106 protein-coding genes, 2 tRNA genes, 1 other RNA gene, 2 pseudogenes and 1 riboswitch are annotated in these 108,021 nt (G+C 71.3%); of the genes and pseudogenes, 45 read left to right on the forward strand and 66 right to left on the reverse strand.

Annotation, left to right across the window (positions count from 1 at the left end):
* From PV364_RS33605 to PV364_RS33635, 7 genes and pseudogenes are all read left to right on the forward strand, one after another.
* Positions 1-365, forward strand: a pseudogene (locus PV364_RS33605) (hypothetical protein); the annotation flags it as partial.
* 129 nt (positions 366-494) lie between these two features.
* Positions 495-1,256 carry a GntR family transcriptional regulator gene (locus PV364_RS33610; RefSeq protein ID WP_415924640.1) on the forward strand — a complete coding sequence of 254 codons (762 nt, stop codon included), beginning with the start codon at positions 495-497 and terminating at the stop codon, positions 1,254-1,256.
* Positions 1,257-1,276: 20 nt separating this feature from the next.
* Positions 1,277-1,606 (forward strand): annotated as a pseudogene (locus tag PV364_RS33615) (haloacid dehalogenase); the annotation flags it as partial.
* Between the two features lie 27 nt (positions 1,607-1,633).
* Complete coding sequence (locus tag PV364_RS33620; RefSeq protein ID WP_319664415.1) at positions 1,634-1,828, forward strand: hypothetical protein; 195 nt, start codon at positions 1,634-1,636, stop codon at positions 1,826-1,828.
* A gap of 79 nt (positions 1,829-1,907) precedes the next feature.
* Positions 1,908-2,687 (forward strand): HAD-IIA family hydrolase, encoded by a 780-nt coding sequence (locus tag PV364_RS33625; RefSeq protein WP_319664417.1) that lies wholly within the window; start codon positions 1,908-1,910, stop codon positions 2,685-2,687.
* A gap of 109 nt (positions 2,688-2,796) precedes the next feature.
* Entirely contained in the window at positions 2,797-3,753 is a 957-nt protein-coding gene (locus PV364_RS33630) for a hypothetical protein (RefSeq protein ID WP_319664418.1), read from the forward strand.
* 5 nt (positions 3,754-3,758) lie between these two features.
* Positions 3,759-4,403 carry a class F sortase gene (locus tag PV364_RS33635; protein WP_319664419.1) on the forward strand — a complete coding sequence of 215 codons (645 nt, stop codon included), beginning with the start codon at positions 3,759-3,761 and terminating at the stop codon, positions 4,401-4,403.
* Positions 4,404-4,434: 31 nt separating this feature from the next.
* On the opposite strand, the gene bcp is transcribed toward PV364_RS33635, so the two are convergent.
* The gene (gene bcp, locus PV364_RS33640; protein ID WP_319664420.1) at positions 4,435-4,902 is read right to left on the reverse strand and encodes a thioredoxin-dependent thiol peroxidase; all 468 of its coding nucleotides are present in this window, start codon (positions 4,900-4,902) and stop codon (positions 4,435-4,437) included.
* Positions 4,903-5,002: 100 nt separating this feature from the next.
* Here bcp and PV364_RS33645 point away from each other — a divergent pair, with 100 nt between their 5' ends.
* The 3 genes from PV364_RS33645 (at position 5,003) to PV364_RS33655 (ending at position 6,097) form a co-directional block, all read left to right on the forward strand.
* Entirely contained in the window at positions 5,003-5,326 is a 324-nt protein-coding gene (locus tag PV364_RS33645) for a DUF3618 domain-containing protein (protein WP_319664421.1), read from the forward strand.
* 10 nt (positions 5,327-5,336) lie between these two features.
* Positions 5,337-5,675 carry a GroES family chaperonin gene (locus PV364_RS33650; protein WP_319664422.1) on the forward strand — a complete coding sequence of 113 codons (339 nt, stop codon included), beginning with the start codon at positions 5,337-5,339 and terminating at the stop codon, positions 5,673-5,675.
* 6 nt (positions 5,676-5,681) lie between these two features.
* Positions 5,682-5,743: riboswitch (guanidine-III (ykkC-III) riboswitch) on the forward strand.
* Positions 5,744-5,776: 33 nt separating this feature from the next.
* Positions 5,777-6,097 (forward strand): multidrug efflux SMR transporter, encoded by a 321-nt coding sequence (locus PV364_RS33655; RefSeq protein ID WP_319664423.1) that lies wholly within the window; start codon positions 5,777-5,779, stop codon positions 6,095-6,097.
* 41 nt (positions 6,098-6,138) lie between these two features.
* On the opposite strand, the gene PV364_RS33660 is transcribed toward PV364_RS33655, so the two are convergent.
* Positions 6,139-8,373: a transglycosylase domain-containing protein gene (locus PV364_RS33660; protein WP_319664424.1), complete on the reverse strand. Its 2,235-nt coding sequence runs from the start codon at positions 8,371-8,373 to the stop codon at positions 6,139-6,141.
* Positions 8,374-8,663: 290 nt separating this feature from the next.
* Between PV364_RS33660 and PV364_RS33665 the strand changes: the two genes are divergently transcribed.
* The 3 genes from PV364_RS33665 to PV364_RS33675 are packed head-to-tail and all read left to right on the forward strand — an operon-like array spanning position 8,664 to position 11,236.
* Positions 8,664-9,464 (forward strand): ABC transporter permease, encoded by an 801-nt coding sequence (locus PV364_RS33665; RefSeq protein WP_319664425.1) that lies wholly within the window; start codon positions 8,664-8,666, stop codon positions 9,462-9,464.
* Complete coding sequence (locus tag PV364_RS33670; RefSeq protein WP_319664426.1) at positions 9,457-10,260, forward strand: ABC transporter permease; 804 nt, start codon at positions 9,457-9,459, stop codon at positions 10,258-10,260. The genes PV364_RS33665 and PV364_RS33670 overlap by 8 nt, the downstream gene beginning before the upstream one ends.
* 7 nt (positions 10,261-10,267) lie before the next feature.
* Positions 10,268-11,236, forward strand: coding sequence for an ATP-binding cassette domain-containing protein (locus PV364_RS33675; RefSeq protein WP_319664428.1), 969 nt, complete (start codon positions 10,268-10,270; stop codon positions 11,234-11,236).
* Between the two features lie 22 nt (positions 11,237-11,258).
* Here PV364_RS33675 and PV364_RS33680 read toward each other — a convergent pair whose 3' ends face one another.
* Together PV364_RS33680 and PV364_RS33685 are read right to left on the reverse strand one after the other, a co-directional pair.
* Complete coding sequence (locus PV364_RS33680) at positions 11,259-12,371, reverse strand: aminotransferase class V-fold PLP-dependent enzyme (RefSeq protein WP_319664429.1); 1,113 nt, start codon at positions 12,369-12,371, stop codon at positions 11,259-11,261.
* A 62-nt stretch (positions 12,372-12,433) separates the two neighbouring features.
* A complete protein-coding gene (locus PV364_RS33685) occupies positions 12,434-13,750 on the reverse strand; it encodes an SGNH/GDSL hydrolase family protein (RefSeq protein ID WP_319664430.1) in 1,317 nt (438 codons plus the stop codon).
* Between the two features lie 183 nt (positions 13,751-13,933).
* Here PV364_RS33685 and PV364_RS33690 point away from each other — a divergent pair, with 183 nt between their 5' ends.
* The 7 genes from PV364_RS33690 to PV364_RS33720 all read left to right on the forward strand — a co-directional run bounded on the left by PV364_RS33690 (position 13,934) and on the right by PV364_RS33720 (position 18,955).
* Positions 13,934-15,241 (forward strand): DUF445 domain-containing protein, encoded by a 1,308-nt coding sequence (locus PV364_RS33690; RefSeq protein WP_319664432.1) that lies wholly within the window; start codon positions 13,934-13,936, stop codon positions 15,239-15,241.
* Between the two features lie 171 nt (positions 15,242-15,412).
* Positions 15,413-15,709, forward strand: coding sequence for a DUF6412 domain-containing protein (locus PV364_RS33695; RefSeq protein ID WP_401977699.1), 297 nt, complete (start codon positions 15,413-15,415; stop codon positions 15,707-15,709).
* A gap of 90 nt (positions 15,710-15,799) precedes the next feature.
* Positions 15,800-16,480 (forward strand): YidC/Oxa1 family membrane protein insertase, encoded by a 681-nt coding sequence (locus PV364_RS33700; RefSeq protein WP_319664433.1) that lies wholly within the window; start codon positions 15,800-15,802, stop codon positions 16,478-16,480.
* A 35-nt stretch (positions 16,481-16,515) separates the two neighbouring features.
* Positions 16,516-17,373: a fumarylacetoacetate hydrolase family protein gene (locus tag PV364_RS33705; RefSeq protein WP_319664434.1), complete on the forward strand. Its 858-nt coding sequence runs from the start codon at positions 16,516-16,518 to the stop codon at positions 17,371-17,373.
* A gap of 142 nt (positions 17,374-17,515) precedes the next feature.
* Complete coding sequence (locus PV364_RS33710; protein WP_319664542.1) at positions 17,516-18,160, forward strand: HNH endonuclease; 645 nt, start codon at positions 17,516-17,518, stop codon at positions 18,158-18,160.
* A 59-nt stretch (positions 18,161-18,219) separates the two neighbouring features.
* On the forward strand, positions 18,220-18,822 hold the full coding sequence (locus PV364_RS33715; RefSeq protein ID WP_319664435.1) for an HNH endonuclease signature motif containing protein: 603 nt from the start codon (positions 18,220-18,222) through the stop codon (positions 18,820-18,822).
* Between the two features lie 48 nt (positions 18,823-18,870).
* Positions 18,871-18,955: transfer RNA gene (locus PV364_RS33720), tRNA-Leu, on the forward strand.
* Positions 18,956-19,015: 60 nt separating this feature from the next.
* Here PV364_RS33720 and rdgB read toward each other — a convergent pair.
* From rdgB to PV364_RS33740, 4 genes are all read right to left on the reverse strand, one after another.
* Entirely contained in the window at positions 19,016-19,624 is a 609-nt protein-coding gene (rdgB, locus tag PV364_RS33725) for an RdgB/HAM1 family non-canonical purine NTP pyrophosphatase (RefSeq protein ID WP_319664436.1), read from the reverse strand.
* 23 nt (positions 19,625-19,647) lie between these two features.
* Positions 19,648-20,055, reverse strand: a complete 408-nt coding sequence (locus tag PV364_RS33730; protein ID WP_319664438.1) for a hypothetical protein — start codon at positions 20,053-20,055, stop codon at positions 19,648-19,650.
* Between the two features lie 56 nt (positions 20,056-20,111).
* Entirely contained in the window at positions 20,112-20,858 is a 747-nt protein-coding gene (rph, locus tag PV364_RS33735) for a ribonuclease PH (protein ID WP_319664440.1), read from the reverse strand.
* Between the two features lie 88 nt (positions 20,859-20,946).
* A complete protein-coding gene (locus tag PV364_RS33740; protein ID WP_319664442.1) occupies positions 20,947-21,180 on the reverse strand; it encodes a PTS glucose/sucrose transporter subunit IIB in 234 nt (77 codons plus the stop codon).
* A gap of 139 nt (positions 21,181-21,319) precedes the next feature.
* Between PV364_RS33740 and PV364_RS33745 the strand changes: the two genes are divergently transcribed.
* Together PV364_RS33745 and PV364_RS33750 are read left to right on the forward strand one after the other, a co-directional pair.
* Positions 21,320-22,645, forward strand: coding sequence for a PTS transporter subunit EIIC (locus tag PV364_RS33745; protein ID WP_319664444.1), 1,326 nt, complete (start codon positions 21,320-21,322; stop codon positions 22,643-22,645).
* Between the two features lie 119 nt (positions 22,646-22,764).
* Positions 22,765-24,018, forward strand: coding sequence for a PTS transporter subunit EIIC (locus PV364_RS33750; protein WP_319664446.1), 1,254 nt, complete (start codon positions 22,765-22,767; stop codon positions 24,016-24,018).
* Positions 24,019-24,097: 79 nt separating this feature from the next.
* Here PV364_RS33750 and PV364_RS33755 read toward each other — a convergent pair whose 3' ends face one another.
* The 8 genes from PV364_RS33755 to clpS form a co-directional block, all read right to left on the reverse strand.
* Positions 24,098-24,850, reverse strand: a complete 753-nt coding sequence (locus PV364_RS33755) for an MBL fold metallo-hydrolase (RefSeq protein ID WP_319664447.1) — start codon at positions 24,848-24,850, stop codon at positions 24,098-24,100.
* A 238-nt stretch (positions 24,851-25,088) separates the two neighbouring features.
* Positions 25,089-26,039, reverse strand: a complete 951-nt coding sequence (locus PV364_RS33760) for a cysteine synthase (RefSeq protein WP_319664448.1) — start codon at positions 26,037-26,039, stop codon at positions 25,089-25,091.
* Positions 26,039-26,326, reverse strand: coding sequence for a MoaD/ThiS family protein (locus PV364_RS33765; protein ID WP_319664449.1), 288 nt, complete (start codon positions 26,324-26,326; stop codon positions 26,039-26,041). Before PV364_RS33765 ends, PV364_RS33760 begins: the two co-directional genes overlap by 1 nt.
* Positions 26,327-26,454: 128 nt before the next feature.
* Positions 26,455-26,559 carry a putative leader peptide gene (locus tag PV364_RS33770; RefSeq protein WP_319664451.1) on the reverse strand — a complete coding sequence of 35 codons (105 nt, stop codon included), beginning with the start codon at positions 26,557-26,559 and terminating at the stop codon, positions 26,455-26,457.
* Positions 26,560-26,625: 66 nt separating this feature from the next.
* Complete coding sequence (locus tag PV364_RS33775) at positions 26,626-27,051, reverse strand: M67 family metallopeptidase (RefSeq protein ID WP_319664452.1); 426 nt, start codon at positions 27,049-27,051, stop codon at positions 26,626-26,628.
* An 83-nt stretch (positions 27,052-27,134) separates the two neighbouring features.
* Positions 27,135-28,568, reverse strand: coding sequence for an amino acid permease (locus PV364_RS33780; RefSeq protein ID WP_319664453.1), 1,434 nt, complete (start codon positions 28,566-28,568; stop codon positions 27,135-27,137).
* Between the two features lie 383 nt (positions 28,569-28,951).
* Positions 28,952-29,527, reverse strand: coding sequence for a DUF2017 domain-containing protein (locus tag PV364_RS33785; RefSeq protein WP_319664454.1), 576 nt, complete (start codon positions 29,525-29,527; stop codon positions 28,952-28,954).
* 102 nt (positions 29,528-29,629) lie between these two features.
* Entirely contained in the window at positions 29,630-29,941 is a 312-nt protein-coding gene (clpS, locus tag PV364_RS33790; RefSeq protein WP_319664455.1) for an ATP-dependent Clp protease adapter ClpS, read from the reverse strand.
* An 82-nt stretch (positions 29,942-30,023) separates the two neighbouring features.
* Here clpS and PV364_RS33795 point away from each other — a divergent pair, with 82 nt between their 5' ends.
* Positions 30,024-31,358 (forward strand): nicotinate phosphoribosyltransferase, encoded by a 1,335-nt coding sequence (locus tag PV364_RS33795; protein ID WP_319664457.1) that lies wholly within the window; start codon positions 30,024-30,026, stop codon positions 31,356-31,358.
* 71 nt (positions 31,359-31,429) lie between these two features.
* Complete coding sequence (locus PV364_RS33800; RefSeq protein WP_319664458.1) at positions 31,430-32,023, forward strand: isochorismatase family protein; 594 nt, start codon at positions 31,430-31,432, stop codon at positions 32,021-32,023.
* Positions 32,024-32,033: 10 nt separating this feature from the next.
* Here PV364_RS33800 and PV364_RS33805 read toward each other — a convergent pair whose 3' ends face one another.
* Together PV364_RS33805 and PV364_RS33810 are read right to left on the reverse strand one after the other, a co-directional pair.
* Positions 32,034-32,363, reverse strand: coding sequence for a hypothetical protein (locus PV364_RS33805; RefSeq protein ID WP_319664459.1), 330 nt, complete (start codon positions 32,361-32,363; stop codon positions 32,034-32,036).
* Positions 32,364-32,438: 75 nt separating this feature from the next.
* Positions 32,439-34,760, reverse strand: coding sequence for an immune inhibitor A domain-containing protein (locus tag PV364_RS33810; RefSeq protein WP_415924637.1), 2,322 nt, complete (start codon positions 34,758-34,760; stop codon positions 32,439-32,441).
* A gap of 355 nt (positions 34,761-35,115) precedes the next feature.
* Here PV364_RS33810 and PV364_RS33815 point away from each other — a divergent pair, with 355 nt between their 5' ends.
* Positions 35,116-35,391 carry a hypothetical protein gene (locus PV364_RS33815; RefSeq protein WP_319664461.1) on the forward strand — a complete coding sequence of 92 codons (276 nt, stop codon included), beginning with the start codon at positions 35,116-35,118 and terminating at the stop codon, positions 35,389-35,391.
* A 78-nt stretch (positions 35,392-35,469) separates the two neighbouring features.
* On the opposite strand, the gene PV364_RS33820 is transcribed toward PV364_RS33815, so the two are convergent.
* The 3 genes from PV364_RS33820 to PV364_RS33830 form a co-directional block, all read right to left on the reverse strand.
* Complete coding sequence (locus PV364_RS33820) at positions 35,470-36,120, reverse strand: RDD family protein (RefSeq protein ID WP_319664462.1); 651 nt, start codon at positions 36,118-36,120, stop codon at positions 35,470-35,472.
* Between the two features lie 79 nt (positions 36,121-36,199).
* A complete protein-coding gene (locus PV364_RS33825) occupies positions 36,200-36,838 on the reverse strand; it encodes an RDD family protein (RefSeq protein WP_319664463.1) in 639 nt (212 codons plus the stop codon).
* Between the two features lie 84 nt (positions 36,839-36,922).
* Entirely contained in the window at positions 36,923-38,197 is a 1,275-nt protein-coding gene (locus PV364_RS33830) for an RDD family protein (RefSeq protein WP_319664465.1), read from the reverse strand.
* Positions 38,198-38,614: 417 nt separating this feature from the next.
* Here PV364_RS33830 and PV364_RS33835 point away from each other — a divergent pair, with 417 nt between their 5' ends.
* On the forward strand, positions 38,615-39,106 hold the full coding sequence (locus PV364_RS33835; RefSeq protein ID WP_319664466.1) for an SsgA family sporulation/cell division regulator: 492 nt from the start codon (positions 38,615-38,617) through the stop codon (positions 39,104-39,106).
* Positions 39,107-39,137: 31 nt separating this feature from the next.
* Here the strand turns inward: PV364_RS33835 and PV364_RS33840 are convergent, their stop codons facing one another.
* Both PV364_RS33840 and hppD read right to left on the reverse strand, forming a co-directional pair.
* Positions 39,138-40,505 (reverse strand): FAD-binding oxidoreductase, encoded by a 1,368-nt coding sequence (locus tag PV364_RS33840; RefSeq protein ID WP_319664467.1) that lies wholly within the window; start codon positions 40,503-40,505, stop codon positions 39,138-39,140.
* Between the two features lie 161 nt (positions 40,506-40,666).
* Positions 40,667-41,812, reverse strand: coding sequence for a 4-hydroxyphenylpyruvate dioxygenase (gene hppD / locus PV364_RS33845; protein ID WP_319664468.1), 1,146 nt, complete (start codon positions 41,810-41,812; stop codon positions 40,667-40,669).
* 147 nt (positions 41,813-41,959) lie between these two features.
* On the opposite strand from hppD, the gene PV364_RS33850 reads away from it, so the two are divergent.
* From PV364_RS33850 to PV364_RS33880, 7 genes are read left to right on the forward strand one after another with little or no spacing between them, the layout of a single operon-like run.
* Complete coding sequence (locus PV364_RS33850) at positions 41,960-42,436, forward strand: Lrp/AsnC family transcriptional regulator (protein ID WP_319664470.1); 477 nt, start codon at positions 41,960-41,962, stop codon at positions 42,434-42,436.
* A 46-nt stretch (positions 42,437-42,482) separates the two neighbouring features.
* Positions 42,483-43,130 (forward strand): ABC transporter permease, encoded by a 648-nt coding sequence (locus tag PV364_RS33855; protein ID WP_319664471.1) that lies wholly within the window; start codon positions 42,483-42,485, stop codon positions 43,128-43,130.
* Complete coding sequence (locus PV364_RS33860; protein ID WP_319664472.1) at positions 43,123-44,364, forward strand: betaine/proline/choline family ABC transporter ATP-binding protein; 1,242 nt, start codon at positions 43,123-43,125, stop codon at positions 44,362-44,364. The genes PV364_RS33855 and PV364_RS33860 overlap by 8 nt, the downstream gene beginning before the upstream one ends.
* The gene (locus PV364_RS33865) at positions 44,361-45,212 is read left to right on the forward strand and encodes an ABC transporter permease (protein ID WP_319664474.1); all 852 of its coding nucleotides are present in this window, start codon (positions 44,361-44,363) and stop codon (positions 45,210-45,212) included. Before PV364_RS33860 ends, PV364_RS33865 begins: the two co-directional genes overlap by 4 nt.
* The gene (locus tag PV364_RS33870) at positions 45,209-46,189 is read left to right on the forward strand and encodes a glycine betaine ABC transporter substrate-binding protein (RefSeq protein WP_319664476.1); all 981 of its coding nucleotides are present in this window, start codon (positions 45,209-45,211) and stop codon (positions 46,187-46,189) included. The genes PV364_RS33865 and PV364_RS33870 overlap by 4 nt, the downstream gene beginning before the upstream one ends.
* 55 nt (positions 46,190-46,244) lie before the next feature.
* Positions 46,245-46,868, forward strand: a complete 624-nt coding sequence (locus PV364_RS33875) for an ArsR/SmtB family transcription factor (protein ID WP_401979521.1) — start codon at positions 46,245-46,247, stop codon at positions 46,866-46,868.
* A gap of 47 nt (positions 46,869-46,915) precedes the next feature.
* On the forward strand, positions 46,916-48,202 hold the full coding sequence (locus PV364_RS33880) for an MFS transporter (protein ID WP_319664477.1): 1,287 nt from the start codon (positions 46,916-46,918) through the stop codon (positions 48,200-48,202).
* A 23-nt stretch (positions 48,203-48,225) separates the two neighbouring features.
* Here PV364_RS33880 and PV364_RS33885 read toward each other — a convergent pair whose 3' ends face one another.
* The 6 genes from PV364_RS33885 to PV364_RS33910 form a co-directional block, all read right to left on the reverse strand.
* Positions 48,226-49,014 (reverse strand): S16 family serine protease, encoded by a 789-nt coding sequence (locus PV364_RS33885; protein ID WP_319664478.1) that lies wholly within the window; start codon positions 49,012-49,014, stop codon positions 48,226-48,228.
* 61 nt (positions 49,015-49,075) lie between these two features.
* Positions 49,076-49,741: an IclR family transcriptional regulator gene (locus PV364_RS33890; RefSeq protein ID WP_319664479.1), complete on the reverse strand. Its 666-nt coding sequence runs from the start codon at positions 49,739-49,741 to the stop codon at positions 49,076-49,078.
* Positions 49,742-50,061: 320 nt separating this feature from the next.
* Positions 50,062-51,864, reverse strand: a complete 1,803-nt coding sequence (locus PV364_RS33895) for a DEAD/DEAH box helicase (protein ID WP_319664481.1) — start codon at positions 51,862-51,864, stop codon at positions 50,062-50,064.
* Between the two features lie 679 nt (positions 51,865-52,543).
* A complete protein-coding gene (locus PV364_RS33900) occupies positions 52,544-52,924 on the reverse strand; it encodes a type II toxin-antitoxin system death-on-curing family toxin (RefSeq protein WP_319664482.1) in 381 nt (126 codons plus the stop codon).
* A gap of 2 nt (positions 52,925-52,926) precedes the next feature.
* Positions 52,927-53,127, reverse strand: a complete 201-nt coding sequence (locus PV364_RS33905; protein ID WP_319664484.1) for a hypothetical protein — start codon at positions 53,125-53,127, stop codon at positions 52,927-52,929.
* 31 nt (positions 53,128-53,158) lie between these two features.
* A complete protein-coding gene (locus PV364_RS33910; protein WP_401979517.1) occupies positions 53,159-54,574 on the reverse strand; it encodes an MFS transporter in 1,416 nt (471 codons plus the stop codon).
* A gap of 111 nt (positions 54,575-54,685) precedes the next feature.
* On the opposite strand from PV364_RS33910, the gene PV364_RS33915 reads away from it, so the two are divergent.
* Together PV364_RS33915 and PV364_RS33920 are read left to right on the forward strand one after the other, a co-directional pair.
* Complete coding sequence (locus tag PV364_RS33915) at positions 54,686-55,555, forward strand: alpha/beta hydrolase (RefSeq protein WP_319664485.1); 870 nt, start codon at positions 54,686-54,688, stop codon at positions 55,553-55,555.
* Positions 55,556-55,646: 91 nt separating this feature from the next.
* Positions 55,647-55,721, forward strand: a tRNA-Cys gene (locus PV364_RS33920).
* 77 nt (positions 55,722-55,798) lie between these two features.
* Here PV364_RS33920 and PV364_RS33925 read toward each other — a convergent pair.
* The 13 genes from PV364_RS33925 to PV364_RS33985 all read right to left on the reverse strand — a co-directional run bounded on the left by PV364_RS33925 (position 55,799) and on the right by PV364_RS33985 (position 66,682).
* On the reverse strand, positions 55,799-57,076 hold the full coding sequence (locus tag PV364_RS33925) for a site-specific integrase (protein ID WP_319664486.1): 1,278 nt from the start codon (positions 57,074-57,076) through the stop codon (positions 55,799-55,801).
* 84 nt (positions 57,077-57,160) lie between these two features.
* Entirely contained in the window at positions 57,161-57,388 is a 228-nt protein-coding gene (locus PV364_RS33930) for a helix-turn-helix domain-containing protein (RefSeq protein WP_319664488.1), read from the reverse strand.
* Between the two features lie 339 nt (positions 57,389-57,727).
* Positions 57,728-59,275, reverse strand: a complete 1,548-nt coding sequence (locus PV364_RS33935) for a YfjI family protein (RefSeq protein ID WP_319664548.1) — start codon at positions 59,273-59,275, stop codon at positions 57,728-57,730.
* Positions 59,276-59,606: 331 nt separating this feature from the next.
* The gene (locus tag PV364_RS33940) at positions 59,607-60,524 is read right to left on the reverse strand and encodes a bifunctional DNA primase/polymerase (protein WP_319664489.1); all 918 of its coding nucleotides are present in this window, start codon (positions 60,522-60,524) and stop codon (positions 59,607-59,609) included.
* A gap of 90 nt (positions 60,525-60,614) precedes the next feature.
* Positions 60,615-60,899: a hypothetical protein gene (locus PV364_RS33945; RefSeq protein WP_319664492.1), complete on the reverse strand. Its 285-nt coding sequence runs from the start codon at positions 60,897-60,899 to the stop codon at positions 60,615-60,617.
* Between the two features lie 19 nt (positions 60,900-60,918).
* Positions 60,919-61,386, reverse strand: coding sequence for a hypothetical protein (locus PV364_RS33950; protein WP_319664493.1), 468 nt, complete (start codon positions 61,384-61,386; stop codon positions 60,919-60,921).
* A gap of 20 nt (positions 61,387-61,406) precedes the next feature.
* A complete protein-coding gene (locus PV364_RS33955) occupies positions 61,407-61,601 on the reverse strand; it encodes a hypothetical protein (protein ID WP_319664494.1) in 195 nt (64 codons plus the stop codon).
* Between the two features lie 18 nt (positions 61,602-61,619).
* Positions 61,620-61,871 (reverse strand): hypothetical protein, encoded by a 252-nt coding sequence (locus tag PV364_RS33960; RefSeq protein WP_319664495.1) that lies wholly within the window; start codon positions 61,869-61,871, stop codon positions 61,620-61,622.
* A 140-nt stretch (positions 61,872-62,011) separates the two neighbouring features.
* Positions 62,012-64,243, reverse strand: coding sequence for a cell division protein FtsK (locus PV364_RS33965; protein ID WP_319664496.1), 2,232 nt, complete (start codon positions 64,241-64,243; stop codon positions 62,012-62,014).
* 84 nt (positions 64,244-64,327) lie between these two features.
* Positions 64,328-64,669 (reverse strand): RRQRL motif-containing zinc-binding protein, encoded by a 342-nt coding sequence (locus tag PV364_RS33970; RefSeq protein WP_319664499.1) that lies wholly within the window; start codon positions 64,667-64,669, stop codon positions 64,328-64,330.
* Positions 64,666-65,280, reverse strand: a complete 615-nt coding sequence (locus PV364_RS33975; RefSeq protein WP_319664500.1) for a GGDEF domain-containing protein — start codon at positions 65,278-65,280, stop codon at positions 64,666-64,668. Before PV364_RS33975 ends, PV364_RS33970 begins: the two co-directional genes overlap by 4 nt.
* The gene (locus PV364_RS33980) at positions 65,277-66,395 is read right to left on the reverse strand and encodes a conjugal transfer protein (RefSeq protein WP_319664501.1); all 1,119 of its coding nucleotides are present in this window, start codon (positions 66,393-66,395) and stop codon (positions 65,277-65,279) included. The genes PV364_RS33975 and PV364_RS33980 overlap by 4 nt, the downstream gene beginning before the upstream one ends.
* The gene (locus tag PV364_RS33985) at positions 66,392-66,682 is read right to left on the reverse strand and encodes a hypothetical protein (protein WP_319664549.1); all 291 of its coding nucleotides are present in this window, start codon (positions 66,680-66,682) and stop codon (positions 66,392-66,394) included. Before PV364_RS33985 ends, PV364_RS33980 begins: the two co-directional genes overlap by 4 nt.
* Positions 66,683-67,411: 729 nt before the next feature.
* Between PV364_RS33985 and PV364_RS33990 the strand changes: the two genes are divergently transcribed.
* From PV364_RS33990 to PV364_RS34005, 4 genes are all read left to right on the forward strand, one after another.
* Positions 67,412-68,782 carry a hypothetical protein gene (locus PV364_RS33990; RefSeq protein ID WP_319664502.1) on the forward strand — a complete coding sequence of 457 codons (1,371 nt, stop codon included), beginning with the start codon at positions 67,412-67,414 and terminating at the stop codon, positions 68,780-68,782.
* 52 nt (positions 68,783-68,834) lie between these two features.
* Positions 68,835-69,587, forward strand: a complete 753-nt coding sequence (locus PV364_RS33995; RefSeq protein WP_319664503.1) for a DUF5677 domain-containing protein — start codon at positions 68,835-68,837, stop codon at positions 69,585-69,587.
* A 190-nt stretch (positions 69,588-69,777) separates the two neighbouring features.
* Complete coding sequence (locus tag PV364_RS34000) at positions 69,778-70,467, forward strand: hypothetical protein (RefSeq protein ID WP_319664505.1); 690 nt, start codon at positions 69,778-69,780, stop codon at positions 70,465-70,467.
* A gap of 27 nt (positions 70,468-70,494) precedes the next feature.
* A complete protein-coding gene (locus PV364_RS34005; protein ID WP_319664506.1) occupies positions 70,495-71,628 on the forward strand; it encodes an IS630 family transposase in 1,134 nt (377 codons plus the stop codon).
* A 7-nt stretch (positions 71,629-71,635) separates the two neighbouring features.
* On the opposite strand, the gene PV364_RS34010 is transcribed toward PV364_RS34005, so the two are convergent.
* The 3 genes from PV364_RS34010 to PV364_RS34020 form a co-directional block, all read right to left on the reverse strand.
* The gene (locus PV364_RS34010; protein WP_319664507.1) at positions 71,636-72,538 is read right to left on the reverse strand and encodes an aminoglycoside phosphotransferase family protein; all 903 of its coding nucleotides are present in this window, start codon (positions 72,536-72,538) and stop codon (positions 71,636-71,638) included.
* Positions 72,535-72,987 carry a GntR family transcriptional regulator gene (locus PV364_RS34015; RefSeq protein ID WP_319664508.1) on the reverse strand — a complete coding sequence of 151 codons (453 nt, stop codon included), beginning with the start codon at positions 72,985-72,987 and terminating at the stop codon, positions 72,535-72,537. The genes PV364_RS34010 and PV364_RS34015 overlap by 4 nt, the downstream gene beginning before the upstream one ends.
* A gap of 122 nt (positions 72,988-73,109) precedes the next feature.
* The gene (locus PV364_RS34020; protein WP_319664509.1) at positions 73,110-74,843 is read right to left on the reverse strand and encodes an AIPR family protein; all 1,734 of its coding nucleotides are present in this window, start codon (positions 74,841-74,843) and stop codon (positions 73,110-73,112) included.
* Positions 74,844-75,262: 419 nt separating this feature from the next.
* On the opposite strand from PV364_RS34020, the gene PV364_RS34025 reads away from it, so the two are divergent.
* Positions 75,263-75,589, forward strand: coding sequence for a hypothetical protein (locus PV364_RS34025; RefSeq protein ID WP_319664511.1), 327 nt, complete (start codon positions 75,263-75,265; stop codon positions 75,587-75,589).
* Positions 75,590-75,652: 63 nt separating this feature from the next.
* Here PV364_RS34025 and PV364_RS34030 read toward each other — a convergent pair whose 3' ends face one another.
* The gene (locus tag PV364_RS34030; protein ID WP_319664512.1) at positions 75,653-76,168 is read right to left on the reverse strand and encodes a hypothetical protein; all 516 of its coding nucleotides are present in this window, start codon (positions 76,166-76,168) and stop codon (positions 75,653-75,655) included.
* Positions 76,169-77,158: 990 nt separating this feature from the next.
* On the opposite strand from PV364_RS34030, the gene PV364_RS34035 reads away from it, so the two are divergent.
* Together PV364_RS34035 and PV364_RS34040 are read left to right on the forward strand one after the other, a co-directional pair.
* Complete coding sequence (locus PV364_RS34035; RefSeq protein ID WP_319664513.1) at positions 77,159-77,848, forward strand: hypothetical protein; 690 nt, start codon at positions 77,159-77,161, stop codon at positions 77,846-77,848.
* A 332-nt stretch (positions 77,849-78,180) separates the two neighbouring features.
* Positions 78,181-78,984, forward strand: a complete 804-nt coding sequence (locus PV364_RS34040; protein WP_319664515.1) for a hypothetical protein — start codon at positions 78,181-78,183, stop codon at positions 78,982-78,984.
* Positions 78,985-79,273: 289 nt separating this feature from the next.
* On the opposite strand, the gene PV364_RS34045 is transcribed toward PV364_RS34040, so the two are convergent.
* The 7 genes from PV364_RS34045 to PV364_RS34075 all read right to left on the reverse strand — a co-directional run bounded on the left by PV364_RS34045 (position 79,274) and on the right by PV364_RS34075 (position 88,481).
* Positions 79,274-80,710: a PA14 domain-containing protein gene (locus tag PV364_RS34045; RefSeq protein ID WP_319664516.1), complete on the reverse strand. Its 1,437-nt coding sequence runs from the start codon at positions 80,708-80,710 to the stop codon at positions 79,274-79,276.
* 216 nt (positions 80,711-80,926) lie between these two features.
* A complete protein-coding gene (locus PV364_RS34050) occupies positions 80,927-83,257 on the reverse strand; it encodes a xanthine dehydrogenase family protein molybdopterin-binding subunit (RefSeq protein ID WP_415924638.1) in 2,331 nt (776 codons plus the stop codon).
* 61 nt (positions 83,258-83,318) lie between these two features.
* On the reverse strand, positions 83,319-84,587 hold the full coding sequence (locus PV364_RS34055; RefSeq protein WP_415924639.1) for a 2Fe-2S iron-sulfur cluster-binding protein: 1,269 nt from the start codon (positions 84,585-84,587) through the stop codon (positions 83,319-83,321).
* Positions 84,584-85,477, reverse strand: a complete 894-nt coding sequence (locus tag PV364_RS34060; protein WP_319664517.1) for an FAD binding domain-containing protein — start codon at positions 85,475-85,477, stop codon at positions 84,584-84,586. Before PV364_RS34060 ends, PV364_RS34055 begins: the two co-directional genes overlap by 4 nt.
* A gap of 262 nt (positions 85,478-85,739) precedes the next feature.
* Positions 85,740-87,428, reverse strand: coding sequence for a beta-N-acetylhexosaminidase (locus PV364_RS34065; RefSeq protein ID WP_319664518.1), 1,689 nt, complete (start codon positions 87,426-87,428; stop codon positions 85,740-85,742).
* 175 nt (positions 87,429-87,603) lie between these two features.
* Positions 87,604-87,891 (reverse strand): DUF3039 domain-containing protein, encoded by a 288-nt coding sequence (locus tag PV364_RS34070; protein WP_319664519.1) that lies wholly within the window; start codon positions 87,889-87,891, stop codon positions 87,604-87,606.
* 11 nt (positions 87,892-87,902) lie between these two features.
* Positions 87,903-88,481 (reverse strand): YqgE/AlgH family protein, encoded by a 579-nt coding sequence (locus PV364_RS34075; RefSeq protein ID WP_319664520.1) that lies wholly within the window; start codon positions 88,479-88,481, stop codon positions 87,903-87,905.
* A gap of 251 nt (positions 88,482-88,732) precedes the next feature.
* Here PV364_RS34075 and murA point away from each other — a divergent pair, with 251 nt between their 5' ends.
* Positions 88,733-90,067, forward strand: a complete 1,335-nt coding sequence (gene murA, locus PV364_RS34080) for a UDP-N-acetylglucosamine 1-carboxyvinyltransferase (RefSeq protein ID WP_319664521.1) — start codon at positions 88,733-88,735, stop codon at positions 90,065-90,067.
* 94 nt (positions 90,068-90,161) lie between these two features.
* Here murA and PV364_RS34085 read toward each other — a convergent pair whose 3' ends face one another.
* The 6 genes from PV364_RS34085 to PV364_RS34110 form a co-directional block, all read right to left on the reverse strand.
* Complete coding sequence (locus tag PV364_RS34085) at positions 90,162-90,443, reverse strand: HU family DNA-binding protein (RefSeq protein ID WP_018564081.1); 282 nt, start codon at positions 90,441-90,443, stop codon at positions 90,162-90,164.
* Between the two features lie 195 nt (positions 90,444-90,638).
* The gene (locus tag PV364_RS34090; protein WP_319664523.1) at positions 90,639-92,060 is read right to left on the reverse strand and encodes an NAD-dependent malic enzyme; all 1,422 of its coding nucleotides are present in this window, start codon (positions 92,058-92,060) and stop codon (positions 90,639-90,641) included.
* Positions 92,061-92,625: 565 nt separating this feature from the next.
* Positions 92,626-94,887: a HelD family protein gene (locus PV364_RS34095; protein WP_319664524.1), complete on the reverse strand. Its 2,262-nt coding sequence runs from the start codon at positions 94,885-94,887 to the stop codon at positions 92,626-92,628.
* Between the two features lie 97 nt (positions 94,888-94,984).
* The gene (locus PV364_RS34100; RefSeq protein WP_319664525.1) at positions 94,985-95,584 is read right to left on the reverse strand and encodes a CGNR zinc finger domain-containing protein; all 600 of its coding nucleotides are present in this window, start codon (positions 95,582-95,584) and stop codon (positions 94,985-94,987) included.
* A 111-nt stretch (positions 95,585-95,695) separates the two neighbouring features.
* The gene (locus tag PV364_RS34105) at positions 95,696-96,844 is read right to left on the reverse strand and encodes a uroporphyrinogen-III synthase (protein ID WP_319664526.1); all 1,149 of its coding nucleotides are present in this window, start codon (positions 96,842-96,844) and stop codon (positions 95,696-95,698) included.
* 146 nt (positions 96,845-96,990) lie between these two features.
* Entirely contained in the window at positions 96,991-97,971 is a 981-nt protein-coding gene (locus tag PV364_RS34110) for a LysR family transcriptional regulator (RefSeq protein WP_319664527.1), read from the reverse strand.
* 173 nt (positions 97,972-98,144) lie between these two features.
* On the opposite strand from PV364_RS34110, the gene PV364_RS34115 reads away from it, so the two are divergent.
* A complete protein-coding gene (locus PV364_RS34115; protein ID WP_319664551.1) occupies positions 98,145-99,251 on the forward strand; it encodes an MFS transporter in 1,107 nt (368 codons plus the stop codon).
* Positions 99,252-99,303: 52 nt separating this feature from the next.
* Here the strand turns inward: PV364_RS34115 and ssrA are convergent.
* The 5 genes from ssrA to ftsE form a co-directional block, all read right to left on the reverse strand.
* Positions 99,304-99,690, reverse strand: a transfer-messenger RNA (tmRNA) gene (gene ssrA, locus PV364_RS34120).
* Positions 99,691-99,855: 165 nt separating this feature from the next.
* On the reverse strand, positions 99,856-100,338 hold the full coding sequence (gene smpB, locus PV364_RS34125) for an SsrA-binding protein SmpB (protein WP_319664528.1): 483 nt from the start codon (positions 100,336-100,338) through the stop codon (positions 99,856-99,858).
* 72 nt (positions 100,339-100,410) lie between these two features.
* Positions 100,411-101,577, reverse strand: a complete 1,167-nt coding sequence (locus PV364_RS34130; RefSeq protein ID WP_319664529.1) for a S41 family peptidase — start codon at positions 101,575-101,577, stop codon at positions 100,411-100,413.
* Positions 101,578-101,644: 67 nt separating this feature from the next.
* Positions 101,645-102,562 carry a permease-like cell division protein FtsX gene (gene ftsX / locus PV364_RS34135; RefSeq protein WP_319664531.1) on the reverse strand — a complete coding sequence of 306 codons (918 nt, stop codon included), beginning with the start codon at positions 102,560-102,562 and terminating at the stop codon, positions 101,645-101,647.
* A gap of 40 nt (positions 102,563-102,602) precedes the next feature.
* Positions 102,603-103,292, reverse strand: coding sequence for a cell division ATP-binding protein FtsE (gene ftsE / locus PV364_RS34140; protein ID WP_319664533.1), 690 nt, complete (start codon positions 103,290-103,292; stop codon positions 102,603-102,605).
* A gap of 275 nt (positions 103,293-103,567) precedes the next feature.
* On the opposite strand from ftsE, the gene PV364_RS34145 reads away from it, so the two are divergent.
* On the forward strand, positions 103,568-103,759 hold the full coding sequence (locus tag PV364_RS34145) for a hypothetical protein (protein ID WP_319664535.1): 192 nt from the start codon (positions 103,568-103,570) through the stop codon (positions 103,757-103,759).
* An 803-nt stretch (positions 103,760-104,562) separates the two neighbouring features.
* Here PV364_RS34145 and prfB read toward each other — a convergent pair.
* Complete coding sequence (gene prfB, locus PV364_RS34150) at positions 104,563-105,681, reverse strand: peptide chain release factor 2 (protein WP_319664536.1); 1,119 nt, start codon at positions 105,679-105,681, stop codon at positions 104,563-104,565.
* Positions 105,682-105,786: 105 nt separating this feature from the next.
* Positions 105,787-108,021 (reverse strand): FtsK/SpoIIIE domain-containing protein (locus PV364_RS34155; RefSeq protein WP_319664537.1); only part of this gene is annotated, 2,235 nt, incomplete at its 5' end.

Here is a 108,021-nt window from a genome sequence, read left to right on the forward strand (position 1 = left end):
CACCGGACGGGAGCGGAACGGCCCCCGGCACGGCCGGCGGCGGGCACCCCGGCGAGCGGCCGGGCGAACGTCCCGGCGGGGAGCCCGGCGGGGACGGCAGCACGGGCCCGGGCACCGGCACCGGCACCGGCACCGGCGGCCAGGTCCCCGGCCAGGTCCCCGGCCAGGTCCCCGGCAAGGGCGACGAGGGCAGCGGCGCCCCGGAGGCGCCCGCCGCCCCGCCCGCACCGCGGGCGCCCACTCCCCCACCCGGCCTGGCCGACACCGGCCCCGTCCAGGACCCGGCGCCGGCCCTGATGCTCATGGGCGCCGGGGCCCTGATGCTGGCGGGCGGTATCGCCCTGAGGGTCGGCCGCCGGAGGTGACCCGGGACACCGGCCGCGAACTCCCGCCCACCGGCCGGTGACCGGCAGGTGACCGGTTTCCGGCTCGGCGCCCCCGACCGCCCCCGGCGCCGCGCACCGGCGCCGGCCCGCCCCCTCCGATCTGCGAGGATTCCCGATGTGAAGGACACCCAGGCGGGCGCGCCGACCCGTGCCGGCATCCCCGAGCACGGCCGGCTCCCCAAGTACTTCGTCGTCAAGACGTGCCTGGAGGAACTGCTCGGCGATCTCGGCGAGGGGGTGCCGCTGCCGACGGAGCGGGAGCTCGCGGCCCGCTTCGGCGTGGCCCGGGAGACCGTGCGGCAGGCACTGCGCGACCTGCTGATCCAGGGACGGCTGCGGCGGCGCGGCCGGGCCACGGTGGTCGCGGGACCCAAACTGGAGCAGCCACTGTCGCTGGCGAGCTACACCGAGGGGGTACGTCTCCAGGGCCGGGTGCCGGGCCGCAACCTCACCGCGCTCGACCGGATCGCGGCGGACGAGGTGCTGGCCGGGCAGTTGGGCATCGCCACCGGCGACACGGTGTGGCACATGGAGCGCGTACTGCTCGCGGACGAGGAGCGAGTGGGCCTGGAGAGCACGTATGTCGCGGTGGAGCGCGTGCCGCGGCTGGACGCGGAGTTCGACCCGGACTCCTCGTTCTACGCCTATCTGCGCGCGTTCGTGGGCGTGGAGTTCGGCGACGCGGACGAGCGGATCGAAACCGTGCTCGCGACGCCGCGCGAGGCGCTGCTGATCGGCACCCCGCCCGCGCTGCCCATGCTGCTGCTGCACCGGCACAGCCGGGACACCGAGGGTGCGCCGCTGGAGCGGGTGCGGTCGCTGTACCGCGGGGACCGCTTCAGCTTCACGACCCATTTGTCCCGTACGTAGCAGCCAGATCCCTTCGCCCGCGGACCACCCAGGACGCGATCCTCGCCGCCCTGGGCTGGCAGGACATCGCCGACCTCACACTCTGCCCTGCCGACGCCGGCGGACGCGGCCGCCCCTACCCGGACATGGTGCTCACCGCGCTGCTGCGCACCCGTGCCGCGGGTTCCGTCCAGGAGATCGCGGTGGCCGGCGACACGGCGTACGACATGCTCTCCGGCGTCCGCGCCGGCGCGCCCGTCGTCGCGGGCGTGCTGACCGGTGCCCACGACGGGGAGGCGCTGCGCGCGGCGGGCGCCACCCACGTCCTGCCCTCCGTGGCCGGACTTCCCGCCCTGCTGGCGGAGTTCTGAGCCGGGCACTCGGTCCGAGGACGTGACGTGACGAAGCTGCCGCCCAACGCCCCCTCGCGGGCACAGGGCGCGTCCCGCGCCGAGACCCCCGTGCGGGTCGCCGGGGCTCTGGAGTCACCGACAAGGGCGGGTTCGCGCGCCGCCACGGGCTCGCACTTTCGCCGCACCGGGGCGACCAACCGGTTCCGGGTCATCGGCGGGGTCAAGGTCACCACCGCCTGACTAGGCTGGAGGCGTCGGCACGACGACGTGACGGCGCCCCCGCACCTCAGCACCCCGGCACACCGCAGGAGTCCGCCCCATGGCAGAACGCAAGCCGATCGAGTCCTGGCTCACCGACATGGACGGAGTCCTGATCCACGAGGGCATCCCGATCCCCGGCGCCGACGCGTTCCTCAAGCGGCTGGGGGAATCCGGGAAGCCCTTCCTGGTGCTCACCAACAACTCCATCTACACCCCGCGCGACCTGCACGCCCGGCTGACCCGCATGGGCCTGCACGTGCCGGTGGAGAACATCTGGACCTCCGCGCTGGCCACCGCCCGCTTCCTGGACGACCAGCGGCCCGGCGGCACCGCGTACGTCATCGGCGAGGCGGGCCTGACCACCGCGCTGCACGACATCGGCTACGTGCTGACCGACGTCGAGCCGGACTACGTGGTCCTGGGCGAGACCCGCACCTACAGCTTCGAGGCGCTGACCAAGGCCATCCGGCTGATCAACGGCGGCGCCCGGTTCATCGCCACCAACCCCGACGAGACCGGCCCCTCCGCCGAGGGCGCGCTGCCCGCCACCGGTTCGGTCGCCGCGCTGATCACCAAGGCCACCGGCAAGGAGCCCTACTTCGTCGGCAAGCCCAATCCGCTGATGATGCGCGCCGGGCTGAACGCCATCCAGGCGCACTCCGAGACCAGCGCGATGATCGGCGACCGGATGGACACCGACGTGCTGGCCGGCCTGGAGGCGGGTATGGAGACGGTCCTGGTCCTCACCGGGCTCACGCAGCCCGCCGACATCGACCGCTTCCCCTACCGGCCCTCCCGGGTGGTGGACTCCATCGCCGATCTGGTGGACCTCATCTGACCCAACCGGAGCAGCCCCGCATGCGGCGGCCCGTCAGAAAAGAGACCTTCGAAGTACCAGGGCCGACCGATTCCGACGACGTGAGCCCGGGTGAGTGGAGGTTTTCATCATGGGCTCAGTCATGGACGCCGCCCGCATTCCCCTGTGCGCCGCCGCAGCGGTGACGGTGATCGCGATCTGCGGTCCCGTCGCCGTCGCCGACGACGGCCCCGCCGGAAGCGGGGACGCCACCAGCCGGCTGTGGGAGCGCGCGGGCGGCGGGGGCGGTGGCGGAGACCAGGGCGGCGACCGCCAGGACTTCGGCAAGCAGGACGGCGGACGCGACAACGGCGGCCGGGGTGACGGCGGCCGGGACAACGGCGGACGCGACAACGGTGGCGATGAGGGCCGCGGCGACGGCGGACGCGACGACAACGGCCGGGACAACGGCGGACGCGACGACAACGGCCGGGACAACGGCGGACGCGACGACAACGGCCGGGACAACGGCGGACGCGACAACGGCGGACGCGGCGACGGTGGCGATGAGGGCCGCGGAGGCGGGGGCGGCGGTGGCGGCGGCGGTGGCGGTGGCGGGGGCGGCGGCGGTGGCGGGGGCGTCGTCGGCGGTGGCGGCGGCGGCGGCGGCGGCGTGACCGTCAACCCGGGTTCCGTCGGCCCGGGCGGTGACGTCGACGTACGGACCCAGGACTGCGACCGGGCCGCGTCCGGCACCGTCAGCTCCTCCGCCTTCGTCGCCCCCGTCCGGCTCGCCCCCGCGTCGGACGGCGGCATGTACGCCTCCGCCGTGGTGCGCTCCGGGCTCGCGTCCGGCTCGTACAAGGTCTCCATCGAGTGCAACGGCCAGTCGCACGAGGGCGAGGTCGAGGTCGGCGACGGGACCGGGGACGGCGGCTACCCGTCCGCGCCGGTGCCGGCGGGCGGCGGTGCCATGGCCGCCGACGTGGCACGGCACTCGGCCTCTCCCGCCCAGCCGGCCGGGGTGCCGGGCACCGTGGCCGCGGGCGTGCTGGCCCTGGCGGGGGCGGCGGGCCTGGTGATGCACCGGCGCCGCAGCCGGGACTGAGCCCGGTGCAGGGACGGACCGTCGCGGCCGCCACGGCCGCGGTCGTGCTCTTCGCGGCGTGGCTGAAGGGCTACGTCCACCCGGCCCCCGGGGACGCCATGGGCGCCCCGGGGGTCACCGCCACGTCCGCGCCCGGCGCGGACGAGCGCCCCACCCCGGTCTACGCCGCGCACACCCCGCTGGGCCACGCCCGGCCGCTCAGCATCGAGATCCCCTCGGCCGGCATCGACGCCCCGCTCGTCGCGCGCGGGCTCACCGCCGACGGGGCGATCGACCCGCCGCCGTTCAGCTCGCCCCAAGTGGCGGGCTGGTTCGGCGCGGGCCCGGCGCCCGGCGACGCGGGCGCGGCGCTGATCGTCGGCCATGTGGACACCCGCACCCGCGCCGCGGTGTTCTACAACCTCAGCACCGTGACGCCCGGCACCCTCGTGGAGATCAACCGCTCGGACGGCTCGGTCGCGGAGTTCACCGTCGAGGGCGTGGAGATCGTCCCGAAGGAGGGCTTCCGCCCCGACCGGGTGTACGGCTCGGGCGTCCGCCCCGAGCTGCGGCTGATCACCTGCGGCGGCACCTTCGACCATGCCACCCAGAGCTACTCGGCCAACGTCGTGGTCTACGCGGCGCTGACCGGCTCCCACACCCGGGCCTGAGCCGGTGGCGTCGGACAGCGCCGACGGGGCGTCAGACGCCCAGGTCGCGGATGAGCTTGGCCACGTGCCCGGTGGCCTTGACGTTGTACCAGGCGTGCTCGACCTTGCCGTGCTCGTCGACGACGACCGTGGAGCGGATCACCCCGGTCACCACCTTGCCGTACAGCTTCTTCTCGCCGAAGGCGCCGTACGCGGTCAGGACCGACTTGTCGGGGTCGGCCACCAGCGTGACCTTCAGCGACTCCTTCTCGCGGAACTTCGCGAGCTTCTCGGGCTTGTCGGGCGAGACGCCGATGACGTCGTATCCGGCGCCCGCGAGCACGTCGAGGTTGTCGGTGAAGTCACAGGCCTGCTTGGTGCATCCCGGAGTGAGCGCGGCGGGGTAGAAGTAGACGATGACCTTGCGGCCGGCGTGGTCGGCGAGGGAGACCTCGTTGCCGTCGGCGTCGGGCAGGGTGAAGGCGGGTGCGGTGTCACCGGGCTGGAGGCGCTCGCTCATGGGTGCAGTTCTCCGGTTCGGGGTGCCGACGGGCGCCGGCACGGGCGGACTGACAGACTGTCTGCACGGTACCGGTCGAGACGACGATGGAGGCTGCGCGGTGTCGGATGGCAGGAGCCCTGCTCAGATCGAGGCGGACATCGCCCTGAAGCGGCGGGAGCTGGCCGCCACCCTGGACGAGATCGCCGTGCGCGTGCACCCGAAGACGATCGCCGCCGACACCAAGGCGAAGGTCGCGTCGGCCGTGGACCGCACCGCCGGACGGGCGTACGTGGCGGTCAACCGGGGCGTGACGGAGATCCGCGGGCACTTCGTGACGGAGGAGGGCGCGCCGCGCGTGGAGCGGATCGTGCCGGTCGCGGTGGCGGCGGTGGCGCTCGTCACGGTGGTGGCCGGGCTCTCGCTGCGCAGACGACGCCGGTAACGTCGTACCTGTGAGTTCCCCATCGCATGACAAGCTTCCGATCCGCATGCTGCACGACCGTGTGCTGGTCCGTTCCGACACGCCCGAGGGCGAGCGCCGCTCCGGCGGCGGCATCCTGATCCCCGCCACGGCGGCCGTCGGGAAACGGCTGGCCTGGGCCGAGGTGGTCGCGGTCGGCCAGAACGTGCGCACCGTGGAGGTCGGGGACCGGGTGCTCTTCGACCCGGACGACCGTGCCGAGGTCGAGGTGCGCGGCACGGCCTACGTGCTGATGCGGGAGCGGGACCTGCACGCGGTCGCCGCCGAGCGGCTGCAGGGCTCGGAGGACTCCACCGGTCTTTACCTCTGATTTGCTACCGTCGGTCCCGTCCCCTGACGAGACGCGCCGTACCAGGGCCCATGCAAAGACGACGCACCGCCTGAGTCTTCAATGATCATGGAGGTGCCGTCGTGGCATGGGTCCTGCTGTGTCTGGCCGGTCTGCTGGAGGTCGGCTGGTCGGTCGGCATGAAGTACACCGACGGTTTCACCCGGCTGTGGCCGAGCCTGGGCACCGGTGCCGGCATCGTGGCCAGCATGCTGCTGCTGTCGTACGCGTCCAGGACGCTGCCGATCGGCACCGCCTACGGGGTGTGGGTCGGGATCGGCGCGGCCGGGGCGGCGGTGCTCGGCATGGTGGTGCTCGGTGAGCCGGCGACCGCCGCCCGGATCTTCTTCATCTGCCTGCTGCTGGTGGCCGTCGTCGGGCTGAAGGCGACCTCCGGTCACTGAGGCCGCTCTCCGCCGCCTGCCCTCCGCCCGGCGCCCTGGCGCTACTGGAAGCCGCCCCCGCCGTTGTCCCCCCCGACCGGGCCGCCGATCGGCAGCTCGCCGCCCGGTCCGCCCTCGGAGGGCGGCGGGGAACTGCTGGCGGGCGGCTCGGACGGGGACTCAGGAGGTTCCGAGGAGGCCGGCGGCTCGCTGCTCGTGGCCGGCGGCGGCGGGGAGGAGGCCGGAGGAGCCGAGGAGGCCGGAGGGGCCGAGCTGGACGGCGGGGCGGAGGTGGCCGGAGGGGCCGAGGCACCGGGCTCCAGCCGTAGCTTGAAGCCGCGCACCGGGGTGCCCTTGAGCGCGCCCGCGGTGTACTCCGCCCAGATCTGCGTGGGGAAGCCGCCGCCGTTGACTCGTGCCAACCCCGCGGCGCCGTACAGCTGCTTCTGGGCACCGGTCTGCGAGTCCTGCCCCATCACGGCGACCACGGTGGCCAGGTTCGGGGTGTAGCCGGCGAACCAGGCGGCCTTGTCCTCCTCCGCCGTGCCGGTCTTGCCCGCGGCGGGGCGGCCGGACGCCTGGGCGGCGGTGGCGGTGCCGCCCTGCACCACCGAGCGCAGGATCGAGGTCGTGGTGTCGGCCGCCTCACGGGTGATCGCCTGCCGGGGCTGCCGCTCGGGCAGCTTCAGGTCCTCGCCGTTCTTGGTGACCTTCACCACCATGGTGTACGGGATGTAGCGGCCGTGGTTGGCGAGGGTCGCGTAGGCCTGGGCCATGTCCAGCGGGCTGGCCTCCATGGTGCCGAGCGCCATCGCCGGAGTGCTGACCAGCTTGACCTGCTCGGAGACACCGAGCGCGCGCACCGTGCTGTTGACGTCGTCCGCGCCGACGTCCTGCGCCATCTGGGCGTAGACGGCGTTGACGGACTTGTCCATGGCGCGGGTGACGGTGATCGGCCCGTAGGAGACGTCGTCCTCGTTCGCCGGGGCGTAGCCGGTGGGGCCGTTGCGGCCGACGACCTCGCGCTTGTTGGTGCCGTCGTAGACCGTGTACGGCGTGATGCGCCGGCCGCTCTGCGTGGTGGAGTCGTTCTGGACGGCGGAGGCGAAGATGAACGGCTTGAAGGTGGAGCCGACCTGGTAGTCGCGGCGCGTCGCGTTGTTGACGAACTGCTTGGTGAAGTCGATGCCGCCGTACATCGCGACGACGTTCCCGGTCGCCGGGTCGATGGAGGCGCCGCCGGCCCGCACGTACTTGTCGGTCTTGTGGGCCTTGGGGTCGAGCTGGTCCAGGAGCTGGTTCTCGGCCGCCTTGACGAAGGCGTCCTCCTTCTTGCGGTCGATGCTCGTGGTGATGCGGTAGCCGCCGGAGCGCAGCGTCTCCTCGTCGAGGATGTGGTTGTCGGACAGGTAGTTCTTGACGGCCTCGACCAGGTAGCCGCGCTGGCCGGACAGGCTGGTGGCGGGCTTGGCCTTCAGCGGGGTCGGGAAGGTCAGCGAGGCACGCTCGGTGCCGCTCAGCCAGCCCTCCTTGACCATGCCGTCCAGCACGTAGTTCCAGCGGGCCTGCGCCTGGACCTTGTTCTCCGGGTGGGCGACCACGTCGTACTCGCTGGGGGCGTTGAGCAGCGTGGCGAGGTACGCGCCCTCGGCGGTGTCGAGTTGGTCGGCGTCCTTGCCGAAGTAGGCCTGGGCGGCCGCCTGGATGCCGTAGGCGTTGCGGCCGTAGTAGCTGGTGTTGAGGTAGCCCTGGAGGATCTCGCTCTTGCTCTTCTCGCGGTCGAGCTTGATCGCGATGAAGAACTCCTTGGCCTTGCGGATCGCCGTCTGGTCCTGGTTGAGGTAGTAGTTCTTCACATACTGCTGGGTGATGGTCGAGCCGGACTGCTTGCCCTTGCCGGTGACCGTGTTCCAGGCCGCGCGGACCATCGCCTTGGGGCTGACCGCGGACTCGTTGTAGAAGTTGCGGTCCTCGGCGGCCAGCGTGGCGTACTGGGCGGTCTTGGCGATCTGGCTCAGGTCCACGTTCTCCCGGTTGACCTGGCCGTCGCGCGCCAGCTGGCTGCCGTCGGAGTACAGGTAGACGTTGCTCTGGGCGATCGCCCCCGCGTTGGCCTTGGGGATCTCCACCAGCTGGTAGCCGACGATGAAGGCGCCGGCACAGGCCAGCACGACCAGCAGGAAGGTGCCGATCACCGTCTTCCAGCCCGGGATCAGTCTGCGGACTCCGGTGCGCTTCGGCTTCGGTCCGGACGGCGCGGTTCCCCCGCCGCCGGGGGAAGCGTTGCTGCTGCTCATGTCTGTACTGACTCCTCCGCGGCCGCCGAGGGTTGTGCCGCGGCGGAACATCTTGGGTCAATCGTGCCGTACGACCCGGCGGACACTCGCGCACCTTCAGGGCAAAACGGTTCAATTGCATCCCTCCGTGACAGGGCTGTGACAGCTCTGCAGCACGCCCAGGACCCCACCAGCGGGTGAAAAAACCGTGGCAGTGCGTGACGGCGGCCGGTAGCGTCGTGCGCTTGCGCCCGCTCCGGGCGGCACGCCCGGGAACGGGAGAGCGGCACGACGGGAGGGTTGACAGCAGGATGCGCCTGTACGCCGCCGTGGCGGCAAACGGCTTCCGCCGGCACGCGACCTACAAGACGGCCACCGTGGCCGGCGTCTTCACCAACACGGTCTTCGGCTTCGTCATCGCCTACACCTACATCGCCCTCTGGGACGAACGGCCCCACCTCGGGGGGTACGACCAGTCCATGGCGTTGACGTACGTCTGGACCGGCCAGGCCCTGATCGCCGCCTGCGCCCTGCTGGGCGGCGGCTTCCAGGACGAACTCATCGACCGCATCCGCACCGGCGACATCGCCGTCGACCTGTACCGCCCCGCCGACCTGCAGACCTGGTGGCTCGCCGCCGACCTCGGCCGGGCCGCCTACCAGCTCCTCGCCCGCGGCATCGCGCCGATGGCCTGCGGCGCCCTCGCCTTCCACCTGGCCCTGCCCGCATCGCCCACCACCTGGGCGCTCTTCCTGCTGTCGGTGCTCCTCGGCGTGGTCGTCAGCTTCGCCCTGCGCTACCTGGTGGTCCTCAGCGCCTTCTGGCTGCTGGACGGCAGCGGGGTGGTCACCGTCGTCACCCTGTCCACGCTGTTCTTCTCCGGCTCGCTGCTGCCGCTCAACGCCTTCCCCGCCGGCCTGGGCGCGGTGGCCCGCGCCCTGCCCTTCTCCTCACTGCTCCAGGTCCCCGCCGACATCCTGCTCGGCCGCAGCACCGGCGCGTCACTCGCGGGCAGCCTGGCCTTCCAGGTGGGCTGGGCGGTGGCGCTGCTCGGCGCGGGCCGGCTCCTGCAGTCCGCGGCCACCCGCAAGCTGGTGGTGCAGGGTGGCTGAGGCGCTGCGCGGATACGCGTTGATCGTGAGCATGTGGATCCGGTCGACCATGGCCTACCGGGCCTCCTTCGCGATGACGGCGATCGGCAACTTCGCCGCGACCGCGCTGGACTTCGTCGTCATCCTGCTGATGTTCTCGCAGATCGACCGGCTCGGCGGCTTCACCCTCCCCGAAGTGGCCCTGCTCTACGGCACCACCGGCACCTCCCTGGGCCTGGCCGACCTCGCCCTCGGCAGCATGGAACGGCTCGGCCGCCGCATCCGCGACGGCACACTGGACACCCTGCTGGTGCGGCCCCTGCCCGTCCTGGCCCAAGTCGCCGCCGACCAGTTCGCGCTGCGCCGCATCGGCCGTGTCGCCCAGGGGCTGCTCGTGCTGGGCTGGGCACTGGCCCGCCTCGACATCGCGTGGACCCCGCTGAAGGCCGCCCTGCTGCCGCTGAGCGTGCTCAGCGGCGCCGGCATCTTCGCGGCGGTCTTCATCGCGGGCGCCGCCTTCCAGTTCTGGGCCGGCGACGCCTCCGAGGTCCAGAACGCCTTCACCTACGGCGGCAACACCGTGCTGCAGTACCCGCCCACGGTCTTCGCCAAGGACCTCGTGCGCGGTGTCACCTTCGTCGTGCCCCTCGCCTTCGTCAACTGGCTGCCCGCCCTGCACATCCTCGGCCGGCCGGACCCCCTCGGCCTGCCCCGCTGGGCCGACTTCGCCCCGCCACTGGTCGCCGCCGCGAGCTGCGCGCTCGCCGGCGCCCTGTGGCGGACCGCCCTGCGTTCGTACCGGAGCACCGGGAGCTGATGCCGCCATGACCACCGCAGTCATCGAACTCGACCACGTGGAGAAGGTCTTCGACGTCCGCCGCAAGAGCGGGCTGATGCGCCGCGAGCGGCACCAGGTGCGCGCCGTCGACGGCCTCACCTTCAGCGTCCCCGCCGGCGAGATGATCGGCTACATCGGCCCCAACGGCGCCGGGAAGTCCACCACCATCAAGATGCTCACCGGCATCCTCACCCCCAGCGCCGGCCGGCTGCGCGTCGCGGGCATCGACCCCTCCCGCGAACGCGCCCGCCTGGCCCGGCGCATCGGCGTCGTCTTCGGCCAGCGCACCACCTTGTGGTGGGACCTGCCGCTGCGGGACTCCTACGAACTGGTGCGCCGCATGTACCGCGTCGACGCGGCCCGCTACCGCCGCAACCTCGAGCGCTGCGTCGAACTGCTCGACCTCGCCCCGCTGCTGGACGTACCGGTACGGCAGCTCTCCCTCGGCCAGCGCATGCGCGGCGACATCGCGGCCGCCCTGCTGCACGACCCCGAAGTGCTCTACCTCGACGAGCCCACCATCGGCCTCGACGTCGTCAGCAAGGCCAAGGTCCGCGAGTTCCTGCGCGGCGTGAACACCGAGCAGGGCACCACCGTCCTGCTCACCACGCACGACCTGACCGACATCGAGCAGCTGTGCCGCCGCGTCATGGTCATCGACCACGGGCGCCTGATGTACGACGGCGGGCTCGCCGGACTCCACGCCATCGGCGAGAGCGAACGCACCCTCGTCGTCGACTTCGAACGCGAACTGCCGCCCGTGGAACTCCCCGGCGCCCGCTGCGCCCGCGTCGACGGCCCCCGCCAGTGGATCGCCTTCCCCGCCTCCGCGAGCGCGGCGCCCCTGGTCGCGGAGCTCGCCGCCCGGCACGGCGTCGTCGACCTGTCGGTGCGCGAACCCGTCATCGAGGACGTCATCGCCCGCATGTACGCCACCGGCGGGGCGCCCGTGTGACGCCACCCGGGCGCCCCGCGGGTCAGCGCAGCGAGCCCAGCGCCGCCCGCACCCGCTCCACCGCGCCCCGCGTGGTCGAGGCGTGCGCCGACAACCGCACCGAGTCCGCCCGCACCGAGGGGGTGACCCCGTGCTCGTGCAGCGCCTTGGCGATCCGCGCCGGGTCCGTGCCCGGCACCGCGAACGACACGATGCCCGCCCGCTCCCCCGGCGCGACCGGCGAGAGCACCTCGCCGCCCGCCTCGCGCACCGCCTCGATCAGCTCGTCCACCCGCCGCGCCACGTGCGCCTCGATCGCGGCGACGCCCGACGACTCCACCAGCTCCAGGGCCACCGCGAAGGCGGCGGCCGTCACCGGGCTCAGATTGGTGATGCTCCAGCGCAGCGCGCCGGGGGCCGGCGGATGCTCGACGTCGTCGAAGACACCGACGTCCGTGACCCCCGTCCAGCCCGAGAGCGTCGGCTCCAGCCGCTCCAGGGCCCGGTCCGACAGCGCCGCGAACCCGGTCGCCCAGCTGGCCCGCAGCCACTTCTGTCCGCCGGCCACCACGACGTCCGCGGCCTGCCAGGGCAGCTCGACGACACCGAAGGCCTGCATGGCGTCGACGATCAGCAGCCGGTCGCCGATGACCTCGCGGAGCCCGGCCAGGTCGGCGCGGTAACCGGTGCGGAAGTCCACCGCGCTGACCGAGACCGCGACCACCTCGTCGCTCAGCGCGGCCCGCACCGCGTCCGGGGTGGGTGCCGCGTCGAGCCAGCGCGGCACCGCACGGCCCAGGGCCGCGCTGCGCCGCCACGGATAGTGGTTCGCCGGGAAGTCCGCGGCGGGCACCAGGACCGCACCCCCGGCCAGCCCGAAGGCGGCGTGGAACAGCCCGGTGGAGGCGTTGGGCAGCAGCGCCACGTGCGCGGCGTCCCTGCCCGCCAGCCGGCCCGCCGCGGCACGCGCCCGCGGCTCGGCCCGCATCAGCTCGTCGACGGTGGTGTGGTCCGCCTCGGCGGACGTGGCCAGCGCGGCCGCCGTGGCCTCCAGCACGTCACGTGAGGGCGGCCCGTAGCGGGCGAAGTCCAGATAGCCCTCGGGCTCGGTGAAACGCTCGGCGTAACCGGGCAGCCCGCCCGCGTGATCCGTCATCGCCGTCCTTTGCAGTCCTCGTGAAGTCCGTGCACCGCGGGCAGTCCCGACCCCGGGCCCCGTCACGCCTTCGCGTCGGCCGTACCCCCGAGCAGCACCGGCCGGGCGGCCTCGGCCATCCGGCGGTAGCCCGCGTCGCTGGGGTGCAGATGATCGCCGGAGTCGTAGGCGGCCCGCATCCTCGTCGGACGGTACGGGTCACGCAGCGCCTTGTCGAAGTCGATCACCGCGTCGTACACCGTACCTGCCCGGATCGCGGCGTTGACCTGCTGCCGGACGGCCTCGGTCACCGGGTTGTAGGCAGCCCCGTGCCCCTCAAAGGGCAGCAGCGTCCCCCCGATCACCCGCATCCCGCGGGCGTGGCCGCGCGCCACGATCTGCCGCAGCCCGGCGATCACGGCCCGCGCGCCGGTCGCCCGGGGCGGCCGGATGATGTCGTTGATGCCCAGCTCCACGACCATCGTGCGGGCACCGGTCTGCGACAGTGCGTCGCGGTCCAGCCGCACCAGGGCGCTGGGACCGCCCTCGGGGCCGCCGCGCAGCACCCCGTTGCCGCTGATCCCCTGGTTGAGGACGCCCAGGCGCAGCCGCCGGTCACCGGAGGCCATCAGACCGTCCGCCAGATAGTCGGGCCAGCGGTGATTCGCGCCGACAGTGGAGGTGAGGCCGTCGGTGATGGAGTCGCCGAAGAACACCACCGCGCCGGCCGCGTGCGAGCTGAGGACGTCCACCGCGCTGACGTACCGCCAGAACAGGGTCCGCGTCGTGTACGACACTCCCGAGACCTCAGCGGTGCGCTCACCGTGCGCCATGAAGGAGATCTGCCGCGCGTTCGGATGGTAGGTCACCGGGCCCGACGGAAGCGCCGCATAGGTGGTGACCAGCAGATCGGCCCGCTGCGGCACCGCCAGTCGCACCGGGTCGCTGACCACGGCCCCGCCCGCCGGGATCGTCACCGACCCCCGCTGGGCGAAGGTCAGCACCCGCATGGTGCCCCCCGCGGCCGCCGCGCCACCGGTTCCGGCGGAACGGGCGACGGTGGCGTGCGCCACCACCAGCGGCGCGCTGCCGAAGGTGTTGGACAGATGCACCCGCACCCAGGTGCCCCCGACGCTGGTGTGCACCACGTTGCGGATCGACCATCCGGGGTATCCGTCCGCGGTGGAGGGCTCACCGGCGACAGGAGAGGCGGACCACGTGCCGACCCAGGAACCCGCGGCCGCCGGCACGGCGGTGTGGGCGCTGCCGGCCGCCATGGCCCCGCGCCCGGCGCGGGCCGCGACGTCCGTACCGCCGACGCCGAGAAAGATCGCCGTCGAGACGACCGCCACCAGGGCGGCCAGTCCGGCGAGCAGGGCACAACCGGTCGTTCTGGCCACGCGGTGCTCAACTCCTGTGCAGGGGGTGTCGGAAAGCGGCGCGATCCGCCCCCACTCGTGATCCCATGGAGGACGCCGGATCTGACCGTCTGGCTAGTGGGATGTCGGGAACCCGTCGTTCGTTCCAACTGGTGAGTGTGGCGTGCGCAATACCCATACACCGAAGGGAGACGGGTGCGAGGGATGGAGAGGACTCCGGTGACCGGAACGAGTGAGAGCGCGACTCCGGCGTTCTCCTACAGCCCCGCCGACGAGGGCAGGCGGCGCGGCGTCCGGCGCATGAAGGTGATCGCCACCGGGCTGCTGCTGGCCGCCACCTTGGTGTACGGCCTCGCCAAATGGGCGGAGTCGGCAGGCGCCGGCGCCTGGAGCGGCTACGTCGCCGCGGCCGCCGAGGCCGGCATGGTCGGCGCGCTCGCCGACTGGTTCGCCGTGACCGCGCTCTTCCGCAGGCCGCTCGGCCTGCCCATCCCGCACACCGCCATCATCCCCACCAAGAAGGACGCCCTCGGCCGCACCCTCGGCGACTTCGTCGGCGAGAACTTCCTGTCCGAGACCGTCGTACGCACCCGGCTGCGCAAGGTCGGCATCGCCCACCGCCTCGGCACCTGGCTCGAGGACCCCGAGCACGCCGACCGCGTCACCGAACAGGGCGCGGCCGCGCTGCGCGGCGCCCTGACCGTGCTCCGCGACTCCGACGTCCAGGCCGTGGTCGGCGAAGCCATCACCCGCCGGGCGGACGCGCAGGAGATCGGCCCCGGCATAGGGAAGATGCTGGAACGGATCGTCGCCGACGGCGGCCACCGGCGCATGGTCGACCTGGTCTGCGTACGGGCCCACGACTGGCTCAACGAGCACGGCGAGTCCGTGATGAACGCCGTCCAGGGCGGCGCGCCCGGCTGGACCCCGCGCTTCGTCGACCGCAAGGTCGGCGAACGGGTCTACAAGGAACTCGTCCGCTTCACCGCCGAGATGCGCGACATGCCGGAACACCCCGCACGCGGCGCCCTCGACCGCTTCCTCGCCGACTTCGCCACCGAGCTCCAGTCCGACCCCGACACCCGCCGCCGCGTCGAACAGCTGAAGAAGGACCTCATCGAACGCCACGAAGTCCAGGACCTCATCGAGTCCGCCTGGAGCTCGGTACGCGGCATGATCGTCGCCGCGGCCGAGGACGAGCACAGCGAACTGCGGCTGCGCGCCCGCGCCTCACTGCTGTCGCTCGGCGCGCGGATGACCGAGGACCCCCGGCTCACCGCCAAGATCGACGGCTGGCTGGAGGACGCCGCCACCTACGTCGTCACCACCTACCGCGACGAGATCACCGCGCTGATCACCGACACCATCGCCGGCTGGGACCCCGAGCAGACCACCCGCAAGATCGAGGCGAACGTCGGCCGCGACCTCCAGTTCATCCGGATCAACGGCACGGTCGTCGGCGCCCTGGCGGGCCTGGCCATCTACACGGTCTCGCGAGTCCTCGCCGGATAGTCCGCCAGCCCCCTCCCCCGCACGGCCAGACATCGGAGGAATGCCCCGCCCGGCCGGCGAAAACCCGTACCGCCACCACGGAACTCCACCGGCCCCGCGAACGTCATCACCCACAGGACGCGACCAGCGGACGGAAAGGAGGACCCGGTGACCCGCACCCCGGCCACCGCACTGCGCGCCCACGCCGTCACGGCCCTGGTCACCCTCGCCCTCCTCGCCGGACTGCTCCTCACCCACACCGGGCTCACCACCGCACTCGCCGCGGCCGCCACCACCGCCGCGGCCGCGATCCTGCTCGGCCGCGCCCTCCACGCCGCCGCAGGCGCCCGGCCCGTCCCCCGCGGACGCGTCCGCACCGCCCTGCGCGACCGCGAACGCCGCACCGCCTTCCTCCCCCAGCGCGACCCCGACGCCTCCGGCCGCCCACGCCCCCGGGCACCCGGCCGTCCCGTCCCGACGGCCGCGTAGCGCACCTGCCACCCCGCAGCCCGCACGCCGTCCGTCACGCCGACACCACCTTGTCCGGCACGACGAGACCCGCGGAGGGTTCCCGCCACCATGTCCGTACTCCCGCACCTCCCGCACGCCCTGAACTCCCTCACCGGCCTCCTGGCCCCGCTGACCGGCCATGCCGCCGCCCCGGCAGCCGCCGTCGTCGCCTTCACCGTCCTGGTGCGACTCGCCCTCCACCCCCTCGCCCGGGCCGCCGCACGCGGCGAACGCGCCCGCGCCGCCCTCGCCCCCCGGATCGCCGAACTCCGCCGCGCCCACGAGCGCGACCCCCGCGAACTCCAGCGCGCCCTGGCCGCACTCCACACTGCAGAAGGCACCTCGCCCCTCGCCGGCATCCTGCCCACCCTGCTCCAACTGCCCGCCTTCTTCGTCCTCTACCACGCGGCCTACGGCACCGACCTCGGCGCGCACTGGGGCACACCCGTCCACGCCGCCGTCCTCGCGGTCGTCGCCGCCGTCGCCCTGCTCTCCTACCGCCGCGCCCGCAAGGCCGCCCCCGACGCCACCGGGCTCGCCCGCCACCTGCCGCTGCTCTCCTTCGCCACCCTCGTCCCCGCCGCGATCATGCCGCCGGCCGCCGGGCTCTACCTCGCCACGTCCACCACCTGGACCGCCGCCGAGCGCGCCTGGCTGCACCGCCCACACCATGGGAAGGGGGTTGCGGGCGACGCCCCCTCCGCTGGAGGATCACCCAAGACCTCCGATGACCGTCCCCATCGGAAATGAACCAACCGCCTCCCCTCGACCCACCGGAGAGTCTCGTGAAGCTGCTGCGAGTCGGCCCTGCCGGAGCCGAACGCCCGGCCCTTCTCGACCAGGACGGCGTCCTGCGCGACCTGTCCTCCCTCACCCCCGACATCGACGGCACCCTGCTCGCCGACCCCGCCGCCCTCGACCGCGTCCGCGAGGCCGCCGCGGCCGGCACCCTGCCCGTCCTCGACGCCGACGACCTGCGCACGGGCCCCCCGCTCGCGGGCATCGGGAAGATCGTCTGCATCGGCCTCAACTACCACGACCACGCCACCGAGACCGGCGCGGCCATCCCCACCGAGCCGATCCTCTTCATGAAGGCCCCCGACACCGTCATCGGCCCCGACGACACCGTCCTCGTCCCCCGCGGCAGCCTCAAGACCGACTGGGAGGTCGAACTCGCCGTCGTCATCGGCCGCGAACTGCGCTACGCCGCCTCGGCCGAGGAAGCCCTCGCCGCCGTCGCCGGCTACGCCGTCGCCCACGACGTCTCCGAGCGCGCCTTCCAGATCGAACGCGGCGGCCAGTGGGACAAGGGCAAGAACTGCGAGACCTTCAACCCCCTCGGCCCCTGGCTCGTCACCGCCGACGACGTCCCCGACCCCCAGGCGCTCGGGCTGCGGCTGTGGGTCAACGGCGCCCTCCAGCAGGACGGCACCACCGCGGACCAGATCTTCCCGGTCGCCGAAGTCGTCCGCTACCTCAGCCAGTTCATGACCCTCTACCCCGGCGACGTCATCAACACCGGCACCCCGGCCGGCGTCGCCCTGGGCCGCCCCGAGCCCAAGCCGTACCTGCGGGCCGGCGACGTGGTCGAGCTCGAGATCGACGGCCTCGGCCGCCAGCGCCAGGTCCTCAAGGACGCGTAGACCTCCTCCCGGCTCCCGAGGGGCGCCCGGCGCACGTGCTGCGCCGGGCGCCCCTGGCATATTCCCCGGGCGGCGTAACCGTCGTACGAACGGGTCGTTATTCCGTGCGAAAGTGCAACACCAGATCGCATGGGGGTGGGAAATGCCCACAACTCGCTGGACCCGTGAACTCCTGGAGTACGCGGTGGCGTCCTCACGAACACTGTCGGAAGCCATGGGCAAACTCGGCCTGGACCCAAAGAGTCCGACCCGCAAATACATCCGGGTCCGACTGAGGAAGTTGGGTGTGGACACCTCGCACTTCGAACGGGAAGGAGGCCGTTGGACGCGGGAAGTCCTCGCGTCCGCTGTAGCCGCTTGCACGAACATGACCGAGGTGCTGCGTCACTTGGGGGTCGAGGTCGTAGGTGGTCAGCACACGCACATCAGCCGCCGCATTCGCGCGTTCGGCATCGACACGTCGCACTTCTTCGTCACGTCCCGTGGTTCACGCGGCTGTTCCCCGCAAGAGGTCCTGGCGAAGCAGGACCCCAGCACCGCCCGCCGCATGCAGAGCGATCGGCTCAAGCGAGCGATGCTGGCCAACGGTGTGATCGAGCGCTGCGCGCTCTGCGGCACCGGACCCGAGTGGTGCGACCGCCCACTGCCTCTTGAGGTCGACCACCTCAACGGTGACTGGCGCGACAACCGCCTGCCCAACCTCCGCCTCCTGTGCCCGAACTGTCACTCGACAACGGACACCTATCGAGGGCGGGGCAAGCTTCGCGCCCGGAACGGGGTCCGGTGAACTCCGGCGCCCCGTACACACGCGAACTGTTGGCGCAGGCAGCGGCACAATGCCGCTCCATGGAGGAGACCGCGGCTTTCCTCGGCCGGACCCCCTACGCGAATCTGCACCGCTACCTCGAAAAGCGATTCGCCGACTTCGAAATCGACATCTCCCACTTCCGGAGCCCTTCCGCTCGCGGCCGCAAACGGCCGCGGCCCACGCCCGCGGAACTCCGAGTAGCCGTTGCACGCTCCGTATCCGTGGCCGAGACGCTTCGCCGCATCGGCCGGACCGACGGCACTCGAAGCCGCGCCCTGCTCCGTTCCTGGATGGCTGAGGACGAGCTGGACACCAGCCACTTCCTCGGTCAGGCCCACGGGAACAAGCACGGGACCAAGCACCGCAAATCGGCGGCCGACATTCTGGTCGCACGTACCAGCGGCTACCGCACCGCGGCCGTACTCCTGCGCAGGGCCCTCGCGGAAACCGGCATTCCCGCCCGGTGCGCGCAATGCGGTGTCGGTGAGATCTGGCACGGCAGACCAATGACCCTGGAAGTCGACCACATCAACGGCGACCGCCTGGACGACAGTCCGGACAATCTGCGGCTGCTCTGTCCGAACTGCCACGCTGTAACCGATACATGGTGCCGGGGAGGTATGCGCGCCACCCGCCGATAAACCGTATGGAACACCCCAGCCGCCACCCGTTACCATGGGTGGCGGCTAGCGGCGGTGGCGCAGTAGGCGACGCGGCAGACTTAGGATCTGTGGCCCTTGATCGGGCTTGAGGGTTCGAATCCCTTCCGCCGCACCCATGATGGCCTGCGAATCCACGGAAGGGTTCGCAGGCCATCATTCTGCCCGCGGACCCTCACCCCACCAGCTCCCGCACCACCGGCACCAGCGCCCGGAACGCCTTCCCGCGGTGGCTGATGGCGTTCTTCTCGTCCGGCGTGAGCTCGGCGCAGGTGCGGGACTCCCCCAGCGGCTGGAGGATCGGGTCGTAGCCGAAGCCGTTCGGGCCGTGCGGCTCGAAGCGCAGGGTGCCGAGGAGGCGGCCTTCGACGACGTGTTCGGTGCCGTCGGGGAGGGCGAGGGCGGCGGCGCACATGAAGTGGGCGGCCCGGTGGGGGTGGTCGATGTCGGAGAGCTGGGCGAGGAGGAGGTCCAGGTTGGCGCGGTCGTCGCCGTGCTTGCCGGCCCAGCGGGCGGAGAAGATGCCGGGGGCGCCGCCGAGGACGTCGACGCAGAGGCCGGAGTCGTCGGCGACGGCGGGCAGGCCGGTGGCCTGGGCCAGGGCGTGTGCCTTCAGGAGGGCGTTCTCGGCGAAGGTGACGCCGGTTTCCCTGACGTCGGGGATCTCGGGGTAGGCGTCGGCGCCGACGAGTTCCACGCCGAGCCCGGCGTCGGCCAGGATGGCGTGGAGCTCGGCGACCTTGTGGGCGTTGCGGGTGGCGAGGACCAGGCGGGTGTGCGGCATGGTCTCGATTATCCCGGTGCCCGTCAGCCGGATGTGCAGACGGTGGAGAGCCCGGCGGCGGCGTCGGCGACGGGGGTGAGGTCGGGGGTCTTGCCCGCGTCGGCGGCGGTGCGGGCGTTGTCGACGGCCTTCTGGAGGTCGTCGACGGCCTTGGTGACGTCGGCGTTGCCGGTTTTGTCGCCGAGGGTGGCGAGGTGGTCGGCGATCTGGTCGAGCGCGGTGGCGGCGCCTTGCGGGTCGTTGCCCGCGTTGCTCACCGCGTTCTGCAGGTTCTGGACGTCGCCGGCGACCTGGGCGGCGACGGTGGCGCAGTCGAGGGCCTTGTCGACGGCGTTGACGGCGTCGGCGGCGCCGCAGCCGGTGAGGGCGGCGGCGCCGAGTGCGGTGGCGGCGGCGAGTGCGGCGAGGCGGCGGCGGGTGCGTGGCTGCATGTCACTGAACACGCACCGCACCGCTGCCGGGTTGCACTCCCCGGACCGCTTCTTGGTCAGCCCTTGGTGATCTGTTCGATCTCTTCGAGTGCCGCGCGCTGCAGCGCGTCGAGTTCGACGCAGCCTCCGACGGCCAGGTCGAGCAGGGTACCCAGCTCCTTGCGGTCGAAGGGCTGGCCCTCGGCGGTGCCCTGGACCTCGACGAAGCGGCCGTCGCCGGTGCAGACGACGTTCATGTCGGTCTCGGCGCGGACGTCCTCCTCGTAGCAGAGGTCGAGCATGGGCACCCCGTCGATGATGCCGACGCTGACCGCGCTGACGGTGCCGTTCAGGGGCTGGGCCTTGGCGCGCAGCAGCTTGCGGCCGTGCATCCAGGTGACGGCGTCGGCGAGGGCGACGTAGGCGCCGGTGATGGCGGCGGTGCGGGTGCCGCCGTCGGCCTGGAGGACGTCGCAGTCGAGGACCACGGTGTTCTCGGCGAGTGCCTTGTGGTCGATGACGGCGCGCAGGGAGCGGCCGATGAGGCGGGAGATCTCGTGGGTGCGTCCGCCGATCTTGCCGCGTACGGATTCGCGGTCGCCGCGGGTGTTGGTGGAGCGCGGGAGCATGGAGTACTCGGCGGTCACCCAGCCTTCGCCGCTGCCCTTGCGCCAGCGGGGCACGCCCTCGGTGACGGAGGCGGTGCAGAGGACCTTGGTGTCGCCGAAGGAGATGAGCACCGATCCTTCGGCGTGCTTGCTCCAGCCACGCTGGATGGTGACGGGGCGGAGCTGGTCGGCTGTGCGGCCGTCGATACGAGACATGGCGACGAGCCTAGCCGTAAGTGAACCGCGGGCCCGTGCCGGTTGCGGAACGGGCCCCCTGCGGGTGATCAGGTCCGGCGGGCCGGGGTCAGAGCATGTCCTCGATCTCGGCGGCGAGGGGGTCGGCGTCGGTGCCGATGACGACCTGGACGGCGTTGCCCATCTTCACGACGCCGTGGGCGCCGGCGGCCTTGAGCGCGGCCTCGTCGACGAGGGAGGGGTCGGCGACCTCGGTGCGGAGTCGGGTGATGCAGCCCTCGATCTCCTCGATGTTGTCGAGTCCGCCGAGCCCGGCGACGATCTTCTCTGCCTTGCTGGCCATCTGTAGCTCCTGGTTGTCTCGGCCGTTCGGTCCGATTTCACACGGTAGTGCAGGTGTGGACCGCATTTGCGGGGATGCATCTCTGACACAGCCGCGCCTCAACTGGTCTACACCACATTACCGCCAGGAGGTAGTGCCCATGAGCTCGGACGCCGCCGCAGGTCCGCGCCCCGGCCGCAGGTGGACGGGCACGCTCTTCCAGGGACTGCAGAAGATGGGCCGCAGCCTGCAGCTGCCCATCGCGGCGCTGCCGGCGGCGGGCATCCTGAACCGGCTGGGGCAGCCGGATGTGTTCGGCGCCGAGGGTCTGGGCTGGGACAACGTGGCGAGGGTGTTCGCCGGCGCGGGCGGTGCGCTGCTGGACGGCTCGCTGGGGCTGCCGCTGCTGTTCGCGGTCGGTGTCGCGATCGGCATGGCGAAGAAGGCGGACGGTTCGACGGCGCTGGCGGCGGTCGTGGGCTTCCTCGTCTATTACGGGGTGCTGCACCAGTTCCCGCAGGACTGCCCGCGGGGGACGGTGTTCGTGCAGGCGAGCATGATCAGCGGTGCCTGCATCCCGCCGGACACGCCCGCGGCGGCCGCCCCTGCCGCGTACCAGAACCCGGGGGTCTTCGGCGGGATCGTGATCGGGCTGCTGACGGCCTTCTTCTGGCAGCGCTACCACCGCACGCGGCTGGTGGACTGGCTGGGCTTCTTCAACGGGCGGCGGCTGGTCCCGATCATCATGTCCTTCGTGGCCATCGTCTTCGCGGCGCTGTCGCTGTGGGTGTGGCCGCCGATCGGGAGCGGTCTGACGAACTTCAGCCAGTGGCTGAGCGATCTGGGGTCGTGGGGGGCGGGCATCTTCGGTGTGGCGAACCGGGCGCTGCTCACGGTGGGACTGCACACGTTCCTGAACGTCTTCGTGTGGTTCCAGTTCGGCGACTGGACCAAGCCGGACGGCCAGGTCGTGCACGGGGACATCAACCGGTTCCTGCAGGGCGACCCGACGGCGGGGCAGTTCACGTCGGGCTTCTTCCCGGTCATGATGTTCGCGCTGCCCGCCGCGGCGCTGGCGATCACGCACTGCGCCCGCCCAGAGCGCCGCAAGGAGGTCGGCGGCCTGATGCTGTCGGTGGGTCTGACCTCGCTGGTCACCGGGATCACGGAGCCGGTCGAGTACTCCTTCCTCTTCATCGCGCCGGCGCTGTACGCGATCCACGCGGTGCTGACCGGGGTCTCGATGGCGGTCACCTGGGCGCTGGGGGTGCACGACGGTTTCAGTTTCTCGGCCGGTCTCATCGACTACGTCGTCAACTGGTCCCTGGCGACCAAGCCGTGGCTGATCATCCCGATCGGGCTGGTGTTCGCGGCGGTGTACTACGTGCTCTTCCGGCTGGTGATCACGCGCTTCGACCTGGCGACGCCGGGGCGGGAGCCGGAGGGGGTCGCGGAGGAGATGACACGGGACAACCTCAAGGCGTAGCGGAGGCGTCACCCTCCGAACTGTGGTCTAGACCACACGGAGCCAAACGTTCCTCTGCGCGTCAAGTGCATGTTAAGACTGGTCTACACCACTGAGTGGTTCAGACCAGGAGGAACTCCATGACGACCGCCACCACGACGGCGGCTCCCGCGGCGAAGAAGCGGGGCTCCGGCCTTTTCCAAGGCCTGCAGAAGGTCGGCCGCAGCCTCCAGCTGCCGATCGCCGTCCTGCCGGCGGCGGGCATCCTGCTCCGCCTGGGTCAGCCCGATGTCTTCGGGGCCGACGGCCTCGGCTGGGACAAGGTGGCGTCCGTCTTCGCGACTGCGGGCGGCGCCGTCTTCGACAACCTCCCGATGCTCTTCTGCATAGGCGTGGCCATCGGCTTCGCCAAGAAGGCCGACGGCTCCACCGCGCTCGCGGCCCTCGTCGGCTTCCTGGTCTACAGCAACGTCCTGAAGGCCTTCCCCGTCACCGAGGCGAAGGTCCAGAGCGGCGCCGACATCGCCGCCACGTACAACAACCCGGGCGTGCTCGGCGGCATCGTGATGGGCCTGCTCGCCGCCGTCCTGTGGCAGCGCTACCACCGCACCCGGCTGGTGGACTGGCTCGGCTTCTTCAACGGCCGCCGGCTCGTCCCGATCATCATGGCCTTCGTCGGCACCCTGGTCGGTGTCTTCTTCGGTCTGGTCTGGGAGCCCATCGGCGACGCCATCAGCAACTTCGGCGAGTGGATGACCGGGCTCGGCTCGGTCGGCGCCGCGCTCTTCGGCCTGATCAACCGTGGTCTGATCCCGATCGGCATGCACCAGTTCGTGAACTCGGTGGCCTGGTTCCAGCTCGGCGACTTCACCAACTCCGCGGGCACCGTGGTGCACGGCGACCTCACCCGGTTCTTCGCCGGTGACGGCAGCGCCGGACAGTTCATGTCCGGCTTCTTCCCGATCATGATGTTCGGCCTCCCGGCCGCGGCCCTGGCCATGGCCCACACGGCCCGCCCCGAGCGCCGCAAGGCCGTGCTCGGCATGATGCTCTCGCTCGCCCTGACCTCCTTCGTCACCGGTGTCACGGAGCCGATCGAGTTCTCGTTCATGTTCATCGCGCCGTTGCTCTACGCCATCCACGCGGTGCTCACCGCGGTGTCGATGGCGGTCACCTGGGCGCTCGGCGTCCACGCGGGCTTCACCTTCTCGGCCGGCGCCATCGACTACATCCTGAACTGGAACCTGGCGACCAAGCCATGGCTGATCATCCCGATCGGCCTGTGCTTCTCGGTGATCTACTACGTGCTCTTCCGCTTCGCGATCGTGAAGTTCAACCTCCCCACCCCGGGCCGCGAGCCCGAGGAAGAGGTCGAGGACCTCACCAAGGCGTAGCGACCGCGCCCGTACGGACGAGGCCCCCGCAACCGACCGGGTTGCGGGGGCCTCGCCCGTGCCGGGGGGCCGGGTGAGGTCAGATCTCGTAGACCGCGCCGGCCTTCGCCAGCTCGACCGGGCCGTCGTAGACCGCGCGGGCGTCGTCGAGGTTGACCTGGGGGTCGGTCCACGGCGGGATGTGGGTGAGGACCAGGCGGCCGGCGCCGGCGCGGTCGGCGTACTCGCCGGCCTCGCGGCCGTTGAGGTGCAGGCCGGGGATGTCCTCCTTGCCGTGCGTGAAGGAGGCCTCGCACAGGAAGAGGTCGGTGCCCTCGGTCAGGGTCAGCAGGGCGTCGCTCCGGCCGGTGTCACCGGAGTAGGTGAGGGTGCGGCCCGCGTGCTCGATGCGGAAGCCGTAGGCCTCGACGGGATGGCTGACCATGTCCGCGGTGACGGTGAACGGGCCCAGCCGGAACGCCCCGGGTTCCAGGGTGCGGAAGTCGAAGACCTCGCTCATGCACTTCTCGTCGGGCACGTCCCCGTAGGCGCTCGCGAGGCGGCGCTCGGTGCCGTCCGGTCCGTAGACGGGGATGGCGTGGGCGGGGCCGCCCTCGTGGCGGTAGTAGCGGGCGACGAAGTAGCCGAGCATGTCGATGCAGTGGTCGGCGTGCAGATGGCTCAGCAGGACGGCGTCGAGGTCGTAGAGACCGCAATGGCGTTGCAGCTCGCCGAGGGCGCCATTGCCCATGTCGAGCAGCAACCGGAAGTCGTCGGCCTCGACGAGGTAGCTGGAGCAGGCCGAGTCCGCGGACGGAAACGACCCCGAGCAGCCGACGACGGTGAGCTTCATGTGCAGAAACCTCCGTGGATTGTTCCGGGGGTCTTGCGTTGGCGCGCCACGATGCCCCATTCCGTAGGGGAATGGGGGGAGGGCGGGAGCGACCCGCCATGTGTTCTTGAGCGTAAGGCGCACGGGCTGCGCGTGCTCCTCTGCGGAGCCCCGTTGTGGGCGGAATCACCAGTACGGCGCCCTCGTCGCCGGAACTTCGCCGGGACGGGGGCGCCGCGAGGGTGTGGTGCGTGAGGCCTCAGGCCCAGAGCTGGCCGTGCAGGGCGGCGACCGCCGCCTCGGTGGACTCGGCGGTGTAGATGCCGGTCGACAGGTACTTCCAGCCGCCGTCGGCGACGACGAACACGATGTCGGCCCGCTCGCCCGCGCGTTCGGCCTTGCGGGCGACGCCGAGCGCGGCGTGCAGGGCGGCTCCTGTGGAGACGCCGGCGAAGATGCCCTCCTGCTGGAGGAGTTCACGGGTGCGGCGGACGGCGTCGGCGGAGCCGACGGAGAAGCGGGTGGTGAGGACGGACTCGTCGTAGAGCTCGGGGATGAAGCCCTCGTCGAGGTTGCGCAGTCCGTAGACCAGGTCGTCGTAGCGCGGCTCGGCGGCGACGATCTGCACGCCGGGGACCTTCTCGCGCAGGTAGCGGCCGACGCCCATGAGGGTGCCGGTGGTGCCCAGCCCGGCGACGAAGTGGGTGATCGAGGGCAGGTCGGCGAGGATCTCGGGGCCGGTGGTCGCGTAGTGGGCGCCGGCGTTGTCGGGGTTGCCGTACTGGTAGAGCATCACCCAGTCGGGGTGCTGCGCGCTGAGTTCCTTGGCGACGCGCACGGCGGTGTTCGACCCACCGGCGGCCGGGGAGGGGATGATCTCGGCGCCCCACATGGTGAGCAGTTCGCGCCGCTCGGAGGAGGTGTTCTCGGGCATGACGCAGACCATGCGGTAGCCCTTGAGCTTCGCGGCCATGGCCAGCGAGATGCCGGTGTTGCCGGAGGTGGGCTCCAGGATCGTGCAGCCGGGGGTGAGGCGACCGGAGCGTTCGGCCTGCTCGATCATGTGCAGGGCCGGGCGGTCCTTGACCGAGCCCGTGGGGTTGCGGTCCTCCAGCTTGGCCCAGACGCCGACCTCGGCGGAGGGGGACAGGCGCGGCAGCCGTACCAGCGGGGTGTTGCCGACGGCTGCCAGCGGGCTGTCGTACCGCATCAGGACATTCCACCGGCGACGGCGGGGAGGATGGTGACGCTGTCGCCGTCGGTCAGCTTGGTGGAGATGCCGTCGAGGAAGCGGACGTCCTCGTCGTTGAGGTACACGTTCACGAAGCGGCGCAGCCGGCCCGCGGCGTTCTCGTCGACGATGCGCTCGCGGATGCCGGCGTGGCGGCTGTCGAGGTCGGTCAGGAGCTCGTCGATCGTGCTGCCGCTGCCGTCGACGGCCTTGGCGCCGCCGGTGTAGCTGCGAAGGATGGTCGGGATGCGGACCTCGATGGCCATGCGGGGCTCCAGTCGGAAGGGGCGTCGTGTGGTGCGGACGGCGGTGCGGCGGCGTCCCGGTGCGCGCGGCCCCGCGGACGGGGTCCGGTGGGCGGTCCGGAGCGCGCGAGCGGGGTGCGGCCGGCGCGTCAGGGGCGGGGACATGCCGCGCCGGCGAGGCGGCACAAGTCGACGTACAGCCGCGCCACGAGCAGGGTGCCCGGCGCCTTGTCGCTCACGTCGTGGAGAACCATGGGGTCATCGTATCGATTCCCCCCTGCCGTCAGAGACGGTCGTCCCATGATGCGGACCGCGCTGTCTCAGATGTAGGCGTCGACGATCTCGACGGGTTCCTCGGTGACCTCGCCGTCCACGATCCGGAAGGAACGGAACTGGAAGGGCCCGGCGTCGTCGGTGTCGGCGGTGGAGACCAGCACGTAGTGCGCGCCGGGTTCGTTGGCGTAGGAGATGTCGGTGCGCGAGGGGTAGGCCTCGGTGGCGGTGTGCGAGTGGTAGATGACCACCGGCTCCTCGTCGCGGTCGTCCAGGTCGCGGTAGAGCTTGAGGAGGTCCCCGGAGTCGAACTCGTAGAACGTGGGCGAGCGGGCCGCGTTGAGCATCGGAATGTGCCGCTCGGGCCGGCCGCTGCCGGCCGGTCCCGCGATCACGCCGCACGCCTCGTCGGGGTGGTCGGCACGGGCGTGGGCGACGAGCGCGTCGTGCAGGGCACGGGTGAGGGTCAGCATGGTCGTCAGGATAAGCAGAGGCCCCCGTACGGGGGTACGGAGGCCTCTGCGCGGACGCCGGCCCCGAACCGGGCCGCGGGCGGCTACTCCTGGGCGAGGGCCAGCGGCGCGTCGGTGCGGTTGCGCCGCTTGGCGGCCTGGTAGCCGACGGCGAGTACGGCCGACCACACGAGCCACACGTACAGGCCGAGCCGGGTGTCGGCGTTGATCGCCATGAGGACGACGACCAGCACCAGGGCCGCGATGGCCAGCCAGTTGGTGACGGGCGCGCCCGGCATCCGGAAGTCGGAGGCGGGCAGCAGCCCGGTGCGGACCCTGGCCCGGTACCGCAGGTGCGCGGCCAGGATCATGATCCAGGTCCACAGTCCCGCGCAGGTGGCGACCGAGGTGATGTAGAGGAAGGCCTTGCCCGGCGAGACCACGTTGACGATCACGCCGATGCCCATGACCAGGGTGGACCCGACGAGCGCGGGCAGCGGCAGGCGCCGGCCGCTGAGGTTGCCCATGGTCCGGGGTGCCTCACCGTTGACGGCCAGGCCGCGCAGCATGCGGCCGGTGGAGTAGATGCCGGAGTTGCACGAGGACAGGGCGGCGGTGAGGACCACGAAGTTCATGATCCCGGCCGCGCCGGGGATGCCGACCTGGGCGAAGACCTGGACGAACGGGCTGACGCCGGGGGTGTACTTGGTCCAGGAGAAGACCGACAGCAGGACGATCAGCGCGCCGACGTAGAAGATGCCGATGCGGACCGGGAGGGTGTTGATCGCCTTGCGCAGGGTCTGCTTGGGGTTCTCGGCCTCACCGGCGGTGATGCCGACCAGTTCGACGCCGAGGTAGGCGAAGATGACGCCCTGCATGGCGAGCATGGCCTGCCAGGCGCCGTGGGGCGCGAAGCCGCCGTCGGCCCACAGGTGGGTGACCGAGGCGGTGTCGCCGGCCGCGGAGAAGCCGAAGGTCAGCACGCCGACGCCGATGACGATCATGGCGATGATGGCGGTGACCTTGATGGTGGAGAACCAGAACTCCAGCTCGCCGAAGAGCTTGACCGAGACCAGGTTCGCGACGAAGAGCACCACCAGCGCGACGGCCGCGGTGGACCAGACCGGGATCGCGGGCCACCAGAAGTTGAGGTACGCGCCCGCGGCCGTGACCTCGGACATGCAGGCGGTGACCCACAGCGCCCAGTACGACCAGCCGGTGGCGAAGCCCGCGAACGGCCCGAAGAACTCGCGGGCGTAGTCGGCGAAGCTGCCGGAGGTGGGGCGGTAGGTCAGGAGTTCGCCGAGGGCCCGCATGATAAAGAAGATCACCACGCCGGCTGCGGCGTAGCAGGCGATCAGGCTGGGTCCGATGTTCGCGATGCCGGTGCTGGAGCCGTAGAAGAGGCCGGTGCCGATGGCGCCGCCGATGGCGATCATCTGGACCTGGCGGGCGTTCAGCGCCCGCTTGTAGCCCTCCGCGGTCGCGGTTCCCTCGGCCCCGCTGCCGGACTCGTGCTCGACCTGCGTCGAGGTCATGTCTGCTGTGCCTTTCTCCATGCCCGGCCGGCCGTGTACGGCTCGGAACGGGCTCCGATCCCCCCGGATGGTTGGAGGTGCACGCCGGGGTCGACCGGCCACGCGACCGACCGCGACGTGGGTGGTGTCACGGCCGGTGGTCGAGGATTCGTATCACGGGGCGGGCGTCGGGCACGCAGCGCAAATGTGTCACACGCCACAGGCGGAGGCGGACAAAAGGTGCGCCGAATGGGAATGCGGCCGGTCGCGGTGTCGCGATCGTTATCCGGATTTGAGCGTCCTCTGAGCGGACGGCGAGGGGTGCGGCGGGGGTACGGCGGACGGCCGCGGGGCGAGCGGAGCCCGCTCGGCGGGCTCCCCGGTCACATCCGCGGGCTCCCCGGTCACACCTGGAGGGTGGCCACCAGGCTCTCCTGCAGACCGCCCAGCCACAGGTAGGCCAGGACGAGCGGCTTGCGCTCGTCGGAGTCGGGGAGGTGGTAGAGCTCGTTCTCCTCGTCGTCGGTGACCTCCAGCCGGGACCCCAGGGTCAGCCGCAGGTCGTTGAGGGTTCCGAGCCACTGCAGCGCCCCGGCCTCGGCCAGGGTCAGCACCGCTCCCCCGCGCCGGCCCGGGTCGAGCGCGTCGAGGCTGCGGACCACCGCGAGGGCGTCGCCGCGCTTGCGGGCGCGCAGGTCGTTCTCGGTGAAGCGGCGGAATTCCGCGGAGTCGGCCGTCTCCTCGTACGCGTCGGGGAACAGCCGGGCCAGGGCCGGGTCCCGCGGGGGCTTGGTCGGGCCGTCCTCGAAGAGTCCGGCGAAGGGGTCGGCCGGACCGCCGTCGTCGGTACCGCCGTCGCCGTCGCCGGGCCCGATCAGCTCCAGGAGCTGAACGGCCAGGTTGCGCAGGATGGAGATCTCGACCTCGTCGAGTGCGACGGCGGCGGTGCCACCGGGCGTGGACTCGAAGTACCCGGGCATGTGTGTCTCAGCCGTCCTCATGGTGCTCGGCGGTGGTGCTCGATGGTGGTGGTTGTCTGCGTGCGGTGCTCCGCGGGGCGGTGCCACCGCGCCGTGCGGTGCTCAGCGGTCCTGGGTGAGCGTGGCCCACAGCCCGTACCCGTGCATCGCCTGCACGTCACGTTCCATCTCCTCGCGGGTGCCGCTGGAGACCACGGCCCGCCCCTTGTGGTGGACGTCGAGCATCAGCTTGGTGGCCTTGTCCTTCGGATAGCCGAAGTACGCCTGGAAGACGTAGGTCACGTAGCTCATCAGATTGACCGGGTCGTTGTGGACGACGGTCACCCAGGGAACGTCCGGGGACGGCGCCTCGAAGGGGGCCTCGCTCGACTCGGTCCGTTCGATCTCTGCGGGGGCGACACTCACGGCACCCATGCTGTCACCAGATCCCGCCCGCAGGGAAACCGGCCTCCGAGAAATCGTCACTCTGACGAGAGTTGGGGGTAGCATCCTGGCCATGAGCTCTGCAGACCTGGGGCTGCCCGTGGCCGTCCCCTCCACCGCGCTCTTCACCGACCGGTACGAGCTGACCATGCTGCAGGCCGCGCTGCGCAGCGGCGCGGCCGACCGCCGTTCGGTGTTCGAGGTGTTCACCCGCCGGCTGCCCGAGGGGCGGCGCTACGGGGTCGTCGGCGGCACCGGGCGCCTGCTCGACGCGGTGGAGAACTTCCGCTTCGACGACGGCATCCTCGGCTACCTGGAGCGCGAGCGGGTCGTGGACGCCGCCACCTTGAGGTGGCTGGCGGACTACCGCTTCCGCGGCGACGTCCTCGGCTACCCCGAGGGCGAGGTGTACTTCCCCGGCTCGCCGATCCTGCGGGTGGAGGGCACCTTCGCCGAGGCGGTGCTGCTGGAGACCGTGGTGCTGTCGATCCTCAACCACGACAGCGCCATCGCCGCCGCCGCCTCCCGGATGGCCGTGGCCGCCGGCGGCCGCCCGCTGATGGAGATGGGCGCCCGCCGGGCGCACGAACTGGCGGCGGTGGCCGCCTCCCGCGCCGCCTACGTCGGCGGTTTCGTGTCGTCGAGCAACCTGGCCGCCGGCTTCCGGTACGGCCTGCCCACCATCGGCACCAGTGCGCACGCCTTCACCCTGCTCCACGACAACGAGCGGGACGCCTTCACCGCCCAGGTGGAGTCGCTGGGCCGCGGCACCACCTTGCTGGTCGACACCTACGACGTGGCCGAGGCGGTCCGCGCGGCCGTCGAGATCGCCGGCCCTGAGCTCGGCGCGGTGCGCATCGACTCCGGCGACCTGCTGCTGCTCGCCCACCGGGTGCGGCAGCAACTGGACGACCTCGGCGCCAAGGACACCCGGATCGTGGTCACCTCCGACCTGGACGAGTACGCGATCGCCTCGCTGGCGGCGGCTCCGGTGGACGCGTACGGCGTGGGCACCTCCGTGGTCACCGGCAGCGGCCACCCGACCTGCTCGATGGTCTACAAGCTGGTCGCCCGCGCCGCCTCCGACGCCCCGGACGCCCCGCTGGTGCCGGTCGCCAAGAAGTCGATGGGCGGCAAGACCAGCGTCGGCGGCCGCAAGTGGGCGGCGCGCCGGCTGGACGCCGACGGCGTCGCGGAGGCCGAGGTCGTCGGGACCGGGCCGGTGCCGGCGGTGCTGGCCGACCGGCAGCTGCTGGTGCCGCTGGTGACCGGCGGCGAGGTCGTCGCCCGCGAGCCGCTGGAGGCCGCGCGCACCCGGCACGTGGAGGCGCGCGCCGGCCTGCCGCTGTCGGCCACCCAGCTCTCCCGCGGCGAGCCGACACTGCCCACGGAGTACGTCACCTACTGAGGCGCCCTGCCGCGAAGAGGGCGCACTCCGTACAGTCGATGGACCGCGAGCAACGGAAGGACGGATCCCTGATGCACCGGGCACTGATCGTCGTGGACGTGCAGAACGATTTCTGCGAGGGCGGCAGCCTGGCCGTCGCCGGCGGCGCCGCTGTGGCCGCCGCGATCACCGACCTGATCGGGGACGGCACGGCCGGCTACCGGTACGTCGTGGCGACCCGCGACCACCACATCGAACCCGGCGACCACTTCTCGGAGCGGCCGGACTACATCCACACCTGGCCGGTGCACTGCGTGGCCGGTACCGAGGGCGTGGGCTTCCACCCCAACTTCGCCCCGGCGGTCGCCTCCGGCGCGGTGGACGCGGTCTTCGACAAGGGCCACTACTCGGGCGCGTACAGCGGTTTCGAGGGCACCGACGAGAACGGCACCGGCCTGGCGCAGTGGCTGAGCGGGCACGGGGTCAGCGAGGTCGACGTGGTGGGCATCGCCACCGACCACTGCGTCCGGGCGACCGCGCTGGACGCGGTCCGCGCGGGCCTGCGCACCCGGGTGCTGCTGGACCTGACGGCCGGGGTGATGCGGGAGACGACGGACCGGGCGACGGACGAGCTGCGGGCCGCCGGCGCGGAGCTGACCGGCAAGCCGGTCGTGGGCGCGGCGTAGATCCCGCGGGTCAGTGTGCGGCGGGGCGCCGGGCGGTCGGGCCCAGCAGGGCCGCGATGGACTGCCAGGCTTCGGCGGGGGCGGCCGGGATGCGCCGCCAGACCAGGCCGTCGGGGTGGTGCAGGACGGCGTTGATCTCGTCGCCGGTGGGCGGCTCGAGGTTGCCCGCCAGGCGGGCGGTGCGGAAGCCCAGGTTGCGCAACCGGGTCAGGGCGCGCTGCCGGTTCGCGGAGACGACGATCACCCGTATGTGGTCGTCCGGGGTGCCACCGGGCGAGGGGAGCCGGAGGGCGACGATGACGTCGCCGCTCGGGAGCCTGGTGAACCCGCCACTGGCCATGAGCACATGATCTGCGGATCGGCCCCCGTCCACCAGGGGACGGGGGCCGATCAGGTCATTTCGAGCGATGCGTGATCACTTGTGGGACGGGCCGACCTTGATCGTGATAGTGCTGCCGTCCCTGGCCTCGTGCACGATCGAGATGCGGGTGTTGGTGGGGGACACCTTCACACCGCCCGTCGGGTTCGCGGAGGACCAGTAGGTGTTCTTGTCGTCGAAGACCGGGTTCCCGGCCTGGCTCGGGATCCGGGTGGCGACGCCGTTCTTGTGCAGGGTGATGGCGTCGGTGCGGGACGTCGTGAACGTGGAGTCGTAGGCCTGCACGCGGTTGCGCTGCAGCGTGCCGTCCTTCCACAGCAGCGGCTTGGGGTGGGCGTCGATCGGGAGGATCTTGCCCGCGCCCGGGTGCGCGCTGACGTTGTTGTCGTTCATCGAGGTGTCCCACAGCCAGACCAGCAGGCCGTTCTGGTACGCGTAGTGCTCGACCCAGTTGTCCTTGGGAGCGGCCCAGCCGAAGTTGTAGGGGCCGACCTTGAGGGTCTTGTCGTACGAGACGTACTGCCGGTTCTCGGCGATGTAGTACTGCGGGTACTCCGAGGAGAACGTGGAGCCCTTGGCGGTGAAGCCGTCGGCGGTCCAGCCGTTGTCGCCGTTCTCGGCGCCGTCGCTGAACACGGTCGCGCCGTCGGCGGTCAGCGTGATCGCGTCGGCCAGGAAGCCCTTCTGGGCCACGCCACCGTCGCTCTGGTAGCGGAAGCGGAGCTTGACCGACTGGCCCGCGTAGGCGTCCAGCGGGAAGGCCATGTCCTGGTAGGTGGCCGCGGTGCCGGTCAGGGCCGGCTTGCCGCTGGCGTCGCGCGGGAGCGGGGCGCCGCCGATGGTGCCGTCGATCGCGGTCCAGGTGGCGCCGCCGTCGGTGGACACCTCGGTGTAGAGGTAGTCGTAGTTCTCCTCGATGTCGTACCAGCCCTTGAGGGCCAGGCTCGCGGAGGACTTGCCGGTGAGGTCGACGTCGCGGGTGAGGGTGTTGCTCAGGTTGTCACCGCTGCCGCTCCACCACTGCTTGCTGCCCTCGGCCGGGGTCGCCAGCTGCGTGACCACGGTCTTCTTGGGGAGCGTGACGACCAGGCCCTGCTTGTCCTTGGTGTTGTACTCCGAGACACCGAGGGTGGTGGTCGACTTCGTGCCGGCCTTGGCGGTGGCGTAGTTCAGCCAGCCCAGCTGGAGCTTGTCCCAGGCCGTCATGTCGCCGGGCAGGTCGCCGATGGCGTCCTTGCCGGTGCCGAGCCAGGAACCGGAGGACATCAGGGTCCAGAAGCCGGTGGAGTTCTCGGCGGTGTTGGTGGTGTCGTAGTGGTCCGGCAGACCGAGGTCGTGGCCGAACTCGTGGGCGAAGACGCCGAGGCCGCCGTTCTCGGGCTGCACGGTGTAGTCGCCGACCCACACGCCGGTGTCGCCGATCTGGGTGCCGCCGAGCAGGTTGCCGGCCGGACCGGTCGCGCCCGCGTCGGTGCCGAAGGCGTACCAGCGGTGCGCCCAGATCGCGTCCTCGCCCTGGGCGCCGCCGCCGGCGGACTCGTCCTCGCCGGCGTGCACGATCTGGAAGTGGTCGATGTAGCCGTCGGGCTCGTTGAAGTTGCCGTCGCCGTCGTAGTCGTAGCGGTCCCACTGGTCGTACTCGGCCAGCTTCGCCTTGATCGTGGCGGCGGAGTCACCGGCGGCCTTGCGCGCGTCGACCCACTTGTTCACCGCGTCGGCGACGAGGTTCCAGGTGCAGGTGTCGCACTTGTTGCTGCCGTAACGGGCCTCGTTCCAGTCGACCTTGACCCAGTCGGCGACCTCGCCGGCGACCGAGTAGCGACCGGAGGACTGCTTCTCGTAGTACTTCGCCATCGACTCCTTGGAGGAGGAGTGCGAGAAGTACAGGTCCTGGAAGTGCTGGCGGTTGTAGTCCGCCTGCCACGCCGTGCTGTTGTCCTTGCGACGGTCGGGCTTGGCTATCGTGTTGTGCGCGGGACCGGTCGTGCCGCCGTAAGCGGGGTCGGTCTTGTCGCCGAACTCGGCGAGGATCACGAAGATCTTGTCGGTCTTCTCGCGCTTGAGCTCGACGTACTTCTTCTTGCCGAGCTTCACCACGCCCGAGGCACCGCGGTCCTCGACCTTGGACTTGCCGGATATGACCTGCTCGATCGCCTGCTGGCGCTGGGACGCCTGACGCTCGCTCAGCGGGCCCTTCAGGTCGTGGGCGACACGCTCCGACCGAGCCGGGTCCTTGCGCACGACGCTGCGGGCCTGCGAGTCGGCCTGGGCTGCCGCGACGGGGAAGGCGGTGGCACCTATTGCGGCGATCGCCACGGCCAGAGCGGCGGATCTGATCGTCCGTCGGTGGCTTATCACTGTGATTTGACCTCCCTAGGGTGAGGCCATTGCACCGGAGTGACGTGAGAAAAGACAGATCTTGACTTGCTCATGACCGCCAAGTACGGTGAGCGACCGGTCCGTTGCGCATAGCGGACGAAGCGGCATGCCCAAGCGGCCGGACGACAGCGATCGTTGGGCCTTGCGGAGATCGCGATGCGACCCCTTGCGCCCCCCGTGCTTCCGCACCGTGGGTTAGGTCACGCTTACCGGACGTTCCGTCCGGGCATCCCGAAACGTAGAGTCGGTGGATGGCGTGCCACGTGTGAACCATCCGAAAGACCGCCCTGGCCGACGCTTCGACACCCTCGACGTACACAAGGACGGATCTGCCATGCCGCGTCCCACCCCCGCCCAGATCTCCTACGGTTCGGCGACCGTGGTGCTCTCGACCCTGGCGATGCTGCTGCTGTCCGAGGCACGTTCGGGCACCGGCGTCGCGGTCATCGCGGCCGCCGGGTTGCTGCTCGGCGTCCTGGTCGCCGTCACGGTGCCCATCCCGGCCGCCGGCCGCCGCGCCCGCGGTGCGCAGACCGCCACCCCGGTCCCGCGTCCCCGGGTGCGCAGCGCCACCGAACCCCGTGTCGAGGAGCACTCGTTGCACCACTGAGCGCTTCGCCGCACGTCCCGGCACGACAACGGCCCCGGAGCCTTCGCTCCGGGGCCGTCGTGCGAGTCCTGCCGCCGGTCAGACCTTGACGACGACGGTCTTGGCCGCCTTGTCGTGCCAGCACTGGCGGTACGGCTTGTCCCACAGGTGCCACAGCACGTTCAGCAGCGAGAGGATGACGCCCACGCAGGGCACCACGCCGATGAAGGAGTACACCGCCGCACGGCCCCAGGCCGCGGAGCCGGGAGGGCTGCCGTCGGCGAGCTTCGCGACGCGGATCTTCATGACCTTCTTGCCGATGGTCTGGCCGGTGGACTGCAGCATCAGGGCCTCGTAGACGAACTGGCCGCCGAAAACGAGCAGTTCGATGACGAGGAAGGCGCCGGTGTCCGTGACCGACGTGCCCGTCACCACCAGGAGGATGATCAGCGCCACGAAGAACATGCCGAAGTCGATCAGCCGGGCGAGGAAGCGCTGCCCGCTGTCGGCCAGCGGCGGCATGCCCGCCAGGGCCGGGTCCACGGGCATCTGGCCGTAACCGGCGGGCGGAGCCTGCGGGTAGCCGTGGGGCGACCCGGGCTGCTGCGGGAACGGCGGCGGCTGCTGCTGGTCATAGGGGTTCTGGCCCTGAGGGTGAGGCTGCTGGCCGTACGGATTCTGGCCGTACGGATCCTGACCCCCCGAGCCGCCCTGCGGGTAACCGTAACCGGGCGGTTGATTCGAACTCATAGAGTGAGTAAATCAGCCGGGCATGACCCCGCATAGTGGCATTACGTCACGGCCCTGCGACGATCGTCACGGCGGGGCGTCAGCCCGCGGAGACGACAACGGTTTGCCCGGCTTTGTCGTGAAGGCACTGCCGGTAGGGCTTGTCCCACGTGCACCACAGCACCTCGATGATCCAGAAGATCGAGCCGCAGCACGGGATGATCGGCACCAGGGAGTAGACCGCCTCCCGCTTGAGCGCCGCCGGGGTCGAGGGGTTGGCGCCGTCGGCCAGCATGCCGACCCGCACCTTGAGCAGCTTCTTGCCCAGGCTCTGCCCGTAGCGGGTGAGCATCAGGACCTGGTAGACGAGGTAGACCACGGCGTAGATCACGCCCTCGGCGAAGCTCTGCCCCACGCCGCTGTTGTAGTCGTAGCCGCCCCAGAAGGCCCAGGTGATGGCGTAGATCGGGATGCCGATGATCAGGCCGTCGACGATGCGGGCGAGCAGCCGGCGGCCCCGGTGCGCCAGCGGCGGCATCCCGGCCAGCGGATCGGGCGCGGGCGCACCGCCGTAGGGGCTGTCGTACGGACCGCCCTGCGGGCTGCCGGGGTAGACCGGGGGCGGCTGGTCGTACGGGCCCCCGCCGGCGGGCGGAGACCCGGACGGCGGCGGCTGGGAGGGCTGCCGCGGCTCCTCGGGAGGCTTCGCGAACGGGTCCTCGGGCCGGTCGGTGCTCATGCCCCGAGTGAAACCCGGACGCCGTGGGGACGCCTCCGGCGTGGTCCGTTCGGGTGTCGGGTGCCCGGTGTCAGCCGTCGGGTGTCAGCGGTCCCCGGCCACGAAGGTGCGCGCCGCCTTGTCGTGCCAGCACTGGCGCCACGGGCGGTCGAAGACGCACCACAGCAGGCCGAGGAAGCCGATCACCAGGGCGTCCAGCACGGTGTGCGTGAGCCAGCGCCGCAGTGCCTGCCAGAAGCCCGGTTCGTACTGGGTCTCGACGTCGAGCACGCGCAGGCCGAGCAGCTTCTTGCCCAGCGTGCGGCCCCACTTGGCGGTCGGCAGCACCTCGTACAGCAGACCGGCGACGAGCACGACACCGAGGAGGATGCCGAGCTGCGCGCCCGTCGTGCCGTCGATCAGCCACACGGTGACCGTCCGGCCGCCCAGCCGGGCGGCATCCATCTTGTCCTGGACGTGCTCGTACGCGGCGCTGCCCAGCGGCACGGCGGCCGCGCCGACGATCGCGGCCATCAGCAGCGAGTCGACGACGCGGGCGACCAGCCGCTTGCCGAGCGGCCCGGGGCGGGCCTGTTCCTGCGCCGCGGCGAACGGGTCTTCTGCGGCGGCCCGCCACGGCGCGCGCGTGCCGGGCGTGCCCGCGGCGTCGCCGCCGTTGCCTGCGGTCCCGCTCTGCGCGGGCACGTGGGGCTGCCCCTGGCGGGCCAGTTCCTGCACCTGCTGGGCCCACGGGACGGGGTTCGCGTTCCGCGCCACGGGGGCGCCGGCGGTCGGCGCGGAGGAGATGGCCGGGGCGGGGGCGGGCCCGGGGGCCGGCGGCGGCGCGGGAACCGGCGAAGCCGCCGGGGCGGGTGCCGGAGCAGGGGCGGGCGCGGGAGCAGGGGCGGACACGGAGGTGGGTGTGGGGCCGGCAGCAGCGGGGGCAGGGGCAGGGGCGGACGCGGCAGCCCGGGGCGCGCCCCCGTGCTCCTGTGCGCCCCACGACACCCGCGGGGACGGCTCCTGCCGGGCCGGGTCGGCCGCCCACTCCGAGGCGGCCGGGCCGCGTTCGGCGGCGGGCGCCTGCGGGTCCTCGTCGAGGAACATCGGGCCCGACTCGTCCACCGCCGGAGTGCGGCGCACCGGCGGCGCGGGCGGGGCGGGCGTCACGGGCGCCGGAGGGGCGGCGGCCACCGCCGGGCCGGGCACCGCCAACGGGGCGCCCGTGGGCGGTGCGAGGTCCTCACCGGGCTGGGGCGCCGGACGGCTCGTGCCGGGGACCCACGCGGAACCGTTCCAGTACCGGATGTAACCCGGGATGGACGGGTCCGGGTAGTACCCGGGGCCGGGCACACCCCCGCCGCTGATTCCGGAGGTCATCGGTGACAACTCCCATCACGTCCCATCACGACCGCGCGCTCGACCGGTCCGCCGCCTCGGGCGTCCCAAGGAGGACATTAACGAAGAACCGACCCCCCGGAAGAGAGAAACGAGGCCCGGCCCGGGATCGGCATTCCAGGGCATTTCATCGCACCGGACCGGCTACGCTTCCCGCCTGACAGCCGCTCAGGGGAACGGGGGGAGCCGTCGTCCCGCAGGAGCCGTGCCGCGGCCGGAGAACCAGGTGTCTATCGCATGCATGCATCTGTCGCCGGAGCTTCGGGAAAAGTCCTCCCGATCATGGGAAGCCGCGTAATGGTGAGTGCCGGATGCGCTCTCTCCCGGTGCGGGCCCCGCGCTGCACCTCGCCGCGCAGTACCGCAAGGGGCCTTGTGCCGAGGAAAGGACGACGACGCCATGCAGACCGTGGTGGAACGGGAACTGGAGATGAACCTGGTGCTGTCGCCGGAGCGCAGCATCGCCGTGCCGGCCCGGCTGGTGTACCGGGTCGAGGACCCCTTCGCCGTGCACATCGCCTTCCACATCGGGTCGCAGTCCCCGGTGAACTGGACCTTCGCCCGGGAGTTGCTCGTCGAGGGGGTGTTCCGGCCCTGCGGCCACGGGGACGTGCGGATCTGGCCGACCAAGACCGACGGGCGCAGCGTCATCTGCATGGCGCTGAGCTCGCCGGACGGGAACGCGCTGCTGGAGGCGGCGTCCATGCCGGTGGCGGCGTGGCTGGAGCGGACGTTGCGCGTGGTGCCGCCGGGGACGGAGCTGGACCACCTGGCCATGGACGAGCGCCTGGACGAGTTGCTGGCCCCGACCGCCGGCACGGCCGGTGAGCCGCGCGACGACCTGTGGCTGCGCGACCCGTGGTCGGGGCTGGACGAGTCGCCGGACGCCTAGGCCGCGCCCTGGGGGCGCCCGGCGCGCCGGCTCAGAACAGCTTGCCCGGGTTGAGGATGCCGAGCGGGTCGAAGACCGCCTTGATGCCGCGCTGCATCTCCACGCCCACCGGGCCGAGTTCGCGGGCCAGCCACTCCTTCTTCAGCACGCCCACGCCGTGCTCGCCGGTGATGGTGCCGCCGAGTTCCAGACCGAGCGCCATGATCTCGTCGAAGGACTCCCGGGCCCGCCGGGACTCCTCGGGGTCGGCGGCGTCGAAGCAGACGACGGGGTGGGTGTTGCCGTCGCCGGCGTGGGCGCAGACACCGATGGTCAGTTCGTGCTTGGCGGCGATGGCGGCGACCCCGACGAGCATGGCGGCCAGCCGGCCGCGCGGGACGCAGACGTCGTCGATCATCGTGGCCGTGGAGACCCGCTCCAGGGCGGGCAGTGCCATCCGCCGTGCCTGCAGCAGCATTTCGGACTCGATGGCGTCCTCGGCGGGGACGACCTGGGTGGCGCCCGCGGCCAGGCACAGCTCCCCCACCGCGGTGAGGTCGGCGGCCGGGTCGGGGGTGTCGAAGGCGGCCAGCAGCAGCGCTTCGGTCGACTCGGGCAGGCCCATGGCCGTCATGGCGTTCACGGCGCGCACCGTGGTGCCGTCCATGAGTTCCAGCAGCGACGGCACGTGGCCGCCGGCCATGATGTCGCACACCGCGGCGCAGGCCGCCTCCGCGGAGGGGAACTCGGCGACCATCGCGAGCTGGGCGGGCGGGGCCGGCTTGAGCGCCAGGATCGCGCGGACGACGATGCCGAGGCTGCCCTCGGAGCCGACGAACAGCCGGGTCAGGTCGTAGCCCGCGACGCCCTTGGCGGTACGGCGCCCGGTGCGCATCAGGCGCCCGTCGGCCAGCACCACCTCCAGCCCGAGCACGTACTCGGCGGTGACGCCGTACTTCACGCAGCACAGACCGCCGGAGCCGGTGCCGATGTTGCCGCCGATGGTGCACTGCTCCCAACTGGAGGGGTCGGGCGGGTAGTACAGCCCGTGTTGGGCGACGGCCTTGGACAGGGCAGCGTTGACGACGCCGGGCTCGACGACGGCGACCCGGTCGACGGGGTCGATCTCCAGGACCCGGTCCATCCTGGTGAGCGACAGCACCACGCAGCCCTCGGAGGCGTTGGCCGCGCCCGACAGGCCCGTGCGGGCGCCCTGCGGCACCACAGGCACCCGCAGCGCGGTGGCGGTCCGCATGACGTGCCGGACCTCCTCCACGGTGCGCGGCAGCACGACGACGGCCGGTGCACCGGCCGGGCAGAAGCTCGCCATGTCGTTGGCGTAGGAGGCGGTGACGTCGGGGTCGGTGAGGATCGCCTCGGCGGGAAGCCCGGCGCGCAGCCGTTCGATGAGATCACCCATGCACACAGCCTCGCACCGCCGGGGGCGGCGCGGAAGGACGCCGGCCGGCGGGATCGCGGGCGGGCGGCGCCCCGGCCGTGGCCGGGCGGAACGCGGCCGGCGCCGGCCCACGCCCTCCCCCGCGGGGGCGCGGTCCGGCGCCGGAATTCACGGCGAAGGGATCAGAGGTTGCCGCGACGCTCCTGCTCGCGCTCGATCGCTTCGAAGAGGGCCTTGAAGTTGCCCTTGCCGAAGCCCATCGAACCGTGTCGCTCGATCATTTCGAAGAAGACCGTCGGGCGATCCTGGACGGGCTTGGTGAAGATCTGCAGCAAGTAGCCGTCTTCGTCCCGGTCCGCGAGGATCTTCAGCTCCCGCAGGGTGTCGATCGGCACGCGGGTGTCGCCGACCCACTCCCCGAGGGTGTCGTAGTAGGAGTCGGGCGTGTCCAGGAACTCGACACCGGCCGCGCGCATGGCGCGCACGCTCGCGACGATGTCGTTGGTGGCCAGCGCGATGTGCTGCACGCCGGGTCCGCCGTAGAACTCCAGGTACTCGTCGATCTGCGACTTCTTCTTCGCGATCGCGGGCTCGTTGATGGGGAACTTCACCTTCAGCGTGCCGTCCGCCACGACCTTGGACATCAGGGCGGAGTACTCGGTGGCGATGTCGTCGCCGACGAACTCCTTCATGTTCGTGAAGCCCATGACGCGGTTGTAGAAGGTGACCCAGTCGTTCATCTTTCCGAGCTCGACATTGCCGACGCAGTGGTCGATCGCCTGGAAGAAGCGCTTGGCCGGGGGCTCCACGATCGGCTCCGCGGCGATAAAGCCGGGCAGGTACGGGCCCTTGTAGGCGCCGCGCTCCACGAGCGTGTGGCGGGTCTCGCCGTAGGTGGCGATGGCGGCCAGGACGACCGTGCCGTACTCGTCCGAGACCTCGTGCGGCGCCTCCAGCCCGGTCGCGCCGTGCGCGAGGGCGTAGTCGTACGCGGCGCGGACGTCGGGCACCTCCAGGGCCAGGTCCACGACACCGTCGCCGTGGGCGGCCACGTGCTGCTCCAGGAAGCGGCCGTGGTCGGTGGCGGCCCGGACGACGGAGGTGAAGACGAAGCGGGCGCTGCCGGACTCCAGCACGTACGACGCGATCTCGCGGCTGCCGTTCTCCGGTCCGGAGTAGGCGACGCGCTTCATGCCGAAGGCGGTCGAGTAGTAGTGCGCCGCCTGCTTGGCGTTGCCCACCGCGAAGACGACCGCGTCCATCCCCTTCACCGGGAACGGGTCGGCGTCGCCTGCGGTGCCGGGAGCGTGATCGAGAGTCTCAGTCATGGCGCCAGCCTCGCCCCGGGCGCCAAGGTGCGCAATAGTTCTCTGAAGCAGTGGACAATCTGTACAGCCGACTGGGCATACCGGGCGGCATTCTGCACACAGTGACCACTGCCACAGCGGCGATCACGAAGGGGCGGCGGGCGGACCGTGGGCATCGACGGACTGGACGGACGGCTGATCGCGCTCCTCGCGCAGGAGCCGCGGATCGGCGTGCTGGAAGCCTCCCGGCGGCTCGGCGTCGCGCGCGGCACCGTGCAGGCGCGGCTGGACCGGCTTCAGGCCAATGGGGTGATCCGGGGCTTCGGCCCCCAGGTGGACCCGGCGGCGCTCGGCTACCCGGTGACGGCGTTCGCGACGCTGGAGATCAAGCAGGGCCAAGGGCCGGATGTGCGTGCGCACTTGAGGGCCGTGCCGGAGGTGCTGGAGCTGCACACCACGACCGGCCAGGGGGACATGCTCTGCCGCCTGGTGGCCCGGTCCAACGCCGATCTCCAACGTGTGATCGACCGGGTTGTGGGCTTTGATGGCATCGTGCGGGCCGCCACGGCGATCGTCATGGAGAATCCGGTCCCGCTGCGGATCATTCCGCTGGTCGAGCAGGCGGCCCGGGACGCGGAACCGTAACCGCCGCCGCCGGTGGCGGGCGAGGGCAGGCAGGTGGTGAGGCCGGATGACCTTCTGGGAGTACCTCACCAGCCGCCACGAGCAACTGCTGATCGACGCCTACCAGCAGGCCAGTCTGGTCTTCCAGTGCATGGTGCTGGCCACCGCCATCGGCGTCGCGGTGGGCGTGCTCAGCTACCGCCGCGGCTGGACCGCGGGCCTGGCCGTCACCTCCACCGCGACGATCCTCACCATCCCCTCCCTGGCGCTGATCGGTCTGCTGATCCCCTGGCTGGGCCTCGGTGTCCCCCCGACGGTCACCGCGCTGACGCTGTACGGCTTGCTGCCGGTGGTCCGCAACACGATCGTGGGCCTGCGCGGGGTCGACCCGGCTCTGGTGGACGCCGCCCGCGGGATCGGCATGTCACGACCGGCGGCGCTGGCCCGGGTGGAGCTGCCGCTGGCGTGGCCGCCGATCCTGACCGGCATCCGGGTGGCGACCCAGATGCTGATGGGCATCGCCGCGATCGCCGCGTACGCCTCGGGGCCCGGCCTCGGCAACGAGATCTTCCGCGGCATCGCCTCGCTCGGCAGTGCCAACGCCCTCAACCAGGTGCTGGCCGGAACCATCGGCATCGTCGTCCTCGCGCTGCTCTTCGACGCCGCCTACGCGCTGATCGGGCGGCTGACCATCCCGAGGGGGATCCGTGGCTGAGGCGGCGGGCGCGACCATCGAACTGGAGCAGCTGACCAAGCGCTACCCGGGCAGCGCGGAACCGGCCGTGGACAGCGTCTCCATGGAGATCAAGGCGGGCGAGACGGTGATCTTCGTCGGGCCGTCCGGCTGCGGCAAGTCCACCACCCTGAAGATGATCAACCGGCTGATCGAGCCGACCTCCGGGCGCATCCGCATCGGAGGCGAGGACGTCACCGACATGGACCCGGTGAGACTGCGCCGCAAGATCGGCTACGCGATCCAGTCCTCCGGGCTCTTCCCGCACATGACGGTCGCGGAGAACATCGCGCTCGTCCCCCGGATGGTCGGCTGGTCCAGGGCCCGGGTGCGGGACCGGGTCGCGGAGATGCTGGACCTGGTGGGCCTGGACCCGCGCGAGTTCCGCGGCCGCTACCCCCGCCAGCTCTCGGGCGGCCAGCAGCAGCGGGTGGGCGTGGCCCGGGCGCTGGCCGCCGACCCGCCGGTGCTGCTGATGGACGAGCCCTTCGGCGCGGTCGACCCGATCACCCGCGACCACCTCCAGGACGAGCTGATCCGGCTCCAGCACGAACTGCACAAGACCATCGTCTTCGTCACCCACGACTTCGACGAGGCCATCAAGCTCGGCGACCGGATCGCGGTGCTGCGCGAGCGTTCGCACATCGCCCAGTTCGACACCCCCGAGGCGATCCTGACCAACCCGGCCGACGACTTCGTCTCCGGCTTCGTCGGCGCGGGCGCCGCCCTGAAACGGCTCAACCTCACCCGGGTGCGCGACGTGGGTGTCGCCGACTTCCCCACGGTCAGCGTGGACGACCCGCTGCAGTCGATCTTCGACCGGCTGCGGGCGTCCAGCCTGACCAACGAACTGCTCCTGCTGGACGGCAAGGGCCGCCCCTACAAGTGGCTGCGCCGCGGCGACCTCATGCGGGCCAAGGGCTCCCTCGCCCGGGCCGGGACGCTCGTCGGCGACACGGTCACCCGGGACGCGACGCTGCGGGACGCCCTGGAGGCGGTGCTCACCGACAGCAGCGGACGGGTCGCGGTCACCGGCCGGCGCGGGGAGTTCACCGGCGTGGTGGACATGGAGACCCTGCTCAACTCCGTCCACGAGATGCTGGAGGCCGACCGGCTGGCGGCGCTGGAGCACCGGCACGACCTGGAGGAGTTGCGCGCCCCGCTGACCCGGGCGGAGCAGGAGGGCGCCGACCACGAGCCGGGAGCGCGGGCGTGACGGGCCGCGGGGACTCCCCGGGCCTTCCCGGCGCCCCGGGCCTCCCGGGCGCCCCGGCCGCCGCCGGGCCCCCCGAGGACGAACCGCCCCCCGCGTCCGGCGCCCCGCCCGGGCGGCGGCCGACCTGGCGCCAACTCGTCGTCACCCCCGCCGTGCTGGCCGCGGTGCTCGTGGCCACCTACGTCTGGATCAGCACCGTCCACCTCGACTCCATCGCCGAGAACGCCCTGGCCGGCGACACCGTCCAGGTGCGCCTGTGGCAGCACGTGAAGCTCACGGCCTACTCCACCTTCTGGGTACTGGTCATCGCGATCCCGCTGGGCACCGCGCTGACCCGGCGGGGGCTGCGGGCCGCCGCGCCCGTCGTGACCGCGGTCGCCAACATCGGGCAGGCGACCCCCGCCATCGGGATGCTGGCGCTGCTGGTGATCTGGCTCGGCATCGGGCCGCGCACCGCCCTGGTGGGCATGGTGGTCTACGCGGTGCTGCCGGTGCTGTCCAACACCATGGCGGGTCTGCGGGCGATCGACCCGACCCTCGTCGAGGCCTCGCGCGGCATCGGGATGTCGGCGCTGGGCACGCTGTCGCGGGTCGAACTGCCGCTGGCCGTACCGCTGATCCTCGCCGGGGTGCGGACGGCGCTGGTGCTCAACGTCGGCACGGCGACGCTGGCCACCTTCGTCGGCGGCGGCGGTCTGGGCGACATCATCACCACCGGGATCGTCACCCAGCGCATGCCGGTGCTGATCCTGGGCTCGGTGCTGACCGTGGTGCTGGCGCTGTTCGTGGACTGGCTGGCCTCGCTCGCCGAGCGGATGATGCGCCCGCGCGGCCTGGAGGGCACATGACGCGCCGGCGCACGGCCGTGGCCCTGGCGTCGTGCGCGGCACTGCTCGCCACGGCGCCCGGCTGCGGCCTCAAGAGCGGCAGCCCGCTGGCGGACGACGTCCGTCCCGGCACCCTCGGCCGGGGCCTGCCGCTGAAGGGGGCGTCCCTGACCGTGACCTCCAAGAGCTTCAGCGAGCAGATCATCCTCGGCTCGATGATCGGGCTGGTCTTCAAGGCCGCGGGCGCCGACGTGCTGGACCGGACGAACATCCAGGGCTCGATCGGGGCCCGCGAGGCCGTCCGCTCCGGCGACGCGGACGCCATGTACGAGTACACCGGCACCGCGTGGATCACCTACCTCGGCAACGACAAGCCGATCGCCGACCCGCAGGCGCAGTGGCGGGCCGTCCACGACGCCGACCTCGCGAACGGCATCACCTGGCTGCCGCCGTCCACCCTCGACAACACCTATGCGCTGGCCACCACCCGGGCCAAGAACCGCCCCTACGGACTGCGGACCCTCTCCGACGTCGCCGCCCTCTCCCGCAAGAACCCCTCGGCCGTCACCTTGTGCGTGGAGAACGAGTTCGCCTCCCGCGACGACGGACTGCCCGGGATGGTGAAGGCGTACGGCATGGAGGTGCCCGCCTCCAACATCCGGAAGATGGACACCGGGGTCATCTACACGCAGATCCCGAAGCGGGGTTCCTGCCTGCTCGGCGAGGTCTACACGACGGACGGCCGGATCGCCTCCCTGCACCTGGAGGTCATGGAGGACGACAAGCACTTCTTCCCCAACTACGACGCCGCCCCCGTCATCAACAGCAAGGCCCTCAAGCGCTGGCCGGCGATCCGGGAGCTGCTGGACCCGATCTCGCGGAAGCTGACCACGGCCGTGGGGCGGGAACTGAACGCGAAGGTGGACGTGCAGGGCGAGGACCCGCGTCAGGTGGCGAAGGACTGGCTGGTCGAGGAGGGCTTCATCACGGAGGGATAGGCGGGGTGCAAAGAAAGCATTGCAAAGGTGTCTTTGCAATGGGTACGGTGACGCCGTGACGGACACCCCCTCCCCCGCGGACGCCGCAGACGACTCGGCTGCCGACAACGACGGCGACGGCCTGGTCAGCCTCGACCCGCGCACCCTGCGCGGGCTGGCGCACCCGCTGCGCATCCGGCTGCTCGCCGCGCTGCGCGAGCACGGGCCCGCCACCGCGTCCGGGCTCGCCGCCCGGCTCGGCGAGTCCAGCGGCGCCACCAGCTACCACCTGCGCCAACTGGCCGCGTACGGCTTCGTCGAGGACGACCCGGGACGCGGCACGGCCCGCGAGCGGTGGTGGCGGTCCGCGCACCGCGGCACCCGCTTCGACGCCGGGACGTTCCTCTCCCACCCGGACCCCGAAGTCCGCGGCGCCATCGGCCTGTTCGCCCGGGAGGTCGCCCTTCACCACGCCGCGGAGCTCGACTCCTGGCTCACGACGATGGACGACTGGTCGCAGGAGTGGCACGGCAGCTTCGACCTCAGCGACTTCAGCCTGCGGCTCACACCCGCCCGCGCCCGCGCCTTGCGGACCGAACTGCACGCCGTGCTGGAGAGCTACCGCGACCCGGTCCCGGAGGATCCCGCGGCCGAGCCCGTCCGGGTCCATCTGCACGTCATCCCGCGCACCACGGACTGACCGCCCGGCCGGCCGCCCGGCCGCACCGACCACACGGGGGAAGAAGCATGGCCACAGGAACCGGCATATCCGACGGCTCCACCCTGACCGACGGACCCGGGCCACCGCCCGACCGGCGCCCGCTGCGGCTGGTCCTGGCAGCCAACGTCGTGTCGATCAGCGGCAATTCGCTCACGGTGCTGGCGGTGCCGTGGTTCGTGCTGCAGACCACCGGCAGCGCCGCCCGCGCCGGGCTGGCGGCCTTCTGCGGGACGCTGCCGATCGTGATCGCCGCGATCGGCGGCGGACCGGTCATCGACCGTTTCGGGCGGCGCAGGGCGTCGGTGGTCTCGGACGCGGTGTGCGGGATCGCCGTGGCGGCCATCCCGCTGCTGCACTTCGCGGGCGTCCTGCGGTTCTGGCAGTTGTGCGCGCTCATGGCGGTCAGCGGGCTCTTCCACGCCCCCGGCGAGACCGCCCGCGAAGTGCTGCTGCCCGTCCTGGCCGAGCGCGCCGGAACACCTCTGGGGCGCGCCGCGGGCTACTTCGACGGCGCCTCGCGCGGAGCGCGCATGCTGGGCGCCTCACTGGGCGGGGTGCTCATCGCCGTCCTGGGCGCGGAGGCGGTGCTGCTGGTGGACGCGGCGACCTTTGGAGTCTCCGCGCTGCTGATCGCCTTCGGCATCCGCGGACTGGCCGGGGCGGAAGCGGTCACCGGCGCGGCGCCGGTCTCCCTGCGCACGTACCGGGCCGAACTGCGCGAGGGGTACACCTTCCTCGTCCGGAGCCGGCTGCTGCTCGCCATCACGTTGATGATCATGGTCACCAACGGCCTGGACGTGGGGTGGAGTTCGGTGCTGCTGCCCGTGCACGCCGAACGGGAGCTGGGCGGCTCGGTGCAACTCGGCCTGCTCTCAGGCCTCTTCGGTGCGGGAGCGCTCGCCGGGGCACTGGCGTACGGCGCGCTGGGGCACCGGCTGCCGCGGTGGCCGGTCTACACGGTGTGCTTCCTGCTCTGCGGTGCGCCGCGGTTCCTGGTCGCCGCCTGGGTGCCCGGGTGGGGCGCCCTGGCCGTGACGATGTTCGTCGGCGGCCTGGCGGCGGGGGCGCTCAACCCGATCCTGTCGACGGTGCTCTTCGAGCACGTCCCGGACGAGCTGCGCAGCCGTACCCTCGGCACCCTGAGCGCCGGGGTGCTGCTCACCACACCGGTGGGCGGCCTGGCCGCGGGCTACCTGGTGGACGGCCTGGGGCTGCCGGCGGCGCTGCTCGCCATGGCCGCGGTCTACCTCGCGGCGACGCTGTGCCCGCTGGTCTTCCCCTCCTGGCGGACGATGGACGCCAAGCGCGCGTAGCGCGGCCACACGTGGAACACGCCTCAGCAGCTGGGGACCCTGCCGCCGCTGCCGAGCGCCTCGAGGGCGTCGATCGCGCCGTCGAGCGTGGTCACCGGCACCAGGCGCAGGCCCTTGGGGAGTTCGGCCCTGGCGTCGGAGCACTCGCCCTTGGGGACGAGGAAGACGGTCGCCCCGTCGCGGCGGGCGGCCTGCTCCTTGAGCGGGACGCCGCCGACCGCGCCGACCGCGCCGTCCGGGGTGATCGTGCCCGTACCGGCGATCCGCCGGCCCCCGGTGAGGTCGCCGCCGCGGCCGTTGCCGTTGATCTTGTCGATGATGCCGAGGCTGAACATCAGCCCGGCGCTCGGCCCGCCGACGTCCGCGAGGTGGAGGCCGACCTTCACCTTGGACGGTGACAGCCCGAGGTGCGACAGGGCGGCGGTGGTCGCGGCGTCCTGCGACTCGGTCATCTCCGCCTGGTTGTGCTTCTCGATCTCCTTGACGCTGCCGCCGGTCGGGTAGACCGCGTCCCGCGGCATCGCCGCCTGGTCGGTGGCGAACCACGCCTTCAGCACATCGCTGAAACGGACGACGGCGTCCGGGTTGGTCGCGGCGATCGTCGTCATCCGCAGCTGGCCGGAGGTGGCACGCGTCGGCGTACCGGTGACGGTGATCACCGGCTTGCCGTGGTCGCTGCCGAGCACGTCGGCCGTCAGCCCGGGCACGACGATCGAGATCGGCAGCGGCGCGAACGCGGCGACCGCCAGCAGGGCGACGACGAGGGCCGCGCACACGGCGAGGGTCCGGCTGCGGGCGGTGGCGAAGGACATGGGGTGAATGTAGTTCACCGCGCCGGGTGGGACGTGCCACGGGCCTCTCCCGCGAGGGCGTCTAGCGCAGGGCGTCGGCGACCTCCACCGCCGCCTCCACGACCCGCGGCCCGACCCGCTCGGGCACCGAGTCGGCCAGCATGACCACCCCGACGCTCCCCTCTATGCCGGGCACGCCCACCAGCGGGGCCGCCGCGCCGCTCGCGCCGGCCTCCAGCTCGCCGTGGGTGAGCACGTAGCCGGGCCCCTCGGCGCAGCGGGGGTCGGGTTCGTACGGCTGCGTGCTGCGCCCGGCGAGGATCGCGCGGCCCGCGGCGCCGCGGTCGAGGGAGTGCCGGAACCCGGTGCGGTAGGCGACGTGGTAGTCGGTCCAGCTGGGCTCGACGACCGCCACGGCCAGCGCCTCGGTGCCGTCGACGAGGGTGAGGTGGGCGGTGGCGCCGATGTCCTCCGCCAGGGAGCGCAGCGCGGGGAGCGCGGCCTCGCGCAGCAGCGGGTGCACCTGGTGGGCCAGGCGCAGGACGCCGAGACCGACCCTGGCGCGGCCGCCGAGGTCGCGACGGACCAGGGAGTGCTGCTCCAAGGTCGCCAGCAGGCGGTACACGACCGTGCGGTTGACACCCAGCTTCGTGGCGAGCTCCGTGACGGTGAGCCCGTGGTCGGTGTCGGCCAGCAACTTCAGGACCCGCAGGCCCCGGTCGAGCGTCTGAGACGTCTCCGCGGTCACGACGCCCCCTTCTCGTGAGTGGTGGCACTTCTCTCACGGCAGGAAGCACTGCCGGTCCCGCGGCAGAGCGCGGAGAAGCCACCGGTCGGTCTGGCGCTACCGGCTGCGCCCCGAGGCTGCGTTGCCACGGCGCGTTGCGTGAGCGGAACGGTAGCGATGCGTACCGCTCAGCGGAAGACTCCGTCCACAATCCGGTCATGCAACCGGGCATGCCCGCTCACGAAACGTAAATTTTCCACCCAACAGGCCATCACGCCGTAAGATTCACAGCGCGGCTGACGACACGTCAGGCCGCCTGACACGGCACCGCGGTCCGCCGGTCAGCGCATCCGGGTGGCCCACTCCTGGACCTTCTTGATGCGCTCGTTGAGCTGCCCCGCCGTCGCCTCCGCGCTCGGCGGCCCGCCGCACACCCGGCGCAGCTCGTTGTGGATCACCCCGTGGGGCTTGCCGCTCTGGTGGTTGTACGCGGCCACAAGGGTGTTGAGCCGCTTGCGGAGCTCCAGCATCTCCTTGTGGCTGACCACCGGCCGCCGCTCGGCGGGCAGTTCCAGCAGATCCGCCTCGGAGTCCGGCTTCTTGCGGCTGTGCGCGATCTGCCGCGCCTGACGCCGCTGCAGCAGCATCTGCACCTGGTCGGGTTCGAGCAGGCCGGGAATGCCCAGGTAGTCCTGTTCCTCCTCGCTGCCCGGATGCGCCTGCATGCCGAACTCGGCACCGTCGTACAGCACCCGGTCGAACACCGCGTCCGACTCCAGTGCCTCGAAGGGCAGCATGTCCTGCTCGCCGGTGTCCTCGTCCTGTTCCTTCTCCGCCTCGGCGAGTTCCTTCTCGGACTCCGCGTACGGGTCCTCCTCGCCGTCCTTCTTCGGCTTGTCGAGGACGTGGTCGCGCTCGACCTCCATCTCGTTGGCGAAGTCGAGCAGCATCGGGATGGTCGGCACGAACACCGAGGCGGTCTCACCGCGCCGCCGCGACCGCACGAAACGGCCCACGGCCTGCGCGAAGAACAGCGGCGTGGAAATCGTCGTGGCGTACACGCCCACCGCCAGGCGCGGCACGTCGACGCCCTCCGACACCATGCGGACGGCCACCATCCAGCGGTCCTCGCTCGCGCTGAACTCCTCGATGCGGGAGGAGGCGCCCGAGTCGTCGGAGAGCACGAGGGTCGCCCTGTGGCCGGTGATCTCCCGGATCAGCTTGGCGTACGCCCGCGCCGACTCCTGGTCGGTGGCGATCACCAGCGCCCCCGCGTCCGGGATCGACTTGCGGACCTCCGTGAGCCGCACGTCCGCCGCCCGCAGCACATTGGGGATCCAGTCGCCCGTCGGGGCCAGCGCGGTGCGCCAGGCCTGCCCGATCGCGTCCTTCGTCATCGGCTCGCCCAGCCGCGCGGCGATCTCGTCGCCGGCCTTCGTCCGCCAGCGCATGTTGCCGCTGTAGGAGAGGAAGATCACAGGACGGACGACACCGTCCGCGAGCGCGTTCCCGTAGCCGTAGGTGTAGTCGGCGGACGAACGGCGGATGCCGTCGTTGCCCTCCTCGTACGTCACGAACGGGATGGGATTGGTGTCCGACCGGAACGGCGTCCCGGTCAGCGCCAGACGGCGGGTCGCCGGCTCGAAGGCCTCCTGGCACGCCTCGCCCCACGACTTGCTGTCGCCGGCGTGGTGGATCTCGTCCAGGATCACCAGGGTCTTGCGCTGCTCGCAGCGGTTGCGGTGCAGCATCGGGCGTACGCCGACGCCCGCGTAGGTGACCGCCACCCCGTGGTAGTCCCGCCCCACCGGGCCCGCGCTGTACTCCGGGTCCAGCTTGATGCCTATCCGCGCGGCGGCCTCCGCCCACTGCTTCTTCAGGTGCTCGGTGGGCGCGACCACGGTGATCTGCTGCACCAGGTGGTTGTGGAGCAGGTACGAGGCCAGGGTGAGCGCGAAGGTCGTCTTGCCGGCGCCCGGGGTCGCGACCGCCAGGAAGTCGCGCGGCTGCGTCGCGATGTACCGGTCGAGCGCGCCCTGCTGCCACGCGCGCAGCTTGCCGGCCGTGCCCCAGGGGGCGCGGCCGGGGAAGGCGGGCGAGAGGTGGTGCGAGGTGCTGGCACTGTGCGGGGCGGTGGTAGTCACGGTCTCCGGGTGACGGGTTGGGGGCGGGGGGCGGTCCACGAAACCGTCCCAGCGTACCTGCGGGTGCGCGCGGTTGGTTTTTCCCCGCCCGCCCTCCCCCAACCTTCGGCCGGGGGTGCCCCCAGCCCTGTGAAGTCAGTCACCCCGGCGCGCGTTTCGTGGGGGCCGGGTGCGGGGCCTTGCGGGGCTGAACGTCCTGGACTGGGATATTTACGCGCGTTTCCCGCACCTGCTCATCCCGTCCCTGCGCACAAATATCCCGCAGCGTCCAGAACATCCACCCTCCCCCCCAGCCTCCGGCCGGGGGTGCCCCCACCTCCCCTCCCCCTCCGTTGTGTCCGCGCCTGAGCCCCGGAGGGGGGTAAGAAGGCGGTCCGGGTGACCCCGGTTGCCTGAGCGCTGCGCCAACGGGCGGCCCCAGGCACGGTGCCGCTTCTACCCCCCACCGGGGATCAGGCGCGATACGAAACGGAGGGGGCGGGGTCGGAGGGGTGGGCGTTCTGGACTGTGGAGCATATTTGGGTGCACAACCCGGGGTGATCAACGGCGAGTGCCCGAGGCACCGAAATGTGCTGTCCAGAATGGCCAGCCCCGGAGGCCCCGCACCCGGCCCCCACGAAACGCGCGCCGGGGCGCACAGACTTCCTGGGGCACACGGGCGGGAGGGCGGGGAAAAAACCTATCGGGTCGCCAGGGCACGCAGACGCTGGCCGATGGAACCGGGGTCCCCGACCGCGCCGGAGGCGACCTCGATCACGAGCTCGTAGGCCGCCCCCTGGTCGGCCGACCGCAGGTCGACCCCGTTGAGGTCGAGCAGAACCGCCGCCGCAAGCCACGCGGTCCGCTTGTTGCCGTCGACGAGCGGGTGATTGGCGGCGATGCCGTGCAAAAGAGCGCCCGCGCACGCGTAGAGGTCCCCGTACGCGGCGACGCCGAACATGCGGGCGCGCGGGCGGTGGACGGCCGACGCGAGCAGCCCGGGTTCGCGCACCGCGGGCGGTTCGCCGCCGCACGCGAGCCGGGCGAGCTCCGTGACCTCGTCCACAGTGAGATGGCGCACACTCACTCCCCGAGCCTGCGCAGCAGATCCGCGTGGGCGTCCGCGAGGGCCGCCCCGGACGCCGCGGCGCGGGCCGCCTCCGCGTCCTGGTAGGCGCGTACCGCCGTGCGCACCAGCTCGGCGACCGGGACGCCGTGCGCGTCGGCCAGGTCGTCGAGGGACTCCCACTCGGCGTCGGTGAAGACGAGGGTCAGCTCTTTCACACCGCGACGGTAGTCCCCCGGCGCGCTCGGCTCACCCGGATTTCGGACGGAGCCGTGCCGCCACGGCGACGCCGGCGAGGCTGAGCGCGGCCAGCGGCAGGAAGACGGCCGCGAAGGCGCCCGTCGCCCCGCCCAGGGCGGCGAACGCGGTGCCGGCGGCGGCGACGAGGACGACGCTGGCCAGGGCGTCGGAGACCTGGAGCGCCGCGGAGTTGGCGCCGGCCTCGGAGGGGGCGGAGAGCTTGAAGAGGATGACGCTCAGGGAGGAGATGACCAGGCCCGCCCCGAGGCCGCCCACGGCCCACGCGGCGGCCGCGCTCCAGACCGGGGCGGCGGAGACGAGCGGCAGGGCCGCACCGGCGATGGCGGCGGCCATGAGGAACATGCCGGTGACGACCATGCGGTCCCGGTACGGTTCGAGGCGGGGGCGGCCCTGGATCCAGGAGCCGATGCCCCAGGTGATGCCGCCGGACGCGAGGGAGAGCCCGGCCAGCGTCGGCGACAGGTGCCGCTGGGTGACGAGCATGAGCGGCACGAAGGTCTCGGCGCCGAGGAAGGTGCCCGAGGCGACGCCGCGCAGCAGGACCACCGACGGGAGCCCGCGTGCGGCGCGGATCGTGCCGCGCGGCAGCAGTTCCAGGGCCGCCGGGACGATGAGGGCCGCGCCGGCCGCCGCGAGGACCAGGGACAGCGGCCGCAGGTCCTGACCGGCGTACTGCAGCAGACCGGCGCCCGCCGAGACCGCGAGCGCGAGCCGGATGCGGCGGCCGTCGGGGGCGCGCCGGTCGTCCGGGGGCGGCTGGACGGGCATCCGGCGCATCGCGGGCAGGCCGATGAGCAGCGGCGGCACGATCAGGACCGGGATGGAGAGGAAGACCCAGCGCCAGCCGAACTGCTCGGTGACCGTGCCCGCCACGAGAGGGCCGACGATGGAGGGCAGCACCCAGGACGCGGCGAAGCCGGCCATGACGGCGGGCCGCAGCCGTTCCGGATAGGCCAGGCTCACGACGACGTACAGGGCGACGATGACGAGCCCGCCGCCGATCCCCTGCACGGCGCGGCCGAGGACGAACAGCCACATCGACTGGGCGGCGCCGGAGATCAGCAGGCCGGCCGCGAAGGCCCCGATGCCGGCGACGAGCGGCGCGAGCGGGCCGCTGCGGTCCGACCACTGCCCGCTGACGACCATCGCGAACAGCGAGGTGGTGAAGTAGCCGGAGAAGGCGAAGGCGTACAGCGGCAAGCCGTCCAGCTCGCGCGCGGCGACCGGCATGGCCGTACCGACGGCGGTGGCCTCGAAGGCGATGAGCAGGACCACCGAGACCATGGCGAGGGTCAGCGCGCGGTAGCGGCTGCCCAGCACGGTGTCGGTGCCGGTGTCCGGCTCAAGGAGCAGAGGTCTGTCTGAATTGCCGGGAATCGGCTCGGCTTCGGCGGTCGTCACCACGACAGGGTAAGGGGCGTAGACGCATCTTGCCCCTGGCGTCCACGGACGCCGGGGTCGGCCTTTCGGCCTAGGACCGGAGATGGCCCGGGCCATGCCGGGAAGGCGTACGCCATGCCGCACTGCACTTCGTACGACGGAACCGAGATCGCCTACCGCGACCGGGGCGAGGGCCCGGTCCTCCTCGCGCTCGCCGGGGGACCCGGGCGCGACGCCGCGTACCTGGAGGACCTGGCCGGGCTGGACAGCGTCAGACGCCTCGTCGTCCCGGACAGCCGCGGCACCGGGGACACCGCGCCGGCCGCCGACCCGATGGCGTACTCCTTCCCGCGGCTCGCGCAGGACGTGGAGGCGCTGCGCCGCCATCTCGGCCTGGAGCGCTTCGCACTGCTCGCGCACGACGCCGCCGCGGCGACCGCGCAGGCGTACGCCGCCGAGTACGGCGACCGGCTGACCCACCTCGTCCTGGTCACGCCCGGCTCGCGCCTGCAGGGCGCCCTCCCCGAGGACGCCCGCGCGATCTTCGAGAGCCGGGCCGGCGAGCCCTGGTGGCCGGAAGCCGTGGCGGCGCTGGCCGAGTTGGAGACCGCCGACGACCTCGACCGGGTCCGGGAACTGCTGCTGCGGGTCGCCCCCATGGCGTACGGCCGCTGGGACGCCGCGCAGCGCGCCCATGCCGCCGCCGAGGGCGCCCAGTTGCACCCGGTCCCCCGCGCCGGCTTCTGGCAGGGTGTCGACGAGCAGGCCCGGCAGTCCCTCCTCGACCGGCTGCGGGAGGTGACCTGCCCGGTCCTCGTCCTCACCGGTGACCGCGACGCGGTCACCGGCATGCGCGCCGGCGAGGTCGTCGCGGACTCCTTCCCGCACGCCCGCCTGCGGCCGCTGCACGCCGTCGGCCACTACCCCTGGGTGGACGAACCCGCCCTGTTCCGCCCGGTGGTGGAGGAGTTCCTGTCGAGCGGGGGGTTTCCGCGCCCTTCGTGAACGGCGTATGGCAGTCCTGTTGCGGCCCCGCCCGATCCGTTGACCCGCCCCGGGCGGGGCCGCCTATGGTCGGGATACGTCAACGACGCACGGCCGTGTGCCCGAGTGGTTCAGGGGCTCGACTGCAAATCGAGTTACGTGGGTTCGATTCCCGCCACGGCCTCCACCGCTTGACCAGGAAAAAGAACGGGGCGCACCTCTTCCGAGGGGCGCCCCATCTGTCTGTCCGTCTCAGTTCCCGTCTCAGTTGACCGGCACGAGAACGCCGGCGGCGCCATCGTCGCCGTCATCCGTCCCGTCCGTCCCCGGCTTCCAGATCAGACCGTCGACCTGTTTCGCCACCTCAGTCCGCACCGCGTCGACCATGTGCTGATAGCGGGCGGCCATGGCCGTTGTCGACCATCCCATGAGACCCATGACAGCGCGCTCAGGCACCCCGAGAATGAGCAGGACCGTGGCGGCCGTGTGGCGGGCGTCGTGCAGACGTCCGTCCCGGACGTTCGCCTCAGCCAGTAGAGCCTTCCACTCAGCCCAGTCCTTCCGGTGCGAAGCGATGCGCCCGTCTTCATCGGGGAACACCCACCCGCCTTCCACCCAGCGATTCCCGGCCGACTTCCGTTCCGCGTCCTGTGCCTCACGGTGGGTTCTCAGCAAGTCCACGAGCTGTTCCGGGAGACCGACGGCGCGACGGCCGGCGCGTGACTTGGTGGTGGACGTCTCCGGGTTGCTGCGTCGCCTCTGCGGGCAGTACCCGGCCTTGCGTCCGCAGGATTCCGGGCACCCGTGCGCGTACTGCGGGCGGTGCCGACTGCGGCGGACGACCAGGAACCCACCCTCAAGTTCTACGTCCTGCCACTTCAGGCCCAGCACTTCCCCCTGCCGTAGTCCGAGAGCGAGCGCTACAGCCCAGCGTGCGGAGTTGCGGTGCTGGCTCGCTGCCCTCAGCAGACGTTGCACTTCCTGCACGTTGTAGGGCTCCACCTCGTACTCGTCCACCTTCGGAGCCTTTGCCAACAGGACCGGATTCCTCCCGAGATGGCCGCGCCGTACCGCCTCGTTGAGGGCAGCGCGAAGCGTGCGGTGCGCGTGATGGGCCGTCGCGGGCTTGCTGCCGGTTGCCTGCATCTTCACGTAGAACGCTTCGATGTGCTCCGGCTTGAGCTTGTCGAGTCGGTGGGCGCCCAAGCCGGGAATGAGGTGCTTCCGTACAGAGACGCCGTACCCCACCATCGTGTTGTCGTTGGCCGTGAGGGGTGCGACGTTCTCAATCCAGTGCGTCAGCCACGCCTTGACCGTCCAGGGCTTGCCCGGCTTGCGCACGGTCTGGGCATCGCGTTGCCGCTCAAGCTCTCGTACGGCCTCCGTGACCTCTGCACGGGTCTTCCGTTCGACGTGACGCCGGTCCGGCTTGCCGTCGTCACGAACACCGACGGTGACCCGACCGTGCCACTTGCCGTCTTTGCCGAAGTAGATCGAACTGCGTCCGTTCGGCTGTCGAGTGCGCTTCTCTTGCTCTGCCACAGGCAGGCTCCTGTTCTTGGTGTCGGGATGGGTACCGGGGCGGCGGGTTGTCCTTGTCCGGGAGTGCCGCCGCCCCGGGCGTCGTCAGGCGGCGCGTTGGGCGTTGCGGAGACGGGTGACGTAGGCGGCCGGGGCGTCGGCGGGGACGCGGCGGAGACGGCCGACGGGTACGGACTCCAGCTCTCCGGTGCGGATGAGCGCGTAGCACGTCGTCCGGCCGATGCGGAGGCGGCGGGCAGCCTCCTCGACGGTGAGGAGGACAAGGGTCGGGTCATCGGCGGGGGCGAGGGGGAAGGTCGTCGGTTCGTCCACTTCTCACTCCTGTAAGGCTGAGTTCACGGGCAGATGCCGCCGCACAAACCGCAAAATCCGCAGAAAACCCGGTGTAGGCCGTTGACCTGCGATGTTGCGGTGTGCGGGTGGCAGGCGGGGGTGCTCCGCAGAAACCCGCAATATTCCGCAAAAATCAGGAGCGGCCGGCAGCCGGTCCCGGCGGGCGGGGTGGGGCTCGGATTTTTGCGGAATATCGCGGGATTGTGCGACGGGGCCCCGTCCGGGGTCCGGGTGGGGCTCCGTCGCAGGTCAGCGGGGGGTCCTGGCTTTATTGCGGATTTTGCGGTTTGTGCGGGAGGGGTTGGGGGCGGAACGGGGTCACCGGCCGCCGTGGTGCAGGGCGGGGTGGGTCAGTAGGCGGGGTGCCGGTGGCCGTCCGCGCTTGCCGGTGCGCTCGGGTTGGTAGGACCGCAGGTATCCGTGGTCTTCCAGCAGGGCGAGGGCGGGTTCGAGGTCGGCGATGGTGGGCACCTCGCTGCGGGACAGGACGCTGAAGACGTCCCGGCGGCTGACGTCCTCCCACCGGTTGTCCCTCAGCGCTTCCAGGACGCTGCGGGCGCGGGAAAGGACCGGGTCGGCGCCCATGACGTCGAACGCGGCAAGGGCGTGGGCGGTGTAGTACTCCCCCAGTTCGATGGCCGCGCGCATGGTGGCGTCGGTGACGGGGTGGGCGTAGCCGTTGCCGCCGTGTTCGGCGAGGTGCAGCAGTGCGGCCATGCGGGCGGTTGCTCCGGCGAGCTTTCCGGCCCAGTTGGAGATGTGGCCCAGCGTGCCGCCGCGTGCCTTGAGCTGCGGTTCGATGCGCTGTTGGTAGGCGATCAGGGCCGCGTCCGCTTCGGGGGTGAGCTGGATGACGGCCGGGTCGGTCCACTCCGCCAGGGACAGGGTGAGGTCGATGACCCGGGCGGTGTAGGTGGCGGCGATCTGTTCGGGGACCGGGTCGGTGATGATCTCGCGGTCACCGACCGTGGACACCGGCAAGGAGTACAGGAAGCGGGCCAGCAGTCCGCGTCCCTCGAACCCTTTCACCTTGCCGATGTCCCGCAGGACGTCCGGCTGCACGGCGAGACCGATAGTGAGGGCCGGGGCGTCGATGTACTCGCGGCGGGTCTGCCGGTTCACCCTCAGCCGGTCCCCGGCATGCCCTTTCAGGAAGACTTCCATGTTGGGGGCGCCGGAGTAGCGGCCGGCGATGATGTCGAAAATGCCGCCTTCCGCGCTCATCACCGACAGCCGACCGCCCTGTTCGGCCATGAGCGAGGTGACCGTCTCGGGCGTCGAGTCGTCCGCCAACAGGACCGGTTCGGCGGGGACGGTGAGGGTGTCGGCGGCCTGCGCGAGGCCCACGGCGGTAGCCACCATGTCATCGCGCTTGTCGCCGTCGGCGGACGCGGCCTTGGCGGCGGCCTTGTCAGCCGCTTCCTTGGCCAGTCTCGCCGTCAGCTCCGCTTCCACGATCACGGGCTTCATCGCGGTCTTGAGCTGTTTCTCCGCCTCATAGAGGGGATTGGTCAGCAACGCAAATACGGCGGACTTGCGGTTGGCGGGCGGGAGGGCCACCACCGTGAACAGATTGGTTGGCTCCCGCCAGTTCCCGCGGACATGGACCACCGACCGGCCGCCGGCCGCCGTGGCGAGCACGGCGAGTGCGACCGAACCGGCGAGGTCCACCGGGGTCTGTGTCTCTTCCGCGACGGCCGCCACGAACTCCCCCAACCAGGCAGGGAGAACGCGGGCGGGGAACGGCGGACGCTCACGACGACCGGTGAGGGGAATAGGGTCATCCCACACGTCTTGCGCCGTATCGTCCTCGCCGGGCGGTTCTGTCAGGGTGGGCAGTCCGGCCCACAGGTCGGGGCTGTCCACAGGTTGTGGATTCATGCGGCCTCCCTCCCTTCGGCGGTGGTGGTGTGGGGGCAGACTCCGACGCGGACGCGGGTCGTCAGCCTGATGACGGCGGCCCGGCCCCGGGCGCGTTCGTGATGCCCGCAGGGACAGATCCAGTCCGCGACCGGTACGCCCTCGCACTGGATCTCAAGCCCCGGGGTGGTGCCGGTGATGGTGGCCGTCTGCGGGTCAGAACCAACGGCAGAGAGGACGCCCTTGCGGGCGGCGACCTTCGGTTCGCCTACGGCAGGCCGTGGCGGGCCCTGTACGGCGCCCTGAGGGCCGTTCGGGATGGTTCGGGATGCTTTGTTCATGCCGCGCGCCCCACAGCCGTCTCAAGGCCGTTGGCGACCGCGCGGCGGGCGTAGGTCTCCGGGACGCCTACCGAGACGGCGGCCGTCACGATTTCCTCGCCGATCGCGGCGAGTCCGCACGGTCCGGGGCACGCGGTGTGTTGTGCGGCGAGGAACCGGGCGACGCCGAACGCCTTTGATCCGGCGCCGGATTCGGTGCGGGCCCGAACGAGGGCGAGGCCGCGTTCGAGGCCGGTGCGGACGTAGCGCTCGGTGTGGCGGCACCCGTTGGCCACCTGCCGCGACCACGTGGCGCGGGCAGGAAGGGAAGATGCCACCTCCCCCGGGGCGGGGGTGGTGTCTTCCTTCACCGGCAAGGCGCGCACGGCCGACGGGAGAACGGCCATGCGGCCGGTTCCGGGCCCGAGCCAGCGGGCGTAGGACATGAGGGATTTGATGTCGATGCCCGGCCGGACGGCGTTCGATGACGGCATGGCTCCCCGGTAGAGCCAGTGCTCACCGCGTGTCGTCGGCACGGCGCGGGTGGCGGGCAGGGTGTCGCGGGCCCATGCGACGGCCGCCGCGTTGTCGAGGTCGACCACGGTCAGCCCGGCCCCGCCGGGGTGGTAGGCGACCGCCACAGCCTCGCGCCATACCGGCACCCACGCGGGCGAGGTGAGAACGTGCGCGTCGGCGGTCGCGGCGGCCCACGCGTGGCACGGCGCCGGGCACCGGCACGGGCCCGCCGTCTTCATGCTAGGCCGCCCGCCGCACGTGTTGCCCCTGCACGTACGGCAGTTACCGAATGGGACCTTGCCCTGTCGCAGGGGCAGGACCGGCACACCGGCCGCCGCAAGGGCGAGGGCAGTACGTAGATGGCCGCCGTTCGGAGGGTCCCCGTCGACGGGGCGCCGGGCCTTGCAGTCAGGTGTCATGCTGTAGGTCTCCTGTTCTGCTACGTCGGGATCGGAGACCGTGGGCGGTGGGTTGTCCTTGTCCGGGAGTGCCACCGCCCACGGGCGTGTTCAGAGGTCGGTCAGCGCGTCGGTGGGGATCTCGTAGACGTCGATGACGTCGGTGACGCCGGTCCAGTAGCCGGGCGTGTAGTGGACGTATCCGATGTGAAGCGGCGTCCCGTCGCGGTCGGAGGTGGCGTAGACGTGGACGGCGTCCACGACCTTGCTCGGCTGCCTGCGTGCGCCACGGATGCCGGCCGCTGCCTGGTGAGAGGTCAGCCGCCGCCCGTTGTCCCGGCGGTCATCGATCACGGGGTACCAGGTGGCACGACGGGCAATATTGCGCTTGGCCATGGCTGTTGATCTCCTTTTGTCAGCCGTAGAACTTGTTCCGCTTGATGACGGCCTTGCGGATGTTGACCGTGGTCCCGTCCCGGTGGCCGTTCGTGCTGAAGACCTGCACGGCGATCCAGCCGCCGAAGATGACCGCGGCGAGGATGACGAGCTGCGTCACGAGCGCGGTCAGGGCGGCGATGAACGAGGTGAGCAGCAGCAGTCCGCCGCACACGGCGAGGAATCCGACGCCTCCGAGGGCGATGTTCACCGCCGCGCGGGAGACGGTCGGCTTGGCGACGACGGGTTCGGGCTTGGCGGGCTCGATGGCGTAGCCGGTGACGACGCGGCCGTCGGGCAGCACGACGCTCGCCACGGTCGGGATGGTGCCCGGCTGTATAGGCGTGAGCGGGGCGGCATGCGCGGGGGTGAGCGGGGTGGGGGTGTGGACTTCCACGGCCGCCGTGCGATGTCCGGCCGGGCGGCCGTACGCGGTGGGTTCGTTCACGGTGCTGGTCTCCCTTGCTGTCAGCGACTGATGCCGGGTAGGGCGTCGGTGAGGGCGGTGACGAGCTGGCTGACGGTGTCGGCCGCGCCAGTGTGGGCGAGGTAGAACCCGAACAGGGCGACGACGACCACCACGCCAGCGCCGACGGCCTTGAAGCGCAGTAGCAGGCCGACGACGACGGCGAGCAGCAGAACGAGCGGGATGGTGAGGGTCACGGAGCCTCCCGGGCGGGGTCAGCGGGTGCCGGCGCGGTAGGTGCGCGCGGCGCGGTTGTAGATCCAGCGGCCGACGCGTATGCGCCTGCCGGTGGCGTGGCAGCGACGGCAGTCCTTGCCGCGCTTGGTCTTGCCCTTGCGGTCGGTGGTGAGGGCGTGACCCATGCCGCCGCACCGGCGGCAGTCCCCGAACGGGCTCAGCCAGCACTTGGCGACATAGCAGAGGGTGACGATCAGCAGGAAGGCAGTAGCGAGCACGGCAAGGCTCATCAGGGGCCTCTCAGAGGGGTTGGAGGGGTTTCCGCAGGTGGGCCGCTACGCGCTAGCGACCTGATCAGGTCCCGTTTGGGTCGCTAGCAGGGTTGCTACCGGTAGCGACGCCAGCCGCTACCGGTAGCACCCTCCGCGACCTATCCGGCATCCCTCTTCCGGTTGCGCTCCGTAATCGCGGTGGCGATGTCGTCCCGCTTGATGCCGCGCTTGTTGACCTGTCCCTCGCCGTCGATGCGTCGGCTGATCTGCACGGTGCCGATACCGAACGGCTTGAGCGCGGCGGTGAGCGCTTCGGCCTTGGGCTTGGACTCCAGCTCTGCCCACGGGCCGTAGACGTCCGGGCGCAGGTCGGCGAGCCGGTCCACGATGGTCTCGGACCACACCTTGGCCTCGCCCTTGCCGAGCACGGCGGCGACGTCGTCAAGGATCGTCGCGGACGTCTCCGGTGCCGGGGCCTCGCCAGCCGCGTCGCCGGACAGCGTCCCTTCGGCCTCGCGCAAGGCAGCAGCGCGGGTCAGGATGCGGTCGGCGTCGCGGCCGTCGGCGAGGTAGGTACGCACGATCCCGGAGTCGTCGGACATGCCCTTGAGCAGCCCGACGCCCTTGTGGGACTTCAGCAGCTTGGACGCGTCCAGCCCCTCCGAGTACGAGCCGGCACCGAGGATGGTGTCCGAGACCTGGTAGGCGCCGACCCGCAGGGCGAACCGGGCCTGATGCTGGTCACGCAGCTCCGACGGGCATGCCTTGTCGTCCGGCTTCTGCGTCGCGGTCATCACCGAGACGCCGACGGCCGGGGCGACGCGGGCGAGGTAGACCATCAGGGCCAGGATCTCCTTGCCGTGCTCGGGGTGGGTCAGGTACTCCTGCACCTCATCCACCACGAACAGCGTCAGGGGCATGTTCAGCTTCTTGTCCCGGCTGATCTCCGGGGTGAGCTTGCCCTCCGGGCAGACGTGCAGCGGTAGTTCCGACAGCCGGTGGTATCGGTCCTCGACGTCCGCCTTCAGCTCCCGCAGCGAGGTCAGGAGGTGCTGAACCGGGTCGACCCCGTTCTTCGGCACGATCCCGAACCCGATGCGGTGGGCGACCTTGGCGAACATGCGCCAGTCCGGTGACGCCTTGCCGTCGAACACGTACAGCCGCACGTACGGGTCCAACGCGGCGGCCAGCGCGATCGCGCGGGCGGAGAACGTCTTGCCCTGACGCGGCACGGCGCCGACCAGCAGGGACAGCCACAGCATCGTGGCCATGACCGGGTTGCCCCGCTCGTCCACGCCCCACGGGAAGGGCTTCCAGAAGTCCACCCGCGTCGCCCCCAGCAGCGGCGACTTGCCCGACGGAACGGCGAGCGGGTCACGGTCGGCGATCCAGTACGACACCCGCCGCCCGCTTGTCTCGTCCTTGTCGAGGAAGAGTTGGGTCGGGGCGATGTCCATGCCAGAGGCGAGACGGGCGTGAGCCTTCACGGCGTCCTCGAACGTCTTGCCGTACGGCAGGTCCACCACGACCCGCCACCCGTCGCCGTCACGGCCGATCGGGCGCGGGAACGCGATGGTCTGATCCTTGGTGGTCAGCCCGGACGCCTCATGGGCGCGGATGACGATGTCGGAGGACAGCCGCCGCTTGCGGAACGTCACCTTGGCCATGTCGATGAGCGGCCGGTCGGCCGGCGCCCCGGCCGCACCGAGGGTGGTGGTCAGCGTCGCCACGGCCAGCATGAGCAGCCACGACGGCGCCATGACGTACAGGGTCAGCGCGGCGGCCAGACCGATGAAACCGCCGATCGTGGCCACGATCCCCCGCAGCCGGACGCGGTCGTTGCGCTGCCGCGACAGCTTCAGGTACTCGCCCGCGTCCTCGTTCGCCACGGCGGCAAGCCGCAACGTCTTGCCCTCTGCGTCGAAGACCCACCGGCCGATCGCGGTCGACCACCGCCACGCGCCGCGCGGCGAGTACATGCAGATCTTCGGCGTGTAGACCAGCGGCAGGCGAAGCGCGTGATAGCCGGCCACGGCCGAGTAGTGCCGCACAGCCCACTTGCGGACGGCCGTGCGCTGGTCAGGCAGCTTCACCCAGTCCGGCAGCACCGGCAGACGGGCCTTGTCCTTGGCCTGCATCCATTCCGCCGCCGAGGGCGGGTAGACCTCGCGCGGCGGGTCGACCGGCGTCCCCTCCGACAGGCCGTCGGCCTCCGGGTCGTCGGTGTCGGGGAGTTCGGCCTCCCACTCCCCCGGCTTCACCACACCCTCGCCCGGCGCGGCCGGGGCGGGGGTGGTCGTCTTCTTCAGCGGGAACGGCAGCACGTCTGCCGTCGGCTGTTCGGTGCCCTCCGGATCCCCGGCGGGCGTGAACGTGGTGGACTCAGTCACGATGTACCTACTCCTTTGGGAGTCGAAGGGTCCGGCCGGCTTGCTGTAGAAGGTCGGGCGGCCGGACCCGGGATTCAGGACGGCTCAAGCGACGCGCTGTTCTTCGGGATAGGCGCAGGTCACGCAGGTTCCGAGCGTGGGCGGGATGACGTATCCGGCATCCCGGCGGCACGCGGGACAGGTGCGGCGGGCTGCATTGGCCTTGGCGAGCGCCGCCCACCGTGCCGGGGTCATCGGTCGGACTGGTTTCGCGAGGTCGACGCGGTACAGGTAGGCGACCAGGGGCGGGCGGCCCCGCCGCCGGGGGCGTTCGAGCTGGGCAGCGACGCCCTGTCCGCCGGGGCGCAGGTCGCAGGCCCGTAGTTGACGGCGGGTGGCGTAGCCGTCCGGGGCGAGGTGCCACCGGAAGACCGGCAGCGCGCTCATGCCGCGCCGCGCCGTCCGGGACGGCGACCGGCAACCGACTCCAGCAGCCGTCCGAGACGGGCCCGGCGAGGACCGGACCGGCCGGACCGCTTGGCCGCGTACATGGCTTCATCAGCGCGGCGCAGCAGCGCTGACAGGTCCTCACCCGGGTGGTCGGCGGCCCGTACCCACCCCAGCGACACCGTGGTGTGCACTGCGGCGGCGGTGTCGACCGGCCGGGCGAGGACGCGGGCGAGGGTGTGCAGCCGATCGGGCATCGTGCCTTCGTGGTCGATGACGACGGCGGCGAATTCATCCCCGCCAAGTCGTCCCACGACACCGCCGGGGGTGGTGCCGTGGGCGAGACGGGCGGCGACTGTGGCGAGCAGGGCATCACCGGCCGCGTGGCCGTGGGTGTCGTTGACCTGCTTGAAGTGGTCGACGTCCGCCAGCACGACCACGGCGCGCGGGTCGCGCAGCAGACGGCGGGCCCGCCGGGTGAACGCCTCCCGCGTCCACAAGCCGGTCAGCGGGTCACAGCGGGCCGTGGTCAGCCGTGCGTGCAGCCACCGGGCATGGACCGCCCACCCGAGAGCCGGCACGACCGGTAAGAGCGCGGCGAGGGTACTCACGGCGTCACCGCCCCGGCGGCGCGTTCGGCAAGAAGGGCGTCCCGCAGCATGCGGGCGTTGGCGGGCGAGGTGCGCAGGGCCCGGCGGATACCCTCCCCGGTCACCTGCGCGTCCGGGAGACCTGCCGTCGCCTTCCGCGCTTCCGCCATGAGCTGTTCGGGCGTGCGGCGGGGGCGGGTCGATTTCGCGGCGGCCGGGACACGGCCTGTCGCGCGGCACGGTGCGGTCGACGCGGCCAGGACCGAACGGGCGGGCGCCGGGGCAATCGGGACCGGCTTCACCGTCGCGACGACGGCGGGCATCGGCTTCATGCCAGTGCCCGACTTTCCGAGATCGACCGGCACCGGGTCGGGCACCGTAAGCCGTGTCAGGACGACCGTGGGCGTGCTCGATCCGCGCAGGTCAGAGATAGACCGTTCTCGACTACTTCCCGCTGATTCCTCCCCATTTGTGACTGCTGGAGAGATCGGGGTGGCGGCGCCGAACATCGAGGCGAGGGCAGCGTCCGCGCCGCCGGTGATCCGGTCACGCTGGACATCCAGCAGCCTCGATCCGAGCGTGGTGTCCCCGACCCCGACCTTCCGGGCCAAACGCCACGACGCCCGATCGGACCGCTTCCGCACCCGATCCACCGGGTGGTGGGCGGCACGCGCCCGGTGGTAGGCGAGGGCCTGCACGATGTCGGCCGTGCGCCGTTCGTTCTCCGCGTCGCGGCCGTCGGTGTGGACGACGATCCGGCGGGCCAGGAACGCCATGCCCTCAGCCGAGACGGACATGCCCATCGGGGTCAGTGCGTAGACGACCGTGCGGCCCGGGTCCGGCGCGGCCATGGCGCCCATGACAGCGGCGGCGGCCGGCAACGCCCATAGCCCCGCCCGCACGACGCGCGGCGAGGACTGGCCCAGCATGGTCAGTCCCAGCAGGACCAGAGCAAGCACAGCCGTGGCACCCTCACCGGCACCGAGCGCACCGAGCGCGGTCCCCGTGCCGTAGGCGTGGCCGATGTTGCTGTACGTACCGATACCGCCGACCACGCCCGTGGCGAGCATGGGCACGAACGCGGCCGTCAGAACACCGACCTGCACTTTCGACAGGCGGTTGCGGGTCTCGCTCATGCCGCTTCCCCCGTCCCCGCCCGGTAGCCGCGAACGGCGCGCAGGAACGGCACCGTACGGGTCAGCGCGTCGGCGTACAGGGCGTCCCAACCGGCGATCTCGTCACCGGCCTCCGCCTCCGCCCGCAGGTCGGCGAGGACGTCACGGGCCACGTCCTCACGGGCCGCTCGCTCGTCGTCCGTCTCGGACTCCAGGGGACCCCGGAACAGGTCGACGTCGATACCGAGCGCCAGTTCCGCGAACTCAAAGTCGCCGTAGGCTTCCTGGCCGGCGACGTATGTGCGCATTCGCATGGTGGATCTCTCCTCTGACTACGTCGGGATAGGGAGACCGGAAGCGGCGCGTTGTCCTTGTCCGGGAGTGCGCCGCACCGGCAATCAGGGGCCAACACCGCAGGAAGCGACAGGCCACGCGCCCCGGGCGGAATCCGATTCCGCGCCCTTCACGGCAGGTTGCCGGGGCTGTAGAAGTGGAGCCGAGGACTTCACCGGACGCCGTCGCCACGGCCTACCGGTCCCGACCCTCGAACTGTCGGGGCACCCTGTTCGCACTGCTCGGTGCCAGCAGAACGACCACCAACCAGGGCCCCAACGGGACACGGGAAGCGGTCGGCGACGGTCATCACCCGGCCGTCACGGGGACGGGGGCCAGCCCCGTCAAGCTCACAACACTCTGTTGAGTTCTCAAGGAGCCGGCGCTTCCTTCGAACCCCTTTCGAGGGCCCTCCGGGCGCTGCACGGACGGCGTACACTCCCCACATCATTGCGTGGTGTGTATTACCTACCACTCACGTTGGCAGATGGATTCCGCGCCGTCAACCCGGGGCTTTCGACTCGGACCCGTCGGCCCTCTCGTGCGGTGGTGGTTCAACTGTCCCCAGATGGAGCGGACTTCGGGAGCGTGTACTTGGGGGTGCACTCGTGCACTCCGACGTGCAAACCCTCTGCATCGTGGCCCTGACCTGCGTAGAGTGACGATGAGTCAAGCTGCTACTACGGCCGCTCTCTGGGGGTTCGATGGCAGACCGGAACGCCGGACTGGCCGCGCTCATGCAGGAAGCCGACTTCTCTCACAAGTCCCTTGCTCGCGCGGTGGTCACCGCTGCCGCTCAGTCAGGCGAGGACGTCACCTGTGACCACACGTACGTGACCAGGTGGCTCAAGGGCTCCATCCCGCGCGGCAAGATGCCGCAGTTCATTGCCGACGCGATCGGGCGCAAGGTGGGGCGTCGCCTCACGATCGATGACATCGGGATGGGTGACGCGGCAGTGTCGGCCGTGCAGCCTGAGTTGGGGCTTGACTTCGCGGACAGGCCGGAGAGCACGGCCGAGACCGTGGCCGACCTCTGGCGTGCCGACCTTGCCGACGCTGAGACGCTGGTTCGGGCCCTGCCGGATTCTGCGGCTTGGAACACCGCCTCCCTCCGCTGGATCGTGGCCCCTCCGGACGGAGAGCTGACGCGGACAGGTAACTGGGCGGTTGGCGCGGTGGACGTGGACATGGTGCGCTCGACAGCCGACGCGTTCAGCATGCTCGACGGCAAGTTCGGCGGTGGCCATGCCCGGCGGGCGCTGATTCAGTACCTGCACACGGATGTCCGGCCGATGCTCGATGGGAAGTACTCCGACGACGTGGGCAGGCAACTGCACTCAGCCGTGGCGGAAGCGCTCCTACTCGCCGGTTGGATGTCGTACGACAGCGGCCTTCACGGCATCGCTCAGAGGTACCTCATCCAGGCACTACGCATGACGCAAGCGGCCGGTAACAGGCTTCTCGGCGGAAGCATCTTGTCCGCCATGAGTCATCAGGCCACGTTCCTGGGGCGGTACCAGGACGCTGCGACGCTCGCCCGTGCCGCGTACACAGGTCCGGGTCCTGCCCTGGGGCCGACCATGGCCGCACAGTTCCGCGCGATGGAGGCACGGGCACTCGCCCGACTCGGCGATGAACGGGGCTGCGACCTGGCCCTTGTGGAGGCGGAACTCAAGCTCAGCCAGCGGACGGCCGACAGCGACCCGTCGTACATCGCATACTTCGACGAAGTGGAGCTTGCAGCCGAGATAGGCCACTGCTTCCGTGATCTGGGGCGCTCCGTTGAAGCCGCAGAGCGGGGCACCGGCTCCATCTTCGGCGACGGCCTGAACAACCGGAGCGACTTCTTCGCAATGATGGTTCAGGCTGAGGCATACATCAACCAAGGGGAAATCGGCCGCGGGTGTGATGTCGCTCTGAGCGCGCTGCGACTCGGAGAGGGGTTGAAGTCGGCGCGCTGCGTCCAGTACGTTCGCGAGTTTCAAGGGCGCGTCACGGACGGAATGAGGGGGGCCACGGAGTTCCGCGCATTCGAGGAACAGGCACGTGGGTTCCGCCTATGGCAACAGGTGTGACGATCTCGAAAAATGATGGCGCTCAAAGTCATGGGCTCGCCATGATGGCTCAGTGACAGAACCTGACCCGAGAGACGACCTGATCCGTCTCGAAAACTTGATCACGGGTGACCTGCACACCCGCATCGACCCCACGAACCGGGCCGCAGTCATCGGATGGGGTCTCTTCTTTGCAGCAGCGCACCAGGTGCGCGCGATCCTCACGCTGCACCAGGCCGGCGCGTGCGGAGCTGCATCCCCCAATCGGCGGAGCGCACTGGAACACGCGATCACCCTGCGGTGGTGCGTCGACCAGGGAGACCGGATAGGCGATATCTACAACCGAAAGCTGCGTGGCGATCAGATCCAACTGGCCAAAGCTCTTAAGGCGGACGGAACTAAGGACCGCTACCAGGACGCCTACGAGGTCATGACACAGACTGTAAAGACAGTCAATGAAACAATTTTGGCGGATCCAAATGAGCGTCTAGTCAAGATCGAGAACCTGGTTAAGGGCTACGGCCTCACGAAAGAATGGAGCTTCTACACGGTAGAGTCTCGCTTCACGCATCCAACGCCCACGGGCGTACAGATGTTCTTCAAGGACGACGGTGAAGCGTTCCACGTGAGCCAAGCGCCGATCCACGAGGAGATCGTGCCGTGCCGGCTGTACTGCCTGTGGATCCTCCACGCGGCAATGCTCGCCTTCAATGAGGTGCTGCAAGGCAAGCCATGGTCGGCCGAGCTTGAGGAGGTCGCCAAGGAGTACGGGTTCATGATTACGTTGCCGCAGTGGCAGGGGCCTGAAGATTTGCATGCCCACTGAGTCGATAGGGCCAACGTAGCGGCAGATCCGCTAGTGCCGCATCAGGCAACGTTCGCCCTGACCCGGCTCTAGGGAACCGGTCTGGCTCACCTGTTGTAGGAGTTGTCGGTGGCGGCTGCCAAGCTGGCGCCGATAACTCCGCTCGCAGTGATCAACTGGGGTTCCGATGCCTGATGAACAACCAAGGTCCGTGCTGTCCTCGGTCGGCTTCGACGCCGCGTGGTGCGCCACCGACCTCGGCGAGTACCGCGCCTGCCGTTACACCTATGAGCGCTACCCGTACGAGAGCCTGCCGCCGCTCGACTCCAGCCAGTTCACAGGCGCTTTCCAGTGGCTCGGTGGCACCCGAGGCCTGGACCCTGAGCAGGTCGCGAAGCTCAACGACTTGGCGGGGGATCTGGCGGCCAGGAGCCTGTCTCTGCCGCAGGACTTCGTCACTTTCCAGACCAGTGCGAATCTGTACGGCTCCCTGGACGAGGTCGCGGTGACTGGCTGCTGGACCGACATCTCGCAACCACTACCCAGTCCGGTCGAGCCTGGTTCCTTCCTCGTGCGATTCCTGCGGGATCAGCAAGACTGCGTCATCTGGTACCTCTACCTTCGCTCCTCCGGCGAGGCGTTCGTGGTGCACTCCCACCTCGACTACGAATACGAGTACGAGGCTCAGCGTGACGGGGAGGAGACAGAGAGCGACCCCGATGACGCGGAGGAGCAGCTGGCCGCGATCCTCTGGTGTGCACCGTCGTTCGAGGAGTTCGCCCATCGCTTCTGGATCGAGAACCGTCTTTGGCATGCGGTCAACGGCGGCGACGTGTCCCAGCTCGAACCGCAGCTGCGTAACTACTTGCATCACTACGCACCCCCTAAGGTTTCCGCATGACGGCATGTCAGGCGCGATCATGTGCAGGTGGCAGAACGAGTACGCGTCCGCGAGATCGATGACGACGAAGGCAAGCGCCTGCTGCGGATTGTGCGCCGGGGCACGGGGTCGGTGGTGACCTGGCGGCGAGCCCAGATGGTCCTGCTGTCCGCCCAGGGCATGTCCGTGGCGAGGATCGTCGAGGTGACGTTCACCAGCGCGGACCGGGTCCGGGACGTGATCCACGACTTCAACGCCGACGGCTTCGAGTGCCTCTACCCGAAGTACAAGGGAGGTCGGCCCAAGACGTTCACGCTCCCGGAACGTCGTGAGATCAAGAAGATCGCCAAGTCCAGGCCGGACGAGCACGGTCTGCCGTTCTCGACCTGGAGCCTGGTCAAGCTGGTCGACTTCCTGGTCGCCGAGGGGGTGGTCGACGACATCAGCTATGAGGGCCTTCGGGTCCTGCTCCGCGAGGAGGGCGTCTCGTTTCAACGCGTGAAGACCTGGAAGACCTCCCGCGACCCCGACTACCAGGCCAAGAAAGCTCGGGTTGAGCACCTCTACGCCATCGCCGACGGCGAGGTCATACCCGAGCCTGGCGAACCCGAAGTCATCTTCTGCATGGACGAGTTCGGCCCGCTCAACCTCCAACCCCACCCCGGGCGACAGTGGGCCGAACGCAGCGGTAAGCACAAGGACCCCGAGCGGGAGCCCAGGCCGAGGCGGCGGGCGACCTACACCCGCCCACACGGGGTGAGGCACCTGTTCGCCGCCTACAACCTGGGCGGGGACAAGCTCTACGGTCACATCAAGAAGACCAAGAACCGCTCGAAGTTCCTGGAGTTCTGCCGCTACCTGCGCAGCCTCCACACCGCCGACGTGCGCATCGCCATCGTGTGCGACAACTACTCCCCGCACCTGACCACCAAGCGATGCCGCCGGGTCGCGGACTGGGCCGAGGCCAACAACGTCGAGATCGCCTACACCCCGACCAACTCTTCCTGGCTCAACCGCATCGAGGCCCAGTTCACCGCTCTGCGCTACTTCACCCTTGACGGCACCGACCACGCCAGCCACAGAGAGCAGGGCAGCATGATCCGCCGCTACATCATCTGGCGGAACAAGAACGCCGCCAACGAGCGCCTCCGCGAGCTCGTCGACAGGGCAAACGTTGCCTGATGCGGCACTAGAAAGGCGCCCAATCCCGGCGAGAGCCACCCGAGCGTAGGCTTTCGACCCGCTTCTCAACTTCCTCGGCCGCGCGCGGATTGGTCCCGGCGTTTTGCGAGAGCCACGTGATCATCAGCAGTTCACGGATGCTCCGGAGAACGGTGTACCCGGACCATTCCCGCACGTCGAACCCATACCCGGTGACAAAATCGGCGTACTCAGATTCTGTGTGCCAACCGAAGCTGTCGTAGTACATGGCGGTCTGCATCAGGTCCCACTCTCGGGGGCCCGTGACGAAACCGTCCAGGTCGACGATCTTGGGACGACCGTCGGCGTCACGCAGGACGTTGCCGACGTTGAAATCACCGTGCAGGTGACCCGCCGGAAACGCAAACCTGAGACGGTCGTACTCAGCCGCCAAATCATCGACCAAGGACCGGAGAAACGCGCGCGTGGCGTCCGGAATGGCAGCACGCTTCAAGCGCTGAGCGACCTTGTCAAAAGGCTGAAGGGGCGGGAGCAAAAAAGGCGGCGGCTTCAAGTCGTGAAGCCGCCGCAACAGCACACCCATTTCACCCGTACTCGCGTACGTGTCTCCGTTGGCGAGACCTGCCCAAAACGTTACCGGATGGCCCTGAACGACGACCGGCTGTTCGGCCCCCGTAACGAGTCGAGCCGCCGGGTATCCCTCGGCCGCGAGCCATTCAGCTACGGCCACTTCTCTCCGTACGGAGGGAAGCCGATCAGGACTCCGGCCGACCCGGGACACGATACGGCCGCCGTCCAGGCGGAACACCACGTGGTCGCCGAACCGCAGTATCTCGATTCCGTCCGGGTCAACGTCCGCGACCTCGCACGCCTGGCGGAGGATGGCGCTCGCCGCATTAGCGTCGAACTCGGTTCGTTCGGTCGTCGTCATACGGTCTGAGTCCCCCGTCCGACCGGCAACGCACGTACTTCCCGCCCTCTCGCGGCAGCCTTGCCGATGAGTCCTTGCCCCTCCATCTGCGCGATGGCAGAGCGGACTGCCGTCCTGGATGCCCCGAACCGCTCGCACAACTCCTTCTCAGTGGGGAAGCGGTCTCCAACGCCGAGTCCATCGGCCCTCAGCAGGTCAGTAACCTTTTCCACGAGCGGCCGGCGGTCTCCGCTGCCTGCCACGAACCACCCGGCACCCTGCATCGATTCGATGATGCCTTCAGCCTTGAGCGCGGCGAGCGCCCGTTCGATGGTGCTGCGACTCACGCTGTACTGGCTCATGAGCGCAGACTGGGACGGCAACGCTTCCGTGATCTCGCCCTTACCGATCTTGTGGCGTAGCGATTTCGAGACCTCCAGGTAAGTACCTCGCGGACTGCCCTGCGACACGTGGCTTCCTCTCTCCGCACTGCGAGCACCGATCCGTGCCCCGCCTCTAGCTTGGCACGACAGGCCGACGGCCGAAGAGGCAAGGGAGAGCTACCGACGCTGGCACCTCAGTGCAAGTGGCATCAATGCTCAATTTTGAAGCGCCGCATCACAATCGTGGCTTGACGCAGCTTGGTGGTGAAATCGTCACTGCGGGCTACCTTGTCAATCCCTTGAGTCCTGTTCCCCCTAAGGGCACTACGGTATTCACGATCTAGAAGGTTTATCATCACGCTCAGAAGGGCGTCCGTCAGGTGCTCGCTTCTGATGTTCAGGAGATCCTTCTGCGTTGGCCTCCGCAAGCGAGTAAGGGTAAAGCTACTCATGTACGCTATGTGATACCTCCAGTTCTCGATCGTGTCGCCCAACAACGGTCGATCCTGAGAATAATCCACCAGAAACTCACTGATGCGCCTATGCACATCTAGGACTAGGCGGTATAGATCGATATCAATTTCGCCCGAAAATACCTTGTCATAGTGAGAGTCCCCAAGAAGGTATGTTTCCGAATGCTTAAGGGACGCATGCGGCTCCCCTAGAACGAAAGCCGTGTATTCCCGAGCCAATCGCGACATGCTGACCACTTGATCCAGCGAGACGCCTAGATTCTTGTAGTAATTTGCCCTCCGCTCATAGTGGTATCCGTAGCGGGTGAGCGCTTCCTCAAGGTCTTTCTGGATTTTCTCAGTGGCACGCAACGCGCCCGGCGGAAGCTCAGTCTGGCTGTTGGTCGCACGAATGATGACATCTCTTGCGCGCCCCGAGGACGGCGGGACTATAATCCGAACGAGTATTGAGCGGTCATTATGGTGGCCAGAACTCTGGAAGTGATTGAAGATCTCGTGACTCGTCTGCAACCCGTTTACGATCTGAGGGTTGGTGACGACAACCTTCTTCCCGGCAATCCTGACTTCTTCAGCAACAATGGTGACGCCGTTATTGAACCACCAGAAATCTTCTCGATGGTTAGATTTCAGCGTTCCCTCGATTGCAGTGTTGACCGCGGTGCGTCCCGCATAATCGCGTACGTTAGATTCGAACAACTCAAGGCGCAGCGCATCATTAGGAGAGGTGATGAAGTTATAGTACTCATCGAGGCGCACCAAGCAAATATAACCTTCGCCGAGCGATGTACTCATTGGCGTCTCGATGAATGCCATTTCGATAACAGTTGATGCACCGCGACCCGAGAGTTCCCTGAGCTCTGCCGCCCCCAGGTACTCTACATGGCATTTGGTTCGCGATGCGACTTTCTCCAGTTCCCGGGCAAGCCTGTTCCCCTTCGCTTTAACGTTGGGGTGCGGGGGATCCACCGAACGACTGGCATATATGACCCGGATCGAAATCTCTTGGAAGGAGGAGGCTAGGGCCTCCAGGACATTGAGAAACCTGCCGGTGCGATCCAGCAGTTTAGCGTTTGTCGCGTCGGCGAGCTCCTTGGCGTTGCGGTCCATATCGAAAAGCAGTGGGAGATGGTAGTGCAGTTTTTCGAAAGCCTGCTCCTGATACCCCGACGAAGTCTTAGCCTGCAGGATTACGAGCTGTATCTTCTTTCCTCGAAAGTTCGTGTGGCGATCAATATTGGCAGACATGTACCGATCGTCAACGAAAACCCAGAGGCCATCGACGCCGCAGTCATGAGATCCGTCGACTATCCCATCACGAAGTTCATCAATATCCAGATCAAAATCCTGTAGAGCCGCACTCGCCGCGAAGTAGTTAAAAAAGTCGTCCATTTTTTGATTCGGAGCAAGCAGGCGCCTCTTGTCCTCAAGGACGCGGTCGAGCAGGCGTTGATCGTTACTATTCACAGCCATCTGCGAGGCCCCCCTCGTGCGATATACCTATGTGAATCGTCAACAGCCATCTTGGCGACGAGAGGCCCAGTGGGCAAGGTGGCATGCTCAACCTGGCCGTCGGGCGTACTGCAACAGAGGTAGGCGGCTTGGCACTTGAACACTCCAAGACCTGCGACGCCACCCCCACGCCTCAGATGACGGAGCAACCAGAACTCTTAAGCAGGCTGGCCAGCCGGAACCGACGCCGGAGACCCCGAGTGCGTGTCACTTCGACCGTGCAGTGCATCATCCGGAGCAGCACCTTCCGACGGCAGATGGAAGCCTGGCACGACAACATGTGGCTTGGGCCCATCCTCGCGCGGCCGCAGGTCTCGTCAGGGGTTGGCTCGCACCGCCTCAGTTCCCGGCTACGCCGGTCGCCGGCAGTAGCGAGCACCATGTTCAGCAAGAAGAAGCCCAGCGGGGGCCGGTCGGGCGGTTGCCTAGCCAGTCCGACGGGTATCGCGATCGCTATGAGCTCTAACCACAAGGAAGAACGGCTCCGCCTCAGGAGCGGCCTGGAAGCCGCGATCCGGGACGTGGACTACAGCTCTGCCCACGAGGCAGCCCAGAACCTCTGCTCCAGCGTGTACGAAGTAATCCCCGTCGACTTGCATGACCTCGTGCACGATGCGGTCATGGCTGGCTATGCATCTGCGCTGCGGGATCTGGCGGCAGGGAAGTTGGACGATCGGGTACGTGAGCGATCAACCTTGCTCGACTAGCGTCCTGAGCCGTGGAAGCGTGACGAGCAGCGACCAGCGATACCCATTGGCGACCGCATCGCCTTACCCGTCTGCGGATGTGGCCAGGGACTTTCGCGCTTCCTTCAGGTAGTGGTCCAGTGCCACCCTGATGTCGTGGGTATAGTCATTACCGAAGCCGACGGGGCGACCGTCGTCGTGTACGTCTCCACCACTGGCATTCCAGACGAAGGCTTGATGGTGCAGGTCGCTGAAGGCTTCCACGGTCTTGTTCGCAGCCTCACTTACCACCTCGGGACCTTCCAGGCTCACCGCCGCGAGGGCCCGTTGCAACACAGAGCGGTGCTGGTCGATCGTGTACTCAATACGCCCCCCGTCGGCCTCTTGCGTCTCCTCCTCCCAGAGGTCGGCAAGCGCATTGAGGGCCTCACGGCAAGCCAACAGGAAGTCGCTGTACGTTCGTTTCCGGGGCTCGCGGAGCTGTAGCTGAGCCTCTGATTTCGTCTGTCTCTTGGCCTGCCGATATGTGATCCATGTGCCGCCCAGCGACACGGCCCCAGCAATACCGCCTGCAAGCACAGCCGAAGTTCCAGCATCCATAGCGCCCCTCCCACGCGACCACTTCGTTCGCGGACGCCTCAGAATCCCACGACCCTTGTGTCAGCCGGCAACTCCTGGCTCTGCTCCGTCTCAGTTTCCGTCTCGTTCCTCTCAGTCCAGCCCGGTTCCCGACGGTTCGCTGAGGTCGAACTCGCCGAGCAGGCGCCCCCTGGCGTACCGAGATGAACGGCTCCAAACGGTCCGTGGCCAGCCCGGACAAACCTGCAAAGCGGTGGCGGTGCTCAGCGTTTGATGCGTTCGCGGATGGCGAGTACGTCGAGGGCCAGGGGTGGGTTCGAGGAGGGGAGCGGGGCCGTCTGTGCGTCGGCAAAGGGCAATCTCGGGCCACAACGACGCCCCACACACGACTGGCAGCCGATCGCGGCGTCTGGCTGTGGACGAACTCGGACTGCCGCACCGCCGTAAGGAGCTCCTCCTCGGACCCCTGACGAGGCGGCCTATCTCGAACTCCGAGGTGCCGGCGTCGTCATGGTTCACTGCGGGCGGTCGTTCCCTCCGTCCGAAATGATCAGAAACCGCCACCTTCCATCGCCGCTCGCGGAGTTCCATCATGGGGGCGGTGTCTCTGGGCGCCGGGGGCGGCCTTCGCGGGGACATCGCTGCGCCGGGGGCCGGTCTCGACGGGGGGAGAGTATGGCGGTCTCACTCGGGGTGCGCGTCGGTGGACTGCTCCTTGCGGCAGCGTTGACGGTCATGACAACTGGCTGCGACTCGGACAGTGACCCCGCCGCCGTCCCTGGCGGCGGGGCGCCGGGAAGCTTGGACGCAGGCGACTCCGATAGCCAACTGCCCACGTGGCAGCCGTCGGACGTCGGCTCCTCCGGACCCTCGGCGTCCGGCTCGGGGTCCACGTCCGCCGGGTCATCCGCAAGCTCCGGTGGCTCCCGGCACGGGAAGGGTGGGGGACACATCGAGGGGCCCGCCTGGCTGCCGCTCGGCCCGCGCTCGCCCAACACCAATCAGGCAATCATGCCCGAAAGCGTCTACGACGAACTGCGTACTCCCGAGCGGTGCAGCGACGGGCTGAACGCCATTCCCCAGGAGGAGAGTCTGCCCCCAAACTGGATGGTGCTGCGTGGACTTGCCCATGCCTGTCTGGCGATTCAGGGCTTCGGTGGCTGGCACTTGGCAGCCGAGGACTACGCGGCACTCACCGGTCGGCTCAACGGCTGCAAGTTTCTCGCGGCCTATGACGCCCTAGGTCGACTGCTCGCCTTTCACCGCGCCCACCCCGGCGTCACCGTGCGGCCTCGGACCTCCGACGGAGGTGCAGCCGCGTGTGACTTCGCGATCGAAAGCGTGGACGCGGGCGGCAGCTCGCAGGCCTACCCGGGTGCGACTGTCCGGCTCGAATTGCACGGCGCCTTCTTCTATCCGACCTCACTGAGGACGAACGGCGAGATTCTGCTGGACCATGACCTTTCCCCCGCCATCCAGACGCTGGAGTGGTCCGGTGACCGGATCACCGTGACCTTCCTGGCCCCCGAGGGGCTGGACTCGTATCCGCAGACCTTCGACGTCACCGTCAGGTACATGAAAACTGAGATCACGGCACCGGACGCCCTGACCATCCTGGACCCCGCGTCGGTCCCCCAGACCCTCGCGCCCTCCGGCCTGGCGGGCACCCTTAAGGCACCCGCCTTCGCGGTGGCCCGGTGACCAGGCATGGCGGACCGCGCAGACCGCGCCTGGCACGCATGGGGCCAGCGCGCACCCGCGCCCGGCATCTGCGCGCGGCAATCGGGCGACGTCGGCGCCCGGCCGCCCCCCAGCCCCGAAGAGCGGACACCGTACCCGGACCTGCCGGCGTCCCTCAGCCACCGCCGTCCGCCGACCCGGCGTCTGGCCCCTCCGGCGATCCCGCGCCCGGACCAGACGATCCGTCACCGCCCGGCACGCCCTCACCCCCAGACCCACGGTCGCCCGGCGGAGCGCCCGAGGCGCCAACCGCGCCGAAGTGGGGCGAAGTCATCGGCACTGCTGGTTCCTTGTTGTCGCTCTTCACCGCCGTGCTGTTCTACTTCGGCTGGGCAAGCACCGACGCGGAGACCCGGGCTCTGGGGCTGCAGGACACCCTCTTTCACTTCTCCACCGCCGACTACCTACTCCGCAGTGTGGACGCGCTGTATCTTCCCGTGCTGACTCTGGCCGCGGCTTCCCTCGCGGCGATGGCCGGACACGAGTGGCTGCGGCACGATCCCGAACGGGGTGAGCGGGCGCTGCGGCTGATGCGCCACGCATGGGTGCCAGCAGTGCTGCTTGTGCCGTTCTCGCAATTCGTGCCCGCCCTTTTCGATCTGCTCCTGCCGCTTGCGGCACTCGTCGGGGCGCTGCTCACCGCATACGCCCGCACACGGCGGCGCCGCGGCCAGGACGCATCGATGGGCACGGCGGGACGCCCGCGGGCGGTGCTGATGTGGGCTCCGGCCCTGCTGGTCGCGGTGGTCGCGCTGTTCTGGGCGGTGTACGCGTACGCCGGGATCGTCGGCCGCGGCCGGGCCGCCGAGACGGCCGCCACGGTCGACGATGGGTTCCCGGCGGTCGTGGTCTTCAGTCGTCAGGACCTACTCATCCGGGGCGGCGGTAGCTGCGCCTCGGCAGTCGCGGTCAAGGACAGCCCCTACCGCTTCCGATACGCAGGACTGCGACTCTTCTACGTCTCGGGCGACCGTCTGTTCCTCGTACCTCGCCACTGGGCGCCGTGGAACGGCACCCTGTACGTCGTACGAGAGGACTCTGGGCTGCGGGTCGAATATGTGAGCGGACGGGATTACCGAACCCAGGAGTGCCCCTAGCTGGGGAGTAGGTGAGCATCGCACGGCGTTGAATGCCGTCTCAGTTTCCGTCTCATTCATCGCAAGACGCAGCTGTCCAGGGACGTTCGAGCAGCTCAGCCACTCACGACTACGTACGGGAACGAACCTCAGCGGACGGACCCGAAGCATGCTCTGACCAGCGTGGACAAACCTGCAAATCGAGTTACGTGGGTTCGATTCCCGCCACGGCCTCCACAGACCGGCGGACGTACGGGTGGCACCCCCGTGGGGTGCCACCCGTACCTACCGACCTCAGGTCCGCCGGCCGTCAGCCGGCAGCCGGCGTGAACGTCCGGATGTCGCCGGCGGGCGAGTAGTTGCCGGCCGCGTCATAGGAGCGGGCCCGGTACTCGTAGGTGCTGCCGGCGGTCAGGGTGTCGCAGACGCCGGCGGTGGCGTAGCCGGAGCGCGGGTCGTACCCCGAGTGCAGGACCACCGACCAGTCGCTCGTCCCGGCCGTCCGGCGCTCGATCTCGAACCCGTCGAAGTCGCGGATCGGAGCCGGCGTGTAGTCGGTCGCGGTCGCGCGGACGCCGCCCGCGCAGGCGCTCAGGGACAGCTCGGGAGCCCGCTGCGGAGCGATGCCGTCGGGGATGGGGAGCCAGAGCTCGTTGGTGGCGTTGGCGTCGAGCATGTAGGAGCCCTCACCGTAAGTAGTGGTACCGCCGTCGTTGGTGACGAGGACGCGGTAGTAGCGCCACTCACCGTCGGCCACGACGGGACCGGTGGTCCAGGTGTTCTCCGTGGTGGTGCCGATCCGGACCCACCTGGTGTAGCCGTCCGCCCCCTCGTCGTAGCTCAGGACCGTGTAGTGGTTGAACTGCGGCTCGGTGTTGAGCGGCCACTTCAGGGTGACCTTGCCGGTCGCGCTGCTGTACGTACCGGTCAGGGAGGACACCACGGGCAGCGGGCGGACGATGGTGTCCGCACTGCCCGAGGAGGTGTTGCCCGCCTTGTCCTTGGCGCGCACCTCGTAGTAGTAGGCGGTGCGGTCGTCGGGGTTGACGAGGGGGTCGGTGCAGCTGCGGGCGGTGGTCGTGCTGACCCTCGTCCAGGCGGTGGAGGTGACGGGCCGCCGGTAGAGGGAGTAATTCGCCAGATCCATCTCCTTGTTGGCGGCCCAGGAGACGGTGGTCTTGCGGGTCTTGGTGTTGTACACGGTCTTCACGCCGGTGGGGGCAAGCGGCTTCGTCCTGTCGTACGTCGCCGACGTACGGGGCGCGTAGGTGAACTTGACCTTGGCGGCGCCGGTCCAGTTCGCATAGTCGACGCGCAGGGTGTGCTTGCCCGAGGGCACCGTGAGGTTGACGCCCTTGGAGCGGGCGGTGTCGCCGGTGCCCTTCCACAGGTCGATCTTCCGCACGCCGTCCAGGTAGACACGGACGCCGTCGGTGGCGGACGCGGTGAACGTGAAGGGCCCGCCTGAGCCGAAGTCACGCGTCACCGACCAGCGGACGCCGAAGTTGTTCGACGGCAGTCCGGCGGCCGGGCTGCCGGACCAGCTCTCGCTGACGGCGCTGTCGCAGTCCGTCCGCGCGGGGGAGCCGGAGAGCGCGGTGTTCTTGTAGAACGTGCGCTTGTAGACGTTCGTCGAACACGCGGCGTCGGCGGCCGAAGCCTGCGGGGCGACGGTCACCAGACCGCCGGCGGCGAGGAGGGAAAGGGCGCCGCCGACCAGGGCGGCGACGGATCTCTTGTGCTGCACGGGGGCCTTTCGTCATAGGCAGGTAAAGACGTACAGCGCCAAGACTCGCGAGGGGGGGCAAGGGTTGCACGGCTCGGACATGTGTGTGCTGCGACGGGGACAGCGCCGTCGGGAACTGCCGGGAGGGCAGGCGCCGCGCCGGCGCCGAGTCGGTCCGCGGTCTCGTTCTCTCCCGCGGCCGGCGGGACGGCGCGGCAGTCTCCCGCACGCGGCAGGTCACGCCTGGGGCCGGACCACCGCGTGCTGGGGGCGGATCGGCAGGCGGCTGACCGGGCGGCCGGTGGCGGCGCGGACGGCGGAGGCCACGGCGGCCGGGGAGACGACGACCGGGACGGCGCTGGCGGCCTTGGCGCCGAAGGGCGCGAGGACGTCGCGTTCCTCGACCAGGCTGACGATGCGCACCGCGGGGGCGTCCAGGGCCGTGGGAAGCGTGTAGCCGGTGAGGTTGGGCCGCTTGACGATGCCGCGGGGGGCGCGCAGGTCCTCCATGAGGGCCATGCCGACGCCCTGGGTGACGCCGGCCTCGATGCGGGCCCGCAGCTGCGCGGGGTTGAGGACCCGGCCGACGTCCTGTGCGACGGCCATCTCCACGACCCGGACCGCGCCGAGTTCGATGTCGACGTCGACCACCGCGCGCACCGCGCAGAACGCCAGGCCGACGAACGCGTCGCCCTGGCCGGTCTCGTCGAGCCGGTCGGTGGGGTGCGGACGGCACTGTGCGGTGGCCCACAGTTCCTTGCCTGCCAGCTCCTCCTCGACGGTGGTGGAGAGCACACCGTCGTACGAGGTGATCTTGCCGTCGGCGATGGAGAGCAGCTCCGCCGACATGCCGAACTTCCCGGCGAGCGGCTGGAGGAGCTGGGTGCGCACCATCTTGGCGGCGCGTTCGACGGCCCCGCCGGAGACCCAGGTGTGCCGGCCGCGCGCGGCGGCGCCCGCCGGGGGCTGGTCGGTGTCGGAGGGCAGGACGCGGACGTCCTCGATGCCGAGGACCTCCTGCACGATCTGCCGTGCCAGGGTGGCGAAGCCCTGGCCGGTGTCGACGGCGGCGCAGATGACGGTGGCGGCGCCGTCGTGCACGCGCACGGTGGCGGTGGAGACCTCGTCGGTGCCCTCGGCGCCGAGCATGTGCACCATGCCCAGCGCGTAGCCCACGCCGCGGCGCACGGCGCCCGGTTCGCCGGCGCCCTCCAGGCCGCCGGGGAGCAGCCATTCCGACTCGTCGTCGTCCACCGGCAGCGGCGGCAGGTCGGCGTCGCGGACGGCCTTCAGCAGCTCGCCGACGGGCGCCGGGCAGGTGACGGACTGCCCGGTGGGCAGCAGGTCTCCGGTGGCCATGACGTTGCGCATGCGGATCTCGGCCTGGTCCAGGCCGAGTCTGGCGGCGAGCTTGTCCATCTGGCCCTCGTAGGCCGCGCAGACCTGCATCGCGCCCTCGCCCCGTACGTGGCCCGACGGCGGGTTGTTGGTGCGCACCGCCCAGCCCTCGACGAAGACGTGCGGGACGACGTAGGGGCCGGCGGCGAAGGCCACCGCGGCGGCCAGGGCGTCGGAGGAGGTGTCGGCGTACGCGCCCGCGTCCAGCAGCACCTGGGCCTCGACCTTGACCAGCCGGCCCTCGGAGTCGGCGTGGTGGCGGTAGCGCAGCAGCGTGGGGTGGCGGTGGCTGTGGCTGAGGAAGGACTCCTCACGGGTGGCCACGAACTTCACCGGGCAGCCGGTCTTCAGCGCCAGCAGCCCGAGCGGGATCTGCACGCCGGAGTCCTCGCGGTCACCCATCGCGCCGGGCACGCCGGTGACCACGACCTTCACCCGGTCCTGCTCCAGGCCGAAGCATGCGGCGGCCAGGTCGCGGTCGGTGTGCGGGTCGGTGGAGGCGACGTACAGCTCGACGCCGCCGTCGGGGCGGGGCACGGCGAGGCCGGCCTCGGCGCCGATCGGGGCGGGGTCCTGGCGGCCCACCCGGTACAGGCCCTCGACGATGACCTCGCCGACCGCGTCCGGGTCGCCGAACTGCAGCGGGATGTGCCGGATCAGGTTGCCGTCGGGGTGCAGCGGGGGCGCCGAGAAGGCCCGTTCGGGGTCGATGACGGGTTCCAGGACCTCGTACTCGACCTGGATGGCGGCGGCGGCCAGCCGGGCGGTGTCGGGGTGGTCGGCGGCCACGGCGGCGATGGCCTCGCCGTGGTGCCGGACGGTGTCCTTGGCGAAGACCGGACGGTCGGCGACACGGCGGCCGTGCATGGCGTCGCCGGGCACGTCCTGGTGGGTCACCACGGCCCGCACGCCGGGCATCGCGACGGCCTCCGCGGTGTCGATGGAGACGATGCGCGCGTGCGGGTGCGGGGAGCGCAGCACGGCCGCCCACAGCAGGCCCTCGGCCCACAGGTCGGCCGCGTACGGGTAGGTGCCCTGGGTCTTGGCGGTCGCGTCGGCGGCGGCCAGGGACGCGCCGATGCCGTGGGGGTGCGCGTCGGCGGGCGTCTCGGCGGCGGCCGCCGAGGTGCCCATGGCCGGAGTGGCCGTCGCGGCGTCGGGGCCCGTCATCGCGCGTACCTTTCGCTGCCGCGAGGGGTGAGGGGGTGCGGGGTGCGGTGGCTGTGCGGGGTCACGCCGGGCCTCCGGTGGAGGGGCGCGGGTGCGGGACGCGGGCGGACTCCGCGGCCGGTTCGCCGTCGGCGCCGTCGGCCGCCTCCGCGGCCTCGTCGCGCTCCGCGACGACCGTGCGGACTGCCTCCAGGACCCCCTGGTAGCCGCTGCAGCGGCAGAGGTTGCCGCTGATGGCCTGCCGGGTCTCCAGCTCGCTGGGGCGGTGGTTGCCCTCCAGCAGGTCGTGCACGGTCATCGCCATGCCCGGGATGCAGAAGCCGCACTGCACGGCCCCGCACTCGGCGAGCGCCCGCTGCACGTCCGAGGGCCGGCCGTCGACGGACAGCCCCTCGACGGTGCGGACGTCGGAGCCCGCGGCGGTCGCCGCGGGCACCAGGCAGGAGGCGACGAGCCGGCCGTCGACCTTGACCGAGCAGGCGCCGCACTCGCCCTGCTCGCAGCCGTCCTTGGCGCCGGCCAGGCCCAGCCGCTCGCGCAGGACGTAGAGCAGGGACTCGCCGAGCCACGCGTCGGTGACGGGGCGGTCGGTGCCGTTGACGTTGAGGACGTAGGAGGCCAGCGGGTGCTCGCTGTGCGGGTCGCCGGACTCGCCGGCCCCGCCGGTCCCGGGTTCGGCCCCGGCGTCGTCGGTGCCGGGGTCCCCGGGCTCCTCGTGGGGAACGGGCTCCGCGGCCGCGGGCGGGGTGGGCGCGGTGTCGGGCAGCCGGTACTCGCCGGACTCCTCCGCGGTGCCGTCCGGGGCGAGCGGCAGCTTCCACTGGCCGGTGGCGTCGGGCGGCAGGGACCAGCCCTCGGAGCGCGGCGGCGGTGCCTGCGGGGCGGCTCCGGGCGACCAGGGGGCGGGCTCGGGGGCGGAGGCGAAGGCCCCCACCGAGTACTCGCCCGAGTCGCCCGCGTCTGCGGTCTCGTCGGGGCGTTCCTCGCGCACCACGGGGATGGCCCAGGTGGTCGCCGGGTCGTCGCCCGGCGCCGGCGCGGCGGGTCCCGCGGTGCCCACCGTGACGGGGATGTCGGCGGGGCCCTGCGGGGGCTGCGGAGCGTAGCCGTGGCCTGGGGCGGCGAGCGGGTCGGCCCCGGGTTCGGCCATGGACAGCTGGGCGGCGAAGGAGACGTGCATGGTCTGGTCGGCGTCGTACTCGCCGTGGGGCACGGGCTGCCACACACCGTGCCCGGGGGCGAATCCCCCGGCCTCCGGGCCGGCGGTCCCCAGGGGGGGCTGGTCGGTCATACGCCCGTCCGATGTCCTGTCGTCGTACTCGTCGCTCATGCCAGTGCCCTCCCCAGCGCACGGCGGGCCAGTGCGGCCACCGTACGCCGCAGCTGGAGGGCGGCGGCGGGCAGTTCGGGGGCCGGGGTCCCGTCCGGGGCCGGCAGGGGGTCGGGGATGCAGGCGGCGGCGGTGTACTCGCCGAAGGCCGTGAGGGCTTCGGGCGCCAGCGTCCGCTCGCCGTCCCAGTCGATCAGCCCGGCGACCCAGCGTTCGGCTTCGAGCGGCCGCAGCGGCACCGGTGCGACAGCTCCCACCGCGCAGCGTACGCCCCGGCGGGCCGGGTCGAGGACGACGGCGACGGAGGCGATCGCGCGGCCGGGCCCGGTGCGGCCGGTGGCCTTGAGGAAGGTCTGCGGCGCGTGCAGCAGCGGGACCCGTACGTACGCCAGGAGCTCGCCGGGCCGCAGCGGGTCCATGCCGGTGAGCAGGTGGCTGACGGGCAGTTCGCGGTTGCCCTCGGGACCGGCGACGACGACCGAGGCCTCCAGCGCGGCCAGCACGGGCAGCGAGTCGCCGGCGGGTGCGGCGCCGGCGATGTTGCCGCCGAGCGTGCCGGCGTTGCGGATCTGCGGGGGTCCGGCCGCGCGGGAGGCGGCGGCCAGGGCGGGGATGAGCGCGGCGAAGTCCGGGCGGCCCATGCGGGCGTGGGTGAGGCCGGCGCCGAGGAGCGCGGCGCCGTCCGCGTACTGCCAGCCGCGGATCTCGCTGATCCGCCCGAGGCCGACGAGTCCCGCGGGGCGCAGCAGCCCGGCGTTCACGGCCGCCATGAGGTCGGTGCCTCCGGCGACGGGCACGGCGGCGGGCGTGGCGGCCAAGGCCGCCACGGCCTCGTCGAGCGAGGACGGCAACGCGACATTGCGCGTTGCCTGCCGTGCGTACGTGCTCACGCAGCTGCCCCTTCCCCGGCTGTCCGCGGTGCGGTAGCCGTACGGTACGTGCTGACAGCCCGGACGTGGCAACTCTGGCACATCTTCCGGGGTGATCAACGCGAGGGTCGCAAAGGAGAGCCCGCCCTCCGGATGGCAATCCGTCCGCTTTGCACCCTTCTCCATCCTGCGGGGGAAACGGCATCCTTCACGGGTCTTGCGATGATTGACCAACCCACCCTGCCAGCCCCGGGCTTGCCGGGGCCGACGGTTGTGGCCCGGCTCACACGATCGGGGGCGGACCCTCGATCGGGCGTCCGACGACTCCGGGACGCCGCTGCCACGGCAGCGGGCCGCCCGGCGGCCGGTATTCGACCCCCAGTGCGTCAAGTCGCCCGTAGTGGGTGCCCATTCGCGCGACGAAGCCCTCGACGTCCCGCTCGGCGGGTGCGGGCAGCGGACTCCACGCGGTCTCGGCGAACGCGGCCAGCCGCGGGAAGGCCATGTAGTCCACCGCCCGGACCGTGTCCATCGTCTCGGTCCAGATGTTGGCCTGCGCGCCGATCACGTGCGCGGCCTCGCGCGGGCCCAGGCTGTCCGGTACCGGCTCGAAGCGGTAGACGTCCTCCAGGGTGCGGACGTGCGCGATCGGCACCGGCTCGTCGTCGCCCGCGGCCTGCCGCCAGTCCAGGTAGACCTGTGACTCCGGGCACATCACGACGTCGTGGCCCGCGCGGGCGGCCGCGATCCCGCCCTCGTAGCCGCGCCAGGAGGACACCGCCGCGCCCGGCGTGAGGCCGTACTCCGTCGTGTCGTCCCCGGCCGGGGACGGCCCGCGTCCACCGCCCCGGGCGCCGCCCTCCAGGATCTCGTCCCAGCCGATCAGGCGACGGCCGCGGTCGGCCAGCCAGCGGTCGAAGTGCCGGACGAACCAGCTCTGCAGTTCGTCCTCGTCGCGCAGCCCGAGCTCCTTGATCCGGGCCTGGACCACGGCCGAGGCCTTCCACTGGTCCTTGGGGCACTCGTCGCCGCCGATGTGCACGAAGGTCGACGGGAAGAGCGCCAGGACCTCGGTCAGCACGTCCTCGTAGAAGCGCAGGGTGCCCTCGACCGGGGCCAGGACGTTCGGATTGATGCCCCAACCGGTCAGCACCGGCAGGGCGGTGGTGTCGACGACGTCGGTGACGCCGAGTTCGGGGTAGGCGGCGATGGCCGCCTGCGAGTGGCCGGGGATGTCGATCTCGGGGACGACGGTGACGTGCCGCTCGGCGGCGTACGCGACGATCTCGCGGATGTCGTCGTGGGTGTAGAAGCCGCCGTGCGGGCGCTCGTCCCACAGCGGCGACTCGCGCAGGCCCACCTTGGTGCGGGTGCGCCAGGCGCCGACCTCGGTGAGCCTGGGCCGGCGGCGGATCTCCACCCGCCATCCCTGGTCGTCGGTCAGGTGCAGGTGCAGGACGTTGAGTTTGTGCGCCGCCAGCAGGTCGACGTAGCGCAGGACGACGTCCTTGGGCATGAAGTGCCGCGCGACGTCCAGCAGCACCCCGCGCCACGCGAAGCGGGGGGCGTCGGCGATGTCGCAGTACGGCAGGCGCCAGGACCGGCCCGGCAGCGGCGCCCTGCGGTACGCCTCGGGCCCCAGCAGCTGGCGCAGCGTCTGCGCGCCCCAGAACAGCCCCGAGGGCCCTCCGCCGTCGATGCGGACCCCCTGCCCGGGGGCCACCGACAGCCGGTAGCCCTCGGCGCCGAGCTCCGCGGTGACCTCGGGGTCCAGGCGCAGGGTGATCGATCCGTCGCCCCCGCCGTCGCCGGGCAGCAGCGCGAAGCCGGTCGCCGCGCCGAGGACGGACCGCAGCCAGCGGGCGGTCCCCCCGGCCTCGGGGTCCGCGGTCAGCGTCGTGCCGGGGCGCAGCTCGAAGTGACCGATGTCGGCGTGCCGGTGCGCCTCCACGGGCGCCGGGATGAGATCCATGGCGCTCATCCTGCCGGGCGGGGCACGATTGGCATAGACCATTCACGCCATCTTGGCGCCCGCGCTACCCGCGGTCCCGGTGCCGCCCCGACCCCGTGCCGCGCCGGCCCGCACGCGGGCATCACGAAAGGCGCGACCGCCCGGTTGCGGCGGCCGCGCCTGTCCGGGCCCGCGGCTACTTCTTGCCGCTCTTGTCCTTGTCGCCGCCACCGCCGGCGGGCATGGACTCGAAGATCTCCTTGCACATGGGACACACCGGGTACTTCTTCGGGTCGCGGCCGGGAACCCAGACCTTGCCGCACAGCGCGACCACCGGCGATCCGGAGAGCGCGCTCTCCATGATCTTGTCCTTCTGCACGTAGTGCGCGAAGCGCTCGTGGTCGCCATCGCCGTGCGACACCTGCGGGGTCGGCTCGACGAGGGTGCCAGTGCCCGCCCCGCGCTCGGGCTCAAGAGTGCTCATGGCACGCAAGCCTAATTGAGAGACGGATCGTCCGGGTACGTGGCGACCATCGCGAGTTCACTGCGCTGCCGCCGCAGCACCGAACGCCACAGCTGCTCGGGATCGGGCGAGAACACGTCCCCGGGCTCGGACTCCACCACGTACCAGGCGCCCTCGACGAGCTCGTCCTCCAATTGGCCGGGCCCCCATCCGGCGTACCCGGCGAAGATCCGCAGCGAACCCAGCTCGGCCGCGAGCAGTTCCGGCGGCGCCTCCAGGTCCACCAGGCCGATCGCGCCGAAGACCCGGCGCCAGCCCAGCGGCTCGCCGTCCTCGCCGTCCCGGGGCTCCCCCGGGACCACCGCCAGGCCGAGCGCGGAGTCCAGGGAGACCGGGCCGCCCTGGAAGACCACCTGCGGGGAGCCGGCCAGATTCGCCCACGGCTCCAGTACGTCGCCGACGCCGACCGGCGTGGGACGGTTCAGGACCACGCCCAGGGAGCCCTCCTCGTCGTGGTCGAGGAGCAGCACCACCGCCCGGTCGAAATTCGGGTCCGCGAGGGCGGGCGTCGCGACGAGGAGCCTGCCGGTGAGCGATGACACTTCGGTCATGGTCAACATAATCCCGCATTACGCCTCCGCGCGGGGTGGCAATGCGGCGCTTCAGCTACTCCTGGGGCGGCAGGGACAGCCGTTCCGCAACCCTCCGGCACCGCGCGACCGCACAGGGTGCTGTAGCGAATCCCTTACACGTGTGGGACCTCTCAGCCCTGACGGCGGGCCTGGAAGGCCGATTACCATTTCCCTCTGGTGCCTGCGGGGACCCCGCCTCTTTTCTGCCCCTCTCCAGGAACGCGAGAGCAATGACCGGCCTTAACGATGTACTGCTCGTCCACGGCGGCACCCCGCTGGAGGGTGAAATCCATGTGCGCGGCGCGAAGAACCTCGTACCCAAGGCGATGGTGGCCGCCCTGCTCGGCAGCGAGCCGAGCCGGCTGCGCAACGTGCCCTCCATCCGCGACGTGCGCGTGGTGCGGGGCCTGCTCCAGCTGCACGGAGTGACGGTGCAGGAGGGCGAGGAGTCCGGCGAGCTGGTGCTCGACCCGTCCAAGGTCGAGAGCGCCAACGTCGCCGACATCGACGCGCACGCGGGCTCCTCGCGCATCCCGATCCTGTTCTGCGGCCCGCTGCTGCACCGTCTGGGGCATGCCTTCATCCCGGGCCTGGGCGGCTGCGACATCGGCGGCCGGCCGATCGACTTCCACTTCGACGTGCTGCGCAAGTTCGGCGCGGTCATCGAGAAGCGCCCCGAGGGCCAGTACCTGGAGGCCCCGCAGCGGCTGCGCGGCTGCAAGATCGAGCTCCCGTACCCTTCGGTCGGCGCGACCGAGCAGGTGCTGCTGACGGCCGTGCTGGCCGAGGGCGTCACCGAGCTGAGCAACGCCGCGATCGAGCCGGAGATCGAGGACCTCATCTGCGTCCTGCAGAAGATGGGCGCCATCATCACGATGGGCACCAACCGGACCATCCACATCACCGGCGTGGACAAGCTCGGCGGCTACAACCACCGTGCCCTGCCGGACCGGCTGGAGGCCGCCTCCTGGGCCTGCGCGGCCCTGGCCACCGAGGGCAACATCTACGTCCGCGGCGCCAGCCAGCGCGAGATGATGACCTTCCTGAACGTCTTCCGGAAGGTCGGCGGCGCCTTCGAGGTCGACGACAAGGGCATCCGCTTCTGGCACCCCGGCGGCCCGCTGAACGCCATCGCGCTGGAGACCGACGTCCACCCCGGCTTCCAGACCGACTGGCAGCAGCCGCTGGTCGTGGCGCTGACGCAGGCCTCGGGCCTGTCCATCGTCCACGAGACGGTCTACGAGTCCCGGCTCGGCTTCACCTCGGCGCTGAACCAGATGGGTGCCCACATCCAGCTCTACCGCGAGTGCCTGGGCGGCACCCCCTGCCGCTTCGGCCAGCGCAACTTCCTGCACTCCGCGGTCGTCAGCGGCCCCACGAAGCTCCAGGGCTCCGACCTGGTCATCCCGGACCTGCGCGGCGGCTTCTCGTACCTGATCGCCGCCCTGGCGGCGCAGGGCACCTCGCGGGTGCACGGCATCGACCTGATCAACCGCGGCTACGAGAACTTCATGGAGAAGCTGGAGAGTCTCGGCGCCAAGGTCGAGCTGCCCGCGGCGAGCTGATCCGCCGGGGCCCTCGGCCCCCGCGGCCTGCCACACAGGTGTGCGAAAGGGCGGCCCCCCATTCGGGGAGCCGCCCTTTCGCACACCTGAGGCCTTACTTGCCCTTGGCGGCTTCCTTGAGCTTCGAGCCCGCGGAGACCTTGACGCTGTAGCCGGCCGGGATCTGGATCGGGTCCCCGGTCTGCGGGTTGCGCGCGGTACGAGCGGCACGGTGGCTGCGCTCGAAGGTCAGGAAGCCGGGAATGGTGACCTTCTCGTCGCCCTTGGCGACGATCTCGCCGACGACCTCGGCAAACGCGGCCAGAACGGCGTCGGCGTCCTTGCGGGTCACCTCGGCGCGCTCGGACAGCGCGGCCACCAGCTCACTGCGGTTCATCTAGTTCTCCTTGCATGGAATCCCCCAACGTCGACCGTCGGGGAAGGCGCATTGAAGTCGCTGTTAGCGCTTCTGCGGTGCGGCCCTCACCGCCCAGGTACGCATCCTGCCCCCATTTCTGGGGGAAACGCCAATCCGGCACCCGGGAGAGTCACACAAAAAGCGTCTCTCATACGGCCCGATGACGCTGCGTCGTCACGAGGTCGCGGTGAGGCCCTGTGCCTTGGCCGCCTCGCGGACGGCGCCCGCGACGGCCCCGGCCACCTTGTCGTTGAAGACGCTCGGAATGATGTAGTTCGGGTTGAGTTCGTCCTCGGTGACCACGTCGGCGAGGGCCGCGGCCGCCGCGAGCATCATCTCGGTGTTCACCGTGCGGCTCTGCGCGTCCAGCAGGCCGCGGAAGACGCCGGGGAAGACCAGGACGTTGTTGATCTGGTTGGGGAAGTCGCTGCGGCCCGTGGCGACCACCGCGGCGGTCTCCCGGGCCAGGCCCGGGTCGACCTCGGGGTCGGGGTTGGCCAGCGCGAAGACGATCGCGTCCTCGGCCATCGCCGCCACGTCCTCGGCGCCGAGGACGTTGGGCGCCGACACGCCGATGAAGACGTCGGCTCCGCGCACGGCCTCCTTCAGCGTCCCCGTGATCTCCTCGGGGTTGGTGTTGTCGGCGATCCACCGCAGCGCGGACTCCGGGCCCGCGCCGACCAGGTCCTCGCGGTCGCTGTGCACCACGCCGTGGATGTCGGCGACCACCGCGTGCTTCACGCCCGCCGCCAGCAGCAGCTTGAGGATGGCGGTGCCGGCGGCGCCCGCGCCGGACATCACGACCCGCACATCGCCGACCTGCTTGCCGACCACGCGCAGCGCGTTCGTCAGCGCGGCGAGCACCACGATGGCGGTGCCGTGCTGGTCGTCGTGGAAGACCGGGATGTCCAGGGCCTCGCGCAGCCGCGCCTCGATCTCGAAGCAGCGGGGCGCGGAGATGTCCTCCAGGTTGATGCCGGCGAAGCCGGGGGCGATCGCCTTGACGATCTCCACGATGGCGTCCGTGTCCTGGGTGTCCAGGCACAGCGGCCACGCGTCGATGCCGGCGAAGCGCTTGAAGAGGGCCGCCTTGCCCTCCATGACCGGCAGCGCGGCCTTGGGGCCGATGTTGCCCAGGCCCAGCACGGCGGAGCCGTCGGTGACCACGGCGACGCTGTTGCGCTTGATCGTCAGACGGCGGGCGTCCTCGGGGTTCGCGGCGATCGCCATGCAGACCCGGGCCACGCCGGGCGTGTAGATCATCGACAGGTCGTCACGGTTGCGGATGGGGTGCTTGGACGCCATCTCGATCTTGCCGCCGAGGTGCATCAGGAACGTACGGTCGGACACCTTGCCGATCGCCACGCCGTCGATCTCGCGCAGCTTCGCCACGATCTCGTCCGCGTGCGCGGTGGACGTGGCGGCGATCGTCACATCGATCCGCAGGGTCTCGTGGCCCGACGCGGTGACGTCCAGGCCGTGGACAGCGCCGCCGGATGCTTCGACGGCCGTGGTGAGCTGGCTGACCGCGGAACCGCTCGCGGGCACCTCCAGCCGCACCGTGATTGAGTACGAGACGCTCGGCGCCGTTGCCATGGCCGCTGTTCCTCCGCTGTCGCTTGCTGTGCGCCCTCGATGCTGCCACCTACCCACGGGTATGGGTAAACCGGGGGCCTCGCAACGCAACGCTGGGGCACGCGCGGAGCCCGGGGAAGCTTGTGTGCTTAGTGTTCGCCGGGTTCGGCACCGCCCGCGGCTCGCCCTCGCCCCCGACTCGGCGGGCGCACCCTTCGGCGCCGCGTCCCCCCACTGACCGGAACCCGGGAGGGACGAACACCTTCGTGCCATCGACCGCCAGGCGGACCGTTCCCGGTACGGCGGTGGCGGCCGGCGCACCGGAAGGCGTCGAGCAGCCGCGGATTCGCACCCGGTTCGCAGCCGGGTCCGCCGCGCCGCCGTCACATCGAATGCCGCGTACGGAATGACAATCGCGGATCGTTTGTTAGATTGGACAAGGCACCGGCTCGATCCAAGCCCCCGGGCCCAACCTTAGGCGCTTCGAGCGCCCACTTGCCGCGAGGCGAGCATGGCGGGTCGGTGTCACAGACGTCCGGCGGGGCGCCCTTCTCCTGGAAGGGCGCCCCGCCGTTCTGTGTTCCGGTCAGTCCCGCAGCAGGTCCGGCACGCCCTGCGCGTCGGGCAGGTCCCGCCCGCCCGACAGCACCGTCAGACGCTGCGTGGCGCGGGTCAGGGCGACGTACAGCACGCGCAGCCCCGCGGGCGACTCGTCCGCGATCTCCGCGGGGGACACGACCAGCGTCGCGTCGTACTCCAGCCCCTTGGCCTCCAGGCTGCCGAGCGCCACGACGCGCTCGCCCAGCCCCGCCAGCCAGCGCCGGGCCTCCTCACGACGGCCCATGGCCACGACGACGCCCACCGTGCCCTCGACCTCGCCCAGCAGCCGTTCGGCCTCGGCGCGCACCGCCTCGCCCGTCCGGCCGCCCGCCGCGACGGCGAACTGCGGCACCACGCCCGTGGAGCGCACCGCGCGCGGCGACTCGCTGCCCGGCATCGCGAGCGCGAGCACCTTGGCCGCGAGATCGGCGATCTCGGCCGGGTTGCGGTAGTTCACCGTCAGCGTGAAGCGGCGCCGCGGGCGGGTGCCCAGGGCCTCGTCGCGGGCGAGCGCCGCCTCGTCCGGGTCGGTCCACGAACTCTGCGCGGGGTCGCCCACCACCGTCCAGGTCGCGGCCCGGCCCCGGCGGCCCACCATGCGCCACTGCATCGGCGTCAGGTCCTGCGCCTCGTCCACGATGACGTGGGCGTACTCGGTGCGCTCGGCGTCCAGCCGCTCCTGGCGGGAGCGGCGGCCGCCGGCCATCCGGTCGGCGAACGTGGTGACCTCCTCCAGACCGGTGAGCTGGTCCAGCGGGTCCGCCTCGCGGGTGCGCACCTTCGGCGGCGGGCCGAGCAGCGCCTCCAGCTCGTCCAGCAGCGCCACGTCGTGCACGGACAGCGCGCCGTTGCCGGCGTCGTCCAGCCGGCGCAGCGAACGCGCCACCCGGCGGACCTCCGGCGGGGTCAGCACCCGCCGCGCCCAGCGCCCGAGCCGCTTCTCGTCCGCGAGCGCGGCCAGCACCCCGCGCGGGGTCAGCACGGGCCACCACGCGGCCAGGAAGTCCAGGAACTCCTGCTCCTCGGCCACGTCGTCGTCGAAGGCCTCGCGGGCCTCCGCGGCCATCTCCGCGTCGTCGTAGCGGCGGTCGGCCTTGCGCCACAGCGCGTCCAGCAGCAGGCGGCGGGCCCGCGGCCGCAGCAGGTTGACCGGCGTGGTGCCGCCCAGCACCGCGTGCCGGATCCCCGACAGCTCCGCGGCGTCCAGCTCCAGACGGCGCCCGAAGGCCACCACCCGCAGCCGCTCCGGGCAGTTCCCGTCCTCCAGCGCGCCCCGGGCCGCCCGGTGCAGCACCCTCAGCATCCGCAGCGAGCCCTTGATCCGGGCCACCGCCGGATCGTCGTACGTCGTCGCCTCCGCGCCGTCCACGAGCGAGCCGACGGCCCGGATCGCGACCTGCCCCTCCTCGCCCAGCGAGGGCAGCACGCCCTCGGTGTACGCCACCAGCAGCGGCGTCGGGCTGACCACGAGGATGCCGCCCGCGTAGCGCCGCCGGTCCTGGTAGAGCAGGTACGCCGCGCGGTGCAGGGCGACCGCCGTCTTGCCGGTGCCGGGGCCGCCGGTGACCTCGGTGACCGAGGCGGCGGGGGCCCGGATGACGACGTCCTGCTCGGCCTGGATGCTGGCGACGATGTCGCGCATCGTGTGGCTGCGGGCCTGGCCGAGCGCCGCCATCAGCGCGCCGTCGCCGACCACCGGCAGCCCGGTCGCGAGCTCCGGGCGCAGCAGGTCGTCCTCGACGCCGAGCACCTTGCGGCCCTTGGAGCGGATGACGCGGCGGCGCACGACGCGGCCCGGTGCGACCGGGGTCGCCCGGTAGAACGGCGCGGCGGCCGGCGCCCGCCAGTCGATGACCAGCGGGGCGTACTCGGCGTCGAGCACGCCGAGTCGGCCGATGTGCAGGGTCTCGGAGATCTCCGCCGTGTTGTCGGGCCCGATCGCGTCGTCGGCCGGCTCGACGGAGGTGTAGGCACCGTCGGGGCCCTTCTTGCCGTCCTTGCCCCGCAGCAGGTCGATCCTGCCGAAGAGGAAGTCCTCGAACTCCGCGTTGAGCCGGTTCAGGTGCAGACCCGCGCGGAAGACCTGCGCGTCGCGCTCCGCGAGCGCGCCCGGCGTACCGACATGGCCGCGCTTGACCGCGTCGTCCATCAGGAACTCCGCCTCGTGGATCTTCTCCTCGAGCCGGTCGTACACCCGGTCCAGATGCGTCTGCTCGACCGCGATCTCCGTGTCCCGGACCGCTGCCACGCAGGACCCCCATTCTTTTTCTTTCCGTACGTCGTGCGCCGCGCCCCGCGAACGGAGCAGCCTGCCACCGTACGCCAACCAGGGGTTTTCCGCCCAGTCAGATGCGTGTCGCCGTGGCGCCGGCGCGCCTGCGGTGGCGGGCCACCCGTTCGCGGTTGCCGCAGGTCTCGCTGCTGCACCAGCGGCGCCGGCGGCCGCGCGAGGTGTCCAGGTAGACAAGGGTGCACCCGTCGCCCTCGCAACGGCGCAGGCGGCCCGCCGCGACGGGGTCGGTCAGCAGGTCCAGGGCGTCGCGCGCCACCGCGCCCAGCAGTCCCGCGCAGTCCGGCTCCGCCGCCAGTCCCCGGGTCAGTGTCCCGTCCGCCGCGCGCACCGCACGCGGCGGGGGCGGCGGTGCGAGCGCGGCGTCGTTCAGCGCCTCCACGTCCCCGTCGTCGGCGGTCCGCCCGGCCAGCCGTGCCTCCACCAGGCGCGCCACCACGGCCCCGAGCTCCATGAACCGCCGCGCCCATCCGCCGTCCGCCGGGACCTCGGTGCCGCGCGGCACCAGGCCCGCGCCGCGCAGCCACTCCACCAGCCGCTCCGGGGAGCCTGCACCGGGGCCGGCGGCGGGGCCGGGCGCCGCGGCCGCCACGAGGTCCAGGCTCGTCCGTCCCGTGTCGAAGCGCAGGTGCATCCGCGCCGCGGTCGCTCCCATCCGAGTGCCACCTCCTCCGGAGGTCCTCCCCCGAGCCCCCGGCGCGAAACGGAACCCGTCCCCGGGGTGCGCCGCGGCGCCCGGGCGGGACGTCACGCGACGCCCGCCGGGTCAGGGAGGCGGCGGGGCATCGAGGGCGAGGCGGTAGCCGCGTCCGACGACGGTCCGGACGAACTCGGGGGCGCCGAGGGCCGTGCGCAGGCGGGCCACGGCGGTCTCGACCGCGTGTCCGTCGCGCCCGGCGCCGGGAAGGGCGGCCAGGAGCTCGGGGCGGGGGACGACCAGGCCGGGGCGTGCGGCGAGCACCCGCAGCAGGGCCATACCCGCCGGGGGGACGGCGCGGAGCGCGCCGTCCACGACGGCGGCGTGGCCCCGGATCTCCAGGCGGTGACCCGCGACGTGCAACGGGCGCACCCGGCCGGGCAGTTCGCGGGCCAAGAGCTCGGCCAGCGGCCCGAGGCGGAAGCGTTCGGGATGGACGACGGGCACCGCGTGGCCGCGCAGCGGACGGGCGGCCGCCGGCCCGACGCACGCGGGCAGCACCTCCTGCCGGAGCGCGTCGAGGACGCGGGCGCGCATCCCCCGGCGGTCTGCGCGTTCGAGCACGGCGGCGGCGGCCGGGGCGCTGGTGAAGGCGACGGCGTCGAGCGTGCGGGCGGCGACCGCGTCCAGCAGGCGGTCGACGGGGGCGGTGTCGTCCGACGGCACGCAGCGGTGGACGCGGACGCCGACGACCTCCGCGCCGGCCCGGCGCAGCGCCTGGCCGACGCCGGGCGGCGGCTCGCCGTGCAGTTGGACCGCGACGCGCCGGCCGGCCACGCCCGCGCCGAGGAGGCGGGCGAGGACCTGGGCCCGGGCGAGGACCTGGGCCATGGACGCGGTGCCCGGCGACCACACCGCGGGGAGCCCGGTGGCGCGGACGGCGTCGCGAACTCCCGGCCCGCGGGCGAGGAGTTCGGCCTGTCGCAGCCGCTCCCGCAGTACGTCCCCGAGGCCCCAGCCGTCGGCGGCACCGATCCAGTCGCGGAAGCCCGCCGCCGTGGTGGCGACGACCGCATCGGGCGGTCGGTCGAGCAACCGCTCGGTGGCGGCGAGCAGTTCGATGTCGTCGGGCAGCGGGACGACGCGCAGTGCGGGGGCCCGCACCACCGCGGCGCCGCGGTCCTGAAGGAGCTCCGCCAGTTCGTCGGTGTGCCGGGCGGCGGTCACGCCCACGGTGAAGCCCGCGAGCGGGGGCACGTCCGCGTCCCGCCGTCGCATGGATCCCGCCTCGCTCCGCCCCGGGCGCACGTGCGCGCAGGTCCGGCACCGTCCCGGGCCCCGGACCCGCCTGCCCGCCCGCCCGCCGATCCGCGCATGGTGCCAAGCATCGATGACGGTGCGGGTTCGCCGGGATTTCCGCGGTGTTACGGCGCCGGCGGGCCGGGCGGTGTCATCAGGCGCGCGTCGGGCGCGGGCAGCCAGGAGTGCGGAGGGCGGGCGAGCCATCCGCCGTCCGCGCAGGCGAGCCTCCGCGCCGCGGCGCGGAGGGCGTCGAGTCCGGGGTGGCGCAGCCCGCGCCGCCAGACCATGGACACGGGGGTGAGCGGCACGGGGGCGGTGATCGGACGCAGGACGAAGCCGGGCAGGTCGATGAACTCGGTGCTGGCCAGGACCGGCCAGCGGTGCTTGGTGACCAGCCGTACGAACTCGTCCTTGCCGTCGATCTCCGGGAACGGCGCGGCCACCGCGATGCCGCGGCCCTCGAAGAGCCGCTCGGCGAGGTCGGTCCACTCGGCGGTGTGCGGGTTGCCGGCGGCCGCGTAGAGCGCCTCGCCGGCGAGCGCGGCCAGCGGTACCTCGGGCAGGGCGGCGAGCCGGTGGTCGCCGGGGAGGAGGACGGCCATGCGCTCGTAGCGGACGGGGAGGTGGTCCAGGCGGGAGAGCACGGCCGGGGCGAGGCCCGCGACCCGGCCGAAGGAGACGTCCAGGCGACCGGCGAGGATCTCCGCCGCGGCGCCGGTGAGGCCGCTGTGGAAGCGGGCGGTCAGCTCCAGCTCGGGGGCGGCGGCGCGGGCCTCGTCGAGCACGCGCGACGCGGTGCCGACCGGGGCGCCGATGTCGACCAGCAGGGGGCGCCCGGCGGGCGCGAAGGCGGCGACGAGTTCGTCGTGGGCGGCGAGCACCCGGCGGGCGTGCGGCAGCAGCCGTTCGCCGTCCGGGGTCAGCCGCACGCTGCGCGTCGTGCGCGCGAACAGTTCCGTGCCGAGCGCGGCCTCCAGACGCCGGATGTCGCGGCTGAGCGCCTGCTGGGCTACGTAGAGGCGGGCTGCGGCCTGGGTGAAGTGCAACTCCTCGGCGACGGCGGTGAAGGCCCGCAGCAGACGGGGGTCGAGGTCGTGCGGCATCCGCTCATTCAACACGCCCCGCACTCACAACGAAAGTGCGTCAATGGGCGCTGATCAGGTGTTGGACCGCCGCGGGGGCCCGCGGCGAGGGTGGTGGGGTGATCAGCAGCCTCGCGCCCTACCGCCGGATCTTCGCCCCGCCCGGCGCCCTCGCCTTCACCGCCGGCAACCTCATGGCCCGCCTCCCCGCGGGCATGTTCGGGGTCAGCGCGGTCGTCATGATCTCGGCGGGCTACGGCTCGTACGCACTGGCCGGGGCGGTCACCGCCACCGGACTGGCCGCCACGGCCGTGGTGGGCCCCTGGACCGCCCGCATGACCGACCGGTACGGGCAGGGCCGGATCGCCGTCCCGGCGGCGGCGCTGGCCGCGCTGGGCTCGCTGGCCCTGGTGCTGTGCGTGCGGCTGCACGCGGCGCCCTGGACGCTCTTCGCCGCCTATGCGGCGACCGCGACGACCCCGAACACCGGCGGCATGTCCCGGGCCCGCTGGGCGCATCTGTACCGGCACGACGAGCGGGCCCGCCACGTCGCCCAGTCCTTCGAGCAGGCGGCGGACGAGGTGTGCTTCATGCTGGGCCCGGTGCTGGCCGCCTTCCTGTGCACCGCGCTCTTCCCGGAGGCGGGCACGGTGACCGGGGCGGTGCTGCTGTTCTGCGGGATCGTGCTGTTCGCGGCGCAGCGCGGCACGGAGCCACCGCCGGTGCCGCGCCCGCGGGAGGGGGCCGCGGGGCGGGCCGCGGTGCCGCCGGTGCTGTGCACGTTCCTGGCGACGGGGGCCGTCTTCGGCGCGATGGAGGTCACCACCGTCGCCTTCGCCGCCGCGCAGGGGCACCGCGGGGCCGCCGGGGCCGTCCTGGCGCTCCAGGCGGCCGGCTCCTGCGCGGCGGGACTGCTGTACGGGCTGCGGCCGCCCCGCGACCGTTTCGCGGCGAGCGTCGCCGCGATGGCGGGCCTGATGCTCCTCCCGCTGCTCGCGGCACATCTGGGCGGCCTGTGGCTGCTCGCCCCGGCACTGCTGGTCGCGGGCATGGCCACCGCGCCGACGATGATCAACGGCATGGCGCGCATCCAGCGGACGGTGCCGCCGGGGCGCCTGAACGAGGCAATGGCCCTCGCCGTCACCGCCCTGCTGGGTGGCATCGCGGCCGGCTCCTTCGTCGCGGGCGCGGTGGCGGACAGCCGGGGCCCGGCCGCCGCGTACGCGGTGCCCGCCGCGGCCTCGGCCGCCGCCGCGCTGATCGCGGCGGTGACCCTGCGGGCGGCCCCGGCCCGGGAATGACGAAAGGCGCCGTCCGCCGCGCAGTGCGCGGGCAGGCGACGCCTCCCGAGGGATGTGGAGATGGCGGGAATCGAACCCGCGTCCTGTGGTGCGGAACCAGGGCTTCTCCGAGCGCAGTCCGCTGTGCTTTTCTCGGCCCCGGCAGTCACGCGGACAAGCCGCCGACGGGCCCAGCCACTGTTTGATTTCCCACCGAGTCCCGTGGCCGGACTCAGTGGTTTAGTTCCCTAGCTGATGCCAGGATCCGGGTCGGGAACAGCCCCGGGCTGACACTCCGCGGAGTCTTCGCTAGCTGCTAATTAGGCAGCGAGAGCGAAGGCGGAGGAATCGCGCTTAGAGTTGGCGATTGTTTTTTTCGGCATATGGTTTACGAGATCATTGCCGCTTTCTCGGCTCGCTTCCCCTGCTTCGACATCCCCAGTCGAAACCGATCATCCCCATGTTGATTTTTCAAGCTGCACACCGGGCGTCGCCGTCCGGTGGTGCTGCCGCCATCGTACGTGAACAACACGCACCGAGGCCAGCGTATTTCCGGCGGGCCGGACAGCGCGGCCGGACGGAGTGTCAGTCCGGCGTGCCGGGCAGGCGCGCCACGGCGGCGCGGTCAGCCCTCGCGCTGCCGGCGGCGCGCCGACGAGATCGCCCGGTCGGCCTCTCGGCGGTCCTGCTTCTCACGCAGGGTCTGCCGCTTGTCGTACTCCTTCTTGCCGCGGGCGAGCGCGATCTCGACCTTGGCCCGGCCGTCCTTGAAGTACAGGGCGAGCGGCACGATCGTGTGCCCGGTCTCCTGGGACTTCTGGACGAGCTTGTCGATCTCCGCCCGGTGCAGCAGCATCTTGCGCTTGCGCCGCGCCGTGTGGTTCGTCCACGTCCCCTGCGTGTACTCGGGGATGTGGACGTTGTGCAGCCACGCCTCGCCGCCGTCGAGCTGGCCGAAGCCGTCGACCAGGGAGGCACGCCCCTGACGCAGCGACTTCACCTCGGTGCCGGTCAGCACCAGGCCGGCCTCGTACGTGTCGAGGATGTGGTAGTCATGCCGCGCCTTCTTGTTCTGCGCGATCAGTTTGCGACCCGTTTCCTTTGCCATAGCGCGGCCATTCTCGCACTCCGGGGCCGCTCGGGGTACCGGATTCCGCGGCGGGCCGCCGGGGACGCGAGGTCAGCGCGCCGAGGCGCCGAGGCCGTCCAGGATCTCCAGGGCCTCGGCACCGGCATCGGTGCCGCCGGAGATCTTCAGGTCCGGCTCGACACCGCGTCCGTCGACGCTGCGCCCGGCGGGCAGCCGGTAGTGGCCGACGGTGAGTTCGGCGACGGAGCCGTCCGGGAGGCGGCTGGGCATCTGGATGGAGCCCTTGCCGAAGGTGCGCGAGCCGATCACCACGGCCCGGCCCCGGTCCTGCAGGGCACCGGCCAGCAGCTCCGCGGCGCTCATGGTGCCGCCGTCGACGAGGACGACCAGCGGCGTCTCGGTGTCGCCGCCGTCGGCGGCGTACAGCGCCTGCTGCCGCCCGTGGACGTCGTACGTGGCGACGAGGCCGCCGTCGAGGAAGGCCGAGGCCACGCCGACGGCCTCGGTGACCAGGCCGCCGGAGTTGCCGCGCAGGTCCAGGAGTATGCCCTCGCCCGCGGTGCGGGCGGCCAGCGCCCGGCGGACCTGCCCGGCCGCGCCCCTGGTGAAGGCGTCGACCTTGACGGCGGTGATGCGGTGGGGCAGGTGCCGCACCCGTACCGACTCGGTCGGCAGCAGGGCGCGCCGGGGCGCGACCTCCCAGGAGCGGGCGCCGCGTTCCAGTCCGAGGACGACGGTGGTGCCGGCGTCGCCCACGCCGCGCAGCCGGGAGACGGCCTCGGTGACGGGGCGGCCGGTGACATCGGTGCCGTCGATGGTGCGCAGCCGGTCCCCGGCGCGGACGCCGGCCCGGGCGGCGGGGCTGCCGGACTGCACGCGGTCGATCTCGATACGGCCGTTCTCGACGCGGCGCACCCAGAGCCCGACCCCCACATACCGGCCGTCGAGGGAGTGCTGGAAGCCCTCGTACTCCTGGGCGGTGTAGAACGAGGACCAGCGGTCGCCGCTGCGGCTGACCAGGGCCTCCGCGGCCTGCGGGCCGACCTTGCCGTCGGCGATGGCCTCGGCGATCTCGTCGGTGTCGGCCACCGCACCCGCCGGGATGCGGGTGGAACTCCGCGCCTGCCGGTCCCCGCCGAGTGCGTCACCGAAGGAACCGGTGGCCGCCCCGGTGGCCAGAACCGCGCCGAACACCAAGGTCAGGGCGGCCGCGCGGCCGACGCGGCGCGGCTTCCCGGACAGACAGTGGCTCAGCACGTCGGGCAGTCTAGGCGAGAACCGGGCGCTGTACGGAAAGTTGGCCGTACGGCGCCCTTTGCGCGAATCAGACCTTGAGGTATTTGCGCAACGCGATCAGGGCGGCCACCGCGGGCATCAGCATGCCCACGACCAGCACCAGCGGCAGCACCTGCACGACCTCGCCCCAGCCGAGGAAGTTGATCAGCGGGACCTTGGTCTGCAGCGACAGGCCGTGGTCGATCAGGAAGTAGCGGCCCACGAGCAGCATCAGGCACGCCAGGCCGCCGCCGACCAGGCCGGCGAAGGCGGCCTCCATGATGAACGGCATCTGGATGTAGAAACTGGACGCGCCGACCAGGCGCATGATCCCGGTCTCGCGGCGGCGGCTGAACGCCGACACGCGCACGGTGTTGACGATCAGCATCATCGCCACCGCGAGCATGAACGCCAGGACCACCAGGGCGGCCAGCGTCATGCCGTTGAGGAGCCCGAACAGGTTGTCCAGCAGGGCCTTCTGGTCCTGCACCTCCTGGACGCCGGGGCGGCCCTGGAAGGCGCTGGCGACCACCTGGAACTTGGTCGGGTCCTTGAGCTTGACCCGGAACGACTCCTGCATCTGATCCGGCGTCAGGGAATCGGCCAGCGGGGAGTCGGAGAACTGCTCCTTGTAGTGCTTGTACGCGTCCTCCGCGCTCTCGTGGAAGTACTTCTCCACGAGCGGCAGCGCCTTGAGCTGCTTCTCGATGTCCTGCTTCTGCTCCTCGGTGACGGCGCCCTTGGTGCAGTTGGGGTCGGTCTTGGCGTCGTTCTTGTTGCAGAGGAAGATCGACACCTGGACCTTGTCGTACCAGTACCCCTTCATCGAGTCGACCTGCTCGCGGGCGAGCCACGAGCCGCCGGCGAGCGCGAGGGAGAGGGCGACGGAGACGATGACCGCGAAGGTCATGGTCAGGTTCCGGCGGAGGCCGACGCCGATCTCCGAGAGCACGAACTGGGCGCGCATGATGTCCTTTCAGCGGGCTTGCGATGTCCAGGGCCGGGGATCAGTGCTGATAGCCGTAGACGCCGCGCGACTGGTCGCGCACCAGCCGCCCCTTCTCGAGCTCGATGACGCGCTTGCGCATCTGGTCGACGATGTTCTGGTCGTGGGTGGCCATGACCACCGTGGTCCCGGTGCGGTTGATGCGGTCCAGAAGGCGCATGATGCCGACCGAGGTCTGGGGGTCGAGGTTTCCGGTCGGCTCGTCCGCGATGAGGAGCATCGGGCGGTTGACGAACGCGCGGGCGATCGCGACACGCTGCTGCTCACCACCGGAGAGCTCGCCCGGCATACGGTCCTCCTTGCCGCCGAGGCCGACCAGGTCGAGCACTTCGGGGACCGTCTTGCGGATGGTGCCGCGCGGCTTGCCGATCACCTCGAGGGCGAACGCCACGTTCTCCGCGACCGTCTTGTTGGGCAGCAGGCGGAAGTCCTGGAAGACGGTGCCGAGCTGGCGGCGCATGTGCGGCACCTTCCAGTTCGACAGCCGGGCCAGGTCCTTGCCAAGGACGTGCACCGTGCCGGTGTCCGTGCGCTCCTCGCGCAGCAGGAGCCGCAGGAAGGTGGACTTCCCGGAGCCCGAGGAGCCCACCAGGAAGACGAACTCGCCCTTCTCGATTTCCAGCGAAACGTCCCGAAGTGCAGGACGGTTCTGCTTGGGGTAGGTCTTGGAGACGTTGTCGAATCGGATCACGGTCGCACTCCGGATACAGGGGATCGGAGGCGACCTTACGCGAACGCCGAGGGGCCGCGCAGTTCGCGGTCCGGGTTGGTGCGTTTATTCACCGGCCAAAGCAGACAAAGTGGGCATTGGCCTCGCGGGTCACTCTTCGAAGTCGCGGGAATCGCGCGGGGCGCGCCTGCCGCCCCGGAAACTGGCACAGTGGTGGGGGGACCCGGGAACGGACCGTCCCCGACGCGCGTTGTTCATGGAGCGGCCGTAGGGCCGCATTGGGAGGAGGCGACCGCATGACAGTCGACCGACTGGTGTGCGCCAACTGCGCCGGCCCCGTCAGCGAAGGCCGCTGCGCGGTCTGCCGCGCCCACCGTGCACGCCTGCAGCAGGAGAACCCCTTCGCCGCCATCACGCCGGCGGCCCTGATCGCCCTGCTCGTGGCGCTGCTCGCCGTGGCATGGGTGGTTCACGAGGCCACCGCGTAGCGGCACCACCCGCAGCGGAAGGGGCCCGGGACGTCGATGACGTCCCGGGCCCCTCGCCGTACGCAATCGCGCGATCACACGGTGGTGTTGCGACCCGCCGGCCAGGCGCGGCATCAGGCGGAATCCGATGCCGCCCGCGATCACGGTGGCGGCGCCGATCAGCAGGAAACCGGTCTCCCCGGCACCGGTCCCGGCCAGACCCTCCTTGGTGTCACCCTGGGTGACGACCTCGCCGCTACCCGCGTCGTCGGTGCCGGTGCCTTCCACGCAGCTCACGCTGTCACCGGAGACGGCGCGGGCGGTGTCGCCGCCGGAATCGCCGGTGGTGCTGCCGCCGTCGGTGCGGGTGCCGCCGTCGGAGCCCGTGGAGCCGCCGTCGGCCGAGGACCCGCCGTCCGTGGTGCTGCCACCGTCCGTCGCGGTCTCGCCGGTCGTGGCCCCGTCGGCGCCTTCCGTAGCGGTGCCGTCCGTGGTGGTACCGGTGGCGCCGTCCGGCCTGCGCGGCACGCGTCAAGGGAGCGGCGTGCACAGGGGAGCCTCAACGGGACGTACTCGGGATCCGGATTCGGGCCGGCCCGGGCTCGCCCCCGTTCGCTCACGCCCCGGTCATACGCATGCCGTGCACGACAATTCCCAGAATGCGCAGCGTCGTCAAGGTCATTCCGGCCGCATTACCTGGAATGACCTGCGGTGGCGGCCGATTGCTTGCTCCGCCGTAATCCGAAACGCACAACTGCCGCCCATCAGGGCGGCAGTTGTGCGAACGACGAATAGATGTGAACGGTGAACGCTCGACGCCGGCGTCAGACCGCCGCGGCCTGCTCCTGCTGCTTCCGCCAGCGGATGCCCGCCTCCAGGAAGCCGTCGATGTCGCCGTCGAGGACGCCTTGCGGGTTGCCGACCTCGAAGTCGGTGCGCAGGTCCTTGACCATCTGGTACGGGTGCAGCACGTAGGAACGCATCTGGTTGCCCCACGAGTTGCCGCCGTCGCCCTTGAGGGCGTCCATCTTGGCCTGCTCCTCCTGGCGGCGCCGCTCCAGCAGCTTGGCCTGCAGCACGTTCATGGCGCTGGCCTTGTTCTGGATCTGGGAGCGCTCGTTCTGGCAGGAGACCACGATGCCGGTCGGGATGTGGGTGATCCGGACCGCGGAGTCGGTCGTGTTGACGCCCTGGCCGCCGGGGCCGGAGGCGCGGTACACGTCGATGCGCAGTTCCGTCTCGTCGATCTCGACGTGGTCGCTCTGCTCCACGACCGGCAGCACCTCGACGCCCGCGAAGGAGGTCTGGCGGCGGCCCTGGTTGTCGAAGGGCGAGATGCGCACCAGGCGGTGCGTGCCCTGCTCGACGGAGAGTGTGCCGTAGGCGTAGGGCGCCTTGACGACGAAGGTCGTGGACTTGATGCCGGCCTCTTCGGCGAACGAGGTCTCGTAGATCTCGGTCGCGTAGCCGTGCCGCTCGGACCAGCGCAGGTACATGCGCTGGAGCTGCTCCGCGAAGTCCGCGGCGTCGACGCCGCCCGCCTCGGCGCGGATGTTGACCAGCGCCTCACGCGCGTCGTACTCGCCGGACAGGAGGGTGCGGACCTCCATCTCGTCCAGCGCCTTGCGGACCGAGTCCAGTTCGGCCTCGGCCTCGGCGCGGGTGTCCGCGTCGTCCTCGGCCTCGGCGAGCTCGAAGAGCACCGCCAGGTCGTCGATCCGGCCGCGCAGCGCCTCGACCTTGCGGAGCTCGGCCTGCAGGTGCGACAGCTTGCTGGTGATCTTCTGGGCCGCCTCGGGGTCGTCCCACAGCGACGGCGCCGCCGCCTGCTCCTCGAGCACGGCGATGTCGGCCCTCAGTTTGTCGAGGTCCAGAACGGCCTCGATCGACCCCATGGTCGAGGAGAGGGACTTGAGCTCTTCGGATACATCCAGGACTGCCACGTCCCCCAGCGTACCGGGTGGGCGGCGAAGCTTCGGCGGTCCCGCCACCGCACCCCCGTTCCCGCACCCCGCGGGCCCGGGAATGCGGTGGTGGTCACCCCCGGGTCAGAGCAGCGGCGGCGCGGGATCCGCGGCCGCGGACTCCGCCGCCCGCTGCAGGGCACTGGCCAGAAGCGCGAGGTCGGTGGGGCCGTTGCCGAGCTCGCGGACCGGGCGGCGGGTCGGCGGGTCGCCCATGCGGTCCCATTCCAGGGGGACGACGGTGGGGCGCAGGGTGGCCGTCCGCGGGATGCGGCCGCTGACCCGGCCGGCCTGGAAGGCGGTGACGGCCCCGTCGGGGCGGCGCAGATAGCCGCGGCCGGGCAGCGTGTCGTCCAGGGCGGCCGGTTCCTCGACGGCGACCAGCAGGGCCGCGGACTCCGGCTCCTCCGTGCGCAGCGCGATACGCAGCCGCGCGGCGTCGTCCGCCTCGGTTCCGGCCGTGCGCTCGGGACGGCCGGTGGCGGCGATCAGGTGCACGCCCAGACGCTCGCCGTCGCGGGCCACGCTCTCCAGCGCCCGGACGACGGAGCCGGCGGCGGGCCGGCCGGGGCTGCCCAGGGCGGGCGCGACGAGCGCGTCGAAGTCGTCGACCACGACGACGAGACGGGGCAGCGGTGCCGCGGTGCGCGTCTGCACGCGGACCGCGCCCTGTGGCTGCGTCTCCCCCGCGGCGGCCGGCGCGCGGCCCGGCTCGGCCTGGCGCGGCACCACCGGCACGCGGTGGCGGTCGTGCCACTGCCGGAAGTCCAGCCCGTCCAGCAGCTCTTCGCGCCGCTTCAGTTCCCCGGCCAGGGCCTGCGCGAACTCGCGCATCCGCACCGGGTCGGAGGCGCACAGGTACGTGGACACGTGCGGCAGGTCGGTACAGACCCGCAGGCCCTCGCCGCGCTCCGTGCCCGCGCCGTCGACCAGCACGAGGGCGAGCCGGTCCGGGCGCTCGGCGGCGGCCAGGGCGGCGGCGACGGACCGCAGCAGTTCGGTCTTGCCCGAGCCGGGCGCGCCGCCGGCCAGCAGATGGGGGCCCTCGGCGACCAGGTCGACCAGGACGCGGCCGCCGGGGCCCGCGCCGAGGACGGCCGCGGCGGCACCGCCGGAGGGCGCGGGCTCGGCCCAGCGGGCGGCGATCTTGGCCGGGGTGGCCAGGCCGAGGTCCAGCTCGTCCAGGAGGCGGGCGGTGCGCGGCAGCGCGGTGCGGGTGACGCGGGGCGCGGCGGCATCGCCCTCGCGCAGCGGTGCCAGGGCCCGGGCGAACCGCTCGGCCCAGGCGGTGGAGACCGCCTCGACCGTCATCCGTTCCGGGCCGTGCGGCTCAATGCGCAAGGTGGTGGCCACGTCGCCCTCCAGGACGGCGACGGCGCCGCACTGGGCGGCCAGTCGTTCCGCGCTCTCGGCCAGGCACAGCACATGGACGCCGACGGACGGCCCGGTGGCGGCGATCCGGTCGACGGCCTCGCCGAGGTAGGCCGAGCCGGGGTCTCCGTCCACGACCAGCAGGGTGTGCGGACCCTCGCGATCGGCGGCGGCCTTGGCGACCGCCTCCGCGGTCGCCGTCGCCCAGCCGTTCCCGAGCGGGCCCTCCTCGATGCGCCGGACCAGCTCGGCGACGCGGGCCTCGGCCTGCTCGCGGTCGGTCGCGGTGAGCAGCCGGCAGTCCTGGCCGTGGGCGGGGCGCAGATGCGGCAGCCAGTTCAGCCAGGCCCACTCCTCCGCGCGCTGTTCCGCGGGCCGGGAGCGGTCGGCGGCCAGGAGGGCCACCTCCAGCGCGCCGGGCGCGTGCAGGGCGCACAGCTGGGCGATCACGGCCCGGGCGAGCCCGGTGAGCCGCGGGCGCGGGCCGGCGAGGCCGAGCACCTGGGTGTGCGGGTCGCGCAGGTCGATGGTGAAGGGGACGGCGGGCAGCGTGCGGTAGCCGTCCTCGGCGGGGAGGTCGGCGGTGCCCAGGCGGACGGTCAGCGTGTCCGGGTGTCCGGGGGCGCGCTCCCACAGCCGCGGGCCCGGCCCGAGGGCGGTCAGCAGCACGGCGGCGGGGTCCGGCCACCGGTCGCGCAGCCCGGCGGCGTCGGTGACGTCGTGGCCCGGGCCGGCGGCCCCGTCCGGCCCCGTGCCGTCGGCGGGGCCACGCCCCGCGGCCAGCCGACGGGCCCAGCTTCCTATGGCCCCGGCCATCCGGCTCCCGGCCTCGGCGGCCCGGCCGGCGGTGCGCCGGGCCTGCGCCGGCGGGACCGCCCGGGTCTGCTCCGACAGGCCGCGCTGCGGCGTGTCGCGGCGGCCTCCTGAGGCGGCGACGGGGGCCGCGGG

Origin of the sequence: Streptomyces sp. MI02-7b (assembly GCF_033793585.1) — a bacterium.
In the GTDB taxonomy this organism is placed as follows: Bacteria; Actinomycetota; Actinomycetes; order Streptomycetales; family Streptomycetaceae; genus Actinacidiphila.

What these genes read in the sequence shown, in the direction of transcription:
- PV364_RS34115 (WP_319664551.1), top strand. Translation starts at nt 98,145, where the DNA reads ATGGCCCGCCTCCCCGCGGGCATGTTCGGGGTCAGCGCGGTCGTCATG.
- PV364_RS33825 (WP_319664463.1), bottom strand. Translation starts at nt 36,838, where the DNA reads ATGAGCACCGACCGGCCCGAGGACCCGTTCGCGAAGCCTCCCGAGGAG.
- PV364_RS33665 (WP_319664425.1), top strand. Translation starts at nt 8,664, where the DNA reads ATGCGCCTGTACGCCGCCGTGGCGGCAAACGGCTTCCGCCGGCACGCG.
- PV364_RS33630 (WP_319664418.1), top strand. Translation starts at nt 2,797, where the DNA reads ATGGGCTCAGTCATGGACGCCGCCCGCATTCCCCTGTGCGCCGCCGCA.
- PV364_RS33980 (WP_319664501.1), bottom strand. Translation starts at nt 66,395, where the DNA reads ATGAGCGAGACCCGCAACCGCCTGTCGAAAGTGCAGGTCGGTGTTCTG.
- smpB (WP_319664528.1), bottom strand. Translation starts at nt 100,338, where the DNA reads ATGGCAAAGGAAACGGGTCGCAAACTGATCGCGCAGAACAAGAAGGCG.
- PV364_RS34100 (WP_319664525.1), bottom strand. Translation starts at nt 95,584, where the DNA reads ATGGGAGCGACCGCGGCGCGGATGCACCTGCGCTTCGACACGGGACGG.
- PV364_RS33830 (WP_319664465.1), bottom strand. Translation starts at nt 38,197, where the DNA reads ATGACCTCCGGAATCAGCGGCGGGGGTGTGCCCGGCCCCGGGTACTAC.
- PV364_RS33960 (WP_319664495.1), bottom strand. Translation starts at nt 61,871, where the DNA reads ATGAGCCTTGCCGTGCTCGCTACTGCCTTCCTGCTGATCGTCACCCTC.
- PV364_RS33625 (WP_319664417.1), top strand. Translation starts at nt 1,908, where the DNA reads ATGGCAGAACGCAAGCCGATCGAGTCCTGGCTCACCGACATGGACGGA.
- PV364_RS34110 (WP_319664527.1), bottom strand. Translation starts at nt 97,971, where the DNA reads ATGCCGCACGACCTCGACCCCCGTCTGCTGCGGGCCTTCACCGCCGTC.
- PV364_RS33915 (WP_319664485.1), top strand. Translation starts at nt 54,686, where the DNA reads ATGCCGCACTGCACTTCGTACGACGGAACCGAGATCGCCTACCGCGAC.
- PV364_RS33805 (WP_319664459.1), bottom strand. Translation starts at nt 32,363, where the DNA reads ATGGCCAGTGGCGGGTTCACCAGGCTCCCGAGCGGCGACGTCATCGTC.
- PV364_RS33700 (WP_319664433.1), top strand. Translation starts at nt 15,800, where the DNA reads ATGTCCGTACTCCCGCACCTCCCGCACGCCCTGAACTCCCTCACCGGC.
- PV364_RS33795 (WP_319664457.1), top strand. Translation starts at nt 30,024, where the DNA reads ATGAGCTCTGCAGACCTGGGGCTGCCCGTGGCCGTCCCCTCCACCGCG.
- PV364_RS33660 (WP_319664424.1), bottom strand. Translation starts at nt 8,373, where the DNA reads ATGAGCAGCAGCAACGCTTCCCCCGGCGGCGGGGGAACCGCGCCGTCC.
- PV364_RS34020 (WP_319664509.1), bottom strand. Translation starts at nt 74,843, where the DNA reads ATGGCTGTGAATAGTAACGATCAACGCCTGCTCGACCGCGTCCTTGAG.
- PV364_RS33970 (WP_319664499.1), bottom strand. Translation starts at nt 64,669, where the DNA reads ATGAGCGCGCTGCCGGTCTTCCGGTGGCACCTCGCCCCGGACGGCTAC.
- PV364_RS33870 (WP_319664476.1), top strand. Translation starts at nt 45,209, where the DNA reads ATGACGCGCCGGCGCACGGCCGTGGCCCTGGCGTCGTGCGCGGCACTG.
- PV364_RS34035 (WP_319664513.1), top strand. Translation starts at nt 77,159, where the DNA reads ATGCCCGAAAGCGTCTACGACGAACTGCGTACTCCCGAGCGGTGCAGC.
- PV364_RS33765 (WP_319664449.1), bottom strand. Translation starts at nt 26,326, where the DNA reads ATGGCCATCGAGGTCCGCATCCCGACCATCCTTCGCAGCTACACCGGC.
- PV364_RS33760 (WP_319664448.1), bottom strand. Translation starts at nt 26,039, where the DNA reads ATGCGGTACGACAGCCCGCTGGCAGCCGTCGGCAACACCCCGCTGGTA.
- PV364_RS33820 (WP_319664462.1), bottom strand. Translation starts at nt 36,120, where the DNA reads ATGAGTTCGAATCAACCGCCCGGTTACGGTTACCCGCAGGGCGGCTCG.
- PV364_RS33675 (WP_319664428.1), top strand. Translation starts at nt 10,268, where the DNA reads ATGACCACCGCAGTCATCGAACTCGACCACGTGGAGAAGGTCTTCGAC.
- PV364_RS33945 (WP_319664492.1), bottom strand. Translation starts at nt 60,899, where the DNA reads ATGGCCAAGCGCAATATTGCCCGTCGTGCCACCTGGTACCCCGTGATC.
- PV364_RS33840 (WP_319664467.1), bottom strand. Translation starts at nt 40,505, where the DNA reads ATGGGTGATCTCATCGAACGGCTGCGCGCCGGGCTTCCCGCCGAGGCG.
- PV364_RS33755 (WP_319664447.1), bottom strand. Translation starts at nt 24,850, where the DNA reads ATGAAGCTCACCGTCGTCGGCTGCTCGGGGTCGTTTCCGTCCGCGGAC.
- PV364_RS33745 (WP_319664444.1), top strand. Translation starts at nt 21,320, where the DNA reads ATGAGCTCGGACGCCGCCGCAGGTCCGCGCCCCGGCCGCAGGTGGACG.
- PV364_RS33780 (WP_319664453.1), bottom strand. Translation starts at nt 28,568, where the DNA reads ATGACCTCGACGCAGGTCGAGCACGAGTCCGGCAGCGGGGCCGAGGGA.
- bcp (WP_319664420.1), bottom strand. Translation starts at nt 4,902, where the DNA reads ATGAGCGAGCGCCTCCAGCCCGGTGACACCGCACCCGCCTTCACCCTG.
- PV364_RS33800 (WP_319664458.1), top strand. Translation starts at nt 31,430, where the DNA reads ATGCACCGGGCACTGATCGTCGTGGACGTGCAGAACGATTTCTGCGAG.
- PV364_RS34050 (WP_415924638.1), bottom strand. Translation starts at nt 83,257, where the DNA reads ATGACGGGCCCCGACGCCGCGACGGCCACTCCGGCCATGGGCACCTCG.
- PV364_RS33815 (WP_319664461.1), top strand. Translation starts at nt 35,116, where the DNA reads ATGCCGCGTCCCACCCCCGCCCAGATCTCCTACGGTTCGGCGACCGTG.
- rdgB (WP_319664436.1), bottom strand. Translation starts at nt 19,624, where the DNA reads ATGCCGCACACCCGCCTGGTCCTCGCCACCCGCAACGCCCACAAGGTC.
- rph (WP_319664440.1), bottom strand. Translation starts at nt 20,858, where the DNA reads ATGTCTCGTATCGACGGCCGCACAGCCGACCAGCTCCGCCCCGTCACC.
- murA (WP_319664521.1), top strand. Translation starts at nt 88,733, where the DNA reads ATGACCGGCCTTAACGATGTACTGCTCGTCCACGGCGGCACCCCGCTG.
- ftsX (WP_319664531.1), bottom strand. Translation starts at nt 102,562, where the DNA reads ATGCGCGCCCAGTTCGTGCTCTCGGAGATCGGCGTCGGCCTCCGCCGG.
- PV364_RS34085 (WP_018564081.1), bottom strand. Translation starts at nt 90,443, where the DNA reads ATGAACCGCAGTGAGCTGGTGGCCGCGCTGTCCGAGCGCGCCGAGGTG.
- PV364_RS34090 (WP_319664523.1), bottom strand. Translation starts at nt 92,060, where the DNA reads ATGGCAACGGCGCCGAGCGTCTCGTACTCAATCACGGTGCGGCTGGAG.
- PV364_RS33680 (WP_319664429.1), bottom strand. Translation starts at nt 12,371, where the DNA reads ATGACGGATCACGCGGGCGGGCTGCCCGGTTACGCCGAGCGTTTCACC.
- PV364_RS33740 (WP_319664442.1), bottom strand. Translation starts at nt 21,180, where the DNA reads ATGGCCAGCAAGGCAGAGAAGATCGTCGCCGGGCTCGGCGGACTCGAC.
- PV364_RS33785 (WP_319664454.1), bottom strand. Translation starts at nt 29,527, where the DNA reads ATGCCCGGGTACTTCGAGTCCACGCCCGGTGGCACCGCCGCCGTCGCA.
- PV364_RS33835 (WP_319664466.1), top strand. Translation starts at nt 38,615, where the DNA reads ATGCAGACCGTGGTGGAACGGGAACTGGAGATGAACCTGGTGCTGTCG.
- PV364_RS33990 (WP_319664502.1), top strand. Translation starts at nt 67,412, where the DNA reads ATGGCAGACCGGAACGCCGGACTGGCCGCGCTCATGCAGGAAGCCGAC.
- PV364_RS33880 (WP_319664477.1), top strand. Translation starts at nt 46,916, where the DNA reads ATGGCCACAGGAACCGGCATATCCGACGGCTCCACCCTGACCGACGGA.
- PV364_RS33985 (WP_319664549.1), bottom strand. Translation starts at nt 66,682, where the DNA reads ATGCGCACATACGTCGCCGGCCAGGAAGCCTACGGCGACTTTGAGTTC.
- clpS (WP_319664455.1), bottom strand. Translation starts at nt 29,941, where the DNA reads ATGGGTGCCGTGAGTGTCGCCCCCGCAGAGATCGAACGGACCGAGTCG.
- PV364_RS34070 (WP_319664519.1), bottom strand. Translation starts at nt 87,891, where the DNA reads ATGAGCACTCTTGAGCCCGAGCGCGGGGCGGGCACTGGCACCCTCGTC.
- PV364_RS33710 (WP_319664542.1), top strand. Translation starts at nt 17,516, where the DNA reads ATGCCCACAACTCGCTGGACCCGTGAACTCCTGGAGTACGCGGTGGCG.
- PV364_RS34010 (WP_319664507.1), bottom strand. Translation starts at nt 72,538, where the DNA reads ATGACGACGACCGAACGAACCGAGTTCGACGCTAATGCGGCGAGCGCC.
- PV364_RS33885 (WP_319664478.1), bottom strand. Translation starts at nt 49,014, where the DNA reads ATGTCCTTCGCCACCGCCCGCAGCCGGACCCTCGCCGTGTGCGCGGCC.
- PV364_RS34065 (WP_319664518.1), bottom strand. Translation starts at nt 87,428, where the DNA reads ATGGATCTCATCCCGGCGCCCGTGGAGGCGCACCGGCACGCCGACATC.
- PV364_RS33940 (WP_319664489.1), bottom strand. Translation starts at nt 60,524, where the DNA reads ATGACACCTGACTGCAAGGCCCGGCGCCCCGTCGACGGGGACCCTCCG.
- PV364_RS33730 (WP_319664438.1), bottom strand. Translation starts at nt 20,055, where the DNA reads ATGCAGCCACGCACCCGCCGCCGCCTCGCCGCACTCGCCGCCGCCACC.
- PV364_RS33775 (WP_319664452.1), bottom strand. Translation starts at nt 27,051, where the DNA reads ATGCTGACCCTCACCCGTGCCCTGCACGACGCGCTCGTCGCCCACGCC.
- hppD (WP_319664468.1), bottom strand. Translation starts at nt 41,812, where the DNA reads ATGACTGAGACTCTCGATCACGCTCCCGGCACCGCAGGCGACGCCGAC.
- PV364_RS33855 (WP_319664471.1), top strand. Translation starts at nt 42,483, where the DNA reads ATGACCTTCTGGGAGTACCTCACCAGCCGCCACGAGCAACTGCTGATC.
- PV364_RS33770 (WP_319664451.1), bottom strand. Translation starts at nt 26,559, where the DNA reads ATGGTTCTCCACGACGTGAGCGACAAGGCGCCGGGCACCCTGCTCGTG.
- PV364_RS34030 (WP_319664512.1), bottom strand. Translation starts at nt 76,168, where the DNA reads ATGGATGCTGGAACTTCGGCTGTGCTTGCAGGCGGTATTGCTGGGGCC.
- PV364_RS34145 (WP_319664535.1), top strand. Translation starts at nt 103,568, where the DNA reads ATGACAGTCGACCGACTGGTGTGCGCCAACTGCGCCGGCCCCGTCAGC.
- PV364_RS34025 (WP_319664511.1), top strand. Translation starts at nt 75,263, where the DNA reads ATGTTCAGCAAGAAGAAGCCCAGCGGGGGCCGGTCGGGCGGTTGCCTA.
- PV364_RS34105 (WP_319664526.1), bottom strand. Translation starts at nt 96,844, where the DNA reads ATGCGACGGCGGGACGCGGACGTGCCCCCGCTCGCGGGCTTCACCGTG.
- PV364_RS33690 (WP_319664432.1), top strand. Translation starts at nt 13,934, where the DNA reads ATGGAGAGGACTCCGGTGACCGGAACGAGTGAGAGCGCGACTCCGGCG.
- PV364_RS34075 (WP_319664520.1), bottom strand. Translation starts at nt 88,481, where the DNA reads ATGACCGAAGTGTCATCGCTCACCGGCAGGCTCCTCGTCGCGACGCCC.
- PV364_RS33715 (WP_319664435.1), top strand. Translation starts at nt 18,220, where the DNA reads ATGGAGGAGACCGCGGCTTTCCTCGGCCGGACCCCCTACGCGAATCTG.
- PV364_RS34055 (WP_415924639.1), bottom strand. Translation starts at nt 84,587, where the DNA reads ATGAGCGACGAGTACGACGACAGGACATCGGACGGGCGTATGACCGAC.
- PV364_RS33750 (WP_319664446.1), top strand. Translation starts at nt 22,765, where the DNA reads ATGACGACCGCCACCACGACGGCGGCTCCCGCGGCGAAGAAGCGGGGC.